This is a genomic window from Sphingomonas sp. Ant H11, from assembly GCF_000797515.1.
Taxonomy (GTDB): Bacteria; Pseudomonadota; Alphaproteobacteria; order Sphingomonadales; family Sphingomonadaceae; genus Sphingomonas.
On sequence record NZ_JSBN01000213.1, the window covers coordinates 1 to 115,343 of the forward strand.

The window sequence follows — 115,343 nt, forward strand, 5'->3', positions numbered from 1 at the left end:
GCGGCGAGGATTTTTGCAGCATCGTGGTGATCGACCAGCTTGCCCGCGTACGGCGCGACCAAAGCACCGGGCAGCAGAAGCGCAATCAGCAGGGCTGCTATTTGCGGACCAGAGCCGGCCGGAGCTACCCGGAACACGAGCGCCACCTGCGTAATCTCATCGCCGATGGTGGATGCGAGAAGCACACCGAAGAGGAGACGTTCAAACCCTGGGCGAAGCGCAATTGTCTCAGAGATCGGTTGGCTCACGACGTGCGGTTTCGTCGAGCAAGCAGCTTCTCACCGTCCGGTCTAATCCGCCCATCGGGCGTGACATGCCGGTAGAGCGTCTGCCGAGTGACGCCCAACTCGGCACATAGCTCGGCAACTTTGGTTTCAGGCTTTCCCATAGCCGCCTGTGCAAGCCGTAGCTTGGCCGGTGTCATCTTAAACGGTCGTCCGCCCTGCCGGCCGCGGGCACGCGCGGACGCGAGCCCCGCCTTGGGGCTCTGTTGCAAAGATTGGCGGCAGTCAGAGGTAGGCTGTCGCTCTGCGCCGATCAGGCGGCTGCTGCGAAATGGTGGTTGAGCATGCCCATGGCCTCCGTCAGCGCCGAGGGCCCAATGCCAAAAGCTCTCTCCACAAGGCGCACCTCGCCCTGACTGCCGGGCTGCAGGCACCAGGGGCGAGCCTGTCCTTTGCGCAGGGCTCGCATGACTTCGAATCCCTTGATCGTGGCATAGGCCGTGGGGATCGATTTGAAACCGCGCACCGGCTTGATCAGTATCTTGAGCTTTCCGTGATCGGCCTCGATCACGTTATTGAGATACTTCACCTGCCGGTGGGCCGTCTCCCGGTCCAGCTTTCCTTCGCGCTTCAATTCGGTGATCGCTGCACCATAGCTCGGCGCTTTGTCGGTATTGAGCGTGGCAGGCTTTTCCCAGTGCTTCAGGCCTCGCAGGGCCTTGCCCAGGAACCGCTTCGCTGCCTTGGCGCTGCGGGTCGCGACAGGTAGAAATCGATCGTGTCGCCCCGCTTGTCGACTGCCCGGTACAGGTAGGTCCACTTGCCCCGCACCTTGACGTAGGTTTCATCCAGGCGCCAGCTCGGATCAAAGCCACGCCGCCAGAACCAGCGCAGCCGCTTCTCCATCTCCGGGGCGTAGCACTGGACCCAGCGATAGATCGTCGTATGGTCGACCGAAATGCCGCGTTCCGCCAGCATTTCCTCAAGGTCGCGATAGCTGATCGGATAGCGACAATACCAGCGCACCGCCCACAGGATCACATCACCCTGGAAATGGCGCCACTTGAAATCCGTCATCGTTCCGTCCGTCCAATCTCCGCCAAGCATGCTCAAGCTTCACGATTTTTGCAACAGAGCCAACCAGACCTGCGGATGGCGTGCGAGCACATCGAGGATAGGTTCGTAGTCTTCCTTGCGATAGATCGAGCCGGTCGGGTTGGACGGCGAGTTGATCAACAACCAGCGGGTACGCGGCGTGATGGCCCGTTCCAGATCTTCTGCCCGCAGGCGGAACCCATCTTCGGACCGTGTTTGCAAAATGATCGGCGTCGCGCCCATCATCTCGACGATGTCGCTGTAGCTTACCCAGTAGGCGCCGGAAGAATTACCTCGTCGCCAGCCTGGATCGTCGCGAAGAATGCGCTGAACAGGAGCATCTTCGCGCCGGTCGTGACGACGATCTCTTCCGGCGTGAAATCGAGCCCGTTTTCGCGTTTGAACTTTTCGCGCACGGCAGCCTTGATCGCGGGCGAGCCATCGAGCGCGGTATAGTGAGTATCCCCGGCGCGCATCGCCTTGATCGCCGCTTCCTGAATATTCTCAGGTGTATCGAAATCCGGCTCGCCGACATGAAGACCCACGATGTCGCGGCCCTGGCGGCTGAGTTCTGCCGTCGCGGCCATCATGCGAGAGATCGCCGAAGGTCCGACCTTCGACAAGGCGTTCGACGGCTTGAACACCGCGGCGGCCGAAGTATGGATATCTGCCATTGTTAGTTCCTCTTCCAATTCATGGGATACTTCTGCGTACATTCGCCATCGACTGAGATGACGGAACGCTTGACTTTTGATGCGCTCTCATGGCCTCGGCGCCTATCGGAGGGCTGAGGACGCGTGTCGGTGTTCAGGGCTCGGCCGTCGGCGGCCAGACCGTTCAGAATGAGCTCGCAATACTCCATCGCGAAGGAGGAGGCGGGACGGCCATGCCCTGGCTTGAACCAGCGAACCATCCAGTTCAGCATCGAGAGGATCGCGCGGCTTATCGACCGGGAATCCGTATTTCGATAGCGGCCGGATTCGATGCCTGCGAGCACGATCCGTCGAAGAAGCTCTTCGTAGGCGTCGCGCAGTTCCTGCGCTTCTTCGAGCAGCCCACCATTCTCCATGCCGCCGTAGCCCACCAACATCGTGACGAAGCCATGGTAATGCGCTTCGAAGTAGTCGGCGTGTGCCGTCATAAAGCGGCAAAGAGCCTCCGGGGCCTCGTCGTCACCATCAACAGCGATATTTACAGCTTCAAGAAGGCCCTTGAGCGTCCGGACGATGATAGCCTCGTATATTTCCTTCTTGTTCGGGAAGTAATGGTAGATCGCGGCCTTGGTGACGCCGACCGCTTCCGCGACACTTCCTAACGAAGTCCCATCGAAGCCCTCCCGCGCGAACAGTTCGGCGGCTTCGTCCAGAATCTTGCCGCGTGCATTCTCCATCGTGGGTGGACGGCCCTGGCGGCGAACGCGCTCCTTCTGCATCAGAGCTACTTTCGGGTCGTCGCCGGGATACCGGCAACTACGCCCATCTCCAAAAGCTGATCGACCCGATCTGCGCTCAGATCCAGCTCGGCCTGAAGGACTTGGCGGGTATGCTCGCGACCTCGGGTGGAAGTGTCGGCGGAGCAAACGGACTTTCCGACATGCGCAACGGGCTGCGCACGGAGCGGAAGGTGCCGATCCTTTCGGAAGGAACCGAAACGACAGTGTCCCGAAGGATTGCAACATCGCTAGCGAACGCCTGGCCGACAGTGCGAAGCTCGCCAGCCGGGACTCCGACGGCGCGAAGTTCGGCGAGAAGCTCATGCAGTTTACGATCGCGCAACTTGTCCTCGATGATCGGCAGTAACTCATCACGCGCCTCGGTTCGTCCTTTATTGGTGACGAACCGCTCATCCATCGCGAGATCCGGCAGACCGATGATCTTGCAGAACCGCCGGAACTGTTCGTCGTTTCCGACTGCGAGTGCAATTCGGCCATCGACGCAATCGAACAGTTGATATGGTACGATGCTCGGATGAGCGTTGCCATAGCGCAACGCTTCTCTTCCGGTATTGAGATGACCCGACGCGACGTTGGCCAACATGAACATCGCGCTGTCGGTCAGGCTGATGTCGAGCCACTGGCCCTTTCCGGTGCGTTCGCGCATAAACAGGGCAGCGAGAATTGCTTGCACGGCATTCATGCCCGATATGAGATCGATGAAGGCGACACCGAGCCGCATCGGCTCGCCATCCTTTTCGCCCGTAATCGACATGAATCCAGATTCAGCCTGGATAATGAAGTCGTAACCCGGACGCTCCTCCAGCTCGTGACCGCGGCCATAACCCGATATGGAACAATAGATGAGCCGAGGGTTGATGTCCTTCAGATCGTCATAGGTGAGCTTGAATTTCTTGAGCGAGGCCGGGCGGAAGTTCTCGATCAGGACATCGCTCTTTTTTGCGAGTTCAATGATCAGATCTCTTCCTTCCGGCTTGCCGATGTCGATCGCAACGCTCTTCTTGTTGCGATTTGCGCCCAGATAGTAGGTTGAAACACCCTCCACAGCCGGCGGCATCCACGTCCGGGTGTCGTCCCCGGTTCCAGGTTGCTCAATCTTCAGCACGTCAGCACCGAGATCACCCAACGTCATTGTTGCCCAGGGGCCGGCCAAAACGCGAGACAGGTCGAGAACCTTGATTCCGTTCAGTGCGACGCTCATCGGAAACGCGATCCTTCCTCTATCCGTTTCAACAAAATATCGGAGAAAGGCCTACGCGGATAAGGCGGGGCAGCTCTTCTCCTCACGGTGAATCGAGCCGCTTAATGCACCAGACTGCTCGGGCGGAAGCGACCTAATTACTTACCGTCCGAACAGTATATAACTGATAGCGGCATGTCAATCGCCATGCCGCTCAGAATTTAGTGTCTTGGAGGCTACACGATAGCGTTGTGGCGCACCGCACAACCGGAGCCGCGGACGGCCTAGGAGGAAGTGTGTAAGGTTTTGGAGATAAACTTTTTGAAGCGGTCCGGTGCAGCTTCAGAGAAGAGTTTTGCGGGCGGCGCGTCCGCGATGAGCGTACCCTTTTCCAGAAAAATGATGCGGTTCGAAACCTCCCGTGCGAAATTGATCTCGTGGGTGACAATGAGCATTGTTCGTCCCTCTTTAGCCAGATCTCGAATGACCTTCAGGACCTCCCCGACAAGCTCCGGGTCTAGCGCCGATGTCGGCTCATCGAACAGGATGGCTGCTGGCCGCTGAGCAAGCGCCCTTGCAATCGCTGCGCGTTGCTGCTGCCCGCCCGATAGGTGTCTGGGGTAACTGTTGGCTTTGTCGGAAAGCCCCACCTTCGCCAACAGTGACATTGCTTCGTCCACACATTCCGTTTTTGAACGCTTCTGAACATGGACCGGCGCTTCAATGACGTTTTCGAGGATCGACATGTGTGGCCATAGATTGAAGCCTTGGAACACCATCGCGACGTCTGACCGAATCCGGTCGAGCTGTTTTCGATCCGCGGGACGGGTTCCATTCTTGGTCGTTCGCATGGCGATTTCCTCGCCCCGGATGGCGATTGTTCCCGCGCTCGGGGTTTCGAGCATGTTGATGCACCGGAGCATTGTGGACTTGCCAGAGCCCGACGATCCAAGGATCGAGACCACCTCTCCTTCATGTGCTTCGAACGTGATGCCCTTTAGCACCTCAAGATCGCCAAAGTTTTTTATGGAGGTCGCGAATGGAAATTACGGGAACGTTATTCGTCTCGATTGACGTCATGGCCGCGCCTCAATGTTTGTTTTGACGGGGAGATCGCGCTGATGCGGTGACAGACGGTATTCAAGTAGAGCGATCAGGCGGGTTATTATGAAGTTGAGCGTCAGATAAATTGCACCAGCGACGATAAACACTTCGAAAGCGCGAAATGTCTGGGAGATTAGCTCCGCAGCTATACCAGTTACTTCCATGATGGTGATGGTGGAAGCGAGGGAAGTTGCTTTTACCGCGAGAATGACTTCATTGCCGTAGGCTGGCAAAGCCTGCCGGAATGCGATCGGAAGGATGATGCGCCTGTACAGTAGAAAACCGGACATGCCGCAAGCCCTTGCCGCCTCAATCAATCCGGCCGAAACGGACTTTAGCCCTCCGCGGATGATCTCACTTCCATAGGCGCCGACGCTAAGCACTAGAGCAGTGATGGCGCACCAGTAAGGTTCACGGAAAAACGGCCAGACACCCCAACTCTGGAGTTCGTGACGGAACTGTCCGAGGCCGTAGTAGATGATGAACATCTGCAGGAGGAGCGGCGAGCCGCGTATGCAAAAGACGAAAAAGGCAACGCATTGGGAAGCGACGGGGACCCGCAGGTGCGCAACAATCGCCAGGGCTGTTGCCAGGACTGTCCCGACAAGTATCGCCGTTGCGGCCAATTCGAGCGTAATAGGCAAACCGGCAATGAGCCTGACGAAAGCCTGCCAGAGAAAACCGAAATCGATCACTGTTTAGCCCCCCATCCTGCACGCAGAGCGATACTCGGCGAAGCGGAAGAGAAGCGACGAGACCACGGTGATTGTCAGATAGAGCAGTCCAGCCGTGATAAAGAACTCAAACGGTCGGCGCGTTGAACCCGAAGCCATTTGAGCTTGCCGAAGCAGTTCCACAAGCCCGACGACCGAGATGAGGGCCGTCTCTTTCAGGGCCAATTGCCATGTGTTGCCGAGGCCCGGCAATGCGTAGTGCAGTACCTGTGGTGCAACGACGCGCCTGAACAGTAGCCAACGGCCCATGCCAACCGCATGAGCCGCCTCGATACTGCCCTTGGCGACAGTGTTGAAAGCGCCTCTAAGCACTTCAGCTTGATAAGCGGCAGAAATGATCCCGATCGCGAGAACCCCAGTAGCGAACGTAGGCATTCCAACAAAACCGTTCGCCCCGAAGAAGCCGGCGAAGGTCGACAAAAGTGAGTTTCCGCCGAAGTAGAGTAGATAGATGACCAGAAGATCAGGCACGCCTCGCAGTGTGGTCGTGTAAGCGTCGGCGACGCCACGAGCCAAACGGATTGGTGACATTTTTTGCCCAGGCAACGAGGCTGCCAAGAATAGACCCGATGAGGAACCCCAAAACGGCGATAGCGGACGTGACGCCCGCGCCAGCGATGAGGACACGACCCCATCCTCCTTCACCAAAACCAACAAGATCAGTGTAATTCTTGCAGCCAACCCACAGCTTGTCCAATACAATGCGCATTTTCAGAAATTACGGATGTGAAGGGCACAGTGGCGGCCTGATCGAATTGGGGATAGCCCAATTGTCGAACTACGAGACACCTGCACGGCCGCGCTCCCTCAGCCACGCTCCTCCAGCGGCATCACAGTTCGCACAAAATATTTTTATTGCAAGGAATATTTTTATTAGATACAAAGTTTTTGTTCGATTGAAGTTTGGACGCGTCGAGAAAGTGTGCCAGGTCAATCAGACAGTCCGTCGGACGACCGTATGTCGCGTCGCCAGCCGCCGGCGGTCATCACGGAATTGCATAAATATTTACATCCGTTAAAAGTTTTCAGCGCGTTGAAACTCAAAACGGTGTGAGGCCATGATCAATCAAAAGTCTGGGGGGAGGCATGCAGGAATGGGCTTGCGGGAGCGCCAACGCCTAATAAGGCGGGAGAATGTCCGGCGTCATCACTGATGGGACCAAATTGGCTTAACTGAGAACGGAGGATTTCTGGTTCATCGTAGCCTTTCAAAGGAGCGAAGATGAGACAGAAATCCGGAACCGGGAAAGCGCCGGCAGAGCAGGTCATCAAGGACATCCGCCGTGCGACCCGCAAGCAGTATTCGTCCGAGGAGAAGATCCGCATCGTGCTGGAAGGCCTTCGCGGCGAAGAGTCGATCGCGGCGCTGTGCCGGCGCGAGGGGATTGCCGAGAGCCTGTATTACACCTGGTCGAAGGAATTCCTGGAAGCCGGCAAGAAGCGGCTGGCCGGCGATACGGCCCGCGCCGCCACCAGCGATGAGGTGAAGGTGCTGCGCAAGGAGGCGCGCGATCTCAAGGAGGTTGTCGCCGAACAGGCGCTGGAACTGCGGATTCTTAAAAAAAGCATGATTGCGGATGGGGGCGACGACGAATGAGATATCCCGCATCCGAGAAGCTGGAGATCATCCGCCTGGTCGAGAACTCGCACCTGTCGGCGCGGCGCACATTGCAGAAACTCGGTATTCCGCGATCGACCTTCAACCGCTGGTATGACCGCTTCCTTGCCGGCGGCGTCGACGCTCTGGAGGATCGCAGCCCCCGGCCGAGCCGGGTCTGGAACCGCATCCCCGATGAGGTGCGCGATCAGATCATCGAGCTGGCGCTGAACGAGCCGGAACTGTCGCCACGGGAACTGGCGGTCACCTTCACCGACACGAAGGGCTACTTCGTCTCGGAATCCTCGGTCTATCGCCTGCTCAAGGCCCATGACCTGATCACCAGTCCGCCTTCATCGTCATCAAGGCCGCCGACGAGTTCCACGACAAGACCACAGCGCCCAACCAGCTCTGGCAGACCGACTTTACCTACTTGAAGGTGATCGGCTGGGGGTGGTTCTACCTGTCGACCGTGCTCGACGACTTCTCACGCTACATCATCGCCTGGAAGCTGTGCACCACGATGAAGGCCGAAGACGTCACCGACACGCTGACCATGGCGCTCACGGCATCAGGCTGTGACAGCGCCAGAGTTGTGCAGCGGCCGCGGCTCCTGTCCGACAACGGCCCGTCTTACGTGTCGTCCGATCTCGCCGCATGGCTATCCGACAAGGGCATGGAACATACGCGCGGAGCGCCCTGCCATCCCCAGACCCAGGGCAAGATCGAGCGATGGCATCAGACGCTCAAAAACCGCATCCTGCTCGAGAACTACTTCCTGCCGGGTGATCTCGAGCAGCAGATCGCGGCGTTCGTCGATCATTACAACCATCGCCGCTACCATGAGAGCCTCGGCAACCTCACACCCGCCGACGTCTACTTCGGCCGCGGCGACATCATCATGCTGGAAAGGGAAAGGATCAAACGCGAAACCATCATACAGCGCCGCTTGCTTCATCGAGCCGCCGCCGCCTAAAATGACAAACCTGATGGGCCAGAGCCTCCGTTAGCTCACGCCGCCTGTTGTCCCAAAAACCCTGACGACGGACAGTCGATCAAATGGCTCGGTGTCGATGTCTCGAAGTGAGACTGTGCGTTCCTACCATCAAGCAGGAGAGCTGCGAATGCAGCTCTCCACAAAGAAAGTGAATGAAGATGACGATGATACCCAACTCCAATGAAGCGCGGGATATTGCGTACCACTTCCACGCCTATACTGACGCCCGGAAGCATGAAGCGACGACGCCGCTTATCATTGACCGGGCTGAGGGGGCTTACGTCTACGACAGCAACGGGAAGCGCTACCTTGAAGGCATGGCCGGCCTTTGGAGCGTCGCCGTCGGCTTCGGCGAGCGGCGTCTCGTGCAAGCCGCTGCACGGCAGATGGAACGCCTGAGCTTTGGCCACAATTTTACTAGCCGGACGCATATGCCGGCGATCGATCTTGCGGAAAAGCTAGTAGAGATCGCCCCGGTCCCGATGAGCAAGGTGTTCTTCACGAATTCCGGTTCCGAAGCCAATGATACCGCAATCAAGATGATCTGGTACAGGTCGAATGCGCTCGGCCAGTCCCAGCGGAAAAAGCTTATTGCCCGAGAACGCGCCTATCATGGTGTCACGCTGGCCTCGGGCAGCCTGACCGCTTTCTCCTACAATCACGAATCCTTCGACATGCCCATTGCCAACGTCCTACGTACGGGCAGCCCCCATTTCTGGCGCGATGCGGAACCTGGTGAAAGCGAAGAGGATTTTGCATCCAGAAGGGCGAACGAACTGGAGAAGCTGATCCTCGATGAAGGTCCGGAGACAATCGCTGCCTTCTTCGGCGAGCCGGTCCTCGGCGCCGGAGGTGTTGTCGTTCCTCCGCGGACCTACTGGGAGAAGATTCAGGCCGTTCTGCGGAAATACGATATACTGTTGGTCGCTGACGAGGTCGTGTGCGGCTTCGGCCGAACCGGTAACATGTTCGGTTCCCAGACGTACGATATCAAACCGGACATTATGGTTCTCTCGAAGGCGCTCTCCTCGTCATACCTTCCGATTTCCGCTCTGCTCGTGAATGACAAGGTGTACCAACCGATTGCTGATGAGAGCCATCGCATAGGCACCTTCGGCCACGGCTTTACCGGCGGTGCGCATCCGGTTGCGGCGGCCGTGGCACTCGAAAACATCGCCGTCATCGAAGATCGCGACCTCGTCGGCAACGCATCACGCGTCGGTCAATACCTGCGTGACGGCCTGCAACGTTTCTCGGATCATCCGTTGGTGGGAGAGGTTCGTGGCGTTGGATTGGTCGCCGCCGTGGAACTGTTCAAGCAGAATTTCCCAAATGCAGCCGGCCTCAAGAACGGAGAACTGGGCGCCAAGGCAAATGCGTATCTCGCCGAGGAGGGCGTGCTTTTGCGCGCAGCCGTCGACGCGCTCACGATTTGCCCGCCTCTCACGATCACCGTGGGGGACGCAGACTTCTTAATCGAGAAGATCGGCAAGGTTCTCAATCGAGTTACAGCGGAACTCGCCGCATAGCGTACGCGAAATACGGATGGCAGACCACGACAGCGTAGCGGACCGGAGTTTCATGCCCCGGTCCGCATTCGCAGCGATGCTGACGGGACTGATGATCCAACGGCTCGAATTCATTCGGTATTTTTCGAATCGGGTCTCCTGGCTTATTTACTTACCGTCCAAACAGTATATAAATGCTTTAAATGCCATTGGTGGCGCAAGCAAACAGGTGAGACTACATGGCTCTCGATTCAGACACGATGAATGAACTGGTGAATACGGTCGGGCGTTTCGTTAGAGAGCGTCTTCGTCCTCTCGAGGAACAGGTCGCCGATAACGATGCTATCCCGGTCGAAATCCGCCAGGAGATCGCGAATTTAGGTCTATTCGGCCTGACGATTCCCGAAGAGTACGGTGGCCTTGGTCTCAATATGGAGGAAGAAGTCCGGATCGCACTGGAGCTGGGCAAGACCTCTCCCGCCTTCCGCTCGCTTATCGGGACCAATAACGGTATCGGCTCGCTCGGCCTCATTCTCGACGGCACGGAAGAGCAGAAGCAGCGGTATTTGCCTCGCCTTGCCACCGGCGAACTCATCAGCTCATTCGCGCTGACCGAGCCGGAAGCTGGCTCGGATGCTGCGTCGGTACGAACCACTGCAAAGCACACTGAGAACGGCTATGTGATAAATGGCACGAAACGCTTCATCACAAACGCCCCTCACGCCGGTCTTTTCACCGTTTTCGCACGCACTGACGCCTCGAAGCCCGGCGCCCAAGGTGTCTCGGCGTTTCTGGTCGAAGCAGGAACGCCCGGCCTTTCGCTCGGCCCCATCGACCGCAAGATGGGTCAGAAGGGCTCTCATACGTCGGATGTGATTTTGGAGGATTGCCTGGTCCCGTTCGACGCGCTTCTCGGCGGCGTTGAGAACCAGGGCTTCCGTACAGCCATGAAGACGTTGGATCGCGGTCGCCTGCACATCTCGTCGATCTGTGTTGCAATGGCCGAACGCTTGATCGAGGACAGTTTGCGCTATGCAATGGACCGCAAGCAGTTCGGACAACCGATCGCCGAATTCCAGCTCATCCAGGCGATGCTCGCCGATAGTCGCACGGAAGCCTACGCCGCACGTTGCATGGTGCTGGAAACTGCACGGCGCCGTGATGCAGGCCAGGACGTGACGACCGATGCCGCGTGCTGCAAGATGTTCGCAAGCGAGATGGTCGGTCGAGTCGCCGACCGCGCCGTGCAGATTCATGGCGGAGCCGGCTATATGGCCGAATACGGCATCGAACGGTTCTATCGCGATGCTCGGCTGTTCCGCATCTACGAGGGCACCACGCAGATCCAGCAGATTGTGATCGCCAAGAACATGATCAAGGCCGCCTCGTAAGCGTCCCCTCACTCAGCCTTCGTTCTTCGGCGGGCTTGCAAGCACGGCGTCGGAGGGAGGCTGGACCGACGGCTCGAACAATCCTTACGGAGCCCGCTATGACTACAGAGACCCCCTCGCCCCTCGTTCAGAAATTTGGCTCAGGTCTTACCACCACCGAAATCGTTGATGGTGTCGGCCTGGTTTCGATCGACAATCCGCCTGTCAATGCGCTCTCGCGCGATCTCCGCGAAGCTATGATCGACGCCATCAACCATCTCGCTGCGAAACACGACGTTCAGTCGATCGTCCTTCTTGGAAAAAACGGTACGTTCATCGCCGGAGCCGACCTAAAGGAGTTCGGCAAACCCCTGACCGATCCCACATTGCCGGATGTCATTGAAACCATCGAGCAGTGCTCGAAGCCAGTCATCGCGGCAATCGAAGGGGCGGCACTCGGCGGTGGCTACGAAATCGCCCTCGGTTGCGACGCGCGGATCGCGACGGAAAAGGCTGCCGTCGGACTGCCGGAAGGAACCTTCGGAATAATTCCAGGTGCCGGGGGCACCGTCCGACTGCCTCGGGTGACTGATGCCGTCACCGCACTCGACATGATCGCGTCTTGCCGTCAAGTCAAAGCTCCAGAAGCCAAGAACCTCGGCCTCATCGACGCTATTGTTGGGAAAATTCCAGACGATGCGATTGCCTATGCTCGTGCCTTCGGGACCACGAAGATCAGATTAAGGGACAGAGAACCAAAGCCCTTCGATCACAAGGCGTTTGACCTTGCCGTCCAGCAGGTCTTGAAACGCGGTCGCGGGCGACCCTTCGTCTTCGACCAGACCGAAGCAATCTGGCAGGCAGTCACGGTTCCCTTCGATGACGCGCTCGCGTCAGCCCGCACCGCATTTCGGCGCCTCCGCGATTCCGATGAGTCGGCGGCCCTGCGGCATCTTTTCTTTGCGGAAAGGCAGGCCGCGCGTGTCGAGGGCCTCGCGGACGCTTCGCCCTTGTCGATCGAGACAGTCGGTATCGTCGGAGCCGGAACCATGGGCGCGGGGATCGCCGCCGCTTTTCTCGCCGCAGGTTATCCGGTGAAGCTCACGGACCTCAAACAAGAGGCCCTAGCAAGCGCACGGACCCGCATCGAAGGTTTTCTCGCGAAAGCTTCGAACCCCGCCGAGCTGACATTGGTCCATGATCTCGAAGATCTTTCAGAGTGCGATCTGCTCATCGAAGCTGCCTTCGAGGATCTGGCCGTGAAGACTGAGCTCATGGCTCGTTTCGACAGTTTCGCCAAGACCAATGCGATCCTTGCGACCAACACTTCCTATCTCGATGTGAATGTCATAGCCGCCGCGACCACGCGTCCTCAATCCGTCGTTGGACTGCATTTCTTTGCGCCGGCGCACATCATGAAGCTTCTGGAGATTGTTCGGGGCGAAGAAACATCACCGGAAGTCCTGCAGGCCGCTTTTGCGATCGCAAGACGCTTCGGAAAGTCGCCGTCGTTTCCGGAGTCGGAGAAGGCTTCATCGGCAACCGCATCTACAATGCTTACCGCGCACAGAGCGAAGCGATGCTGATCGATGGCGCAAGCCCGGACGAAATTGATACCGCCCTTGAGGCGCTCGGTTTTGCCATGGGGCCGTTCAGCGTGTCGGACCTGTCAGGGCTCGATATAGCTTGGGCTAACCGGAAGAGGAAGCAGGAGGCCCGCGGGGACAAGGATGGTGACGTTCCGGTCCTCGAATGGCTTGTTGAAGCCGGCCGGCTCGGCCGCAAGACAGGTGCCGGCTGGTATCGGTATGACGATGGCCAACGCGCATCGGACCCAGACGTGAGAAATCTCATCGCGAAGGCGCGGGCACATTATGGCGCTGCGCCGAGGTCGCTGGACCGGGACGAAATCCAGGAGCGCACGCTTTGCGCGATCGTCAACGAGGCCCTGCTCGTTCTGGAAGACGGCATCGCTTCGCGTGCCTCAGATATCGATCTGGTGATGATCAACGGATATGGCTTTCCGAAACATCTTGGTGGACCACTCTTCTGGGCGAAGCGTCAACCACGTTACCGCCTTGAACGTACTCTTGCGACCGTAGTCGGCGGCGGCCGCCGCGGGAACCTCGCATTGCTCGATTGAACCAACCCATACTTTTTGGAGGAATCCGATGTCCCCAGCCTATATCTGCGCCTATATCCGCACGCCGATCGGCCGCTTCGGTGGCTCGCTCTCATCCGTGCGGGCTGACGATCTCGGCGCTATCCCCTTGAAGGCAATCATGGCGCAAAATCCCAACCTCGACTTCGAAGCCATCGATGAAGTGGTGTTCGGGTGCGCCAACCAGGCAGGCGAGGATAACCGGAACGTTGCACGCATGTCGTCCTTGCTCGCGGGCATGCCTGTGAGCGTTCCCGGAACAACCATCAATCGCCTGTGCGGCTCCGGCATGGATGCCACAATCACCGGTGCGCGCGCTATCGCTTCCGGTGAAGCTGACCTGGTGATCGCCGGCGGCGTCGAAAGCATGAGCCGTGCTCCCTTTATCGTTCCAAAAGCCGAGACGGCTTTCTCTCGTTCGATGGAGATTCACGACACAACGATTGGCTGGCGCTTCATCAACCCACTCATGAAAAAGCAGTACGGCGTCGACTCGATGCCGGAAACCGCCGAGAACGTGGCGGATGACTTCAAGATCAGCCGCGAGGACCAGGATGCTTTCGCGGTGCGTTCGCAAGCGAAAGCAGCACAGGCCCAGACAAATGGCCGCTTCGCTAAAGAGATCACCCCGGTCACGATCCCGCAAAAGAAGGGCGACGCACTAATCGTCGACACGGACGAACATCCCCGCGCGACAACCATCGATGCTCTCGGCAAGCTCCGACCGATTGTCCGCGCCGACGGCACTGTGACCGCAGGCAATGCGTCAGGCGTGAATGACGGAGCGGCGGCAATCCTTCTGGCTTCCGAAGCCGCCGTCAAGAAATTCGGACTGACTCCGATCGCACGCGTTCTGGGTGGCGCGACCGCAGGTGTAGCACCGAGGATCATGGGATTTGGCCCTGCGCCGGCGACCAAAAAGCTGATGTCCCGCCTTGGAATGCGCCAGGAGCAGTTCGATGTCATTGAGCTCAACGAAGCGTTCGCATCTCAAGGGCTTGCGACGTTGCGTGACCTTGGCATCGTCGACGACGATCCTCGCGTGAATCCAAATGGGGGTGCCATCGCCTTAGGACATCCATTGGGTATGTCGGGCGCACGGATCACGGGCACGGCGGCGCTGGAGCTGGCGAACACCGGCGGCAAATTCGCCCTCGCGACCATGTGCATCGGCGTTGGTCAGGGCATCGCGATCGCCCTCGCGTCAGTATAAGCATTGAAGGCTGGGCGGCGTCTCGTCGCCCATTCCCGAATTCCAGCTTGTTGTTCGTCACCTGAATGAACGTTGGCGTGCAGAACAGAAAAGCCGCAACCTGGTCGGGCTGCGGCTTTTTCCTTAACCATCACTTTCAGATTGCTTTACGCCATGGCCCGCAGGTCAGGCTTACGCTTTCGACGCGAGGCAAAAGGCCCAAAGGGGATCTCCGGCGGCGCGAAGGTCTCCGCGCTCGCCCGGTCCCAGCGATCGTACCAATCCGCCAACTCCGGAATTTCCTCCTCCGACGGCTCTGTTGCAAAGATTGGCGGCAGTCAGAGGTAGGCTGTCGCTCTGCGCCGATCAGGCGGCTGCTGCGAAATGGTGGTTGAGCATGCCCATGGCCTCCGTCAGCGCCGAGGGCCCAATGCCAAAAGCTCTCTCCACAAGGCGCACCTCGCCCCTGATGCCGGGCTGCAGGCACCAGGGGCGAGCCTGTCCTTTGCGCAGGGCTCGCATGACTTCGAATCCCTTGATCGTGGCATAGGCCGTGGGGATCGATTTGAAACCGCGCACCGGCTTGATCAGTATCTTGAGCTTTCCGTGATCGGCCTCGATCACGTTATTGAGATACTTCACCTGCCGGTGGGCCGTCTCCCGGTCCAGCTTTCCTTCGCGCTTCAATTCGGTGATCGCTGCACCATAGCTCGGCGCTTTGTCGGTATTGAGCGTGGCAGGCTTTTCCCAGTGCTTCAGGCCTCGCAGGGCCTTGCCCAGGAACCGCTTCGCTGCCTTGGCGCTGCGGGTCGGCGACAGGTAGAAATCGATCGTGTCGCCCCGCTTGTCGACTGCCCGGTACAGGTAGGTCCACTTGCCCCGCACCTTGACGTAGGTTTCATCCAGGCGCCAGCTCGGATCAAAGCCACGCCGCCAGAACCAGCGCAGCCGCTTCTCCATCTCCGGGGCGTAGCACTGGACCCAGCGATAGATCGTCGTATGGTCGACCGAAATGCCGCGTTCCGCCAGCATTTCCTCAAGGTCGCGATAGCTGATCGGATAGCGACAATACCAGCGCACCGCCCACAGGATCACATCACCCTGGAAATGGCGCCACTTGAAATCCGTCATCGTTCCGTCCGTCCAATCTCCGCCAAGCATGCTCAAGCTTCACGATTTTTGCAACAGAGCCGCCCGAACGGTATTTCCCGGACTGGTGAATCTGGAAGAACTTGAGATAGCGGTTTGGCGCTATGGCGACGGTAGCCGCGTTCGCGCGCTACGATATTCCGGCGAGAAGGCAGCGGCGGCGACCCTCGTTCCACCGGGCCACTGGATGGAACGCGATGCGAATCTGCCCGATCGCATCTGGATCTACGGGCCCGGCAGCGACGATGCAGTTTCGGCGAGGCATGTTCTGGAACCGCTGGCGATATCCGCCGCGTGCTTGCGCATGCACGCGCGGCTCAAGGGGATGTCACCGTCAAGGTGATTATTCTCATTCCGTCATTTTGATCATCATCCCCCTTCTGGAGAAAGAGAAATGCTCGTCACCGTCTATCACGGCGTTGACGTCGGTACCGCCAAAGACAAGGGCGCAATGCATTTTGACGCCCTGCCTTCGTGCGGTGAAGAGGTCGAGATCGACCGCAAGGCCTACGTCGTTGGCAGAGTGTGGCATCTTCCGAGCGCCCGCTTTGCTGGCGCGAAGCTCGCCATTCTGATCAACGAGGCAGTCGATGAAGCGATCATGTCGCGCACGCCTGCCTTGGCCAGCGCCTAGACCGTGCGCTCGTGGCTTATATCGCCGCAGTGGCTACCAGTTCTGGTTGTCGGCTTGGCTACCTCCGCAGTATATGCTGGCACCCCTGAGCATCCGGCCGCTCCGACTTTGCGGTTCGCGGACATTGAGACAGCTTTTGGCCAAACGGACCAATTGCCGGCAGCGCAAGCTGCTGTCGCCGCCGCCCTACCGATCGGCATGCCGCTACCGGATGCCCAAGCGATATTGGTGCGTGCTGGTGCGCGCTGCCAGCCGCAACGCCGTAATCCTGAAGTGATCGAGTGCGTCTACTCCCAGAGGACCACTATCGATGTGCTTGGTCGCCATGTAGGTGAAGTCGATTTCCGGCATCACCGAATCCGACACCCCGACCTTGCTGCCAGGAAACGCCGGAGTCACCGGGCCGCTGCGTTCGTTGGGCGCGACGACGATTGCGCGCACGCGCACCAGAACGTCGCCCTTTTCGGCATAAGCGGGCGACGCGACGATCGCCGTCGAAACAGCTGCGAGCGCCAAAAATCTATATGTGCGCATAGGGTCCTCCGTGTTTAAGTTCTATGGCTGGGTATGGCCATGGCGCGCTCGCGGATTTGATCCGGCGCAAAACAGGGACCTAGGTGGATTCACGGATGGGACGCACAGCACGTGGACGGCAAAGACACAGATATGGCGATCGGCGATACGGTAGACCCCGAAACGCTCGCGCTCTTCGTCGAGGGCGCAACCGACCGCGCCATGTTCGTGCTGGATACCGAGGGACGGATCCGGTCTTGGAATGTGGGAGCAGAGATCTTGTTTGGATATCGGCCCGATGCCGTGATCGGCCAAAGCGGCGAAAAGCTCTATAGTCTGCAAGATCGCGGCGCAGCCAAGCCCGATGCGGACATGGCCAAGGTTCGCGCGCGTGGTCGCCTGCGGGAAAACACCTGGCGGGTGCGTCAGGATGGTTCCGAATTCTTCGCCGACGTCGCGATCACCGCGATCCACAGCGCCAATGGGACGCTGCGCGGCTTCGGGCAGATGATCTATGACATCACGGGCCGCCAGGCAGCCGCCGCCGCACTGGCGCGCAGCGAATTGCACCTGCGCTCGATCCTCGCAACCGTCCCCGATGCGATGATCGTTATCGACGAGCGCGGCATCATCCTGTCGTTCAGCAGCGCCGCCGAGCGCCTGTTCGGCTACAGCGAAGCCGAGGTCGTGGGCGCGAATGTCGAAATCCTGATGCCGCCATCGGATGCCGCACGGCATGACCGTTATATCGCCCATTATCGCGAAACCGGGGAGCGCCGCATTATCGGCATCGGTCGCATCGTCGTCGGCCAGCGTCGCGACGGTACCGAATTCCCCATGAAGCTATCGGTCGGCGAGGCCAATAGCGACGGACATCGCATCTTTACCGGCTTCATTCACGACCTGACCGAACAGCAGCACGCGGAATTGCGGTTGAAAGAGCTCCAATCCGAGCTGATTCACGTATCGCGGCTGAGTGCGATGGGTACGATGGCTTCGACCTTGGCGCATGAATTGAACCAGCCGCTGACCGCGATCGCCAATTATCTTGAGGCGGGTCGCGAACTGCTTGACGCCGGTGGTGCCGAGGCAGCCACGCTGCTGCGCGAGGCGATCGAGGAATCCACCAGCGAAGCCTTGCGCGCTGGCAAGATCGTCCGTCGCCTGCGCGATTTCGTGGCGCGTGGCGAGGTCGAGCGGCGGGTGGAGGATCTACCGCGATTGATCGACGAGGCGAGTCGCCTCGCCCTGATCGGCGCGCGTGAACGAGGCGTTCGCGCCTTTTTCGAGCTGGCCCCCGATATCACCACCGTCACGGTCGATCGTGTCCAGATCCAGCAAGTTCTCGTGAACCTGATCCGGAACGCGATCGATGCCGTGGCCGGGCAGGAAGTCCGCGACATCACGATCTCGACCTGCGCGCTCGATAACGCCATGGTCGAAGTCTCGGTCGCCGACACGGGCCCGGGGCTTTCGCCGGACATCGCCGCGCGACTGTTCCAGGCCTTCGCGACCACCAAACCCGCAGGCATGGGGTTGGGCCTGTCGATCTGCCGAACGATCGTGGAAGCGCATCGCGGACACATCCGCGCCGAGCCGCGCCCGACGGGCGGAACCGTCTTTCGTTTCACGCTTCCAATAGAGGAGTTTGCGGCATGAGCGACCAACGTCTGATCCATGTCGTCGACGACGATGATTCGGTGCGACGTTCGGCTGGGTTCCTGCTGCGAACCTCTGGCTATGCTGTACGCTTGCACACGTCTGGAGTCGCGTTCCTGCGCGAGATCAAGGCAGCGGAACCGGGTTGCGTCTTGCTCGACGTGCGCATGCCGGAGATCGATGGCCTTGCGGTGCAGGAGGAATTGGTCGCACGCGGCATCACCATGCCCGTCATCATCCTCACCGGCCATGCCGATGTCTCGATCGCGGTTCAGGCGATGAAGACGGGTGCTGTCGACTTCATCGAAAAACCCTTCGAAAAGGCCGTGCTACTGTCGGCGATCGACCGCGCCTTCGCGCGGATCGCGCATGCCGATGCAGCCGCACGATCGAGCGAGGCGGCGAAGCTGTGGGTCGCGCGCCTCACCCCGCGCGAACAAGAGGTGTTGGACCGGCTGGCACAGGGGTTGCCCAACAAGACGATCGCCTATGATTTGGGCATTTCGCCGCGCACGGTCGAAGTTCACCGCGCCAACGTAATGACCAAGCTGGAGGTCCATGCGCTGTCGGACGCGCTGCGTATCGCCTTTGCCGCCGGCCTTGGAGAGCAATCCTAGGAAGTCTACGTAAAGACAACTTTGCCCGCGACCGCCATCCGTGCCCCCAATGACATGGGAAAGCGGTCCAATGGACGATGACAACGCGGTCGACACCGGACCGCGTCCGCAATTGTTGCTGGTAGAGGACGATGAAGGCGTGCGGCGTTCGCTGCATCTGCTGCTGCACTGGCGCGGCTTCGATGTGCGCTCTTACGCGAGCGCGCGTGCCCTGCTTGAGGATACCGACGTGTCGACGGCCGAGTGGCTGATTACCGATTACCGGCTGCCCGACGGCGACGGGATCGGGGTGCTCCGGTCGATGCAGCGCCGTGATTGGCATGGCCGATCCATACTGATCACGGCTTATCCCGACCCGACGCTCCGCGCGATAGCCAGTATGAACGGATTTCACGCGGTGCTCGACAAGCCGATCCGCCAGCACGAGTTGATTGCCGCACTGGCGTGAGCTGAAACCTTCATCCGCGCTCGATATGCTCTCGATTAAGCGGCGGCTGCTCCTCTTGCGACCAAATCTTGTGCGCCGACGCATCCAAATGCCGTGCTCAAACGTAGGGTAGGTACGAGTGCGTAACGTGGGTGTCTTCCCGGATCGGAGCAGCGTCGTAGCGTTGTTCGTTGGCCGGATGCTCCCGCCCGCCTCCGCAAAGGTCCCATGTGTCCAGCACTGCCCACATCGCCGCGATCGGCACCGCCGTTCCGGCGCAGGACATCCATGCGGCGTTCCTTGACTGGGCCCGCGCGCGCTTGCCTGACGCACGGGCCGTCCGGATCTTCGACCGGATGGCCGCGCGCGCCGCGATCGCGCATCGCTGGTCCGTCCTACCCGTTGGAGCGCAAGGCGGATCGCCCGTCGATCCGGACGGTTTTTATGCCGATCCGGTGCTGCCCGGCACTGCCGAACGTATGCGACGCTATGGGCAGGCGGCCCCGGAGCTGAGCATCGCTGCGATCGAGGCATTGGGCGCGCAGGTTTCACTCGATGCCATCACCCATCTGGTCGTGGCGAGTTGTACCGGCTTCGTCGCGCCGGGCATCGACCAGATCATCGCTGCGCGAATCGGCCTTGCGCCGTCGGTCGAGCGCCTGCTGATCGGCTTTATGGGATGTTACGCGGCGGTCGCCGCGCTCCGCAGCGCGCGCCATATCGTGCGATCCGATGCCGACGCGCGGGTGTTGGTGGTCTGTGTCGAATTGTCCACGCTGCATCTGCAGGACAATCCCGCGCTCGAACCCCTGCTCGCCATGCTGCAATTCGGCGACGGTGCCGCAGCGGCGCTCGTCACCGCCGCCCCTCGCGGATTTGCACTCGACCACCCCTTTGCGACCACGCTCCCCGATTCGGCGGCGTTGATCCGCTGGGATATTACCGATCACGGCTTTGCGATGCATTTGTCGGGCGAAGTTCCCGCCCGCATCGCCGCCGGGCTGAGCGACCCTGCCTTCGCCGCCGCCGCGACCGGTGGGCGCGCGCCGCTGGAGATCGATGGATGGGCAGTCCATGCCGGAGGACGATCGATCCTCGACGCGGTCGAACATAGCCTCAAAACTGCCGGACGACGCGCTCGACGCCTCGCGCGCGGTGCTGTCGGATTACGGCAATATGTCCTCCGCCACCTTGATGTTCGTGCTGGCGCGGCTGCTCGACGGGCCGCCGGTCCGCAACGGGGTGGCGCTCGCCTTCGGCCCGGGCCTTGCCGCCGAGGGCTTCGGCTTCCGGAGCGCGGCATGAGCCTGCGCGCGCGCGCATCGCGGAGGAGCTGATGGACGCCGACGATCTCGACCCGGAGGTTTATGCAACGGTGGTCGGCGACCTCGCCAAGGTCAATGTCGTGACGATGGCAGCGCGGCCGACGCTAGATTTCCTGCGGCGCGGGTCGCTTGGCCTGCGTCGTTTCAAGCTGCTCGATGTCGGCTTTGGCGATGGTGACATGCTGCGCCGGATCGCGCGTTGGGCCGCGCGGCGGGGTATCGCGGCCGAGCTGGTCGGCATCGACCTCAACCCCCGCAGCGCGCTCGCCGCGACCGCGCATTCGCCCGCCGACGTACCGATCCGTTATATCACCGGCGACTATGCCGATCTGGCGGGCGAGAGATGGGATTTCGTCATCTCCAGCCTCGTCGCACACCACATGACGCACGATCAGCTGATCGCGTTTCTGCGCTTCATGGAGCGGGCGAGCGCGAAGGGATGGCTGATCAACGACCTCCATCGCCACGGCTTTGCGCATTTCGGGTTTCCGATTCTGGCGACGCTGGCGCGTTGGCACCCGATCGTGCGCCATGACGGCACCCTGTCGATCGCCCGCTCCTATCGGCCCGCGGAATGGGCACCGATCCTTGCAGAGGCAGGCGTCACCGCGCAGGTCTACCGCGCCTTTCCGTTTCGGCTATGCGTCGAACACCTGCGCTGATCGTCGGCGGCGGCCCGGCAGGTGCGAGCGCTGCGATCGTGCTGGCGCACGCACGCGCCCCGCACCTGCTGGTGGAACGCAGCCGCGAAACCGGCGACGCGATTTGTGGCGGCTTTCTAAGCTGGCGAACGCTCGAATCGCTACAAAAGCTTGGCGTGGAACCTGCCGCGCTGGGCCCGGCGCGGATCACCACGGTGCGTCTGATCGCGGGCGAGCGGCTGGTCGAAACGCCGCTGCGCCGCGCCGCCCACGGAGTGTCGCGCCGCCTGCTCGACAGCGTGTTGCTCCAGCGCGCGATCGATGCAGGTGCCGCTGTCGAGCGCGGCGTAGCGGCGCGGGCGATCGACGGCTTGACGGCGCGGCTCGACGATGGTGCCGACCTGGTCGGCGACGCGCTGTTCCTCGCCAGCGGCAAGCACGACGTTCGAGGCACCTCCCGCCCGGCCGAAGCGCGCGGGCACGACCCGGTCTTGGGTCTGCGCGTTCGCCTCGCGCAGACGCCCGGCCTCGATCGACTGATCGGCGATGCGATCGAACTGCACCTGTTCGATCGCGGCTATGTCGGGATCGTTCGCCAGGAGGACGGCAGCGCCAATGTCTGCCTGGCCGTGCATCGCTCGGCCATGCTGGAAGCGGGATCTCCCGCCGCACTGCTCGACCAGCTCGCGCGCGATCAGCCCCGGTTGGGCGAGCGCCTGGCATATCGCAGCGACGGCCTGCCGATCGACGCGATCGCCAACGTCCCTTATGGATGGCGCGCTACGCGGGGGGCACAGGGTCTCTTCCGGCTCGGCGATCAGGCCGGAGTCATCCCCTCGCTCGCCGGAGAAGGCATGGGCATCGCGATCGCGAGCGGAATCAGGGCAAGCCATGCCTATCTCGCGGACGGGCCGGGCGGGGCACACCGTTTCCAGAGGCGCTTCGCAAGCGCCACGGCTCGACCGATCCGGTTGGCCGGAGCGGTACGCAACGCAGCCGAATGGCCTGCGCTGACGGCGGCGCTCCTGCCGCTGCTCGGTCGCTTCCCTGGTATGATCGATACGATTGCCGCGTTCACGCGGATCGGGCATTCACGACTTGACCGCGCACCCGCGCCACAGGATCATTAGCGTCATGGAACACTTCACCCTGTCTGAAACCGAATGGCGCAAAAAGCTGAGCCCGGAGGCCTATCATGTCCTGCGCGAGGCCGGGACAGAGCCTGCCTTTTCCGGGCGGTATAACAACAACAAGGCCGATGGCGTCTATCGCTGCGGCGGTTGCGCGCAGCCGTTGTTCGATTCGGCCGATAAATATGATTCGGGCTCGGGCTGGCCGAGCTTTACCCAGCCGATCTCGCCCGACTATGTCACCGAGCATACCGATCGTACCCACGGCATGACGCGGACCGAAGCGCGCTGCGCCCGCTGTGACGGACATCTCGGCCATGTTTTCCCCGATGGTCCGCCGCCGACAGGCCTGCGCTATTGCATGAACTCGCTTAGCCTGGATTTTCGCGCTCGGGGGAGTGTTGATAGCGACGAGTCGCATGGCTGATTGCGGCGGCGACGGCTTGCCGGAATGACCGGCAAAGCCTAACGCTGCAGCGCTCAATGGCTCGCTCCTCATCCCCCGCCCCTCGCTCGACGCGTGCGCCCTTGTGGCGTCGGCGTCTGGTCCTGCTCGCGCAAATCAGCGGCGGTCTCGCGCTGATCGCCTTCATCGCGTTGATCGTAACCGTCTATGTCTCTGAAGGGCAGCTGCCGAGTTTCGACGAGCTGAAATCGTCCCCCAATGGCCAGATGATCCGCGTCCACGCGGCCGACGGGACGGTGATCGTGTCGATGGGCCCAAGCTATGGCGAGTGGCTACCCTATGACCGCATCCCCACAGTGATGCGCGAGGCGATGGTGTCGGTCGAGGATCGCCGCTTTCGATCGCACCCGGGGGTCGATCCGATCGGGATGGTGCGCTCGGTCCAGGTGCGGCTCGAGCGTGGGCGCTGGATGCAGGGTGGATCGACCATCACGCAACAGCTCGCCCGTAACATTTTCCTCAATTCCAGCAAGAAATTCGGTCGAAAGATCCGCGAGGGCATTCTCGCCCTCGCGCTGGAGCGAAAGTTCAGCAAGGACCAGATCCTCGAACTGTATCTCAACAAGGTCTATTTCGGTGGCGGTGCCTATGGCATCGACGCGGCCTCGCGCAAATTCTTCGGTCACGGTGCCGAACGGCTGAGCTTGACCGAAGCGGCAGTGATCGCGGGGTTGGTCAAGGCACCGTCCAATTACTCGCCAACCGCCGACATCGATGCCGCCCGCGGGCGCGCTGGCGTTGTGCTCAAGCTGATGCAGCAAACCGGGGCGATCACCGCCGCCCAGGCTGCCGACGCGCAAATCGACCAGATCGCCTTCGTGCCCGAGGCGCGCCAGAACAGCGTGCGCTACTTTACCGATTGGGCGTTGCCGCAGCTGGAACTGCTGATCGACGAGACGCAACGTCCGCTGGAAGTGTGGACAACGCTCGACCTCACTATGCAGCGCGCCGCCGATGCCGCAATCCGCGACAATGCCCCCAAGGGCGCGCAAGGTGCGCTGGTGGCGATGGACCGCGATGGTGCCGTCCGCGCGATGGTTGGCGGCACCGATTATGTGACGTCCAACTATAATCGCGCGACACAGGCGGAGCGGCAGCCGGGCTCGGCGTTCAAACTGTTCGTCTATCTCGCAGCGCTCGAGGCCGGGCACAAGCCCGAGGATCAGGTGGTCGACGAACCCGTGACGATCGACGGCTGGAGCCCGCGCAACGATTCACGCCACAATAGCGGCGCAATGTCGCTGCGCACCGCCTTTGCCTATTCGGTCAACACCGTGGCGGCGAAACTCGGACAGGAAATCGGCTTCAACACGATCGCCGACATGGCGCGGCGCTTCGGCATCACCACCAAGGTCAACACCCACCCGTCGATGGTGCTCGGTTCCTCCGAAGTACGCCTGCTCGACATGACGCGCGCCTTTGCCAGCGTCGGCAACAAGGGGGTGGCGGTGACGCCATATGGCATCACCAAGGTGACCGCAGCGGGAGAAACGATCTACGCCCAATCGGTCGACACCAGCCATGTGCTCGTCGCACCCTATGTGGCCGCCGAAATGACCGATCTGCTGCAGACGACCGTCAACACCGGCACCGGCAAAGCGGCCCAAATCGGTCGCCCGGTGGCGGGCAAGACCGGCACCACCACATCGAACAAGGATGGCTGGTTCCTGGGCTTTTCCAGTGGGCTCACGACAGGCGTATGGATGGGCCGCGACGATGCCAAGCCGATTGCCGGTTTGCACGGCGGCACCGCGCCCGCGCGTGCCTTTGCCGCCTTCATGAAAGTGGCCGTCGCCAACCGCCCGGTCGAGCAGTTCGATACGAAAGTGACGCTACCCGAATTCCAGCTCGAGCCCGACCAGGAATCCTATTTCGGCGAAGCCGATAATGGCCTGTTCGTCGATGCCGACGGCAATCCGGTCGATCCCGGGCAGGCTCCGCCCGCGCAGCCCGGCCAGCGCGTCGATGCCGATGGCAACCCGATCGAAGCGCGGCCGCCGCAGCAATCCGATACGCCACCACCAGTGGAAAAGAAAAAGGGCGATGGCGACAAACTCGACCAGGCCTGGCTCGATCGTGTCCTCGGCCGCGATGGGCCCCGCCCGGCCCCGAGCCCGACGCACGCGCCGGCCGATCGTCAGGATTCGCGCCCGACCCAGTGAATCGCGGCACCGTTCGCGCGCAGCCAGCGACGCGATTCCTCGGGGTCGCGTTCGTCGAGCAACGCGAGCACGCGGTAGAAGTGTGCGCTGTGATTCATGTGCAAGCGGTGCGCCACCTCATGCGCGACGGTCGAGCGGCGCACGAAATCGGGCATCAGGATCAACCGCCAGCTATAGCGGATCGTGCCGCTCGAGGCGCAACTGCCCCAGCGAGTCTTGGGGTCGCCAACCGCAACCTTGGTCACGCTGACCCCGGCACGTGCGGCGAACTCGGCGGTCTCGTCGCTCAACACGCGCAGGGCCTCGCGCTTCAACCACAGACCCACGCGTCGCGACAGGCCATCGCGCGTGCCGCCACAGCGCAGGAGGCTACCGTCCCGCTCAACCCGGCGGGCAGCGGCCTCATCCCACAGGATCATCAAATGACCATCGCCGAAAGGGATACGCGCGCCGGGTTCGAAGGGCCGTGGCTGCGGCAAGCGCGCGCGCTGTGCCGCAATCCACGCCGCTTTCCCTTCCGCCCACGCCAAAGCAGCCTTCAACGGTGCGCGCGACGGCAGCACCAGCCGTACCCGGCCGGTCGCCGAATCCACCGATAACCGTGCCCGCCGTGCCCGCGCGTTGCGCACGACCTCGAGCGGTGCACTCACAATTCGCGATCGACCAGATGGAATTCCAGCTCACCGGCATCGTCCTCCGACACCGTCCAGCCACGCACCGATTGCCCGACGCGGTGGACCGCCTCGCGGTCCCCGCAAACCAGATAGTGCCAGTCATATAGTGGCTCGTCCGCCGCACGCAGCCGGTACGCGCAAGTCGCAGGCAGCCAGTCGATCGTCCGCACATTGGATCGACTCAAGCGCACGCACTCGCTGACATAGGCATGGCGGTGCTTGTAATTGGAACACAAGGCCGTCTCGCGGTCGAGCAATCGGCACGACACGTTGGTCGGCAATAGCTCGCCCGTTTCTTCATCTTCCAGCTTATGGACACAGCATTTGCCACAGCCATCGCACAAGGCTTCCCACTGGCCGCGATCGAGCGTGTCGATTGGTTCTTCCCAGAAACGGCTAGTCATCAGCGTGGCTCATCGTACCCATCGGTCGAGTTCGGTTGCGACGTCTTGCGGCGTCTTGTCCTGCGGCAACAAGGCGACGGGCTTGCCCGCCGGATCCATAAGATAGGCAAGGCGGGCGTGCGCCACCAGATAGCCACCCTCCGCATTGGGCTTTTCCGCCTCGAAATACGCGCCATACGCCTTGGCAACGGCGGCAATCGCCTGTGGGCTGCCCGTCAAACCGACCATGCGCGGGTGAAAGGCGGATACGAACGCCTTGAGCACGGCCGGTGTATCGCGCTTTGGGTCGACGGTCACGAAGATCGGTACGACCTTCGCCCCTCGCACGGGATCCTTCGCCTCGAACAGCCGCAGCCCGGCACCGACGGTCTGCATGTCGGTCGGGCACACGTCCGGGCAGAAGGTGTAACCGAAATACATGATGCGGTAGCGCCCGGCGAAATCGCGATCGGTACGGGTCCGGCCGTCCTGATCGGTCAAGGTGAACGGGCCGCCCAGAGCCACACCGTCGAGCGGTGCCCGCGCCGGTGTGGCGGGTCCGCTACAGGCGACCGGCAAAACAGCAAGAAACAGCGCGGAAAGCGCGCGGGCGATCTGGTTCATAGCGCGACTAGCCATGATCTGTTAGGTCCTTAGGCGCAAGCTTTGCTCCAAACCGCTCGTGTCTCTCGACCATGCCAGGACGTTTTCGATGACCCTCCGCACCGCCTCCATCGCCCTTGCGTTGCTCGCCACTGCCCCCCTCGCCATCATGGCCGGTCCCGCCGCCGCGCAGCTCGGCCAATCGCCTGGCTATAAATTTCTCCAGGCAATCAAGGATGGCAAGAATGACGAGGTCATCGGCTTTCTCGACAAGCCCGGCGCAACCTTAGTCAACACGCGCGATTCGGACTCAGGCGAGGGGGCGATCCACATCGTCGTGCGGCGCGGCGACATGCCCTATCTGAATTATCTCCTGTCAAAAGGGGCCGACGCCAATCTGAGAGATCGTCGCGGTGAATCGGGCATCCTGCTGGCCGCCCGCCTCGGCCGGCTCGAAATGATTCAGGTGCTCGCAAAGGCTGGCGGCAACATCAACCTCGCGAACGCCAGCGGCGAGACGGCGCTGATCGTCGCGGTGCAGCGGCGCGATACAACGATGGTGCGCGCCTTGCTCGACCTCGGGGCCGATCCGGACCAGGCCGATCGCCTCCAGGGATTTTCAGCGCGCGACTATGCGCATCAGGATTCGCGCGGATCGGCAATCGCGACGATGATCGATGCCACGCCCAAAAAGGAACGCCGCGCCGTTTCCGGACCTAAGCTGTAACCCTTCACCCCAATCCGACATCGGCCTCAGGGTCGATCAAACCGATCAAGCGTCGTCCGGCCCGCCGTCCAAAGGCAAGTGTCGCGCGTTTGCGGGTTGCGGCAGGCAAGGGGACGCTATGCGCCTCGCGCACGATGACAGCATCGTAGCGATCGGCAACGATAATACCGGTGCGTTCAGGCAAAAAGGCCGTTCCGTGCAGCGGCGTGACATCGAAGCCGGGCGGGACCGCCCAATAGAAGCGGTCGCAACATCCAAGATAGTCGGTCCATTTGGCATCGCCGAGAAGGTCGGCGCGCGATACCTTCACCTCTACGATCACGATGTGACCGCGCGCGTCGATCGCCATCAAATCGGCGCGGCGGTTCCCGTCCAACGGCACTTCGGCCAATGCGACCAGATCATGGCGCAACAGCATCCGTACCGCGCCGCGCACGACCTGTGCGGCAGATAACGGGAAATCGGACACGCTTGATGCAGGAAGCGTGGGGTCGGGGGACGACGATAGCATCCTCCGACCTTAGAACATTTCACGAACGGGTCAAATATGACCCGCGTTTGTCACCGGAAAAAAACGTGATTCCCGATCGCAGCGACCTGCTCCCGATGCCAACTCGCTGCGGCACCCCGAGCGTGGAAATACATCGCGCCCGACGCGGGGCTGTCCCATGCGTCCGCCAAAGCGACGCGGGCAACGGCGAGGGCGGTGCGATATTGCTTGTTCTGCGCGATGGTCGGAACCCGCCCGCCCCGCACGAACGAAAATTGGCCAGGCTGCTTTACGACCGAGCACACCGTCTTGGGAAAGCGGCCCGACTTCGAACGGTTCAGAATGACTTCGGCGACGGCAAGCTGGCCACTGAGGGGCTCGCCTTTGGCTTCGAAATAGATCGCGCCGGCCATGCACTGCAATTCTTCATCGATCGTATCAGGAATGGCCTGTGCGGCGACCGCAGCGGCCAGCGTGCCATAAGCTACGCTGTCGTCGTCCTGCTCGTCATCGGTCTTGGCGGCGGGAAGCGAGGGGGTATTCGTTACCGTCGTCACGACGGCGGGATTCATAACGGGCTGGGGAACGGAAGGCTGAGACTGGGCGTTGATGACACGACCAAGGTCTTGAGCGAAGCCCGGTGTGCCGAGACCGATGAGAGCGGTAACGGCCAAAGAGAGCGCCGCAATGCTTGCGACGCGATTCGAAAACGACATGAACACTACAAAAATGCGGTTGGTGCGCGGACAGGGTCGACCCAATTGTCACCCCGCCGGACAGCCCCCCGACTGCGTAACCTGGTCGGATCGCACCCGACACGGCACAACGCACGTGGCTAATACCCCGTCTTCTAGGGGGAGATCGGCTCGGGTCAACCGAGCGTGATCGTTTCTGCGGCGAATCGTTCCGCCGACGCGATGTCCAGTTCGACCACCCACAGATCCGGATCACGGTCGCGGCGCTTACGCCAATAGGCCTCGCGCGCTGCCACATCGCTCGGGTCGGCAGGGCCCGTCTCGACCAAAATCGTCGTGCCAAGCGGGCCGAAGGCCCGCTCCATCACTTTGGATATCCCGTTATTTTCATTTAATATTAGTAAGATAGATCCAGAATCCGCGTCCCCCTTTGCGCGCACCATCCCCATCCCGCCGGAATCGTTCACCCGTTTCAACAAGGCCGATACCAGGATATGCGAGGGGAGCGCCCCGCTCATTCCGCGCGGTAGCCGGGTAAACCTGCCAATGCGATCCGCGAACGCATGAAGGTTCCCGTGCCGCGCGCGGCTTCCTCTCCATCGGAGTCGATGAGACGCGCCTCGGCGACGAACACCCGACGTTGTCCCGAAACCCACCGCCCTTCGGCGATTACCGGCCCCTCGCGCAATGGCTTGGTCAGCAGCAGGTTGAAAGCCGTGGTCAACAAGAAGCGATCCGTAACCAGGCTGTTCGCCGCATAAAAGGCCGCGTCGTCGAGCATCTTGAAATAGCTCGTCCCGTGCGCGGCCCCGCCGGCATGAAAATACCGCTCATCGATCGTAAAATGGATCCGGGCGATGCCCGGCTCGGGGATGACCAAGGTCGATTCAAACAACCGGTTGATCGGAGCAGCCGCGTATAGCGCCTCCAATGCCCGAAAATGCGCCGCCTGCCCCGATGGTCCGGGATTGCGCTCAGGCTGCGTCACGGACCTGCTCGGCGGTTAGCAAAGCCACCAGCGCATCGCGCGATCCCGCACCGCGGAGCTTTTTCGACCAGCAACTGATCGCGCAGCGCCCGCGACACCCGCGCCAGAGCCTTAAGATGCGTGGCTCCGGCGTCGGGTGGCGACACCAGCATGAACACGACGTCGACCGGAAGATCATCGACCGCGTCGAAGTCGAGGGGATGCGCCAACCGCGCGAACACGCCACGCACCTGCGTCAGGCCCGGCACCTTGCCATGCGGAATTGCCACACCACCGCCAAAAGCCGTCGATCCCAACTTCTCGCGTGATGCCACCGCCTCCTGCACAATCCCGGCGTCCAACCCGTAGATGTTTGCGGCCGCCGCTGCGAGCTGCTGGAACAACGCCTTGCGCGTTCCCGCGCTTACGCGCTCAAGCACCGCGTCGGGTGCCAGAATATCGTGCAGGTCGGTCATTACGATCCTCATGCCCGCGTAGCGGCGGGTTCTTGTGGCAGGGCCATAGCGCCGATCCTGCAGCCGCGAAAGCGCGAGCATACCGTTAGGACATGCCCGCGCAGAAACCGCGATCAGGCTTGGCGTTGCGGCTCGACCCAACCGATCGTGCCGTCACCGCGGCGATAGACCATATTATAGGTGCCGGATCCGCTGTTGCGAAACAGCAACGCGGTGGTGTTACGCAAATCGAGCATCATCACCGCATCCGAAACCGATGCATCGGGTACGTCCACCCGTGTTTCGGCGACGATCAAAGGATGGTCCTCGACCTCTTCCTCGTCGGTGCTTTCCTGGAAGAGGGTGTAGCCCGCATTGTCCGCGGCGATGCCTGCATCGACCGCGACAGCCGTCACAGACCCGCCATTGCGGTCCTTCAGACGACGCATATAGCGGCGCAACTGCTTTTCGATCTTGCTGGCCGCCCCTTCGAAAGCGGCATGAGCCTCCGACGCGTCGCCGCGTCCCTTCAAGATGAGGCCTTGCATGACGTGGGCGACAATGTCGCAGGTGAAACGATTATCGTGCGGTCCCTTGCCGAAGGTGACCTGCGCAGAAATGGCGCGCGCGAAATATTTGGTGGCGATGGCTTGGAGCCGGTCGTCGACATGGGTCTTGAGCGCCGCGCCCGTTTCGACCTGATGGCCGGAAACCCGAATATCCATGAACCTTCTCCTTCAATAGGCTGGCGTCGCTGTGACGATCGTCAGCTGGCAGTTGACACCGTCCGGGTGCCACGGCCCCCCAATCACATCGCGTGGTCGCTCCCCCACAAAGGGTTGACCACGGTCTTCAAAAACGCCGCGTGGCGCACGCGCTCCTCTTCGCTGACACCGAACACGCGCGGCGGCCGGACGACCGCCGCAGCGACCGCCTGAGTCGGCGCTGCTTCGACCACGACTTCGCTAACCAGGCCAAGACCGATCTGCCGACCACCGGTCAGCTCGACATAGACCTGGGCCAGCAGTTGCGCGTCAAGCAAGGCCCCGTGCAACGTGCGATGGCTGCGATCGATCCCGTAGCGGCTACACAAGGCATCAAGGCTGTGCTTGGCACCGGGGTGGCGCATCCGCGCCATCGCAACGGTATCGACCATCCGCTCCATCGCAACGGCGGTACGCCCGCAGCGCTTCAGTTCGCCGTTGAGAAAGCCGAAATCGAAGCTGGCATTGTGCGCGACGAGCGGGCTGTCCCCGATGAAGTCGAGCAGATCGTCGACCAGATGCGGAAACAGCGGTTTGTCGGCAAGGAAAGCGTCACTCAGCCCATGGACGCGTTGCGCCTCGGGCGGCATTGCCCGCTCCGGGTGAAAATACGCATGGAACGTGCGGCCCGTTTCGACGCGATTGACCATCTCCAGGCAACCGATCTCCACCATGCGATCGCCATCGGCAAAACTGAAGCCGGTGGTCTCGGTATCGAAGACGATCTCGCGCATAGGGGTATTATAGTGGGACGTCGCGGGCCGCTAAGCAAGCGATGATGGCATGGACTGCACGCCGCGTATCTTCATGCGATCCGCCGGTCGGCACGACAAAATCGGCCCGTGCCACCTTCTCGGCATCGGGCATTTGCCGGGCATGAATGGAATCGAGCTTTTCCACGGACATACCGGGCCGAGCCAGCACGCGCGCACGCTGGATGGACTCCGGTGCCGACACCACCACCACGGTATCCACCCGCGTTTCGCCGCCGGTTTCGAACAATAAGGGGATGTCGAAGACCACCATCGGCGCATCGGCATGGCGAACGAGAAACGCGGCGCGCTCTTCCCCCACCGCGGGATGAACGATCGCTTCGAGTCGCGCGAACGCGGCGGGATCGTTCAGCACCATCGCCCCAAGACGCGTTCGATCGACGCCGTCGGGGCCGGTAGATCCGGGAAAGGCTGCTTCGATCGCGTCGACCAGCCGCCCGCCTTTGGCCTGCAGGTGATGCACCGCAGCGTCAGCATCGAATACCGGGATACCCGCCTCGGCAAACATCGCTGCCACAGTCGATTTGCCCATCCCGATCGACCCGGTCAGGCCGATAGCAATCATGACGTCAAAAGCGCCCGTAACCGGTCATCACTGGCTTCGTCGCGCGGTGGCGTCACGCCGAAAAACAATTCGAACGCCAACCCCGCTTGGCCGATCAGCATGTCCAGCCCATCGACCGTCCCCAAATCGCGCGCCGCGCTGCCGCCAGTAGCGGCGTTTCGAGCGGGGCATATACGACATCATAGACCACCGCCTCTTCGGGCAAAGGATCCAGATCCAGATCGAGTGGGGGCTGGCCGACCATGCCGAGCGCGCTTGCGTTGACCAGCAGCGCCGCCGGCGGCAGCGTCGCGTCGAGCGGCAAGGCTTTCCCTTTCAACCCGAAGGACGACAGCAATGCCGCCGCCTTCACCACGTTGCGATTGAGGATCGTAACCGGGCCGACGCCCAGGCGCGAAAGCGCGAACAACACCGCCCGCGCCGCGCCGCCGGCCCCGATCACCACCACCGGCGCGCCTGCAAGATCAAGCTCCGCGATCGGTGCATAAAAGCCAGCCGCATCGGTATTGGTGCAGGCGAGCGTACCGTCCTCTGTGCGAAACACGGTGTTGACGGCACCGATGGAAGCCCGCACCCCACCCGGATCGGCGACATGATCGAACACGGCTTGCTTATGGGGAATCGTGACGTTGCATCCCCGCCAGTTCGGATCCGTCGCGCGCTCGGCAAAATAACGCCCGAGCCCCTCCGCCGTCACGTGGCGAGCCGCGTATCGCGCTTCCAATCCCAGCGCTTCGATCCAGAAACCGTGGATCAGCGGCGATTTGGAATGGCCGATCGGATCCCCGATCACCTCAGCAAACATCATGACGTCATCACCCCGCGCACTCGCAGATAATCAAGAACCGGCAACAGCGGTAGGCCGAGCACGGTAAACTGGCTTCCCTCGATCCGGCTGAACAATTGCGCGCCCGGCCCTTCGATCCGGTAACACCCGACGCACCACGATATCTCGGGCCATTCCAGATCGAGATAGGACTCGATGAATGCGTCAGACAGGGGGCGGACGTGCATCCGCGCCCGATCTACGACACGCCACACCGGACGCCCGCCCTCGGCCATGACGGCCGCACTGACCAGTTCATGGCGCTTGCCCGACAATCGCCGCAGATGCTCGGCCGCTTCGGCACGGTCGCGCGGCTTGTCGAGCATCGAGCCGTCCTCGAGCGCAACCACCGAATCGCAGCCCAGCACCAGCGCCTGACCATCCCCCGATGATACCTTGATCGCTTTCAGCTCAGCCAGCGCATCGGCCATGTCGCGCGCGCCAAAACCATCGGCGATCAGCGCGGCTTTGGCCGATTCCTCGTCGACGCCTGCGGACACCGGCTCGAACGGTACGCCCGCCGCAGTCAACATCGCGCGGCGGGACGCGCTTTGCGATGCCAGCACGACTCTCATATATCCCCCCGGACATCACCGCGCCGCTCACCCACCAAAGCGATGATCGCTGCTGCCGTTTCCTCGATCGAACGTCGCGTTACGTCGATCACCGGCCAGCCATTGTCAGCAAACATCCGCCGCGCAAATGCGACTTCGCGCGTGACGGCCTCCTGGTCGACATATGCGGTCTCGACCTTCTGGTTGAGCGACAGCAGACGATTGCGCCGCACCTGGATCAACCGATCCGCGCTTGTCGTGAGCCCGACCACGATCGGATTTTTCAACGTATACAGACTTTCCGGCGGCGGACTTTCCAGCACGATCGGAATGTTGGCGGTCTTGAAACCGCGATTGGCGAGATAGATCGACGTCGGCGTTTTGGAAGAACGCGACACACCGGCCAGCACGATGTCGGCTTCTTCCCAATCTTCCGCCAGAATTCCGTCATCATGTGCGATGGTGAATTGAATCGCATCGACCCGCGCGAAATACGCGGCATCGAGCACGTGCTGGCGCCCCGGACGCGCCTTGGCCGCCTGTCCGAGCAACCCGGAAAGAGCCCCCGTCACGCCGTCGAGCGGCGCTACGGCAGGCAGGCCGAGCGCACGACAGCGCGTTTCCAATGTGCGCCGCGTCTCGCTGTTCACCAGCGTGAACAGCACCAGCCCCGGATTCTGCGAGATTTCCTGAAGGATCCGCTCCAGATGCGCCTCGGTGCGGACCATCGGCCAGAAATGACGGATCGTTTCGACATCGTCATATTGCGCAAGCGCGGCTTTGGCGATGTTCTCAAGCGTTTCGCCCGTCGAGTCCGACAGCAAATGGAGATGCAAGCGCATCAAAAAGGCCGGCTGGGCGATGCTGTGGACAACATGGGGAGAAGCGCTAGCGCAACTTCGCGATCCCGCAAAGCGTCATGCCAACGGTGGATAAACCGCAGCTTGTCCACAATCGTGCGCACAGCCAATGATTCCGTCAACAGGCTGTGGATAACGGGGACAGAAACGCCGACTCACGTCAGAGTCGGCATTGGCCAAACGCCAGCCTGTTGGCTTTTCGGGGATGACCGCATAAGCCCCGCTATCGATGCGCCTACAACCACTTCATCCTTTCAAGATTCTAGAATCTTATAGAAGAGGGTCCGACCATTCCGACGCTGAAGAAGCCTTTGCTCGCGACGCTCCTGGGCGATCGTCAGCCCACTCCCCCGGTCTGGCTGATGCGACAAGCTGGCCGATATCTCCCTGAATATCGGGCGCTTCGTGCGGAAAAAGGCGGTTTCCTCGCCTTGGTGAACGACAGCGCCGCAGCGGCGGAAGTGACGATCCAGCCGATCCGCAGGTTCGGCTTTGACGGCGCTATTTTGTTTTCGGACATTTTGATGGTGCCGTCTGCCTTGGGCCAGGACTTGAGCTTTGGCGTTGGCGAAGGCCCGGCACTAAAACCCGCGCTGGTCGATCATGCCCTGCAAAGCCTTCAGGCGGCCCCTGAGCGGCTCGAACCTGTCTATGAGACCGTGCGCCAGGTCGCGGCCTCACTGCCGTCCCAGACCACTTTCCTGGGCTTTGCGGGAAGCCCGTGGACCGTCGCCACCTATATGGTTGCTGGCCATGGCAGCCGGGACCAGGGGGAAACGCGGCGCTTCGCTTATACCGATCCTGCCGCGTTCCAGGAGATCATCTCCGCGATCGTCACGGTGACGGTGGACTACCTCTCGAAACAGATCGAGTCGGGCGTTGTGGCGGTGCAGCTATTCGACAGTTGGGCCGCAGCCTCAGCCCCGCACAGTTCGAACGCTGGGTCATCGGCCCCAATGCCGCTATTGTCGGGGCGCTGCACGAACGCCATCCAGGCGTACCCGTTATCGGTTTCCCAAAGGGTGCCGGCGCAAAGCTTACCGCTTATGTTCGGGAAACCGGGGTCGACGCGGTCGGGCTCGACGAAACGATCGATCCGGCATGGGCTGCCGCCGCGTTACCCAAGGATTTGCCCGTTCAGGGAAACCTCGATCCGCTGGTACTGATTGCCGGTGGCGAGGCGATGGAACAGGCCGCCGGGCGCATCCTTGCGGCCTTTGCCGAGCGCCCCCATGTCTTCAACCTCGGGCACGGTATCCTGCAGGATACTCCGATCGCCCATGTCGAGCAGTTGCTCGCTTTTGTTCGGAGCGTTGGATGATTGGAATGCTCGGCAACGCCTATCTCTGGGTCAAGGCGGCACATGTCATCTTCGTGGTGTTCTGGATGGCGGGCATGTTCATGCTACCGCGCTATCTCGTCTATCATCAGGAAGCACTGACCAGTGGCGGCAGTAGCTCGCCAGAAGCACTTTTTGTGGGTTGAGCGCGAGCGCAAGATCCGCAACATCATCTTAACCCCGTCGATGATCATGGTGTGGATCCTGGGGCTGGCGCTGGCGGCCAATGTGGGTCTGTTTTCCGGGCAACACGGGCTTGGCTGGCTGCACTTGAAGCTGGCGTTGGTTCTGGTCCTCAGCGGTTATCATGGCTGGGCGGTGGGCTATGCGCGCAAGCTCGCGGCAGGCAAGCCGACGCTGACGGGGCGGCAATTGCGCCTAATCAACGAGGTGCCCGCAGTGCTGGTGACCTTCATCGTTATCCTGGTCATTGTCCAGCCCTTCTGAGATACCCCTTTCGAGATGCCCCTTTCGAGATGCCATGTCGCGCCTTGACGCGCGCAGTGTGGCCCCGTATCTCAAGGTCGTGTCGTGAGGCGGCGGGTCCACCCGTTCGGTCGCGGCCTCCTTCCTCAAGCATCGTCGCGTACCCTTCGCCGACCGAAGCTCTTTCCCCAGCATCCTTTATGCCCGGACGCCCGCAATGCATCTCAAAGACCTGAAGAAACAAAAAGCCGGCCGAGCTGGTCGCAATGGCCGAAGAACTCGGCATTGAGAGCGCGTCGACGCTGCGCAAGCAGGATTTGATGTTCGCGATCCTCAAGGTCCAGGCCGAAGAGGGCGAGCAGATCATGGGGTTGGGCACGATCGAAGTGCTGCCCGACGGTTTCGGCTTTCTGCGGTCGCCCGAGGCGAATTATCTGGCCGGCCCCGACGACATTTACATCTCGCCCAACCAGGTTCGCAAATTCGGTCTGCGCACCGGCGACACCGTCGAAGGCGAGATCCGCGGGCCCAAGGATGGCGAGCGCTATTTCGCCCTGGTCAAGCTGACTGCGGTCAATTTCGACGATCCCGAGGCGGTGCGCCACCGCGTCAATTTCGACAACCTTACCCCGCTCTACCCCGATGAGAAGCTGACGCTCGATCCGTCGGACCCGACGATCAAGGACAAGTCGGCGCGGGTGATCGACATCATTTCGCCGCAGGGCAAGGGCCAGCGCACGCTGATCGTGGCACCGCCGCGCGTCGGCAAGACGGTGATGCTGCAGAATATCGCCAAGGCGATCACCGACAACCACCCCGAGGTGTTCCTGATCGTCCTGCTGATCGACGAGCGCCCCGAGGAAGTCACCGACATGCAGCGCTCGGTCAAGGGTGAGGTGGTCAGCTCGACCTTCGACGAACCCGCCACGCGCCACGTGCAGGTCGCTGAAATGGTGATCGAAAAGGCCAAGCGCCTGGTCGAGCACAAGAAGGACGTGGTAATCCTGCTCGACTCGATCACCCGCCTTGGCCGCGCCTACAACACCGTCGTTCCCTCGTCGGGCAAGGTGTTGACCGGCGGTGTCGACGCCAATGCGCTGCAGCGCCCGAAGCGCTTCTTCGGTGCCGCGCGCAATATCGAGGAAGGTGGCTCGCTTTCGATCATCGCGACGGCGCTGATCGATACCGGCAGCCGCATGGACGAAGTGATCTTCGAAGAATTCAAGGGCACGGGTAACTCTGAAATCGTGCTCGACCGCAAGGTTGCCGACAAGCGCATCTTCCCGGCGCTCGACGTCGGCAAGTCCGGCACGCGCAAGGAAGAGCTGCTGGTCGATCAGAGCAAGCTCTCCAAGATGTGGGTGCTGCGCCGCATCCTCATGCAGATGGGCACGATCGATTCGATGGAATTCCTGCTCGACAAGATGAAGAATTCCAAGACCAACGAAGATTTCTTCGACAGCATGAACCAGTAATCGGGGCTGGGTCCGTCGGCGGGGTGCCGACGGACTCGCATCGCCTCGACCGACGGGCTAAGCGGCAGACGGCGTGGGGGTTTGCCATGCCTCTTGTTAAGGCCTGCCCATGTTCAACATCGCAGACGTATTCACGACGGCCGGGCTGGCGACGCTCGGTCAGGTAATCCTGATCGATCTGATCTTCTCCGGCGACAATGCCATGGTGCTCGGCACGCTCGCCGCCGGGCTACCCTCCAAACAGCGCAAGCAGGTTCTTGCGCTCGGCGTGATGATGGCAATGGTATGCCTGATCGGCTTCGCGCTGATCGCGACGCAACTCTTGCATGTCGTCGGCTTGCTGCTGGCCGGAGGCATATTGCTGCTGTGGGTATCGTGGAAACTCTATCGCGAGATCGGTGGCGCGGCGGACGCGACGAGCGGTGGTCATGCCACGGCGAAACAGCCCAAAACGTTCGCACAGGCGGCCATCCAGGTGGCCATTACCAATTTATCGCTCAGCCTCGACAATGTTCTGGCCGTGGCGGGTGCGGCCCGCGAACATCCAGCGGTGCTATTTTTCGGGCTCGCTTTGTCGGTCACGCTGATGGCGGTTGCCGCGAACTTCATCGCGCGCCTTATCGGGCGGCATCCTTGGATCGCCTATATCGGCTTGGCCGTGATTCTCTTCGTTGCCGGCCGCATGATTTATGATGGCATCGTCGATCACGAAATCGGCGTGCTGCGCCTGCTTTTCTAAAGCAGGCGATCGCGGCGGTCGCGCCGTTCGAAATCGAGCAACCAGCGCTTGGTCGCCGGCCCCTCTCCCGCCGAATAAGCCCCAAGCGAACCGTCGGCATTGCTGACGCGGTGGCATGGCACGATGATCGGAAAAGGATTGCGTGCGCAGGCTTGCCCGATTGCGCGCGCGCTTGATCCGATCGTGGCAGCAAGCGCGCCATAGCTCAGCACTTCGCCATAGCCGATCGCCACCATTGCATCGCGTAACACTTGCCCCCGGATGGTTCGAGCGGCGGTGAGCGGCAGATCGAAGTTGGTGCGCTCGCCTGCGAACCATGCCTGGATTTGATCGGCGGCGGCACGTACCGGCAGCGAAGCGCCCGATATTGGAGGGCCCGCAACGGCGTCGATTTGGATCGAGGCGATCGCGGCATCGTCGCCATAAATCGTGACAACACCGACAGGCGTTGCGATCCGGGCCATATCGCGCGCATACATGGCCAGAGTATGCAGCGCGGCGCAGGCCCGCTCAAGCGGAGAAGCGCGATGAAGATCAATGTCGAAGTCGATTGCACCCCGGAAGAAGCGCGGCGCTTCATGGGCCTGCCCGACCTTGCCCCCGTCCACGAGAAATATGTCGCGATGCTCACCGATACCATGGACGGTGTGGTGGCCCCCGACCTCCTCGATAATATGGTGCGGAGCTGGATGCCGATGAGCGATGCCGGCATGGGGATGTGGCGCAAAATGTTCGAGAGCACGACCAAGTAGTCCAGCGGTGACCATGCGCGAGACCATTTTCGCCACATCGAGCGGCGCACCGCCCGCCGCGATTGCCATTGTTCGGCTGAGTGGACCGGGCGCCTTTACGATCGCGAGGGGATTGGTCGGCGATTTACCCGTGCCGCGCCGTGCCGCGTTGCGCGCGTTGCATGACCCGCGCGACGGGAGTGTGCTTGACCGAGCGCTCGTCCTTGTGTTCCCCCGGCCCACGCACTGCGACCGGCGAAGATCTCGTAGAGTTTCAGGTCCATGGGGGCCGCGCAGTGGTGCTCGCGGTGGAAGCGTGCCTCGCCGCACAGCCTGGTGCCCGCCATGCCGAAGCTGGCGAATTTACCCGCCGCGCGCTTGAGAATGGGGTCATCGATCTGACGGAAGCAGAGGGTTTGGGGGACTTACTGTCCGCGCAAACCGAGACACAGCGCCGCGCGGCCTTGCGCGTTGCCGAAGGCGGATTGCGAGCGCAGGTCGACCGTTGGACCGATCGCCTGATCGACATCGCGGCCAGAATCGAAGCGCAGTTGGACTTTTCCGACGAGGACGATGTGACGTCCGAAAACAGCGACGAGATCGTGGCCGCCATCGCAGCTACGGCGGCGGAGATCGCTCGCTTGCTCTCCGCCCCCCCGGTGGAGCGCTTGTACGACGGCGTTCGCCTTGTGCTCGCAGGGCCGCCCAATAGTGGGAAGTCCACATTGTTGAATGCGCTGGCAGGGCGCGAGGTTGCGATTGTCTCAGCGATATCAGGAACCACACGCGACCGGATCGAAGTGCCGGTGGAGCGCGGTGGTATCGCCTATCTTCTCACCGATACCGCGGGGCTTACCGATTTTCCGGGAGATGAGATCGAACGGATCGGGATCGAGCGCGCGGCCGACGCGATCGCGAGCGCGGATATCGTTGTGTGGCTGGGCGACGACGCCCCAAGCGATCCAGCCCATCTGCGGGTTCACGCGCGCGCCGATCTTCCGGGACGCGACGCCCTCCCCTCGGATCGCGTTCTCGCCCTGTCGGCCAAAACAGGCGAGGGTCTTGATGGGCTTTGGGAAGTCATCGCGCAAAGAGCTCGTGCTTTGTTGCCGCAAGAGGACGTACTAACGACAAACCGTCGACAGCGGGGACTGCTGTCAGCCTGTCTCGAACACCTCCAAGCCGCGACCGGCAGCGATTTTTTGATTGTCGCCGAAGAGGTGCGTGGAGCGCTTAAGGCGCTTGACGCGGTTGCCGGCCGAAGCGGAATAGAGAATGTACTGGATGCGATTTTTTCGCGCTTTTGCATCGGCAAATGAAGCGACGTTCCACGTGGAACATACCACCCTCCCCTTTGACAGCGCGACGCCTACGACCTAGCGACAGCGTATGAGCGAATTCGATGTGATCGTCGTTGGTGGCGGACACGCCGGCACCGAAGCTGCGGCTGCGGCTGCGCGGTGCGGCGCGCGCGTCGCCCTGATCAGTTTTGATCCGGTAAAGATCGGAGCGATGTCCTGCAATCCCGCGATTGGCGGGCTTGGCAAAGGGCATCTCGTCCGTGAGGTCGACGCCTTCGATGGCCTGATTGGTCGCGCTGCCGATGCTGCGGGGATCCATTACCGCATGCTTAATCGCAGCAAAGGGGCTGCGGTGCAGGGGCCCCGAGTCCAGGCAGATCGTCGGCGCTATGCGGCTGCGATCCAGGCTATGCTTCGCGCCCAGGATGGCTTGGATATCGTCGGCGGTGAAGTCGCAGCCCTGCTACGCGACGCGGACGGGGTGGTGAAGGGGGTTCGGCTCGCAAGCGGCCAAAGCCTGACGGCCCGCGCGGTGGTCCTCGCCACCGGGACTTTCCTCGGCGGCCGGATGTTTCGCGGCGAGGAGCGTTTCGTAGGGGGCCGGGTTGGCGAAGCTGCAGCCTCGGAACTCGCTGAGCAACTGCGGGCTGCGCGTCTACCAATGGCGAGGCTCAAGACCGGAACTCCCCCGCGTCTGGACGGGCGGACGATCGACTGGGCCCGCCTTGCGCAGCAGCCGAGCGACGCAGACCCATGGACGATGTCACCGCTATCGCCGTCCCGTCCCCTGCCCCAATTGCATTGCGCGATAACCCGAACGACCCAGGAAACGCATGCGATCATCCGCAGCGGACTGGACCGTTCGCCGCTATTTGGTGGCGCGATCGCTGGTCAAGGGCCGCGTTACTGCCCGTCGATCGAGGACAAGATCCACCGCTTCGGCGACCGGGACGGCCATCAAATCTTCCTGGAGCCGGAAGGTCTGGACGACGCGACCGTATATCCCAACGGGATTTCGACGTCGCTCCCGGTTGATATTCAGGCAGCGATGATCGCCTCGATCCCGGGGCTTGAGCATGCGCGCATTGTCGCGCCGGGCTATGCCGTCGAATATGATCATATCGATCCCCGCGCCTTGTCGGCGACGCTGGAAGTGCGTGCGATGGCAGGTCTGTTCTGCTGCGGCCAGATCAACGGTACGACGGGGTATGAGGAGGCGGCCGGACAGGGCCTGATCGCGGGCCTCAATGCAGCGGCACATGCGCTGGGCGCTGCCCCGATCATACTCGACCGGGGATCGAGCTATTTAGGGGTGATGATCGATGACTTGGTGCTCCAGGGCATCACGGAGCCGTATCGTATGCTCACTGCACGCGCGGAATACCGTTTGCGGCTGCGCGCCGACAATGCCGAGACCCGCCTTGGCCCGCTTGCGGCGCGCATTGGGTGCCTCGGGCCGGAACGCCTGGGCCGTCTCGAGCGGCGCGCCGAGCAGCGCGTGGCGGTCGAAACCCGGCTCGCGCAATCTGTGACGCAGGATGTTTGGGTTGCGGGAGGCGCGCCTTTGGCTCCCGATCCACAGGCGCGCACGGGAGAGCAATGGCTCCGGGTGGCCGGCGTGGAAATTGGGATGCTGATTCCCGAGCTGATGGGCAGCGTGGAGGCTGCCCTGTTGGCCGAGATCGCCGAGGATGCGCGCTATGCCCCTTACCTGTTGCGCCAGGAAACCGAGATCGCCAGCCTGCGCGCGCAGGATGAGATTGCAATCCCTGCTTCGGTTGATTTCGCTGCGATCCCGGGTCTCTCGACGGAGATGATCGAGCGCCTGGCGCTTGCGCAGCCCGAGACATTGGGCTCCGCAAGCCGTATCCGCGGAATAACGCCCGCCGCTTTGACGGCGATCCTGCTGCACCTTCGCAGGAAGGCCGCATGACCGAGGACGAGGCAAAAGCGTGGATTGAGGAGCGCTTTGGACTGGGCGGCGTTGCCGCGATGGCCGCATTTGCGGCAATCGTGCTGGGGGGAAACGCGGCAGCAAAATCTGATCGCACCGTCTACGATTGATGCGATTTGGAGCCGTCACATCGTCGATTCCGCGCAGCTGATCGGCTTTGCGGGCGACGAGAAGGACAATCGATGGATCGATATCGGCAGCGGAGCGGGTTTTCCCGGGTTGGTGGTTGCCGCTTTAACGGAGCGGGAGGTGTGGCTGGTAGAGCCACGAAAACGGCGCGCGGCCTTCCTCGCAGAGACTGCCGCGACGCTCGGAATTGGCGATCGAACGCATGTCGTGTGCGGCCGAATCGAAAATATGCGCCAGACTGCGGGGATAATTTCGGCCCGCGCAGTTGGGCCCTTGACCGAGTTGTTCGGGTGGGCGAGGGATTGTTCGACCCCCGATACGCGGTGGATCTTGCCCAAGGGCCGGTCCGCTCGCGAAGAGGTGGCCACCGCCGAACGGGAATGGCATGGTGTGTTTCACGTGGAACATAGTCTTACCGATCCGGATTCGTTGATCGTTCTCGCATCAGAGGTGTCACGCCGATGAACGTCATTGCCGTAGCGAACCAAAAGGGCGGCGTGGGCAAGACCACCACCGCTATCAATCTCGGTACCGCACTGGCGGCGACCGGATTGCGCGTGCTGTTGCTCGACCTCGATCCTCAGGGAAATGCTTCGACCGGCCTTGGCATCGCGCGCGCCGACCGCCACCATTCCACTTACGATATCTTGCTGGGGGAAACGACAATCGAAGCGGCAGCGCTACCGACGATTGTCCCCAAGCTCGATATCGTCCCCGCCACGGTCGATCTGTCTGGCGCGGAAATCGAACTTGTCGAATATGAGGAGCGGACGCATCGTCTCTCCCGCGCGCTCGCCCGTTCCGATCACCGTTGGGACGTCGTCCTGATCGATTGCCCGCCATCGCTTGGGTTGCTGACCCTTAACGCGATGGTAGCCGCCAATTCGCTCCTGGTCCCGCTGCAGTGCGAGTTTTTCGCCCTTGAGGGGCTCAGCCAGTTGCTGAGCACAGTGGAGCGTATTCGCGAGCGGTTCAATCCCGGCCTGTCGATCATGGGGGTAGCGCTGACCATGCATGACCGGCGTAATCGGTTGACCGATCAAGTCTCCAACGATGTTCGTGCGGTGCTCGGCGGGGTGGTGTTTGAAACCGTTATCCCGCGCAACGTTCGCTTGTCGGAAGCTCCGAGCCACGGCTTGCCAGCCTTGATTTACGATTATCGCTGCCCCGGTTCGGAAGCCTATATCGCGCTTGCCCGTGAATTGATTGCACGACTTCCCAATATCGAACCCCAACCTGCAAGGGCCGCATGACCGACTCGACCGTGCCGCAGAACGCTCCGCAGGCTCGCCCGAAGCCGCGCTCCGGCCTTGGCCGCGGTCTCAACGCATTGATGGGCGATCTGGCCCGCGAGGAGCCGGTTGGCGGGAATAAGGAAACATCGCCCGGTATCCGTTCGCTTCCGGTGGGGTCATTGACGCCGCATCCGGGCCAGCCGCGCCGGCATTTCGATGAAGCTGCGCTTGAGGAATTGGCGCAGTCGATTGCGCAACGCGGGGTGCTGCAGCCCATCGTCGTGCGACCGCACGGGACGGGATACCAGATTGTCGCGGGTGAGCGCCGCTGGCGCGCGGCGCAGCGGGCGCGGTTGCACGAAGTGCCCGTGATCGTTCGGGCATTCGACGATACCGAGACGCTCGAAGTTGCGCTGGTCGAAAATATTCAGCGGCAGGACCTCAACGCGATCGAGGAGGCCGAGGCTTATCATCGGCTGATCGAAGACTTTGGTCACACCCAGGAAGCGCTGGGCAAGCTGGTCAACAAGTCGCGTAGCCATATTGCCAATTTGCTGCGATTGTTAGAACTGCCGACGCCGATCCAGGAACGCGTTGTCACCGGTACGCTGACGATGGGCCACGCCCGCGCCCTCATCGGGGCGGCCGATGTCGAGGCACTGGCCGATCAGGTCGTCGCGCGCGGTCTGTCGGTACGCGACACCGAGCGACTGGCACGGGCGGCGAAGCCTGCACCGCGAAGCCAGAGCACCGAAAGCGGTGGACGCGATCCGGATCTTGCAGCGCTGGAGCATCAGCTTGCCGATCTGCTCGGCCTCTCGGTACGCGTGACCTATGGTGCGAAAGGCGGCACGCTGGTGCTGTCCTACTCGACGCTCGATCAGCTCGATATGGTGTGCCAGCGGCTCACGGGCGAGCGGATTTAACGCCCGCCGCTTACCCGCGCTGGCGCGCAGCCATCCGTGCGACGGCGACCATCGCCGAATCGGCTAGGACCGCACCTGCATTTGCCGTCGCCATCGTCGCGCGTTCGGCGCGGCGGACTCGATCGATCGCTTCGCTGATCTTCGGTGCAGACCAGATGTGCAGAGCGCGCGCGGTGGTGGCGCGTTCGCGAAAGAATACGCGCTCGATGACGGCGTTGACGCTCGCCCCGCCGTCGATCTCGGCGCGCAGCTCGGCAAGTGTCATCAGGCGTCGTGCCAATTGGCGGAGGAGCGGAATCGGCGAAACCCCGGCAACCCTCAAGCGGCCGAGTTCGTCCGCCAGGCGATCCGGCCCCCCATCGATCGCGGCGTCGATGCGCGCGAAATTTCCGAATCCCCTAGATCGGCACCGATCGCATCGAGTGTAGCATCGTCGATTTCGCGAGGGCGTTCCGGTGCGGCATCCAGATATAGAGCGATTTTTTCAAGCTCGCGCGTCATCACCGCGCGGTCCCCCCCCGGCCGCGAGCGCGATGCGGGCGGCGGTTCCGCCCGTCGTCCGCAGCCCCTGCTCGCGCGCAATGCTAGCGGCAATCTTGTCGGCCTCCCCCGCCTCCGGGACATAAAAGACGCAGGCCATCGCGCGTGGACTGGCGGTCGCAAGTTTCACCAGGGCGGACGACCCCTTCACTGTGGGGGCGATCATGACGACGGGATTGCCCGCCCGTTCGGCGGACAGCAACAGGGTGCATGCCTCAACGCAGTCTTCCCCTGCCCCAGCGACGCGGATGTACCGCGCGGTTCCGAAAAGGGACATGGACGCGGCTTCGTCGGCCAGTCGACCGGGATTGGTCTTTAGCATCCCCGGTTCAAGATCCACCCGCTCGGCATCGGGCCCCATGATCCGACCAAGGCGGGCCGCCACGTCGCGTGCTCCGGCTTCGTCAGGGCCGTGCAGCAGGTACAGGCGGATATCGGGATTGGCCGCCACCGCATCGATGGCGCGAGTCAATTGGTTGAGATTGGCCTTCATATGCGGGCCCTATCCATCGGATCAGGGCTTTTCAGGCGAGGTTCGCTGCACATAGGTGGCGACGCGCGCGATGATTTGATCCGCAACGATGCCGGAAAGCCGCTCCAGCGCGGTGTTCTCCGCCGCGATCGTGGCATATTCGGAATTGACCACGTCGATTCCGGCATCCGAGCCGGACGCCGCATCCAGCAGCACCGCACCATTGCTTAGATCGATAAGTTGATAGCGCGCGCGCAAGGTGCGGCGTTCGCGCGAAATGCTGTCGTCGCGGCGAACGCCAAGCCCAACGATCTTGTCGTCCAGTTTGACCTCGAGCCGATAGTGCGGGGTAGCGGCCGAGTGCAGACGATCGCGCAAGGCGTTGGCCATGAGCCATCCAGCTTTGCCCTCGATCGGCGCGACATCGACCTGTGCCAGCGTGATCGCAACCGTGCCGGAGCTTCCACCCGAATAGAGCGGGTGCAACCCACATCCCGACAGAGCGAAACCGGCGGTTACAAGGGCGAGGGCAAGCCTCATGCGACGATGTTCACAAGGCGGTCTGGCACGACGATCACCTTTCGCGGCGGTTTGCCGTCAAGGATGCGGACGATCTTTTCCGAAGACAGCGCTGCTGCCTCAATCTCTTCGCGTGCCAAGCCCTTGGCCAGCACGAGCGTATCGCGCAGCTTACCATTGATTTGTACCGCGACCGTGACTTCGTCTTCGATCAATAGCGCGGCGTCTACGGTCGGCCAGGGGGCGTCGGCGATGAGGCCGGGCTTGCCTGCGGCGGACCATGCTTCCTCGGCCAGATGCGGGGCCATTGGCGCGATCAGGCGCATGAGCGTATCGATCGCGGTATCGCGCGACGCCGACGCTTCGGCGCGTTCGATCGCATTGACCAGTTCATACAGCTTGGCGACGGCCTTGTTGAACGCGAGCGCTTCGATATCGATGGCAATGCCCGCGATGGTCTGATGCAGCTTGCGCTCGAGCGCGATATTGTCGGTACCGGTCTCGAGCCCGCTGCGCTCGCCGTCGAACAGCCGCCACAGCCGCTGGATAAAGCGCCACGATCCTTCGATCCCGGATTCGCTCCACGGCAAATCCCGCTCTGGCGGCGAATCCGACAGCATGAACCAGCGCGTGGCGTCCGCCCCATATTGATCGACGATGCCGGTCGGGTCGACGGTGTTCTTCTTCGACTTCGACATCTTCTCGACGCGGCCGACCGTTACGGTTTCGCCGGTCAGGCGCTCGATATAGCCGTCGCCGTGCTTCTCGATCTCGTCCAGCGAAAGCCAGCGCGACTTGGTGATCGAATCCACGCCGTCGCTGCCGAGCTCGGTGATCTGGCGGCTATAGGTTTCGTGCGTCACCATGCCCTGGGTGAACAGCCCGGCAAAGGGCTCGGCAATGTCGAGCATGCCGATATGGCGCAGCGCGCGCGTCCAGAAGCGGGCATAGAGCAGATGCAGGATCGCATGCTCGACGCCGCCAATATATTGCGCGACGGGCAGCCATTGCTCGGCGACGGCGCGATCGAACGGCTTATCCTTGGGCTGACTGGCGAAGCGGATGAAATACCAAGACGAATCGACGAAGGTGTCGAGCGTGTCGGTTTCGCGCCGTGCGGCCGCGCCGCACGATGGGCAAGCCACGTGCTTCCATGTCGGGTGGCGATCGAGCGGATTGCCGGGAATGTCGAATGTCACGTCTTCGGGCAGGATCACCGGCAACTGATCCTTGGGCACCGGCACCGCGCCACAGGCATCGCAGTGAATGATCGGGATCGGTGTGCCCCAATAGCGCTGGCGGCTGACACCCCAGTCGCGCAGGCGGAACACGGTCGAGCCGGTCCCCCAGCCCTCTCCTTCGGCGCGCTGGATCACCGCGCGTTTGGCTTCCTCAATGTCCATGCCATCAAGAAAGTGCGAATTTACCAGCGTGCCGGGCCCGGTATACGCGCTGTCGCCGACGAAGACCGGATCGGTTTCCTCGCCATCGGACACGACGCGGCGGACCGGCAAATGGTATTTCCGCGCGAAGTCCATGTCGCGCTGATCGTGCGCGGGAACGCCGAACACGGCCCCCGTCCCATAGTCCATCAACACGAAATTGGCGATGTAGACGGGCAGTTGGATCGTCGGGTCGAACGGGTGCGCTGCGGTCAGCTCGGTATCGAAGCCGAGCTTTTCCTGCGTTTCGAGCTCCGCCGCAGTTGTGCCGCCGCGTTTGCACAAGGCGATGAAGTCGGCGGCTGCCGGGTTCCGCTCGGCCAGCACTTGCGCAATCGGATGGTCGGCGGCGACCGCGACGAAGCTTGCCCCGAAAATCGTGTCGGGGCGTGTGGTGAAGACCTCGACCGCACCGCCATCGGACAGTGCAAAACGGAATTGCAGCCCCTGGCTGCGGCCGATCCAGTTTTCCTGCATCAGCTTGACCTTGTCGGGCCAATGCTCGAGCGATCCCAGGCCCTCGAGCAGCTCGTCGGCAAAATCGGTGATCTTCAGGAACCATTGCGACAGCTTGCGCCGCTCGACCAACGCGCCGGATCGCCAGCCGCGCCCGTCAATCACTTGCTCGTTGGCGAGCACGGTCATGTCGACCGGATCCCAGTTGACCGAGCTTTCTTTGCGATAGACCAGCCCGTGCGCGAACAGGTCGAGGAACAGCGCTTGTTCGTGGCCGTAATAGTCCGGCTCGCAGGTCGCCAGCTCGCGGGTCCAGTCGAGCGCGAAGCCAAGCCGTTTGAGCTGTGCCTTCATCGTGGCGATATTGTCGCGCGTCCAGCCGCCCGGGTGAACGCCCTTTTCCATCGCGGCGTTCTCGGCCGGCATGCCGAAGGCGTCCCACCCCATCGGGTGGAGCACTTCCATCCCCGTCATCCGGCGGTAGCGCGCCAGCACGTCGCCCATCGTATAGTTGCGGACGTGGCCCATATGGATCCGCCCCGAAGGATACGGAAACATTTCAAGAACATAGGAGCGCGGCTTGGGCGAATCGTCGCGTGCGGCGAAGGTGCGGGCGTCGTCCCACACCTTCTGCCATGCCGCGTCCGCTTTCAGCGCGTTGAAGCGTGACGCCATGAGAACGGGGATCCTACTGGGCTACGGCAGCGCGGCGCAGGTCACGCGCTTTGGTCAGGATGATATCTTCCAGCTTCTGCACCGTGGAGGCTTCGACCGGGGCCGCGACCCACTGGCCACCTTGATTGACCTGGCGCAGCGCGGCGACGCGAAGGCCATCGGCGCGAAGGTCCTGGTCGAGGATCGTTACCGTAACCTTGATCCGCTCGGCGGGGGCTGCCGGGTTGATATACCAGTCGGTCACGATCACCCCACCGTTGGAATCGGTCTGCAGCAGCGGCATGAAGCTCAGCGTGTCGAGGCTGGCACGCCACAGATAGGCGTTGACGCCGATCGTGGTCACTTTCGAAGCGGCGAGATCGGCGCTTTGCGGCCGGGCACGCTTATGGGCGCAGGCCCCCAGCGACAAAGAGGCGGCAAGAGCGAACGAAACCACGATCGCGGTGCGTGGGCGGCGGGTCATCGGCGGTTCCTGAACAAAACTGGGTGTTGGGGGACGTCGGTATCTATAGAATGTCTCGCGCATGCCGCAAGCGACACATCCAGCGCCTCCGGGTGCGTGCGCCGTGTGTGTCCTTCGAGACACTGTCTTGAGAAAATGAGTCAAGATAGTGGCGGTGCGGAATTGAATCGTGATAGGCGCAATGACACATGACGGTACCAATAAGGTACTGATAAGGGGCTTTGCGTGTTTTCTGCTCGTTGGATGTCCGGGATTGCTGCGGGAGCGCTAGTCGCCCTCGGCATCGCTGTGGCTCCGGCAGTTGGCGCTAGCGACATGCCTGGCACGCGACCTGCGCCCAAGCGCAACGCACTTGCGGTGCGGGGAATCGGCTCTTTCACGCCGGCTTCAGCGGATCCTAGGCTCGCGGCTTTGTTCGCGCGCGGCGGTCTCGATACGAGCGGTTTTCGTTTCACACCATCGGATGGCCGACGAGACGGCTCGCATGCGGTAACGATCGCAATTCGTGCACGGTCGGCGCGTGGAACCACGGTGGTCGATCGCAGCGCGCCTGTTCCCGCTGCGACGGTCAACCTTACGCCGATCGCTTATAATCTCGGCGTCGCGGTCGGGTGGAAGCGCTTTGCACTGTCGGGCGATGTGTCCAAGGTCGATTTGGCGGGGCTGCCGGGTGGTCGCGAAGCAGCCGAAGTCGGGGTCAGCTACACGGGCAATCGCTTCACCGGTCGCGTGAAGGCGGGTGCCGATCGTCCGCTCGCGGGCGCGCCCAAGCTGATCGAAGACGCACCGGCTTACTCGATCGACGTCGGCGGTTCCTATTCGCTGACGCGTCGCCTCGATGTGACGGCAGGCGTGCGCTATAAAGACGAGCGCGAGCGTTTGATCACCCAGCCGAACACCGATACCGGCCGCCGCGACAGCCAGGCGGTGTATATCGGAACCGCCTTCCGCTTCTAATCGGTGGCGGCACTGCGGGGAGTCAGCCCGTCAATAGCCGCCCAACCCGCGAAACCGAGTCTTTTCAGAAGACGGAATCGGTGTGCCGTCACGCCGCCAAGCGCAATTGCGGGAAGGCCGACAGCGCGCGCAATCTGCGCCGCGCGTATTGGCCCCAGGGCGCGGGCTCCCGGATGGGTTCGCGTCGGATAGACGGGCGACACCAGAACAGCATCGGCTCCGGCGCGCCGCGCCGCCATTCCTTCCCGCACCGAATGGGCAGCACCCAGCCGGACCGGCTGCCGGTCCCCTCCAGGCTTCACCAACACCAGGCCGCGTCGCCGTGCGAGTTTTGCGATGCGGTTGAACGTGGCGATCCGCGCTGCCTCCGGTGTCGCGAAGTGGCGAAAGACAACCCCGCTCCCGCGGGGCAGCGCCGCCAGCGCCGCCCATAAGCCCTCGCCCATCCGTTCGTCGGTCATCAGCCACAGTGTGGGGAGTGCGCGAGCGCTTATGGGGTGACGAACAGCCATGTCGCCGCCTATAGCGCCGCCAATGGCCAACGACGACCCCACCACCACACCCGCTTCCGCGCTAGCCAGTGTCCAGGCGACGATCGCCCGCGCCGCCGCGCTTGCCGACCGTAATCCCGAGGGCGTGACGCTGATCGCGATTTCGAAGACCAAATCCGCCGCCGAAATCGCGCCTTTGCTGGCGGCGGGACAGCGCGTTTTTTGGCGAGAATCGCGTACAGGAAGCGCAGGACAAATGGCCCGCGCTACGCGAGTCATTCCCGGATATTACGCTGCATCTGGTTGGGCAATTGCAATCGAACAAGGCCGAGGATGCAGTCGCGCTGTTCGACGCGATCCATTCGGTCGACCGCCCTTCCCTCATCACCGCACTCGCCCGCGCGATGGAGCGGCAGAGTCGCCGCCCGACCTGCTTTCTCCAGGTCAATATCGGGGACGAAGCGCAAAAGGGTGGTTGCGCGATTGACGAGCTCCCCGCCGTGCTCGAGGCGGCGCGCGCGGTGGATTTGCCGATCGGCGGCCTGATGGCGGTGCCGCCGGCCGACACCGAGGCCGCGCCCTATTTCGCGTTGCTTGCCAAGCTCGCGCGCGATCACGACCTCGACGGTCTCAGCATGGGCATGTCGGGGGATTATGAGACGGCGGTGATGCTGGGGGCGACGCATGTTCGCATTGGCAGCGCCTTGTTTGGAGCGCGTGCATGACCTTCGATGGCATCATTTTTGATTTCGACGGCGTCCTGATCGAAAGCGAAGCGGTCGGCAATCGCCAGATCGCGGCCTATCTGACGAGCATCGGCCATCCTACGACGCCTGCGGATTCCTTCGCCAATTTCATGGGATTGTCGGGGGCGTCGTTCATCGGCGCGGTCGAGAACTGGATCGGCCGGTCGCTGCCGGAAGACTTTCACGCCGCGCGCCGAATCGAGGATCAACGCGCGATGCATGAGGGCGTCGATGCGGTCGAAGGTGCGGTCAAGTTCGTGCTTGGCCTGCCCGACGCCTTGCCCAAGGCGATCGCCTCGTCGAGCACGACCGCGTGGATCACGCGGCACCTTGAGCATATTGGTCTGCGCGACGTGTTTGGCGACCGGATCTTCTCGGGCAAGGAGCATGTCATCCGTGGCAAGCCCGCGCCCGATATCTATCTCCACGCCGCCACGGCGCTCGGCATCGACATTGCGCGGGCGGTGATCGTCGAGGATTCGCCCGTCGGTGCCACCGGCGCCGTCGCTTCGGGCGCGCATGTCATCGGGTTTGTCGGTGCGACGCATTGCGGCCCCGATCATGCCGCCAAATTGCGCTCGATCGGCGTCCATGACGTGGCCGAGACCTTCGACGACATTGCCGCGCTGATCGCCTAAAATTGGTGGCCGGTGCGGTCGCGCTTGGTCGCCAGATACCGTTCGTTATGCGGGTTGGCGGGCAGGATGTGCGGCACGCGCTCGACCACCGCGATTCCGGCCGCTTCGAGTTGCGCGACCTTTTGCGGGTTGTTGGTCAGCAGCCGCACTGACCGATGGCCCAGCAAGTCGAGCATTCGCGCCGCCACCGCGAAATTGCGCGAATCGACAGCAAAGCCCAGCCGCGTATTGGCATCGACGGTATCGAACCCCTGATCCTGCAGCGCATAAGCCCGCAATTTGTTGATCAGGCCGATGCCGCGCCCTTCCTGGCGCAGATAAAGGATCATGCCCCAGCCACTCGCCGCGACAGCATCGATCGCGGCATGGAGCTGCGGCCCGCAATCGCATTTCAGGCTGCCGAGCATGTCGCCGGTCAGGCATTCGCTGTGCAGCCGCACGAGCGGGGGGCGACCATCGGGTTTGCCAATCAGCAGCGCGATATGTTCGCCCGGCATTTCGGGCGTCCGAAAGGCGACGATCTCGGCATCCTCCGCGCCGACTACGGGCAAATGCGCGCGCGTCGCGATCGTCAGGCGCGCGGCATTTTCATGGGCGTCGATGTCGCCCGGCGTAAGCACCAGCGCTGCCGATTCGCCCGGCAACACGAAGAAGGCCGGTAGCATCCCTGCAATGCGCGCGAGGCGCAGCGCCGCCGCGCCCGCATCGCGTTCGACCAGACAGTGCGCGCGAAACGGTCCCTTCATAGGGACTTGCAGGTCAAATTGCGGGTCCGCCAGCGCGGTTGCGGTCGCGAAATCGAGCCATGGCGCGCGTTCGATCAGCACGGGCGAATCGGGGGCGGCTGCCTCGCGCTGATTGGCGAGCGTCAGGGTCGCCGCGCGTCCGGCGGAGAGCAAGATGCTCGCCACCCCGCCCGGATCGAACGCGGCGAGCCGCGCAGGGTCGGCGGTTTCGATCGGCAGCAGCGCCAACGTGCCGTCGGCCCCGGCAAGGGCTATCGGCCAGCCACGGCGTAAGGCATCAATGGCAAGCGCTGTCTTGTGGGGATCGCTCAAACGTCGAACTCGGTCATGATGGGGACGTGGTCGGAAGGTTTCAGCCAGCTACGGCATTCTTCGAAGACATGGTGACGCCGCGCGGTCGCGGCAACATCTGCCGTCGCCCACATATGGTCCAGCCGCCGACCGCGATCGTTGACCGTCCAATCGGCCGAACGATAGCTCCACCAGGTATGAAGGCGCGCAGGTGCCGGGAAAAAATGCCGCCCGAGATCGACCCAGCTGTTGGACGCCTTGAGCCGGTCAAGCGCGGCGACCTCGATCGGTGTATGGCTGACGACGTTCAGCAATTGCTTGTGGCTCCACACGTCGGATTCCAGTGGCGCGATGTTGAGATCCCCAACCAGCAGCGTCGGCACGGCAAGCGATTCGGACCAAAGTGTCATCCGCTCCAGAAAATCGAGCTTTTGGCCGAATTTGGGGTTCACTTCGCGATCGGGCACGTCGCCGCCGGCCGGGACATAGACATTCTCGATCCGCATGCCCGATTCGAGCCGTACCCCGACATGACGCGCCTCGCGGTTGGCTTGCCAGTCGAACCGGTCATCCTCGACCAGCGGCACCTTGGACAGAATGGCGACGCCGTGGTGCATCCGCTGCCCATGCAGCACGATATGACGATAGCCGAGCGCGCGGAACGAAGCGGTCGGGAAGTCCTGGTCGATCACCTTGGTTTCCTGCAGGCACAGGATATCGGGCGCGGATTCGCGCAGGAATTTCTCAACAATCTCGATGCGGAACCGTACCGAGTTGATGTTCCAGGATGCGATCTTGAGCAAAGCGGTCATCATCCTGCTCTAGCGAGGCCATGCCTGCCACGCCAGCGGTGGCCGCCCCGGACATGGAAAGGCCCTCGCTCCGGGGGCATGGAGCGAGGGCCGACCTAGCGTTCGTCACGCAGGCGGGAAGCGAAGGTTCGGGTAACAGGGGGAAATCCCGAACGTCCTCATCCGCGAAACCGTCTTTATGCGCGGCAACCTGTCGCCAATATGAATGAAACTATTTTTTCCCGGTCGGGCGCACAGGATCGCGCCACTGAAAGGCATTGTCGGCGACGGGCGCGTTGAACCGCTGGTTCGACAGCCGGATGGTCGTACGATTGTTCTGCGAATCGAGCGCGACCCAGCCCTGCAACATCAATCCGCCCGGCGCAGTCGGATTGCGCGCGAACACCAGGCTGATCCGGCCATATTCCGGATGCTTGGGGTCGGCTGCGTCCACGGCGATCACATTGGGATTGTCCGTCGTGACCACGGAAGCGATCTTGCTCATATCGCGCGAGGGATCGAGCAGGATGCCAAGCGGGGAACCGGCGATCGGCCAGCGTTGCTTTTGGGCGACCGAATAATCGAGGAACCACAAGGATTTTCCGTCGCTGACGATCAGGATCGGCACGCCTTTTTCATATTGAAAGCGGATCTTGCCGGGCTTCTTCAGCGTCAGCACGCCAGTCAGCACCTTCCCCGATCGGTCCGTCTGGGTGAAGGTCGCCGTCATGCTTTCGACTGCGCGTAGATGATTTTGCACTTGTGCCAGGTCGCCGACCCGGGCGGCCGCCACCAGCGCGGGGACTGCGAGCAAAGCGAAAGCAGGTTTGAACTGGTTGAACACACATATCTCCTGATCGGCCGCTATACAGCGCCACCGGCTTGAACCCGCTCTGAACCGCAGCCTTAGACGGGATGACCGTCGCGGTCGCGCAGCACTTCGCGGCGGCCGACATGATCGGGGCGACCGACGATATTGTCCTTCTCCATCCGCTCGATCAGCCGCGCGGCGCTGTTATAGCCAACGCGTAACTGGCGTTGCAGCCACGAGGTCGAGGCTTTTTGGCTCTCCACCACCAACTGCACCGCCGCGCGATATTGCTGGTCCTCGGCCGAATCTTCGCCGATCGGCGCGCCGTCGAGCGCGAAGCCGTCCTCCGGCTCTTCGGTCACCGCCGTGTTATAGTCGGGCCGCCCTTGCGCGCGCCAGTGATCGGCTACCGCGCGCACTTCGTCATCGGATACGAAGGGCCCGTGCACGCGCACGATGCCTTTTCCGCCGGGCATATACAGCATGTCGCCCTTGCCGAGCAGCTGTTCGGCCCCCTGCTCGCCCAAATGGTGCGCGAATCGATTTTGGAGGTGACGTGGAAGCTGATTCGCGTCGGCAGATTTGCCTTGATCACACCGGTGATGACGTCGACCGACGGGCGCTGCGTTGCCATGATGAGGTGAATGCCGGCCGCGCGCGCCTTTTGCGCCAGGCGCTGGATCAGAAATTCGACCTCTTTGCCCGCGGTCATCATCAGGTCGGCCAGTTCGTCGACAATCACCACGATCTGCGGCAGCACCTGATAATCGAGCGTTTCCTCTTCATAGATCGGCGCGCCGGTGACGGGTTCATAGCCGGTCTGCACCTTGCGCCCGAGCGGCTGGCCCTTGGCCTTGGCCGCGCGCACCTTGTCGTTGAAGCTGGCGAGGCTGCGCACGCCGAGCGAGGACATTTGCCGATAGCGGTCCTCCATCTGCTCGACCGTCCATTTGAGCGCGCGCACCGCCTTGGCCGGGTCGGTCACGACGGGTGCGTAGAGGTGCGGAATGTCCTCATACATGCTCAGTTCGAGCATCTTGGGATCGATCATGATCATCCGGCACTCTTCCGGCTTGAGCCGATAGAGCAGCGACAGGATCATGCAGTTGAGCCCGACCGACTTGCCCGAACCCGTCGTACCCGCAACGAGCAAATGCGGCATCGGGGCGAGATCGGCGATGACGGGATCGCCCGCGATATTCTTGCCCAGCACCAGCGACAGCGCGCCCGGCTGATCGTCGAGCGAATCGATGAGTTCGCGCAGGCCCACCGTCTCGCGCCGCGCATTGGGCAACTCGATACCGATTACGGTGCGCCCGGGAATGGTAGCCACGCGTGCCGACACCGCCGACATGTTGCGCGCGATATCGTCGGCGAGCTGAATGACGCGGCTCGCCTTGATGCCGGCCGCCGGTTCCAGTTCGTACATCGTCACCACTGGGCCCGGTCGCACATTGATGATCGATCCCTTGACGTGGAAATCGCTCAGCACCGTCTCCAGCAATCGCGCATTGCGGTCGAGCGCAACCTTGTCGATCGGGCCACCGACCGAGGGTGGAGTCGGCTTGAGCAGATCGACCGAAGGCAAATGCGACTTGTCGCCGAAGTCCATCGACGTCTGCTTTTCGCGCGGCTTGGCGGTGGTGACCGGCGTCATTTGCCGTTCGGAAATGACCGGACCCGGTCGGACATCGGGGGTCGCCACCGCACGCGGCATCGACAATTTGCGCGGCGATTCGGGCACGAATCGCTCGGGTTCGATCTCCGCTGCGCCGCGCCGGTCGGTCAGTCGCTTCGGCTCGCGTGGCGCGCGGGCCGGTCGTTCGGCCATGTCGATGGTGAAGCTATAGGCCCATAGCGCCAGCCCGCAGAGGCCGACAATCGCGGCCGCACCGCGCGTCGTCCACAGCACCGCCTCGCTATTCCCGATCAGCGCAATCGCGGCGCGGAGCAGGTCCGACACGGCAAGGCCGAGGATCCCGCCCCACCCGGCCGGCAACCACCCCACCGCCGCGCCGGACACCAGCGCGAATGCGGAGCCGAGCAACGCGATGCCGCCCGCTGCGGTGAGCAATATCCGCCGCCAACGCCCAACGGGCACGTCGCGCCACAGCCGCAAAGCAATCAGCAGCAGCGTCGGTAGCAACAGCGCGATTCCCGGACCCAGCAACCAGAAGGCTCCGTCGGCGACCAAAGCCCCGCCGCGCCCCAACCAGTTGCGCGCCGGGCCGGCCGAAGCCGTATTGAGCGACGGATCGCTGGCATGATAGCTCGCCAGCGCAATCACGATCACCACCACCAACGTCACCAGCGCGATCGCAGCGATCAACGCGCCGCTGCGCACCGCGCCGGCCCGGACGGTTTCACGCCACAACGGTGGCTGCGCGCGGCTCGCCATGCTTTCCAAATCCCAAATGTTCGCTGTCTGTCCCCAGGAATCATCGCGCGCGCGCGGGCTTGCGTCAAGGCTGGAGCGGTGGGGCGAAGCCGTTGGCACGCCCCCGCCGAAGCGCTACAGCGGGCTATGAACCAAGCAGACGTCATCATTCTCGGCGGCGGGCTCGTCGGCAGCGCGCTCGCCGTGGCGCTCGATCGGCACGGGCTCAGCGCCATCATCATCGACATCGCCGATCCGGAGGTGATCCTTGCCGCCGGCTTTGACGGCCGCGCTTCGGCGATTGCCGGTGCGCCGTGGCGGATGCTCGGTGCGATCGGTGTGGCCGATCGTCTTGCTGCTTTTGCCTGCCCGATCCAGGGGATTCGCGTCAGCGATGGGCTGGAGCCCGGTGCGCTCGATTTCGAGCCGGATGCGGGCGAGGATGCGCTTGGGCATATGGTCGAGAATCGACGGCTGCGCGCGGCGTTGTTCGAAGCGGCATCGGCCGCGCCCAGGGTGGACGTACGGATGAAGACTCGGGCAGTCGCGGTCGATCGCGGCGAACACGGCGTTACCGTCACGCTCGATTCGGGCGCGGTCATCACCGCGCCGCTGCTGATCGCGGCAGAAGGTCGCAATTCACCGACGCGCGAGGCGGCGGGCCTGCGTGTCGCACGCTGGACGTATGACAATGCTGCGATCGTCACGTCGCTGCACCATGAACACCCCCATGAGAACATCGCCTTCGAGATCTTCTATCCCGATGGTCCGTTCGCAATCCTGCCACTCAACGATGATGAACAGGGCCACCGCTCGTGCATCGTCTGGTCGGTGACGCGCGATCAGGCCCCGGGGATGATGAAGCTGTCCGACCGCGGTTGGCTGGCCGAGGCGGACAAGCGTATCGGCGGGTTTCTCGGCGCGCTCGGGCCGCTTGGCAAACGGATGAGCTATCCGCTCGGCTTTCACCATGCCGCGAAGATCGTGTCGAACCGGCTGGCGCTGGTCGGTGACGCGGCGCACGGCATCCACCCGATCGCGGGCCAGGGTGTCAATGTCGGTTTCCGCGACGTGGCGACGCTGGTCGAAGTGCTGGTCGAGGGCAAGCGCACCGGGCTCGACCTCGGCGATCCGCAGTTGCTCGCACGCTATGATCGTTGGCGCAGCCTCGACACCTTCATGGTGGCGGCGGCAACCGATGGGCTCACGCGGCTGTTCGGCGTGCCGGGCAAGACCGCCAACGCGGTGCGGCGTTTCGGCTTGTCGGCCGTGCAGCACATGCCCCCGCTAAAGCGCCGCTTCATCGCCGAAGCGCGCGGCGAGAGCGGCGACGTACCCAAGCTGCTGCAGGGAATGACGGTTTAGCCGCGAGCGGCGGCGCAGGTCGCTGCGTTGATTGGGGTCGCGCGTCCACCGGTAGCCCGCAGAGCCGTGGTCAGTTGCGCACATTTTCCCCGGCGGCAGGCGGCGCACTGGCTGTCGCTGCGATACGCGCGTCCTCGTTGCCAATCCGTCGCTGCGTAGCGACATGTTCCACCGCTGCCGCCTTTTTCGGGTCGAACAGCGTGGCGAAGAACATCCCGATCATCATCGCCGCGCCGCCGAGGCGGCCCTTGCGCTTGGCCTTGCTCATTGCGCTTGCCTCTATTGCAGCGTCACCGAATCCTCGCCGTCATGCCGCCCGAAGAACTGCATGAGCTGGATGATCAGTTCGGCGCGGTTCTCGATACCGCCGGCTTCCAGCAACGCCTGCTTTGCCGCGACGTCGAACGGGGCGATCTGCGCGATCCCGTTGACCAGCGATTCGTCGTCGAGCCGCGCTACCGCGTCCCAATCGACCGCATAGCCCTGCGCATCGGCAAAGGTGCGCGATTCGCTTTCCAGCGCGGAGCGGCGCGACAGCGAAAGCATTTCGGGGCTGGCAGGGCCAGCGATCAGTTCGGCCTCGACCTGGCGGAAAGCCGTGGCCACATCCAGCTCGCGCACGATCCGGAACAGCGACAGCCCTTCGAGGATGAGGTTGTAGCGTCCGTCCTCGCTTGCCTCGAACTCGGCGATCTTGCCGACGCAGCCAATGTCGAACAGCGCGGGCCGTTCGACGCGATTGGCGGCGTTCGCGGGGAGGGTGGGTCGCGGCTGCACCATGCCGATTCGCCGGTCGCGCGCCATGGCGTCGGAAATCATCGCGCGATAGCGCGGCTCGAAGATGTGCAACGGCAAATGCATCCTCGGGAAGAGCAATGCCCCTGCCAGCGGGAAGATCGAGAGCCGCGTCGTCGTCACCCGAACAGGATTGCCGACAGCTTGCGCCGCTGCGCCGACACCCACGGATCTTCGAGTCCGACCACCTCGAACAGCTTGAGCAACTGCGTCCGCGCGGCACCCTCGTTCCAGCTGCGGTCATCGGCGATCATCGCCAGCAGCGTGGCCGCAGCCCCGTCGCGGTCACCCGCTGCCATCTGGCCACCGGCCAGGGCAAAACGCTTGTCGAAATCCTGCGGATTGGCAGCGACTTCGGCGGCAAGCCCAGCCAGATCATCGACCGGCTTGGCCTCGCGGGCCAGCGCCAGCGCACTGCGCGCGCGCTCAATCTCGGGCAGCTTGGCTATCTCTTCGGGCAACGCCGCGATCGCCGCTTCGGCGGCATCGGTCTGCTTGTCGGCAACCAGCGCGCGCACCATTCCCGAAAGAACGGCCGGATGCTCGGGGGCCATTTCGGCGAGCTGTGTGAATACGCTGACGGCACGCGCGGCATCGCCCTCGACCAATACCTGCTCGCCCATCGCGATCAGCGGTTCGAGTTCGGCTTCCAGGCTTGCCTCGGTGCTTTCGATCGGCAGCTGCTTCAAGATCTGGTCGAGCATGGTGCGCAACTGCGTCTCGCTGCGCGCGGGTGTCAGGTCCGCGACCAATTGCCCCTGGAACATGGCATAGACGGTCGGGATCGACTTGATCTGGAATTGCGCGGCGATGAACTGATTCTTGTCGGTGTCGATCTTGGCCAGCACCACACCCTTGTCGGCATAAGCGGCAGCAACCTTTTCGAGCAGCGGCGTCAGCGCCTTGCACGGCCCGCACCATTCCGCCCAGAAATCGATGATCACCAATTTGGTCATCGACGGTTCGACGACGTCGCGGCGGAAGCTTTCCACCGCTTCGCGTTCGGCGCTGCTCATACCCAGGGTAGCCAAGTGTCGCTCCAATCCAGTGTGCCCGGCCTTATGTGGTTGCTCAGGCCGCGAAGCCAACCCTTTTCGCATGATTGGGGCAGGGAATGCACTTTGCTGCGATAAGGGGGTTGCCGAGTCCGCATGTCGCTGTTAGAGCCCGCCGCCTTACCCGCCCAGTCAGCGACTGATTGGGCCGTAACGCCAGAGCGGGCGTAGCTCAGGGGTAGAGCACAACCTTGCCAAGGTTGGGGTCGAGGGTTCGAATCCCTTCGCCCGCTCCAGTCTTCCGAATCGGCAGTTCACAGCGTGAATTGCTCCGGCACCAAAACCTGAAATCCCCTTGGAGTCGCACCGATCGCGGGCCTTCTCCTATGTCCCGACGGGGGCTGACGCGAATTTGAAGTCTGGCGGTGTGCGGCGTTCGATCTTCCGATCGACCCAGCCGGGCCCAAGGTTGAGCTACCTGCTTTTTGCCTGCCGCCATTTTTGACGCTCCCGGAAGCGACATCCGTTGATACGGTCCGATGCGCGGCCTTCCGCCGAACGCGCAGCAATGCTCTAAGCGTGCTATGAGGATTGCCCGTATACACCTGCCGCTGATTTTGATCGCTGCGCTCGCCGCCGCGCCGCTTGGCGCACAATCCACCTTCGACCACGTCGATCCGATGATCGGGACGGGTGGTGAAGGGCATACCTTCCCCGGGGCTGCGGCACCGTTTGGCATGGTGCAGCTGAGCCCCGATACCGATACCGGCCATGTCATCCGCGACAGCTATAAATGGGCGGCGGGATATCGCTATTCCGACCCGACCATCGAAGGCTTTTCAGCGACCCATTTCTCGGGCGCAGGGCATTCCGATCTCGGCGATTTCCTGGTGATGCCGACGTCGGGCGATGCTGTCCCGCTCGAGCCCGGCGACGTGGCCAAGCCGGGGTCGGGCTATCGATCGCGTTTCAATCATGCAAGCGAGGTGGCCACCCCGGGCTATTACGCCGTGACCCTGACCGATCCAGCCGTGCGAGCCGAGATGACCGCGGGCACGCGGATCGGGGTGCATCGGTACACCTTCGCCCCGGGCAAGGCCGCGCATCTGGTGCTGGATCTGCGGTCATCGCTCTACAATTATCCGGGCAAGGTCTTGTGGGCCTCGCTTCGGCTGATGCCGGACGGGACGCTGGTCGGCGCGCGGGAGACGCGCGGATGGGCACCGGACCGCAAACTATATTTCGCGATGCACTTCTCAACCCCGCTCGCCGGGCACGCCTTCATTAGCACCGAGAAGGACGTCGCTTACCGCGGATTCCAGGGCCCGGGGCGAAGAACCGACGCCGTCGCGGAACGATCGGGCCGCGCGCTCGTCGCGCGGCTCGATTTCGGCGCACTCACGCGTCCACTCGAGGTGAAGATCGCGATTTCATCGGTCGATGAGGCGGGTGCGGTTGCCAATCTCGCCAGCGAACCCGGCGATTTTGATGCCGTGCACGCCCGCACCACCGCAGCCTGGCGCGCAGCGCTCGACGTCCTCGAGATCGCAGCACCCGTCGCGATGCAGAAGAGCGTTGCCACGGCGTTGTATCACAGCCTGCTAGCCCCTTCGGTGGCTGGAGATGCCGACGGCCGGTATCGCGGGCCCGACAACCAAGTGCATCGCGCAACCGGTTATACTTTCCGCTCGACCTTCTCGCTATGGGATACGTTCCGCGCCGAACACCCCCTGCTGACATTGGTGCAACCGGCCAGCACCACGAACGACGTGGTGCGCTCGCTCGTTGCGAGCCGCGAGAACAGCCCCGATGGCATCCTGCCGGTATGGCAGTTCCAGGGACGCGAGACCTGGACCATGATCGGCTATCATGCCGCTCCGGTTATCGCGGATGCCTATCTGAAAGGGATTCGCGGGTTCGATGCAAACGCCGCGCTCGCCGCGATGGTGGCGAGTGCGACCTATGCCCCCTACGGCGGTCTCGGCGACTATATGAAGCTTGGCTACGTACCGATCGACCGCGAGCCAGAAGCCGCCTCGAAGACCGTCGAATATGCCTATGACGATTGGACCATCGCCCGCATGGCACGCGCGATGGGGCGCAGCGACGTCGCCGCGACCTTCGAGAAGCGCGCGCACAACTGGCGCAACAGCTTCGATGGAAGAACCGGTTTCGTTCGCGCGCGCAAGGCGGACGGCAGCTTCCGCACCCCGTTCGACCCGACCGCCATCAATTACGGATCGGATTATACCGAAGGCAACGCCTGGCAATATAGCTGGTTCGTACCGCAGGACCAGGCGGCGTTGACGACCGCGCTCGGCGGCGATGGCGCGACGATTGCCAAGCTCGATGCGATGTTCGATTACGACACTTCGAAGCTGGATTACAGCCACGCCGAGGATATCGCCGGGCTGATCGGCCAGTACATCCACGGCAATGAGCCGAGCCATCACGTCGCCTATCTTTACAGCTATGCTGGCGCGCCGTGGCGTACCCAGGCGCGGCTGAAACAGATCGTCGAGAGCCAATATCATCCGACCCCCGACGGTCTGTCCGGCAATGACGACCTCGGGCAAATGTCGGCATGGCTGGTCTTCACGGCGCTGGGCTTCTACCCGGTGACGCCAGGCAGCCTCGAATATGTGATTGGTCGGCCGTTCGTCGATCGGGCGACTTTAACGCTGCCTAACGGTAAGCGCCTCACCATCGTGGCGGACGGGCTCGACGACAGCCATCCGTTTGTCCGATCCGTCAGCTTGAACGGTGTCCCCATAACCCGCGCCTATCTGCGTCACGACCAGATCATGGCGGGCGGAGAGTTGCGGTTCACTATGCAATCGAAGCCAAACACGGCGTGGGCGGCTCAACCTGCAGATCGACCGTATTCGAGCAGTCAGACACGATAAGGTCGAAGGCACGCGGAGGTGCCCGGGCGCTTCACCGGTAACGCTGTCCGTTCAGGTTCGATATTTGCGGTTTTCGGCGGTCGTGGTGGCACGGGCATGGCCCGCAACAGCGGTGGATGCGGCCTAGGCGAGCGCCGAATAGTCCATTGCGGCGAGGTCGGTGAGCAGATCGGGTCCCGTCGCTCCCATCCCAGCCGCGCGCGCGTCCAGGCGTTCGACGCGACCATGTCGAGCGCTGCGAAGGGGGCCATCCAGCCAAAATAGCGTTCGACTTCGTCGGCCGCGATCGAGCGGACCGGCAGCCCGCTTCCCTTCCCGATCGCTTCAGCGATGGCGCGCGCCGTGACGCCCTCCTCCACCGACGCATTGTAGCGCGCGCCCGGCTCGCCCTTCTCCAGTGCCAGGACGTAAAGCTCGGCGACGTCGCTGACGTGCGCGGCAGACCAGCGGGTCTTGCCCTCGCCCAGATACGCGATCGCACCGGACCGGCGGGCCTCGGCGATCAGCGGCGTGATCAGTCCGGCCCTGCTAGTGTCGTGGACCTGCGGCAGCCGGATGGTGCGGACATCGATGCGTCGCGCGATCAGCGCCGCGCCAGCAAGCTCGGTCGCGATACGCGGATTGGCGTGGCGCGGGTTTAGCACGTCCTCGGTCGCCGGGCCGCCGTTGAGCGGCGTGCCGATGCCAACGCCCGAGGTAATCAGGATCGGCTTCTGCGTCCCCTCCAGCGCCTCGCCCATCGCGGCGATGTTGCGTTGGTCCTTCTTGGTATTCTCGAAAAATGTCTGGAAATTGTGATCGAACGCGCAATGGATCACGGCATCGGCCGCCGCAGCGCCGCGGGCGAGCGTCTCGGGCTGTTCGAGGTCGCCACGGTGGACTTCGACGCCGACCGCTTCGAGGTGCCTGGCACCGGCCTCGGAACGGGTGAGACCGAGCACCTGATGGCCGCGATCCAAGAGTTTGGGAATGACGTGCGAGCCGATGAACCCGGTCGCGCCGGTCAGGAACACGCGCATAAAATAGTCTCCTTGTGCCGGGGCGGCATATCGCGACCCAGGAGAACCTGTTAAAGTAGTGACGTTATCATGGTATAACCCGTAACAGGATCGATCATGGCCGGCGAAACGCCCAACCTGCTCGGAGCCTATCTTCGCGACCGCCGCACCCGCCTTGACCCTGTGGCATTAGGGTTCGACAGCAGTCGACGGCGTACGCCGGGGCTGCGCCGCGAGGAAGTTGCCAGCCGCGCGAACATCAGCCCGACATGGTACACTTGGCTGGAGCAGGGGCGCGGTGGCGCGCCATCAGCCGACGTACTGGACCGCATTGCCAAAGGGCTGATGCTGACCGAGCCGGAGCGCGAGCACCTCTACATGCTGGGCCTCGGCCGCCCGCCGGAGGCGCGTTACCAGGCCGTCGACGGGATCTCCCCCCGGCTGCAACGCGTGCTGGACGGGATGGTGCTGAGCCCCGCGATCGTCAAAACAGCAATGTGGGATGTTGTCGGGTGGAACCGGGCGGCGGCGCTGCTGCTGACCGATTACGCCAAGCTGCCGCGCGAAGACCGCAACATCCTCCGCCTGATGTTCGGGAGCGATCAGGTCCGCCTCCGAAACGCGGATTGGGACGGCGTCGCCCGCTTCGTTGTCGGTGCCTTTCGCGCGGACGTAGCGCGTGCCGGTGCCAATAACAGCGCGGCAGTAACCAGGCTGGTCAGTGAATTGTGTCGCGTGAGCCCGCAGTTCGAGGCCCTGTGGCAAGACAATGATGTGGTGGCGCACGGCGAGGGGGTAAAGCGCATCCATCACCCAGAGGCGGGGCTGCTTGCCATGGAATTCTCGTCCTTCGCGGTCGAAGGGCGGCCCGAACTCGGGATGATCATATACAACCCCGCCACGCCAGCGGATGCCGATCGACTGCGCGCGCTGTTGGACGCTCATGACGATTGATGGAGATCGGCGGCCCCGAAACGGAGATCGTCCACTCGCCGACCAGTCCGCGCCGTGACAGCGGCCGCAAAGCCAGGATTTCCAACCTTCGCAGTCCCGTAGATACCGGCATCGCGGCGGTGGCACGCGATGCGCGTGTGGTTTAGCTTCGGCCCCATGACCACAGGCAAAATCCGAATCGGCATTGGCGGCTGGACCTATGAGCCGTGGCGCGGGGTGTTTTTCCCCGATAAATGGCCGATCAAGCGCGAACTTGAATATGCGGCGGCACGGCTGACCGCGATCGAGGTCAACGGGACCTATTATTCGTCGCAAAAGCCCGCGACGTTCGCTTCCTGGGCAAAGGCGGTGCCGGACGGTTTTGTGTTCGCGCTGAAGGCCTCGCGCTATTGCACCAACCGCAAGGTCCTGGCCGAAGCAGGCGAGTCGATCGCTCGCTTCACGGGGCAAGGGATTGTCGAGCTCGGAGATCGGTTGGGGCCGATCCTATGGCAGTTTATGGCAACCAAGCAGTTCGATCCCGATGATTTCGGGGCCTTCCTCAAGCTGCTGCCGCAGCACCAAGATGGGGTCGCGTTACGTCACGCGGTGCAGGTTCGACACGCCAGTTTCCAGGTTCCCGAATTCGTCGCGCTGGCGCGGGCCGCGGTGTGGCGATTGTCTATGCCGATTCGGCGGACTATCCCGCGATTGCCGATGTCAGCGGCGATTTTGTCTATGCCCGGCTCGAAGCCGCAGTGGAGGAAGAACCCACCGGCTATGCGCCTGCAGCGCTGGATCGCTGGGCCGATGTGGCGCGCGGCTGGGCCCGGGGCGAGGCACCCGATCCCCTGGTGCGTTTTGCCGAGCCCGCGCCCGAAGTCCCCCGCGATACCTTCGTGTTCTTCATCAACGGCGCAAAGGTGCGCGCGCCGGCCGGGGCGATGGCACTGATCCAACGGATCGACGGCTAGCGCGGCTGGGGGGGCGACTCCGGCTGTGGCGTTGCGCCGCCGGGTGCAGCCGCGCCCTGTGCGGTCCGAACCGCCGGTGCTGGCGCGGGCGCGACGGCTATAGCGGGCGCGGCATTGACACTCGGGGGCAAAAAGCGCCGCACTTTCGATCGTGTCGAGTGCGCGACGCGCTGCGATGTAACGCCGTGCTGCGCTCGTCCAGCGCTCCGCCCGCGGGGCACCGGGTGTGCGCGAAACTTCGGCGAGGGCCGCCTCGACCTGCCCGGCATCCAGCAAACGGCGCGCGCGCGCGACGCGATCGACCGGCAGCGGCGAAGGTGTTCCCGCCTTGCGCACGACCACCAGATTGCTGAGTTCGCGTTTCAGGCTTTGCCACCAGCCGGTGCTGGCCATCCCGGTCATGAGCTCGGGCGCAACCCCGTCGAGCCCGATGCGCAGATCCTCCAGCGTCACCGGTTCGCGCGCGGCTTGCACGATGGTGGCGATCGCCGCAGGCTGCACGCTACCGAAGCGTTCGCGCAACTGATCCTCGAGAAACCCCAGATTGAGCCCGCGGTCGAGCGCACGGCGAGCGGCGAAGGCGACCATCAACCCCTCGCTCCGCGTCGCATAGCCAGAGGCGCGCCGTGCATCGCGATCGATCGTTCCCGACCGTGCTTCCAGATCGCCGATCTTGTCGGCCAGTTCGGCTTCGCGGCTGGACAAGGCGGCAAGGTCGATCGTCGGGACCGGGGCGTTGGTCTTGCTCGGCACGATTACGACCGGCGCTTGTCCGTTGCTGCCAACCGGTAGCGTGACGGTGGCGACCGGCTTGGTGTCGCCGCCCCGGACGAGGCGCAAGATGACGAAAGCGGTGGCGCTCGCCCCGATCAGGAACGCGATCAGCCCGAGCGCGATCGCCCGCCGCCAGCCGAGGCCGTCCGACGTCGCGACCCGCGGGGGCGGCACGAAGGGCGGCACGGTACGCGCCGCGACCGGCTCGACCTGCGGCGAATCGAAACGAGCGGGCGCGGTTTCGGGGACGGGAGGCGGTGTGTCGTCCATAGCTGCCTTATCGGGGCCATGACGCGGGCGGTCAACGGCTCGTCGTGCCGCCGCGCGCCTCCACCGCAGCGAACAAGGCTGCATCGTCCGGCGTCGCCGCGATGGCGAGCGCGCGCCAACCGCGCCCGGCGGCGGTGGCGATTGCCGGGCTGAAGGCGGCGATGTCCAGGGCCGCGCGATCCATCCCCAGATGTTCGAGCAGCCCCGCCAGTCGGCGCGCGGCGCGTGCCGAATGCAACAACGCGGTGGTTCCGGCGAGCGCGCGAAGCGCTGAATCATCGACGGGGATGGTGACGCTTTCATAGACGGGCACCACCGCCGCAACGGCTCCGCCCCGCTCCAGCGTGCGATCGCGACCGGTGAGGTGCAAGGCGTTGGCAAGCCCGTGCGCGGTGGCGATGGCCGCTATGTCGGCGGCGTTGCCGTCACCGGTCGCAATGACGTCAAAACCCGCCGCGCGTGCCGCCGCCGCCGTATGCGGCCCGACCGCCAGCACGGGGAGTTCCCGCAGCGCTTCGAGCCCGGGCCCGCCGAGCCGAAGCGCGTTGGCGCTGGTCAGAATGAGCGAATCGTAGAGTGTGGGATCGGAGACATCCCAGGGAAGCGCGCCCACCGCGAACAGCGGGAGTGATAGTGTTGCGAACCCGGCGGCCTGTGCGCGGGCGACGGTGGCGGCATTGCCCGGCTCGGGCCGCAACACCGCCAGTGTGGTCACGCCGCGAACAGCCGCCGTACCGACGCCGGAGCCGCGCCAGCAAATCGGCCGCCAGCCGCGCGGCGAGCGTGGCATCGCCAACGGCCGCGCAAGCTTCGCCCGAAACGTGTGCGCTGCCATCCTCGGCGAACAATTCGGCGCGCAGGCGGATGGTGTCGCCGTCGCGTGTCGCCAGCGCAGCGACCGGCGAATGGCAATCGGCCTGCAATGCGGCGAGCAAGGCGCGTTCGACCAGCACACAGCAGTGCGTCGCTGCATCATCGATTGCGGCGAGCCAGCCGAGCATCCGCGTGTCGCTCGCCCGCGCCTCGATCCCGACCGCGCCTTGCGCGGGCGCGGGCAGCATGATGTCAATCGCGATGGCGACACCGACATCGGGGCGGCCAAGCCGGTCGAGCCCTGCTGCCGCCAGCATGGAGGCATCGACGGCACCCGCCGCGACCTTGGCCAGGCGCGTATCGACATTTCCGCGAAACAGCACGGTCGCCAGATCGGGGCGTATCCGTCGCAATTGTGCGACTCGGCGTGGCGAGCTGGTGCCGATCACCGCGCCCCGGCGCAGTGCGGCGATGCTTTCGGCCCCGATCAGCCGGTCGCGGACATCGGCACGCGGCAGCATCGCCGCGATGGCAATGTCGGCGGGGCGGATCGTCTCGACATCCTTCATCGAATGCACCGCGCAATCGATCTCACCCGACAGCAATGCGCGGTCGAGTTCCTTGGTCCACAGTGCCTTGCCGCCGATTTCGGCGAGCGCGACATTCTGCACGCGGTCGCCCGTGGTCTTGATCGGAACGATCTCGATCGCATCGGCGGTCCAGCCATGCGCCCGGGCCAGCGTGTCGCGCACCATATTGGCCTGGACGAGCGCAAGCGGCGATCCGCGCGTGCCGAGTCTGAATTGCGGATGGGTCACGCGGGTCCTCTGGTTTCGTGATACCCCTCTTGGCGAAACCACCCGATTTCGACAAGCGCCGCGCAACACGCTAGGGGGCGGGGCATGGCACTGATCCTTGGTCTTGAATCGAGCTGTGACGAAACCGCCGCCGCGGTGATCTCGTCTGACCGGCGCGTCCTCGCTCACCGCCTGGCGGGACAGGAGGCAGCGCACCGGCCGTTTGGCGGGGTGGTGCCCGAAATCGCGGCGCGCGCGCATGTCGAAGTGCTGGCCCCGCTGGTCGAAGCCGCATTGGCCGATGCCGGGGTAACGCTGGCCGATGTCGATGCGATTGCGGCAACCGCCGGGCCGGGCCTGATCGGTGGGGTGATGGTCGGGCTGGTCACGGGCAAGGCGCTGGCGCATGCGGCGGGCAAGCCGCTGATCGCGGTCAACCATCTCGAAGGCCACGCCCTGTCACCGCGCCTGGCCGATCCCGATCTCGCTTTCCCCTATCTCTTGCTGTTGGTGTCGGGCGGGCATTGCCAGTTGCTGCTGGTCGAAGGCGTTGCGCGCTATCGCCGCCTCGCCACCACGATCGACGATGCGGCTGGGGAAGCGTTCGACAAGACCGCCAAGGTGTTGGGGCTGGGCTTTCCCGGTGGCCCGGCGGTCGAGGCCGCAGCGGCTTTGGGGCGGCCGATCGTGCCATTGCCACGCCCGCTGAAGGGCTCCGCCGAGCCGCATTTCTCCTTCGCGGGCCTGAAAAAGTGCGGTGGTGCGCGCACACGACGCCAAGACATGGAGCGTCGAGGATTTGGCCGCCTCGTTCCAGGCAGCGGTGATCGATTGCCTGCTCGATCGCACCGCGCGCGCGCTTGATCGTGCCGCGGGGGCGACGGCGCTGGTGGTCGCGGGCGGGGTTGCGGCGAATGGCGCGGTGCGGGCGGCACTCAGCGGGCTGGCGGACACCAACGGCCTGCGCTTCGTCGCGCCGCCTTTGTGGCTGTGTACCGACAATGCCGCGATGATCGGCTGGGCCGGGGCGGAGCGCTTTGCCAAAGGTTTGACCGACCCGCTCGACATTGCCGCGCGGCCGCGCTGGCCGCTCGATCCGGGGGCCGAAGCGGTGCGCGGCGCGGGGGTGAAGGCATGAAGATCGGCGTCATTGGCGGCGGGGCCTGGGGCACCGCGTTGGCACAGGTTGCCGCGCGCGGCGGTGATCCTGTCTTGCTATGGGCGCGCGAGCCCGACGTGGTCGCTTCGATCAACCAGACGCACGAGAATAGCCGCTTTCTCGCAGGCATTGCGCTGCCGCCCTCGATCCGGGCGACCGGCGCGCTTGGGGATCTCGCGGCGTGCGATGCGTTGCTGGTCGTCGCGCCCGCGCAGCACGTCCGCGCGGTGTTGGCCGAAACCCCGGTCGGCACGACGCCGCTGGTGCTGTGCGCCAAGGGGATTGAGGCGGGGACGCAGTTTCTGGTCGGCGAAGTGGCGCAACAGCTCCATCCTGAAGCGCCGATTGCAGTGCTGTCCGGCCCGACCTTTGCGCATGAAGTAGCGGCGGGGCAGCCGACCGCAGTCACGCTGGCCTGTGCCGACGCTGCGCTCGGCGCGGCGCTGGCCGATCGGCTCGCTAGTCCCAGCTTCCGCCCCTATGCCTCGACCGATGTGATCGGTGCCGAGATTGGCGGGGCGGTCAAGAATGTGCTCGCGATCGCGTGCGGCGTGGTCGAGGGCGCGGGGCTCGGCCAGAATGCACGCGCCGCGCTGATCGCGCGCGGCTTTGCAGAGATGACGCGCTTTGGCCTGGCGCGCGGTGCGCGGGCGGAAACGCTCAGCGGCCTGTCGGGGTTGGGCGATCTGGTGCTGACCTGTTCGTCGACCAGTTCGCGCAATTTCTCGCTCGGCATGGGATTGGGCCAGGGCAAGTGCGCGGCGGACCTGCTTGCCGATCGCCTGACCGTCGCAGAGGGCGCGTTCACCGCGCCAGTGCTGCGCGATGCGGCGGCGGCAGCGGGCGTCGACATGCCGGTGGTGGAGGCGGTGTGCGCGCTGCTTGACGGGCGCGAAGTCCATGCCGTGGTGGGCGCGCTGCTCGCGCGCCCGCTACGCCCGGAATAGCCGCTACTAAAAGTCGATCGCGATACCCTTTGACTCCCAATCGCCATAGCGGGTGGGATCAAGGCCATCGGGGTCGCCCTTCGCACTTTGCCCGGCCATCGCCGCCGGTTTCGGCTCGGGCTGCGGCAGCGGCGGGTTCGCGCTGAGATAGGCAGGTGGCTTCACATGCGGCGGGCGGCGGGCCATGGAGGTGTCCTTGGGGCGGCATGATGCCGTATCCCGCGTGACATCGGCGGTCTTTCCGCCCAATTCAACCCAGCGCCTGCAAGATTGTGAGACCCCGCTTTTGACCCTTCCGCCGCCCCGCCGCTATATGCCCAAGCCCGAACCGGTCGATCCGCCGGGTGTTCCCGCGCGCGCGCGGCACTGCGCCTGCTCGATGCCGTATTACGCCAGGGCCTGCCGCTGGAGGTGGCGATCGGGCGCGCAACGGCGGGAATCGAGCGTGCCGACGACCGGGCGCTGGCCCATGCCATCGCCGCCGAAGTACTGCGCCGCTTGCCCGATCTCGACGCGTTGATCGATTCGGCGACCAAGACGCGGCTGCCCGATGATGCCAAGGCGCGCTTTGCGCTGCGCATTGCGCTCGTCCAGGCCTTGTCGCTCGGCACGCCGCCGCACGCCGCGATCTCGACCGTGCTGCCGCTGGTCGATGGCGGCCCGCGCAAGCTCGTCCACGGCGTGTTCGGCACGTTGATGCGCGGTGGCGACCAGCTTCCCGAACAGCCGACCCTGCCCGATCCGGTGGCGATCCGGTGGCACGCCGCCTGGGGCGATGACGGGATTGAGGCGGCCGAGCGCGCAATGGCAGCCCCGCCACCGCTCGACCTGACGCTGGCCGATCCGGCCACTACGGCTGCGATGGCGGAGGCGCTGGGCGGCGTGTCGCTGCTGCCCGGCCATATGCGCCTGCCCTCGGCGCATGTGCCCGAATTGCCGGGATTCGAGGACGGAAGTTGGTGGGTACAGGATATCGCCGCTTCGCTGCCCGCGCGCTTGCTCGGGCGTGGCCCCGGCGTTGCGCTGGACCTGTGCGCCGCCCCCGGCGGCAAGACGATGCAACTCGCGAGCGCAGGCTGGAGCGTCACCTCGGTTGATTCTTCGGAAAGTCGTCTGGCGCGACTTCGCGAAAATCTGGAGCGCACGCATCTGACGGCAGAGGTGATCGCGGCCGATCTGCTCTTGTGGTCGCCATCGGCTCCCGCAGATGCCGTGCTGCTCGACGCACCCTGCAGCGCGACGGGGATCTTTCGCCGTCATCCGGACGTGCTGCACCGCATCCGTCCCTCGCAAATCACCGAATTGGCCGCGTTGCAGGCAAAATTGCTTGCCCGTGCCGCCGATTGGGTAAAGCCGGGCGGGACGCTTGTTTTCGCGACCTGTTCGCTTGAACCGGCCGAGGGAGAGGCGCAGTTGAAGCGTTTTCTGGCCGCACGCAGCGATTATGCGATCGAGCCCGTTGCGCAGGACGCGCTTCCGGTTGGCATCGTGCCCAATCCCGGCGGTTGGGTGCGCACGCTTCCCGGCATGGTCGATCCCGGCGGCAATGACGGCTTTTTCATCGCACGGCTGCGCCGCGCCGGATAATCCCTTGCTTGCCCGGCGTCGTGGCCATGCTAGAGGCTGAAGGCTTATGACATACCGTCCTGTCCGTATCGCGCCGTCGATCCTGTCCGCCGATTTCGCCAAATTGGGCGAGGAAGTCCGCGCGATCGACCTTGCCGGCGCGGACTGGATCCATGTCGATGTGATGGACGGGCATTTCGTGCCCAATATCTCGATCGGTCCGGCGGTGGTGAAGGCGATCCGCCCGCACACCGCCAAGCCGCTCGACGTGCATTTGATGATTGCGCCGGTCGATCCCTATCTGGACGCCTTTGCCGAGGCGGGCGCGGATACGATCAGCATCCATGTCGAAGCGGGGCCGCACACGCATCGCAGCCTCCAGCACATCCGCAGCCTGGGCAAGCGCCCCGGCGTGGTACTGACCCCGCAGACCCCGGCCAAGGCGCTCGATTATCTGCTGGAAGAGGTCGACCTTGTCCTCATCATGAGCGTCAATCCCGGCTTTGGCGGGCAGGCGTTCATCGAAAGTTCGCTGCGCAAGATCGAGGCGGTGCGCAAGATGATCGACAAGGGCGGCTATGCTGTCGATCTGGAGGTCGATGGCGGCATCGATCTTGTCACCGCGCCCCGGGCGATTGCTGCCGGGGCCGATGCGCTGGTCGCGGGGACGGCGACCTTCCGCGGCGGCCCCGCGGCCTACGCCGCCAATATCGCGGGCCTGCGCGGCTAGATGGTTGAGCTGTCCCCCCTTGGAGCCCCGATCGAGTCCGGCCCCAATGTGCAGGGCGACAGCATCGACGAAGGCAAGCGGCTAATCCGCCAAGGGGGAGACAAAGGGTTGTCGCTGGCCGAACGTCTGGCCGAACGCTTTCATCGGCTGACCTGGCGCACGCCCATTCACGGGATGCGGTTGAAGGGCCGCCATCCGCTGAAGCTGATCGCCGTGCCGGACGATCCCTTTTTGGGCGATGCCCGGCGCGGCAACGCGTTGCTCGACGGTCGACTGAGCTTTCGTGGCGAATCGCGCGCGATCGCGGCGCTCGATTTGGCCAAGCCGGATTTTTCCAAGGCTTTTGCCGAGTATCTGCACGGTTTTTCCTGGCTGCGCGATCTCTCGACCGTTGCCACGCGCGCGCAGGGAATCCCCATTGCCGAGGCGCTGATGCGGCGTTGGCTCGATGCCCATGCCGACACGGTCAGCGAACCGGCGTGGCGCGCCGATCTGTGGGGGCGGCGGATCCTGCTGTGGACCGCGCACGCACCGCTTATCCTGTCATCGACCGATCTCGTCTACCGCAGCCGTGTTCTCAATACGCTGGCGCGTGGAGCACGGCATATCGACCGCGGGGCGGAAAAGGCCGCGCCGGGCGCGCCGCGCGTTGCGGCGATGTGCGGCGTGGTCGCAGCCGGGTTGTTGATCCCGGGCGGCGATGTGCGGCGCAGTGCCACCGAAGCCGCGCTTGCCAAGGCGCTGGCCGCATCGATTTTCGAAGATGGCGGCAATGTCGCCCGCGCGCCCGCCGCACAGGTCGATCTGCTGATGCTGTTGACCGCACTCCGCGAAGTCTATGCCGCGCGACGCTTGAAGCGCCGACGAGTGTCACCAACGCGATCGCGGCGCTGGTTCCCGCCTTGCTCGGCGTCTGCCACGGCGACCGCGATGTCAGCAGTTGGCAAGGGGGCGCGCCGGTTGGGGCGGCGGCGCTCGACCAGATCATCGCGGCAACGGGCGTACGCACGCGTCCGCTGCGGCAAGCGCGCGAGTGGGGCTATCAGCGTTTGGCGGCCGGATCCACCGTCGTCATTCTCGACGGTGCACCCCCGCCGATCGCGCGTTTGGTCGAGGGCGGGTGTGCATCGACGCTGGCCTTCGAAATGTCCGATGGCCCGCATCGGCTCGTCGTCAATTGCGGCGGGGCGCGCGCGGGCGTCGTGCAGCTTCCGGCGGCGCTGGCCGAAGGGTTGCGGACTACAGCGGCGCATTCGACGCTGATCGTTGGCGACAGCAATTCGACCGCAATCCACGCCGATGGCACGCTCGGGCGCGGTGTATCCGAGGTCGAGCTCGCTCGGCAGGAGAGCGAGGGGTTGAGCCGCGTCGAGGCAAGCCATGATGGCTATGCCCGCCGCTTCGGGTTTCTCCATCGCCGCCAGCTCATTCTGGCGAGCGACGGGCGCGAGCTGCGTGGCGAGGACATGCTCCTCCCCGCGACCAAGCGCCGCAAGTTGGCGGCAACCGGCTTCGCCGTCCGTTTTCACCTGGGCGTGGGCGCGCAGGTTTCGCCGACTGCCGACGGACTTGCCGCGCTGTTACGGTTGCCCGGTGGCGGATTGTGGCAGTTCCGCTGTCGCGGCGGCACACTGGCGGTCGAGGAAAGCGTGTGGATCGATGCCGATGGCCGCCCGCATGCGACCATGCAGCTCGTTATCAGCGGCGAATCGCCTGCGGGTGGGGCGAGTGTAAGCTGGGCGTTCAAGCGCGCGGGATAAACCGCACCGGTTGAATCTTCGCAGGCGAGCGGGCAGGGACGCGCAAAGCCATCCCCTGGAGCACCCCATGACCACCATCTCCATTCGCCGCGCGCTGCTGTCGGTGTCCGACAAGACCGGTATCGTTGATCTCGCCCGTTCGCTCGCCGAGACAGGCGTCGAACTCGTTTCGACCGGTGGCACCGCCAAGGCGCTGCGCGAAGCGGGTCTCACCGTACGGGACATTTCGGACCTGACCGGTTTCCCCGAAATGATGGACGGCCGGGTCAAGACGCTGCACCCGGTGGTGCATGGCGGGCTGCTCGCGGTGCGCGACGATGCCGCGCATGTCGCGTCGATGGAGGAGCATGGCATCGGCGCGATCGATCTCGTCGTGGTCAATCTCTATCCGTTCGAGGCGACCGTCGCCAAGGGTGCCGAGCGCGACGAGATCATCGAGAATATCGATATTGGCGGGCCGTCGATGGTGCGTTCGGCCGCGAAGAACCATGCCTTTGTCGCGATCGTCACCGATCCGGCGGATTATGCGGTGGTCGCGCAAGGCAGCACCACGCTTGCCGATCGCCGTCGCTTCGCCGCCAAAGCTTATGCCGCGACCGCCGCCTATGACGGGATGATCGCGCAGTGGTTCGCCTTTGCCGACCAGGGCGAACGCTTCCCCGAAACGCTGCCCCTGACGCTCAAGCGCGGGCAGGCCTTGCGCTATGGCGAGAACCCGCACCAGTCGGCGGCGTTCTACACCGCCAGCGGCCCGCACGCGCGCGGCATCGGCCAGGCGCGCCAGGTGCAGGGCAAGGAACTCAGCTACAACAACCTCAACGACGCCGATGCCGCGCTCGATCTGGTCAGCGAATTCCGCGAGGCTGCGCCGACCTGCGTCATCGTCAAGCACGCCAACCCCTGTGGCGTCGCTACCGGCACCACGCTCGAACAGGCCTATGCCGCCGCCTTCGCGTGCGACACGGTTTCGGCTTTTGGCGGAATCATCGCGCTTAACCGGGCGCTGGACGGGGCGACGGCGCGCGCGATTTCGGGGATCTTCACCGAAGTGGTGGTCGCGCCCGATGCCGATGAAGAGGCGCTGGCGATCTTCGCCGCCAAGAAGAATTTGCGGTTGCTGCTGACCGGCGACCTGCCCAACCCGGCGCGGCCCGGTCTGCTCGCCAAGGCGATCACCGGCGGCTGGCTGGTGCAGACGCGCGATGGCGCGAGCAACCCCGAGCTGCAGGTCGTGACCAAGCGCCAGCCGACCGCCGAGGAACTGGCCGATTGCCGTTTCGCCTGGACCATCGCCAAGCACGTCAAGTCCAACGCCATCGTCTACGCCAAGGGCGGCAGCACCGCGGGCATTGGTGCGGGGCAAATGAACCGCCTCGAATCCGCGCGCATCGCCGCATGGAAGGCGAAGGACGCCGCCGAGAAGGCGGGTTGGGCAACTCCGCGCACGATCGGTTCGGCGGTAGCATCGGATGCCTTCTTCCCGTTTGCCGACGGTCTCCTGGCAGCAGTCGAGGCGGGCGCGACCGCCGTGATTCAGCCGGGCGGATCGATCCGCGACGATGAAGTGATCGCAGCGGCCGATGCAGCGGGCCTCGCGATGGTGTTCACCGGCGTTCGCCACTTCCGCCACTGAGGCGGCATCAAGCGGTCGCCGTTCAGGCGGCGACCGCTTCCGCCCCCGGCATCCGCCGGAACAAGGCGCGGTCCTCTGGACCGAACGCAAAGCGATATAGCACGAACAGATAGACACCGGCGATGGCGGGTTCGCCGATCAGCAGCTCCGCCCATTCGAAACGGTGCGGCAGCAGGGTGAACGCTCCGCCGACCAGCCCCGCCGCCAGCACCGCCCACGCCATCGGCCAGCGCCAGCCCGCGACGCGCGCCTTGAGCAAATGTGCCAGATAGTTGGATTTGATAATCGACGTCAGCACGACCGACAGGAACAGCGCGATCGCCGGACCCGCCGCCTGATATTCGAGCGGCCAGCCGAGCCATTGCATCCCGAAGATCAGCGCGAAGCTAAGGCCCACCTGGAACAGCAGCATCCCGATCGAAATCGCCATGTTCTGCAGCCGCGCGATATAGACGAGCGCGGATTCGCACACCGCCCCGGTCGAGGCCGCCGCTTCCGCGAACAGCAGGAACGCGAGCGCCGCCGTCCCCGCGACGAATTGCGGGCCCACCGTCCCCATCACCGCCTCGCCCGGAATGGAGCCCATCATCGCGAGGCCGGTCTGCGCCGCCAGAATCCAGAAGCCGACTTGCCGCACCTGGCTGGCCACGCCGGCATTGTCGCCGCGCGCGAGACTGGTGGTGATGACCGGGCCCAGGATCGGGTCGAAACTGGTCTTCAGCTTCCCCGGAATCGAGGCGACCTGCTGCGCCATCCAGTAAATGCCGACGATGCGCGGTTCGAACATCAGGAACAGGATCGAGCGATCGACATTGCGCGTACCCCATTCCAGCGCATCGGCCCCGGCGAGCGGGGCATTGCGACGGATCAGCGCGATGGTGCGTGCCGGGTGCAGCCGCCAGCCATGCGGTCGCCCGTAACTGCGCACGAACGGAACGGCGGATGCCGCCAGCGCGGCGATCATCGACAGCATATAGGCGATGACCAGCCCGTCATGCCGCGCGATTGGATACAGCACGCCCGCCGCGATCGAGATCGTCCACGGTTCGATCACCGCGCGCGCAGTCACCGTCGCCTGAACGTTGCGGCGATAGGCGAGGCCGGCAAGCATGATGTCGGACCACGCGCTGGCGACGATGATGCAGGGTAGCAGGCGTTCGAGCAGAGTCGGGCTGCTACCGTGATACATCAGCTCGGGCACCAGCATCAGCGCGGCGCTGGCGAGGCCCGACGCGATTGCGGCGACCACCAGGCAATCCCATACGATCTGGACATGCGGTCGCTCGTCCGCCTCCGCGATCGCTTGCGCCAGCCCGCGCTTAAGCCCGAAGGTAGCGAGCAAGGCCGCGACCTCGACGAACAACACCGCACGCGCAAAGGTGCCGAGCGTATCCGGGCCGTAGAGTCGGCCGGCGATGAACAGGAACGGCAGCCGCGCGACCAGCCGCATCATGAAGCCGATGATGTTGGTGCGGCCACCTTTGGCCAGCGCGTCGATTTCTTCCGTGCTTTGCCCGCCGGTCACGCCTGCGAGAGCGCTCAATGCGCGGCCCCCCAGCTGAGCCCGGTGCCGATCTCGATGCCCAGCGGAACGCTGAGCGTCACCGCGGGCTCGGCGGCGGTTGCCATCACGCGTTCGATTACCGGCTTGGCGGCGGCGACATCGCCTTCGGGCAGTTCGAAGACCAGTTCGTCATGCACCTGCAGCAGCATCTGCACGTCGGGCAGGCCAGCTTCGAGTAAGGCCGGGCCCATCCGCACCATCGCGCGCTTGATGATGTCGGCGCAGGTGCCTTGGATCGGGGCGTTGATCGCGGCGCGTTCGGCCCCCTGGCGCTCATGCTGCACCTTGGAGGCGATGCGCGGGAAATGCGTTTTCCGCCCGAACAGGGTGGTGGTGTAGCCGGTTTCGCGCACGCTCTCGGTGGTCTGCGCGATATAGTTGCGGATGCCGGGGAAGCGGTCGAAATAGCGGTCGATCATCGCCTGTGCTTCGTCCGCCGTCACATCCAGCCGACCGGCCAGGCCCCAGCGGCTGATGCCGTAAAGGATCGCGAAGTTGATCGTCTTGGCGCGGCCGCGCGTGTCGCGATTGACCTCGCCGAACAATTCCTGCGCGGTCATGCTGTGGATGTCGGCCCCGCTGGCGAAGGCTTCGCGCAATGCGGGCACATCGGCCATGTGCGCGGCAAGCCGCAGCTCGATCTGTGAATAATCGGCGGCGAGCAGGACATTGCCCGGTTCCGCCACAAAGGCATCGCGGATCTGGCGGCCGATTTCGGTGCGGATCGGGATGTTCTGCAAATTGGGATCGGTCGAGGACAAGCGCCCGGTCTGCGCGCCGGTCAGGCTGTAAGACGTATGCACGCGCCCCGTCGCCGGGTTGATCTGCGCTTGCAGGGCATCGGTATAGGTCGATTTGAGCTTCGACAATTGCCGCCATTCGAGCACCTTGGTGGCGATGTCCTTGCCGGGGGAATCGCGGTCGGCAGCGATGCGTTCCAGTTCGGTGACATCGGTCGAATAGACGCCCGACTTGCCCTTGCGGCCACCCTTGATGCCCATGCGTTCGAACAGCACGTCGCCCAATTGCTTTGGGCTGCCGATCGTGAACGGGCCACCGGCGAGCGCATGGATCTCGACTTCGAGCGCGCCGATCTGTCCGGAAAACTCGCCCGACAAATGCGCGAGGCGCTCGCGATCGACCTTGATGCCGTGGCGTTCCATCTGCGCGATGACGGGGACGAGCGGCCGGTCGACCATTTCATAGACACGCGTTGCGCCCTCGGCGGGCAAGCGCGGTTTGAAGCGCCGCCACAGCCTGAGCGTGACATCGGCGTCCTCGGCGGCGTAGCGCGTGGCTGCGTCGAGATCGATCTCGTTGAAGGTGCGTTGCGACTTGCCGACGCCGACCACGTCCTTGAAGGCGATGCAGCTATGCGAGAGATGCGTCGCGGCGAGTTCGTCCATGCTATGGCCGTGCAGCCCGGCATCGAGATCGAAGCTCATCAGGATCGTATCGTCAAAGGGCGCGACGTTCACGCCCAACCGCCCGAGCACGATCATATCGTATTTCAGATTGTGCCCGATCTTGAGCACGCCCGGATCCTCGAACAGCGGCTTCAACTTGGCGAGCGCGACCTCTGCGCTCAACTGCACCGGTTTTTCCGCAAAGAGCCCGCTTCCGCCATGTGCCAGAGGTACGTAGCAAGCGAGATTGGGATGCAGCGCCATGCTGATTCCGACCAGTTCGGCGCGCGTGGCATCGATTCCGGTGGTTTCGGTGTCGATCGCGATCCAGCCCTGGTGGCGCGCGATGGTGATCCAGCGCTCCAGCGCGGTTTCGTCGACCACGGTCTCATACGAATCATGATCGCAGGGTGGGTCCTGCTCGGTCGGCACCGCCTTGGGGTCCGGAATCGGCGCATCGGCGACGGCCGACAATTTGGCGATGAGCGACTTGAAGCCGTGATGCTCCAGGAACGCGCGCAACGGCGCATCGGGAATGCCCTGCAATTCGAGCTCGTCGAGCGGCTGCGGCAGCGGTTCGTCGCATTTGAGCGTGACCAGCACCTTGGACAGCCGCGCATTATCGGCCTGCGCGATCAGATTGTCGCGCAATTTGCCGGCCTTCATCGTCGGCGCGGCGGCGAGCACGCCCTCGAGATCGCCATGTTCGGCGATCAGCTTGGACGCGGTCTTGGGGCCTACGCCGGTGACGCCGGGGACGTTGTCGACGCTGTCGCCCATAAGCGCGAGCACGTCGCCCAATTGCGCGGGTTCGACGCCGAACTTCTCGCGGACATGCTCCGCGCCAAGGCGGCGGTTGTTCATCGTGTCGTACAGATCGAGTCCAGGCTCGATCAACTGCATCAGATCCTTGTCGGCGGAGACGATCGTCACCGCCCAGCCCTGCGCCAGCGCGGCTTTGGCGTAGCAGGCGATGATATCGTCGGCCTCCAGCCCCTCGGTCTCGATACACGGCAGCGAGAAAGCGCGCGTGGCATCGCGAATCATCGGGAATTGCGGGACCAGATCCTCGGGCGCGGGCGGGCGGTGCGCCTTATATTGATCGTACAGATCGTTGCGGAAGGTCTTGCTCGACTTGTCGAGGATGACCGCCATGTGCGTCGGCCCATCGGCCTTGTGCAGTTCATCGGCCAGTTTCCACAGCATCGTGGTATAGCCGTAAACGGCACCGACCGGCTCGCCATGAATGTTGGTGAGCGGCGGGAGGCGGTGATAGGCGCGGAAGATATACCCCGAGCCATCGACAAGATAGAGATGCGGCATTGCGGGTGGATAGCCCAAGCTTTCGCAAGGACAAAGCCCCGCTTTCGTGTCGGCTATCCGTGATTCGCCACGACGCTCGCCACCACCGCCTGCATCAGCGCCTGGCGGGCGGGAATCGGCTTGGGCGTATCGCCGATCATCACTGCGATCGCGTAGCTGCGGCCATCGGGGGCGATCAGCAGGCCGACATCGTTATAGCCGGCAGTGCGTCCGGCGAGATCCTGGCCCGTGCCGGTCTTGTGGCCGAAGGTCCACCCGGCTGGCACCGCGCCGCGCAGGCGCTGCTTGCCGGTATGCGAGGATTCCATCGTGGCCAGAAGATACTCGGTCGAGCTGCGCGACAACAGGTCCCCCGCGCTTCAGCCGCGCCAGTGCCTCCGCAATGGCGCGGGGGGGCCGCACCGTCGGGCGGATCGGAAACATAGCGTTCATAGGCGGCGATGCGGTCGGTGCGCGGGAGACGCGCGCGGGCGAGCGCAAAGGCGTTGCCGAAGGCGAAATCGGGTTTCCATACCAACCCGGCGGTCTGGCTTTGCAGCAGGCGCTCGCCCGGGCCGAAGCGAATGTCGCCCAGCCGCTTGCGCTGGAGGAAATCGCGCACCGCATTGGGCCCGCCGACATAGCGCAACAAGCGGTCGTTGGCGGTGTTGTCGCTCATCGTCAGCGCGCGTTGCAACAATTCGCCGACGGTGGTCTGATAGCCCTGCTCACCCTTGATCAGCGCCGCGATCGGCTGATGGAAGACGGTGAGATCGTCGCGGGTCAGCGTGATCGGATCTTCGAGTTTCAAGCGCCCGGCATCGCGGTAATCGAGCACGGTCATCGCGACCCACAATTTGCTGACGCTTTGCTGCGGCAGGCGTTGCTCGCCGCCGGTGTCGACCGCCCAGCCTTCCTCGATGCTGCGCACTGCGACGCCAACGCGTCCGTCAAAGCCCCGCACCAGCGCCGCGACATTGGCGACGAGCGCGGAAGGCGGCGCGACGGGCCGCGGCGCGATGGGGACCGTCACCGTAGAGCTCGGCAGCGGAGCGAGCGGCGGAGCGGCGGCGAGGCGCGCGACATGGACATTGGCATCGTGACCGCAGGCGCACAGGGCAGCCGTAAGCACCATTGCCGCCGCCGGTTTTGGGAATCGATACGGAAGAATGCGCGTCACCGTTTACTTGCCCCAATGTCCCGAGAAAGACCCTCTCTCCCGAGCCCCACATCCCATGATAGGGCAACAATAGGGTTGAGGAATCCTTTCGCGGCAACCGTGCGATGAATCGCCTGTACCACAGGATGAGACGAGCTTTTAGCGGGAACCGGCCAGACCGTTGATTTCAGGGCACCAAAATGGTGTCGAGCGCTTCGGGCAGCATATTTGGATAATCCAGCGTATAATGCAGCCCGCGCGATTCCTTGCGGTGCAGCGCCGAACGCACGATCAGTTCCGCGGTCTGCAGCAGGTTGCGCAACTCGATCAGGTCGGGCGTGACGCGGAAGTGGCCGTAATAATCGTTGACCTCGTCGGTCAGCATGCGGATGCGGTGCTGCGCGCGTTCCAGCCGCTTGGTGGTGCGCACGATCCCGACATAATTCCACATGAAGCGGCGGATTTCGGTCCAGTTCTGCTTGATGACGACTTCCTCGTCCGAATCCTCGACGCGGCTTTCGTCCCACGGGCGGATCGCCGGCGGCGGGGGCAAATCGTCCCAATGCTCGCTGATATGCTGGGCGCACGCTTCGCCGAACACGAAACATTCGAGCAGGCTGTTGGAGGCAAGCCGGTTGGCGCCGTGCAGCCCGCTCTCGCTGCATTCGCCCGCGGCATAGAGGCCGGGAAGATCGGTGCGACCGTCGAGATCCACCACCACCCCGCCGCAGGTGTAATGCTGCGCGGGCACCACCGGGATCGGGTCGGTGGTCATGTCGATGCCGAGGCCGAGCAGCTTTTCCTGGATGTTGGGGAAATGCTCGTGGATGAACTCCGGCCCCATATGGCTGATGTCGAGATGAACGTAATCGAGCCCCAAGCGCTTGATTTCATGGTCGATCGCGCGCGCGACGATGTCGCGTGGGGCCAGTTCCAGCCGCGGATCGAAATCGGGCATGAAGCGATAGCCGGTATCGGGGATGAGCAATTGCCCGCCCTCGCCGCGCACCGCCTCGGTAATCAGGAAATTCTTGACGTCGAGATTGTAGAGGCAGGTCGGGTGGAACTGCATCATCTCCATGTTGGAAACACGACACCCCGCGCGCCATGCCATGGCGATTCCATCCCCGGTTGCGCCACGCGGTGCCGTCGAAAACAGATAGGTGCGCCCTGCCCCGCCCGTTGCGAGGATCGTTGCGCGCGCGGTGTACAGCTCGACCCGACCGGTCGCGCGGTTGACGGCATAGACGCCCCACACATGCCCCGCGCCCGAATAGCGTTCCTCATGCCGACTGGTGGCAAGGTCGATCGCGACCATGTCGGGGACGAGCGTGATGTTGGGATGGTCGGTCGCGGCGCGTTGCAGCGCTTCCTGCACCGCCCAGCCGGTCGCATCGGCGACATGGACGATGCGGCGGTGCGAATGGCCGCCCTCGCGCGTCAAATGCAGCGCCCCGCCATTCTCTTCGCTTTCGGTCGCAAAGGGCACGCCGAGTTCGCGTAGCCGCGCGATCGCAGCGGGCGCGCGTTCGACCACCATTTCGACGGTCGCACGGTTGTTCAGCCCGGCACCCGCGATCATCGTGTCTTCGATATGGCTTTCGAAGGTGTCGCCTTCTTCCAGCACGGCCGCGATGCCGCCTTGCGCCCAGGCGGTCGAGCCTTCGTCGAGCCGCCCCTTGGCGAGTACAGTAACCTTGAAACGATCGGCGAGGTTGAGCGCTGCGGTGAGCCCGGCTGCACCCGAGCCGATGATGAGCACGTCCGAGGTGTTGGTCTGGGGCAAAAGCGGATCCGTTCGTGTCGAGCGCAGTCGAGACACCTGTCGCGGTGGCCCGCAGGGTTCTCGACTACGCTCGAACCGAACGGGAAGACAAGGATATTAGGCGGCGTTCGATGCCCGCGTAAGGTTTAGGAACACGTCCTCCAGATCGGCTTCGCGCGTCGAGACATCGACGATGCCGTAACCATCGGCCTGCACCGCAGCGAGCACCTGGCCCGCATTCACCTGGTCCTTGGCATAGGTGATGGCGAGCGTGCGCGTGCCCTTGAGTGCGATCTTCTGGAAACATGCCGCCGTTGGCAGTGCGGCAACGTCGCGGTCGACGGTCACCTCGACCAGCTTCTCGGTCGCCTTTGCCAGCAATTCGCGCGTCGGCTCGTTGGCGATGACCTTGCCATGGTTGATGATGGCGATGCGGTCGCACAATTGTTCGGCTTCCTCGAGATAATGCGTCGTCAGCACCACCGTGATCCCCGCATCGTTGAGCGAGCGGACATAGGCCCAGAGCTGCTGGCGCAATTCGATATCGACGCCGGCCGTCGGCTCGTCCAGCACCAGCACGGGCGGGCTGTGGACCATGGCCTTGGCGACCATCAGCCGCCGTTTCATCCCGCCCGACAGCGTGCGCGCATAGGCATTGGCCTTGTCCTCGAGATGCACCGCGCGCAGCAATTCCATCGAGCGCCGCTTCGCCTTGGGCACGCCGTACAGCCCGGCCTGGATCTCCAGCGTCTCGAACGGCGAGAAGAACGGGTCGAACAGGATTTCCTGGTTGACGATGCCGATCGAAACCTTGGCGTTGCGCGGGTGTTGGTCGATATCGAAGCCCCAGATCGAGGCGCTGCCGCTGGTCTTGTTAACGAGGCCGGCCAGGATGTTGATGAGCGTCGATTTGCCCGCACCATTGGGGCCGAGCAGGCCGAAGATTGTCCCACGCGGTACATCGAACGAGACCCCGTCGAGCGCGCGCTTGCCGCCCTTATAGGTCTTGCACAGGTTCGCGATGGAGATAGCGGCCTCGGTCATGGCTTCGCCCTACGCGCGCCACGCGCCAAGCTCAATCCTCCCCGTGCCGGGGAGGATTGTTCACGCGCGACACCGCTGCTATGCGCGTCGCCATGATCGCTCCGCCCGAAATCGTCCGTGTCACCCACACCCGCAATCATTGCGATGGCGCGTCGGATATTCCCGGCGGTGCCAGCCTCGGCCATCCGCGCGTTTTCCTCGAAATCGATGAGAGCGGCTATGTCGATTGCGGCTATTGCGACCGGCGTTTCGTCCTGATCGGTGGCCCCGCCGATGGTGTCGATCCGTCGACCTTGCGCGATCACGGGGATGGCGCAGGCCTGTAAGCCGCCTATATTGTCGGAATGACCAGTCCGACAGACCCCCGCGCCTTTCTCTATCATGATGGCCAGCTCGATCCGGCGGAGGCGCAGGCGCTGACTGTCGCTGCGCTCGGCAAGGCCGATGATGGCGAGCTTTACCTGCAATATCGCAAGTCCGAGGCGTTCGGCTTCGATGACGGGCGGTTGAAAACAGCCAGCTACGACACGCATTCGGGCTTCGGCTTGCGCGCGGTGTCGGGCGAGATGACCGCCTTCGCCCATGCCAATGAGCTGAGCGCCGCCGCGATCCGGCGCGCGAGCGAAACGATGGCGCTGATCGATCCATCGTCCGCGCCCAAAGCGGGGCCGCCGCGCAGCACGAACCGGCATCTCTATACAGCCGCCGACCCGCTCGACCTGATCCCATTCGCCGACAAGGTGAACCTCTGCCAGACGATCGACGCCGCCGCGCGCGCGCGCGATCCGCGTGTGGCGCAGGTGTCGGTGTCGCTCTTGGGCAATTGGAACGTCATCGAGATCGTCCGCGCCGACGGCTTCGTCGCGACCGACGTGCGCCCGCTGGTGCGCTTGAACGTGTCGATCGTCGTCGAGCAGAATGGCCGCCGCGAAACCGGTACTTTCGGCATGGGCGGTCGCTATCTCTATACCGAGCTGATGGAACCGGCGACGTGGAACCGCGCGATCGATCAGGCACTGTCGCAGGCGCTGGTCAATCTCGATGCGGTCGCGGCCCCGGCGGGCGAGATGACCGTGCTGCTCGGACCGGGCTGGCCCGGCATCCTGCTGCACGAAGCGATCGGCCATGGGCTGGAGGGGGATTTCAACCGCAAGGGCACCAGCGCCTTTTCCGGCCGCATCGGCGAGCGCGTCGCGGCCCCGGGCGTGACGGTGGTCGACGACGGATCGATCGCCGACCGGCGCGGCTCGCTGTCGATCGACGACGAAGGCACGCCGACGCAGGAAAATGTGCTGATCGAGGACGGTATCCTCAAGGGCTATATCCAGGACCGCCTCAACGCGCGCCTGATGGGCGTGGCCCCGACCGGCAATGGCCGCCGCGAAAGCTTCGCCCATGCGCCGATGCCGCGCATGACCAACACTTTTATGCGCGGCGGCAACGACGATCCGGCCGAATTGCTCAGCCGCATGAAGACCGGCATCTTCGCCAAATCCTTCGGCGGCGGTCAGGTCGATATCGTCTCGGGCAAATTCGTGTTCAGTTGCACCGAGGCGTATCTGGTCGAGAATGGCAAGCTCGGCGCGCCGATCAAGGGCGCGACGCTGATCGGCGATGGCCCGTCCTGCCTGACGCGCGTCGAAGGGATCGGCAACGATTTCGCGCTCGACGAGGGCGTCGGCATGTGCGGCAAAGGCGGTCAGAGCGTTCCCGCAGGCGTCGGGCAGCCGACCTTGCTGGTCGCGGGGCTGACGGTCGGCGGAACGGCGGTCTAAGCCCGCACATCGCCAAAGGGATGCGCTTATGTTAAGCGGTTGCGATGGAGTTCTTTCGCGCCCTTGACGACAAGCACCGCGCCTTCATTGCGCGGCAGCCGGTGTTTTTCGTGGCGACGGCGGCGGAGGGCGCGCGCATCAACCTCAGCCCCAAGGGCATGGACAGCTTTCGCGTGCTCGGGCCCAATCGCGTTGCCTATCTCGACCTTGGCGGATCGGGCAACGAAACGCAGGCGCATCTCGCCGCCGATGGGCGCATCACCATCATGTTCTGCGCGTTCGACAATCCGGCGTTGATTTTGCGGCTGTATGGCACCGGGCGTTTCGTGATTGCGGGGGAGCCGGAGTTCGACGCGCTCGCCCAGCATTTTCCGCGCTTGCCCGGTGCGCGGCAGGTGTTCGACATCGCGGTGGACAGCGTGCAGACCAGTTGCGGATGGGGCGTGCCGCATATGACGCTCGATCGTCCGCGCGACACGCTGGTCAAATATCACGCCCAGCAAGATCCGGAGGCGCGCCTCGCCAAGATCGCGGATCGCACGACGAGCATCGACGGCCTGCCCGTGCGCGTGCAGGCGGTGTTGCCGACCTTCGACCTGCCTGTCGCGTGATTCACCCATGAGTCTGGCGGAGCTGGGCCGCTTTGCGCGCAACGAAGCGCATATCGTGATCGGACTACTCGAGTCCGAGGGGATTCCGGCGTTCGCGCTCGACGGCAATGCCAGCATTGCGGATGGGAGCCAGTTCTTCATCCCCGTGCGCGTGATGGTCGATGCGGACGATATCGAGGCCGCGCGGCAGATCATCGCAGCGCTGCCCGATTCTTAGGCAGACCTTCGCGACTGCACAAAAATTTACCCATCGGTAATCTTTCCTGACGCGTTTGTGCGCGGAAACGCGTCTTTCTAACTCTGGCACGGTCATTGCGTAGAAGCCCTCGGGGTCCATAACCAGGGGCGGTTGTCGCATGAAGCTCGTCATAGCCATCATCAAACCCTTCAAGCTTGATGAGGTGCGCGAAGCGCTCACCGAAATCGGCGTTGCCGGGATGACCGTTACCGAGGTCAAGGGATTCGGCCGCCAGAAGGGCCAGACCGAAATCTATCGCGGTGCGGAATACAGCACCAACATGGTGCCCAAGATCAAGATCGAGATCGTCTGCGGCGCGGATCTTGCCGACAAGGTCGTCGAGGCGATCCAGGCGTCGGCCAATACCGGCGCGATCGGCGACGGCAAGATTTTCGTGCTCGATGTCGGGCAGGCGGTCCGCATCCGCACCGGCGAAACCGATGAGACCGCGCTGTGAGCGGGGCTGTTAAGGGGGTAAAGATGAAAGCATCGACCAAATTGGGGTTGGCGGCGCTCGCGGGGGCTGCCGTCTTCGCCGCGCTCCCGGCCTGGGCGCAGACCACGGCGGCGGCGGCCGTCTCGCCGATTCCAAAGGCCACCGTCGACAAGGGCGATACCGCCTGGTTGCTGGTTTCCTCGCTACTGGTGCTGATGATGTCGGTGCCCGGCCTTGCCTTGTTCTATGGCGGCCTGGTGCGCACCAAGAACATGCTCAGCGTCCTCACGCAGGTGCTGATGATCGTGTGCATGGTCGCAGTGATCTGGGTCACCTACGGCTATTCGGTCACCTTTACCGGCGGCAGCGCTTATTTCGGCGGCTTCTCCAAGGCGTTCCTGATGGGCGTCGACGCGAACAGCCAGGCAGCGACCTTCTCCAACGGGGTCTATGTCCCTGAATATGCCTATATCTGCTTCCAGATGACCTTTGCCTGCATCACGCCGGCCTTGTTCATTGGCAGCGTGGCGGAGCGGGTGAAATTCTCGCCGCTGATGCTGTTCACCGCTTTGTGGGTGACGCTGGTCTATTTCCCGATCGCACACATGGTGTGGTATTGGGGCGGGCCGGACGCGATTGCTTCGGCGGCGCTTAAGGGCGCAGCCGCACTGACCGCGCAGAATGCCGATGCGGGCAAGCTGTTCCAGTGGGGCGCGCTCGATTTCGCTGGCGGCACCGTCGTCCACATCAACGCCGGTATCACCGGTCTGGTGATGTGCATCCTGCTCGGCAAGCGTCTGGGGTACCCCAAGGAGCCGATGCCGCCGCACTCGCTGACCATGACCATGATCGGTGCCAGCTTGCTGTGGGTCGGCTGGTTCGGGTTCAACGCCGGTTCCAACCTCGAAGCCAATGGCGTCACCTCGGTTGCCTTCATCAACACCTTCGTCGCCACCGCCGCTGCTGGCCTGTCCTGGCTGCTGGTCGAACAGATCGTGCGCGGCAAGCCGTCGCTGCTGGGGGCTGCCTCGGGTGTCGTGGCGGGGCTCGTCGCGGTCACCCCGGCCTCGGGTTATGCCGGGCCGATGGGGTCGGTCGTGCTCGGCCTGATCGTCTCGCCGCTCTGCTTCTTCTTCGTCGCCAAGGTGAAGTCGTGGTTCAAATATGACGACTCGCTCGACGTGTTCGGCGTGCACTGTGTCGGCGGCATCACCGGCGCGATCGCGACCGGGATCCTGGTTTCGCCCAAACTCGGTGGCCAGGGCATCGCCGACTACGCGACCAAGCCCGGCACCATGGTCGCTGGCAGCTATGACATGCTCGGCCAAGTCATCACCCAATGCTGGGCCGTCGGTCTGACGCTGGTCTGGTCGGGCGTCGGTGCAGCGGTGCTGTTCGTCCTGATCGACAAGACCTGGGGCATGCGTGTCAGCGCCGATGTCGAGCAGGAAGGCCTCGACATCGCCGAACATGGCGAACGCGCTTACCACTATTGAAGAGATTGGCTGCCGGGTTCGGGGGAGCCCGGCAGCAAACCATGTTCCTCCTGCGGACGACCTAAGGCCGGTGCGGCAACGCACCGGCCCTTTTTCTTTGTGAAGGCCCGGACAGGGGCGAAGGTGGCTAAGGCTGCGCGGCCAGGCCGTTGACCAGCATATCGGCAATCACGTCGGCGACCGCCTCGGGGGCGAGGTCATCGGTCCACACGCCGTAGCGCAACCCCAGGAACACGTTCATACCCATCACCGCCCAGGCGTGGACTTCGGACACGTCGCTACGGATCTCGCCGCGCGCCGCCGCTGCCTTCAGCCGTGCCGCGATACGCTCGGCGGTCGTCGCATAATGCAGGTGGAAGGATTCGGGATCGACGAATTCGGCTTCGTCGATGATGCGGTAAATTTCCTTGTGCCCGCGCACAAAGGCGATGAATTCGAGCAGCCCGGCACGTTCCGCCGCGATCTGGTCGGGTGCTGCGCGAATCGCCGGGCGACGCGGTCGCGGACCTGATCCGACATGTCGCGCACCAGCGCGCGGAATACGGCGTCCTTCGAATCGAAATAGGTGTAGAAACTGCCCAGCGCGACACCGGCCCGACGCGTGATGCCGCTGACCGAGGCTTCGTGGAACCCACGCTCGCCGAATTCGATCGCCGCCGCATCGAGGATGGCGCGCAACGTCTTGCGCCCGCGCTCGGTGCGCGGTGCCTTGCCGGCGCTTGCCGAGTCGTCGAGGCGCACAGCGTCGCCGCGCGCGGCCAGATCGCCCGCTTGCGCCGCGTCGCTGTTGCCACCACGCCACGTTTGGCTGCCATCGTATGGTCCTCCCCAAATCCCAAGTTGAAACCTGGTTCATGTTTCAGTAAAGCGAGAAGCACAGGCGCACAACCCGGATGCATATCGGGCCATGTGGATGCGCCGCAGGAGGGGAAAACCGATGACACGCCTGAATTCCGTGCGCCTGTTGCTCAATGCCAGCGTCGCGCTTGCTGCCATGGTCGCCGCGCCTGCCATGGCCCAGACCACCCCGACGCCAGCAGAACCGGAAGCGGTCGCCGAGAACAGCGACATCGTCGTCACCGCGCGCCGCCGCGCGGAGACCTTGCTGGATGTGCCGATCGCGGTGACCGCCTTCAGCGCCGACCGACTCGAAAAGACGGGTGTGGTCGATCTGACCGATATCCAGAACGTTACCCCCAACACCACGCTGAAGGATGCGCGCGGCACCAATTCCACGCTCGCCGCCTTCATCCGCGGCGTTGGCCAGCAGGATCCGGTCCCCGGCTTCGAGGCGGGGATCGGCATCTATCTCGACGATGTCTATCTCAACCGGCCGCAGGCGGCGGTTCTGGATGTGTACGAAGTCGATCGAATCGAAGTGCTGCGCGGGCCGCAGGGTACGCTCTATGGCCGCAACACCATTGGCGGCGCGGTCAAATACGTTACCAAGCGCCTGGCCGATGTGCCCGAGGCGAGTTTCAAGGCGAGCTATGGGTCGTTCAACCAGGCCGACGGCATCGTCAGCCTGTCGACGCCGGTCGGATCGCTGTTCAAGATTGGCGTGTCGGGCGCGCGGCTGACGCGTGACGGCTTCGGGCGCAACACCAACCTCAACATCGACAATTACAACAAGAACGTCTGGGCCGGGCGCGGCACGATCGAGTTTGCGTCGCCCGACGGGCGGATGTCGCTGCGGCTGACCGGCGATTACACCGAGGATAAATCGAACGCTCGCAACGGATCGCGACTGATCACCAGCTTGCTGACCGCGACGCCGGTGCAATCCAACCCCTTCGACACCCGCGCCGGGCTCAACAACCCGCGCCAGAACATCCAGGCGGGCGGGCTTTCGCTGGTCGCGACGGGCGAACTGACCGACCATCTGACGCTGAAGAGCATCAGTGCGTTCCGCAAGGATCGTTCCTTTACACCGATCGACTTTGACGCGCTGCCCGCGGTCGATGTCGATGTGCCCGCCGTGTATCGCAACGAACAGACCAGCCAGGAATTTCAACTCGCTTACAAGAGCGACAAGCTCAACGGCCTGGTCGGCTTCTATTATCTGGGGGCCAAGGCTTCGACCGGTTTCGACGTGCTGCTGTCGACGACGCTCCCCAATTTTGACGCCTATACCGCTGGCGACGTGCGGACCGAAACCAGCTCGATCTTCGGCGATTTCACCTATGATTTCACGCCGCAATGGAGCCTGTCGCTGGGCGGGCGCTACACCTGGGACCAGCGCCAGTCCTATGTCTTCAAGGCCAGCTATTTCGGCGTGACCTCGGAATTTGGCGGCAGCCCGACGCTGGTCGGCGCACCATCGACGGACTTCCGTGGCACCGCCAACTTCAAGCGCTTCACCCCGCGCGCTTCGCTGAGCTTCAAGCCGACCGCCGACCATCTGCTGTATGCGTCTTACTCGGAAGGCTTCAAAGGCGGCGGTTTCGATCCGCGCGGTTCTGGTACCTCGGCACCAGACGTCAATCAGGATGGCGTGCGCAGCTATCAGGAAATCTACAACTATCTGTTGTTCAAGCCCGAAGTGGTGAAGAGCTATGAAATCGGCTGGAAGGGCGCACTGTTCGAAAAGCGCCTGACCTTCGCGCTCGACGGCTTCTATTCGGATTACAGCAACGTGCAGGTGCCGGGGTCGGTCGGCTGCATCATCGGTGGCGTGCAGTCCTTCTGCGGCATCACCACCAACGCCGCCAAGGCGACGATCAAGGCGTCGAACTCGAATCGAACGCGATTCTCGCGCGGGATTTCGCAGGGGCGGGGTCGAACGTGACGCTTGCCGGGACGCTGGGTTATATCGATGCCAAGTACAAAACCTTCATCGGGCCGACCGGGACCGACGTCGCCAATGTTCGCGTGTTCCAGAACACGCCGGACTGGACGCTATCGGGTACGCTCGGTGCCACGGTTCCGGCCGGGCCGGGCAAGGTTAACGCCTCCACCACGGTGTCGTATCGCAGCCTGACGCATCAGTTCGAAACCGCCAGCCCGTTCCTCGACCAGCCGGGCTATGCGCTGTGGGACGCGCATTTGACCTATACCTTTGGCAAGGGGCGCTATTCGATCGGCGTCCATGCCAAGAACATCACCGACAAGCACTATAAGACCTCGGGCTATCAATATATCCGCACCGATCTGGCTGGGAATCCGATCAATCTCGCGAACGTGCCGGTTCCGAATGGCCCTTATGTTCCGACGCTGGGCAAGGAAGGCATCGCCACCGCCTTTTACGGCAATCCGCGCCAGGTGTTCGGTACGATTACCGCGAAATTCTGAATCGCGGCGGTTACAAACAGGTGGGCCGGGCACTCGACGCGGGGTGCCCGGCCCTTTTTACGATTGAGGGCAGGCAACATGACCACCGACACCCCCCGCCCGGCAAACCGCGCGCTCGTCCTGGCGATGCTGCTGCTGGTCTATACCTTCAATTTTCTCGACCGGCAGATTTTGAGCATCCTGGCGCAGCCGGTGAAGGCGTCATTGGCGCTGACCGATACACAGCTCGGTATGCTCGGGGGCCTCGCTTTTGCCGCGCTCTATTCGACGCTGGCGATCCCGCTCGCCTTGCTGGCGGATCGCACCAGCCGTTCCTGGGTGATTGCGCTGTCGCTCGGCGTGTGGAGCGTGTTCACCGCATTGTGCGGCACCGCGCAGAGCTTCGGGCAGATGTTCGCCTTTCGCCTCGGCGTCGGCGTCGGCGAAGCGGGCGGGGTGGCACCCTCTTACGCGCTGATCGGCGATTATTATCCGGCCAACACGCGGGCGCGGGCGCTGTCGATCTATTCGCTTGGCATCCCGGTCGGCGCGGCGGCGGGGGCGTCGCTCGGCGGCTATATCGCGCAGACGGTCGAATGGCGCAGCGCGTTCCTGGCGGTTGGGGTGGCGGGGCTGCTGCTTGCGCCTGCGTTTAAATGGATCGTGCGCGATCGCCCGCGCGCGGTGGCACCGGTGGATCAAGTGCCGATCACCCATGTCTTCGGTATCCTCGCCGCCAAGCCGAGCTTCTGGCTGCTCGCCTTCGGGGCGGCGGCAGGGTCGATGTGCGGTTATGGCGTGGCTTTCTGGCTGCCGAGCATGATCATGCGCAATTACGGTCTGGGCTTGAGCCAGACCGGGCAGTTCTTCGGCGCGTTGCTGCTCAGCGGTGGCGTTGCGGGTATTTTGCTGGGGGGGATGGTTGGGCGACCGGCTCGGGGCGCGCGGGCGGCGCTGGTACGCGCTGTTTCCGGCGATCTGCTATGTGGTGGGGACGCCGTTGTTTATCGCCGGGGTATTGGCCGGATCGTGGCAGGCCGCGTTCGCCTTGTTCCTGCTGCCACAGGCGCTGGTCTATGTCTGGCTCGGGCCGGTGCTGACCGCCGTCCAGCATCTCGTCCCCGCCCATATGCGCGCGACCGCCTCGGCCAGTTTCCTGCTCATCAACAATCTGATCGGGCTTGGGCTGGGCTCCTGGGCAATCGGCTCGCTGTCGGACCATTTGGCACCAGCCTATGGCACCGACGCCCTGCGCTATGCGATTGCGACGGGCCTGTGCCTGTATCTGGTCGCGGGCGCGCTAATGGCGCTCGCCAGCCGGTTTCTAACGCGCGATTGGGTGGAGTGAGGGCAGGGGCTGGAAAGCAGCGTTTGATGCCGCCCTGCCTGTTTAAGAAGTGGTGTCCCGTAGAGGACAAGGTTGGGCAATCAGATTATCGGAAAACCTCGGTCAAATGAAAGTATCATGCTAAAAATTATGCCGGAATTTTTCGGTCGGTATTTCTCCCCCGATTGGCTCTCAATCCCGCGCCTCTCGTATTGAATCAAGCTCAGCCAGCCGCACCGGATCGTCGGCTGCCAGTTCTTCCTCTAGATAATAGGAATATGGGATATCCCGCACCATTTGTTGCGTCGCTTCACTAAACTCCGGTGCGATGATCGCAAAGGCGTCGACCAGTTCGCGCAGGAATGTCTTATCTAGCGCCTTAAGATCAGCGCCCAGCAACTCCATCATCTGGATAGCCTCGTCGGGATCGAGAATATCGTCTTCCGTGAGGTCAAGAAAAAGCGAAAAATGAGCAATAATTCGTGCGATCTGAATTGCAATCATGGTTTCACGATCCTGATTTTTATGTTCGTAACATTCAACTTTTTTTAGTAATTTTATAGCCGCAAGGCGCTCGTGTTCATTAGGAACTTCCCAAACGCCGATGAGGCGATGCTGCGACAAAACTTCGGACTGGCGCAAGACTTGCGCTCGTGCTCGCGGCTGATCCCGAATGGCCCATTTTCTATCAACCACATATTCGCCATGCACCCCGTCGAATTTGACCGGCCGCCTCGATCCATTGGGAAGGGTCCGGGTTAAGGTCGGCGCTTGGCCGGACCGAGCACCGGTCGCTTGGTCATTGTAAAGTTTCCAAGGCTTGTCGGAGGTAAGGTTCTCTTTAACCCAACCGATTTGCGGCGGATCATAGGAAATGCGCGGCGTTACAGCGCGCATACGGCGCAAGGCGGACACCTTCGACAGCGTCGCTCCGGGTGCTGCCGCCAGCGCGACATTGCCAACGATCGATCCGGTGGCACGGCCAAGGTCGCGCGAAGACGCATGTGCAATCGTATTGACCGCGCGAGCGATATGAATCCGCGCGGGCGTGTTTTCGGCTACCAGGACCGAATCGATCGTTTCGGCAATACCGATAGCTGTATTGCTAACCGTGGTGATAGGGTTTGTCGTGAAAAGGGAATATGCCCCGGCGGCCGTCTCTTTCCCGACATGATACAGGCCTTCGCCAACCCCGCTGACGAATTCGACGGCAGAGTTCCGCTGAGCGCCAGGTTGCGTATGCTGTGGCTTAGGTGGGGCCGCCGTTGAGCCAAGGCGGCCGGAAGGCGAAGGTCCCACTTTCGGCCCTGCTCCGTTAATCGGCTTCTTCGGCTTGCTACGGTTGCCTATCGGTGCTCGATGGTCACCGGCCCGTCTGATCGGGCTGGTCCTGTCGCGACCATAGTTCTGCCCCGAGCCCGCAAAGGTGAACCGCCCATCCGCCGGATCGTGCCAGGGATTAAATTTGAGTTCGATGCCGTCCGCGAAGGCTACGCGCGGCAATCTGCCGGTTCGCAGCCAGATCGAAAATGCGCGTCGTCGCTGGCTCTCGGATATCAGGATCATGCCGCCCTCGCTGCTTTATGCGGCGAGAACATTTGAGCAACATTTTCCTACACGTCAACCGGAAATTCCACCGGTCAACGCCGACACAGCCCCGCCTTACTCCTCTAATGGGATGCGATTCTAAGAATGTGGTGCGGCCGAGAAGACTCGAACTTCCACGGGCTTTCGCCCACAACGACCTCAACGTTGCGCGTCTACCAGTTCCGCCACGGCCGCACGTAACATCACCGGGCACGCCCGGCAGCTGGTAGGCGAGCGCCCCTAGCAAAGCATCGCGGCGGGCGCAATGCCTATCGCAATCGGGATGATGCGCGTAGCAGGCGCGGATGCCGGTTGCCCCACTCCCAAGTCGCTCCGACCGATGCGTTGCGGAGACGCGGCGTATTCTCACGCTGGCGTGGCCGGTGATGCTGACCAGCCTCAACTGGACGATTTTGAGCGTCACCGACATCGTGGTGGTCGGCCTGACCGGCACCGACCAGGTCGCCGCTTTGGGCGCGAGTCGCGCGCTGACCTTCGTGACGATCGTCGCCGGGCTGGCGTGGTTGTCGGGCACGTTGGTGTTCACCGCGCGTGCCGATGGCGCGGGTGACCTGCCGCGCACGGGGGCGACGCTGCGCGAAGGGCTGGTGCTGGCGCTGGTGCTGGGCGCGCTTGGTGCGCTCGGCTTCGGGCTGTTTGCCGAAGCGATGCTGGGCGGCATTGGCGTCGCGCCCGCTTTGGTGGGCCCGGCGGCGCGCGTGGTGCGGGTGATGGCGCTGTCCTATCCGTTTCAGTTGACGATCATCGCGGCGAGCTTCTTTCTGGAAGCGATATCGCGCCCGCGGCGGGTGATGGTGGTCAACCTTGCGGTTCTGCCGCTCAACGCGGTGCTGGCCTGGGCGTGGTCGGGCGGCCATCTCGGCTTGCCCGCTTTGGTGCCGTCGGCGCGGCTGCGGCAACGGCGAGCGCGTCGCTGATCGGCGCGGGGGGCATGCTGGCGGCGGTGTGGACGACAGACAATGCGCGGGCGCGCGGCGTGCGCGATCTTTCGCGGCGGGCATGGGTGGCTGCGGTGCCCGGTGCGGTGCGGCTGGCGCGCTTCGGGATCGTGCCCGCGATCGCCTCGGGCTTGGAGCTGGCGGGCTTTTCGATTCTGATCGCGCTGTCGACCGATTTCGGACCGGTGACCGCGCACGCTTTCCAGATCGTCTTCTCGGTCCACAACGTCACCTTCGGGGTCGCGTTGGGGCTTGGATCGGCGGCGGGGGTGCGCGTGGGCAATGCCGTGGGCGAGGGCACGCCCGCGCTGGCGGTACCCCGCACCGTGATCGCTGCTGGGCTGGCGGCGCTGTTCACGGGCTTGCTGGCGATCGTGATCGTGGTGGCGCGCTGGCCGATCGTCGCAGCGTTCCCGGCGGCCGCTGGCGTCCACGCGGTGGCGCTGGCGATGCTGCCGATTTGGGCACCGTTCATTCTGTTCGACGGCGTGCAGGTGGTGTTCGTCTATGCGCTGCGGTCGCTGGGCGACCAGATTGCGGCGGGGGTGAACAGCATCATGGCGTTCTTCGTGGTGACCGGCGGGGCGGGGTGGCTGTTCGTGCACGCGGGGGGGCGGGCCGCTTGGGCTGGTCTATGCCTCCGGGCTAGGGATGGTTGCCGCCGCACTCCTGCATGGCGGCCGCTTCGCCTGGCTTAGTGCGCGGCTTCGCCGGAAAAACTGAGCACCAGCTCCTGCGCGTTGACGGGCACGTTGACTTGTGCGGAGTTGAACTGGACTTGCCCCTTGGGCGGCAGCGTGGTCGCCTCGGGTCGGATGATCCAGCTGAACACGATCCGCTTCTGCGCATCGCGCAAGTCGGCGCGGATGTCGGGGATGGGCTGGCGTGTGTCGGTGGGGTTGAGCACGATGCCGCTGACCGCGAAAATCTCGTTGCCGTTAAAGGTATGCTGGTCGACCGGCTTGCTGACGATTTTCAGCGGCGTGCCGGTCGCCGGGCGAAACAACTGGCCCGCCAGCCCGGGAAGGTCGGCATAGAAAACCAGCGCCGCTGCCGCGAGCATGGCGATGCCAGCCGCGAGCGCCGCCACGGTCCAGCGCCGCGCCGGGTTGCGGCGTGGGCGAAACGGCGGTTCGTGCGCGAACGCATCGTAGTCTTCATAGGGCGAAGCCGCCGCGCCGGTTGCAGGCGAGCTTGCAGGCAGAGGCTCGGGCGGGGTCTCGACGTCCGCCTGAACCCGGGGCGCGACGGGCGGCGGCGCGATCGGTGCCGCTTCGGCCCGCGCAACCAGATCGAGCATGGGCGCGCCCGCCTGGAACCAACTGTGCTTGCAGCTTGCGCAGCGCACGGTCCGCCCGTCGGCCCCGATAGCGGAATCGGGAACGAGGTAACGCGTGTGGCACTCGGTGCATTCGAGGATCATGATACGGCTTTGGCCCCGTTACCGCCCTGTGGCAACGTATCCCCCGAATCTAAGCCCAGGCAGCCGGGCTAGGCAAGCCTTTCGCAAGTCGATCATGCTGCCCGCGCTTGTGGCGGCGCGCCGGATCGTGCGATGCAGATGCAGGGCATTGATTATAGAGCGAGCAGCACGCGCCACATGGCGAATATCGTCCAGTTTGAAAATGTGGGGCTACGCTACGGCACCGGCCAGGAGACGCTGTCCGACGTCAGCTTCACGCTGTCGACCGGGGCATTTTATTTCCTGACCGGCGCATCGGGCGCGGGCAAGACGTCGTTGTTGAAGCTGCTCTATCTGGCGCAGCGCCCGACGCGCGGCAGCATCCGGCTGTTCGGCGAAGACGCGGTGACCTTGCCGCGATCGCGCTTGCCTGGCTTCCGGCGGCGGATCGGCGTGGTGTTCCAGGATTTCCGGCTCGTCCCGCATCTCTCGGCCTTTGACAATATCGCCTTGCCGCTGCGCGTATCGGGCGTGCCCGAAAGCGATGTCGAGGCACCCGTGCGCGAGATGCTCGCCTGGGTCGGCCTCAGCGACCGCGTCGACGCGAAGCCGCCAACGTTGTCGGGCGGCGAGCAGCAGCGCGTGGCGATTGCGCGCGCGGTGATCGGCCGACCCGAAATCCTCGTTGCCGACGAACCGACCGGCAACGTCGATCCGGACATGGCGGAACGATTGTTGCACCTGTTCGACTCGCTCAATCGGCTCGGTACGACGGTCGTGGTGGCAACCCACGATTTCCACCTGCTCGGGCGCATCCAGAAGGCACACATGATGCGGCTGGACCACGGGCGTTTGCTCGACCCGACGGGTTCGTTGCGCTTTCCCCCGCCCAACGGCACCGGCGGTAGCGAATGAGCGTGCGAATGATTGCATCGGCGGCCGACCGCCGCTTGCTTGACGAGAGTCGGGGCACGCGGGCCATGATGTGGATCATGGCGATCATGCTGTTCCTGACGGTGCTTGCCGCCGCGCTTGGGCTGGGCACGCTGGGAGCGGCGGCGTTGCTCGACCGGCAATTGGCCGGCCGGTTGACGGTGCAGATTGTCGAGCCCGTGGAGAGCAAGCGGCTCGACCAGGCAGCGCGCGCGCTCGCCGTGCTGCACGCGGATCCGGTGGTAACGCGCGCGGTCGCGGTCGATCGCGCCAAGCTGACGACCTTGCTGCGCCCGTGGCTGGGGGCCGACGGTGCCGATCCCGATTTGCCGATCCCGGCGATGATCGACGTCGATCTCGGCGCGGCCAGCGATGCCGCGGTGGCACGCGTGCGCGAAGCCGTGCTGAGCGTCGCGCCCTCCGCACGGATCGACCGGCATGAAAGCTGGATGTCGCCGGTGCGCAGTTTCATGGGGCTCGTCACGCTGCTGGCGGCGGGGCTGGTCTTGCTGATGGCGACGGCCACGGCGGCGGTCGTGGTTCTGGCGGCACGCGCCGGGCTGGAAACGCACCGGGCGACGATCGAGGTCTTGCACATGCTGGGGTCGACCGATGTTCAGGTCGCGCGGCTGTTCCAGCGCCGGATCGCGCTCGATACGTTGATCGGCGGCGTGCTCGGCACGGTCGTCGCGGGCGGCGTGGTGATGCTGATTGGCTGGCAATTGACGACGCTTGGCTCGGATTTGCTGGGAGGCCTGGCACTTGGCACGCGCGATTGGGTGCTGCTCGGGGCATTGCCGCTGGTGTTCGCGCTGCTGGCAACGCTCGCGGCACGGCAAGCGGTGCTCGGTGCGCTCGGACGCTATTTGTGATCGCGCGGGTCCTGGGCTTGCTCGTGCTGCTCTGGTTGCTTGGGTTTGCGGTTTTCCTGGCGACGATGCCGGCACCGCTTGTCGGCCCGCGTACCGATGCAATTGTGGTGCTGACGGGGTCTGCCGGGCGGATCGATCGCGGTCTCACGCTGCTGCAGGGGCATATGGCCAAGCGCATGCTGATCAGCGGCGTCGCGCCGGAAGTGCGCCCGGCCGAACTGGCGCATGAATATCGCGTCAGCCCGGCGCTGTTCGCGTGCTGCGTCGATTTGGGCCATGAAGCAGTGGATACCCGCTCCAACGCCGACGAGACGGCGGACTGGGTGCGCAGCCACGGCTACAAGACGGTGCGGCTGGTGACCTCGGATTGGCATCTGGCGCGGGCGCGGCTCGAACTGGTCAATGCGCTCGATGGGGACGCGACCGTGTTCGGGGATGGCGTGCCGAGCAGCCCGCGCTACGCCGTGCTGATCGGCGAATATAATAAGCTCATTCTGCGCAAGGCTGCCTTGCTGATCGGGGCCGTCACGTGAACGCTTTGCGAAACTGGCTGTTCATGCTGGTGTTTTACGGGGGGTCGGTGCCGATTGTGCTGACCTCACCAATTTCGGCGCTGTTCGGCTGGCGCGCGATGGTGGTGCATACGCATTTCTGGACCCGCTTCCATGGCTGGGCGACGCGCACGATCCTCGGTATCCATCAAAACATTGAAGGCGCGCGTTTCGGGGATACGACGGGGCCCGGCCATATCGGCGGGGTGCCCGTGCTCTATGCCGCCAAGCACCAGGCGATGTATGAAACACTCGAGCTGGGGCGAATGCTGCGCAACCCGGCGATCGTGATGAAGCAGGAGTTGACCGATATCCCGGTATGGGGCTGGGCGGCGCGGCGCTACGGGGTGATCGTGGTCGATCGCGAGGCGTCGGCGGGCGCACTGCGGCGCATGTTACGCGAGGCGCGCGCGGCGCTTGCCGAGCAGCGCTCGATCCTGATTTTCCCCGAAGGAACGCGCGTGGCACCGGGCGAACAGCCGCCGCTGCGCGCCGGGTTCGCCGGGCTGTACCAGATGCTCAAGATCCCGGTGGTGCCGGTGGCGATCAACAGTGGACAGATATGGCCCAAACACGGCCCGAAAGTGCCGGGAGTGGTGACCTTCCGGTTCGGCGAGCCCATTCCCCCCGGCTTGCCGCGCGCCGAGATCGAGCGGCGCGTCCATGCGGCGATCAACGCCTTGGACACGCCGCAGGCCTAGCAACGCCGACGTCTTAGTCGTGCGCGCGCCCGAAATCCGGGGCCGGATCGTCCTGCCCCTGTTCGATGATGCCGCGTCGCACCGCGCGGGTCTTGGTGAACAGGTCGAACAATTCGTCGCCCTTGCCCCAGCGGATCGCGCGTTGCAGCGCGGTCAAATCTTCCGAGAAGCGCTGTAGCATGTCGAGCACCGCCTCGCGATTGGCGAGGAACACGTCGCGCCACATCGTCGGATCGGACGCGGCGATGCGCGTGAAATCGCGAAAGCCGCCAGCCGAATATTTGATGACTTCAGATTGGGTAACTTCCTCCATGTCGGATGCCGTGCCGACGATGGTATAGGCGATCAAATGGGGCAAATGGCTGGTGATGGCGAGCACGCGGTCGTGATGGTCGGGGGCCATCGTCTCGATTTCCGCGCCCAATCTGCGCCAGAATTCGGCAACGCGTTCAACGGCGAGCGGATCGGCATTCTCGGGCGGGGTGAGGATGCACCAGCGTTTGTGGAACAGCGTCGCGAAGCCCGCTTCGGGCCCGCTGCGCTCGGTCCCCGCGACGGGGTGGGCGGGAATGATCGTGGCACCGGGCAGCGCCTCGGTCAGCGCGCGCAGCACTTCGGCCTTGCAGCTGCCGACATCGCTGACCACGGCTTCGGCAGGCAGATCGGCCGCGAACTCGGCGGCGGCTGCTCCCATCGCGCCGACGGGCACGCACAGGATGACAAGGTCCGCGTCGATCACCGCAGCGCCGCTGCTATCGGCGACATCGTCGAACAGCTTGAGCTGGTCTGCGACGAGACGAACGTCCGCGTCGGCATCGTAACCGGTCAGCCGGACCGTCGGCATCGCGGCGCGCGCGGCGCGGGCGATCGACGAGCCGATCAGACCGATACCGATGATAGTGACACGAGCAAAGGGCAGCATGACGTCGCGCATGGCGGATGCTCATTCCATTGGCAAGCTGGCGTTGTCCGTCCGGCCTGCTAGGAGGCCGCGTGGGGAGATAGGAATGCGGGGAAGTGAAACGGTCTGGCGCGCTTTGGCGATGGCACGACGGGCCAATCTTACCGACACACAGCAGTCGGCACCGATCCCGGGGGGACCAGGCGAGACGCGACGTGCGGTATTGGCTGCACTCGCGGCGGCGGGGGCGGCAACCGCTTTGCCTTCCCCTGGCCATGCGGGGACGGCGAGCGCGGGCCCCGTAGCGATTATCGGCGGCGGCATCGCCGGGTTGACTGCTTTGTGGCACCTCACCCGCGCCGGGATCGACGCGCGCCTGTATGAAGCGCGCGCGCGGCTGGGCGGGCGGGTCTATACCGCACGCGAGCCGGGCAAGCCGACATTCGAGGCAGGCGCGCAGCTGGTCAATACCGACCATGCCGATATGCATGCGCTCGCCCGAGAATTCGGTTTGGCGCTGATCGACCGCAAGGGCACGCCGCACCGCACGATGATCCTCGCCGATGGCCAGGAGGTGCCACAGAGCAAGCTCGCTGCCGCGTTGCGCGGTATCGCCGGGCAAATCGACGCCGATTCGGTGCGGATGGACCAGGATTATGCGCGGGTCGGGCCCGAGCTCGATGCGCTGAGCTTTACCGACTATCTCGACCGGCATGCCGATTTGATGCCCGAACCGTGGGTCCGTCGCCTGATCGAGGCGACGGCGCGCACCGAATATGGGGTGGAACCGGGAGAGGCATCCGCAATCGAACTCGTGTTCAACCTGCCGACGGTCAAGGGGCGGCGGATCGACGTTCTTGGACGCAGCGACGAACGCTATCTTATTTCCGGCGGCAGCGGCGCGTTGATCGACGCCATGGCGGCGCGGTTGTCGGCCCGCATCCAGCTCAATCGCCGCGTCACGCGGATTGATCCGTTCGGGGCCGGGGTCCGCGTGGTATTTGCCGACGGAAAAACCGTCGATGCCGCCAACGTGATCGTCACGACCCCCGCGTCGATCACGCGCAACATCGATTTTCAGGTTCCCCTGCCGCCGCTGTGGACGCGTTTCATTACCGAGGTCGGATTGGGCATGAACATGAAGGTTCAGGCGGGGATGACCGCGCGTCCATGGGATGCGGTGGTCGGGCGCGGCGGCGACATCTGGCAAACCAACGCGCGGGCCGGAGTGGCGAGCGGCTGGGATGGCAGCGTGCGCGGCGGCGGTGCGTCGGGCGACATGTGGACATGGTTCCTGGGCGGCGCGCAGGTGGCGGCGGCCGACCGGCCGGAGCCCTTATCGCTGACTGCCAAATATGCCGTCCAGGTGGAGCCCGGCGTGCCGGGCATGCTGGCTGCCACCGGGCCGTTCGTGCGTCGCACCAACTGGCATCGCGATCCGATGGCGATGGGCGCTTATGTCAATTTCCGGCCGGGCCAATTGACGCGCTTCGGGCGGCTGATCTGGACCGAGGTAAGCGGGGTCGTAAAGGCTCCGGTTTCGGCCGGCCCTGTCTTGTTCGCGGGCGAACATCTTTCCGACGCTATCCCGGCTATATGAATGGCAGCGCGCAGACCGGACGGCTTGCCGCCTCGACGATCATCGCCAGCCGGGCGCATGCGCGACGCTTGAGTTGATCGCCGCATGATCCTAACCAGCGCGGAATGACTGAGGACGCGCGTTTCGGGCTTGCCCGCCATGTAAGGTTGCCCGGACCGCTGCGGCTGGATGGCGGCGCGCTGCTGTCGCCGGTCGAAATCGGCTATGAAACCTACGGCACGCTCAATGCCGATCGCAGCAATGCCGTGCTGATTTGCCATGCGCTGACGGGCGACCAGCATGTCGCCTCGCCGCATCCGGTGACGGGCAAGCCCGGCTGGTGGGCGCGCATGGTTGGCCCGGGCAAGCCGGTCGATCCGCCGCGGCATTTCATCATCTGTACCAATGTGATCGGCAGTTGCATGGGGTCGTCCGGCCCGGCGGCGATCAATCCGGCGACGGGTCGGCACTGGGGTATGGCCTTCCCGGTCATCACCATTCGCGACATGGTGCGCGCGCAGGCGCTGTTGCTGGATCATTTGGGCATCGCCACACTGGCCGCGGTGATCGGCGGATCGATGGGCGGCATGCAGGCATTGAGCTGGCCCGCCACTTTTTCCCGATCGCGTCCGCGCTGCGGTGGTGATCGCCTCCACCGCGCGACACAGTGCGCAGAATATCGCCTTTCACGAAGTCGGCCGACAAGCGATCATGGCCGATGTAAAGTGGCGCGGCGGCGAATATTATGAAACCGGCGATCCGCCGGCGGCTGGCCTGGCGGTGGCGCGGATGGCGGCGCACATCACCTATTTATCGGAAGCCGGGCTGACCGAAAAATTCGGACGCCGCCTGCAGCAGCGGCCCGACCGGCCCGATGGCGCGATCAGCTTCGGGTTCGACGCCGACTTCCAGATCGAAAGCTATTTGCGGCATCAGGGCATCAGCTTCGTCGATCGCTTCGATGCGAATTCCTATCTCTACATCACGCGCGCGACCGACTATTTCGATCTCGCGGCGGAGCATGGCGGGCATTTGGCCAACGCCTTTCGCGCCACCAAGGCGCGCTTCTGTCTGGTCAGTTTCGATACCGACTGGCTCTATCCGACCCCGGCCTCGCGTGCGATCGTACACGCGCTCAACGCGGCGGGTGCGCCGGTCAGCTTCGTGGAGTTGTCGAGCCCTTACGGCCATGACGCTTTTCTGCTCGACGCGCCGGAGATGAATCGCGTGGTGGACGGTTTTCTGAGGGCGGGCGCATGATCACGCTGTCCGACGACAAAGCGCGGCTTGATGTCGCGCGCGTGCATGGCTGGTTGGCATCGAGTTACTGGTCGCCGGGCATAGCGCGCGATCTGGTCGAACGCGCGATCGCGGGGTCGCATTGCCTGGGCGCTTATCGGGATGGCGTGCAGGTGGGCTATGCCCGCGCGATCACCGACCGGGCGACCTTTGCCTGGATCGCCGACGTCTGGGTCGATTCGGCGGTACGCGGCCAGGGTTTGGGGCGGCGGATGGTGCAATGGTACGTTGATCACCCGGATTATGCAGGGATCCGGCGGATCGCCCTGGTCACGCGGGATGCGCATGGCGTGTACGCGGCGCTCGGCTTTCACGCGCCGATCCGACCGGAAAACTATATGGAACGGCTCGATCCGGTCTTTGCGGCGAGCCTGCGGTCATGACATTGCGCCCCGATCTCGCGATCATTGCCGACCATGTCGCACCCGGCAGCCGCGTTCTCGATGTCGGCTGCGGTGATGGCGCGCTGATGGCGGCGTTGCGCGACGCCAAGGGTGTCGATGCGCGCGGACTGGAGCTGGATTCGGCGAATGTGGCGGCGGCCGTGTCGCGGGGGCTGTCGGTAATCCAGGGCGATGCCGATATCGATCTGGCGGATTATCCCGATGCGAGCTTCGATTACGCAATCCTAAGCCAGACTTTGCAGACCGCGCGCCGCCCGGACGTGGTGCTCGATCATTTGCTTCGCGTTGGGCGACAAGCCTTCGTCTCCTTCCCGAATTTTGCGCATTGGCGCGTGCGGATGTCGCTATTGTGGGGCGGGCGGATGCCGGTAACGCGGCTGTTGCCCGAACAATGGTTCGATACCCCCAACATCCATCACGTGACGATCGAAGACTTTCGCGCCTTTGTGAAGCGCGCGGGATTGAGGTGCAGGGCGCGTGGTTCCTGTCCGGCGATCAACAGACCGGGTCGGTGCAGGCCAATTTGTTGGCGGAACATGCGGTGTTCCAATTGGGCGGCCTTGTCCGAAAGGATTGAGCGAGATCAAGGAACCATCACCCCCGATACCGGGTTAGATAGTCCCAGGTCCCTATCCGAATGAAAAACGCCATGCCCGCCACTGCCCTCATTGTCGAAGACGAGATTTTCGTCGCGCTCGACCTCGAACGTATTCTGGTTGATGCCGGTTATGCGGTGAAGGCGATTGCAGCCGATCGCGACGGGGCGATCGATGCCGCGCGCGATTGCAGCTTCGCGCTGGTGGATATCAATCTCCGCGATGGTCCGACCGGCCCTGAACTCGCGCGCACGCTGGCGCGGGATTATGGGGTCAAGGTCGTTTTTCGTCACCGCCAATCCCGGACAGATCGCGCATCCCAGCGGGGCGCTTGGCTATGTCCGCAAGCCGTTCAGCGAAGCGGCCATCCTGGCGGCGGCGGCCATTGCCAGCGCGTCGGCGGAGGTTGACGCCAGCGCCACCACCAGCGCGGACTTCGTCCCGCTCACCAATTAAGGCTTAGTCGCGGCGCAGGGCCGGGTTGGGAATGGCGATGGCCACGCGGAGCCCGTCCGGCTCCCACCGTTGCTCTACGGTCCCGCCCAATTGACGAACCACACTCAGTTCGATCAATTGCGAGCCGAACCCGGTCTTGGTCGGAACGTTGACGACCGGGCCGTCGCGCTCCTGCCATTCCAGCACTGCGCGTTCGCCATCGCGGCGGGTTGCGATCTCGACGACACCCGCGTCGCTCGACAATGCGCCATATTTCACGGCGTTGGTGGCAAGCTCGTGGAACAGCAAGGCCAGCGGCGTCGCCGAGCGATCGTCGATTTCGAAATCCACGCCCTGCACATAAATGCGGGGGGCGGCTTCGGGTTGATAGGGCAGGAACAGTTCGCTCAGCAGGCCATGCAGGCTGTTTTGCGAGACGGACGGGCGCGATTGCGCACTGTGCGGCCGCACGAAATCGTGCGCGCGGCCGAGCGCGGTCACCCGCTCGCGTAAATCGCTGGCGATCGGGCCGAAGCCGGGATTGCTGCGCGCGGACAAATTGATCAAACCCGAAATTACCGCGAAGATGTTCTTGATGCGGTGGCTCAGCTCGTGCGCGACGATTTCGCGCTGCTCGCTTGCTTCCTTCTGTTCGTGAATATCGGTGCAGGTGCCGAACCAGCGTACGATCGTGCCGTTATCGTCATACATGGGCAGCGCGCGACCGAGCGTCCAGCGATATTGGCCGTCGGCCCGGCGCAGGCGATATTCGATCTGATACGGCGCGCCGGTTGCCAGCGAGTGTTGCCATATCGTCCAGGCCCGTTCCTGATCCTCCGGGTGAAACATGCCGTTCCACTCCGCGCCATCGGTCGAGCCAACTGGCATCCCGGTAAATTCATACCAGCGCGCATTGTAATAATCATGGAAACCGTCGGCTCGAGTCGACCAGACCATCTGCGGCATGGTGTCGGCAAGCACGCGAAAGCGCCCTTCGCTATCGTCGAGCTTGGCACGCGATTGCGCTGCGCTGCGATTGTCGCTGAGCCGCGCCAGAACGTCGGCGGCCAGCACACGCAACCCCTGGCGCTGAAGCTCGGTCAGGCCGGGGCGCGGCACCGTATCGATCACGCACAGCGCGCCCAGCGGCAGGCCGTCCTCGCGAACCAACGGCATCCCGGCATAAAAGCGGATGCCAAGCGCACCCGTCACCAGCGGGTTATCGGCGAAGCGCGGATCGATCGTCGCGTCCGGCACTTCGAGAATATCGTCCAGCACCATCGCATGCGCGCAAAACGAGGTTTCCCGAGGAGTCTCGGTCGGCTCCACTCCCGTACGCGCCAGGAAGGTCTGGCGATGCTCTTCGACGATACTGACCAAGGCAACCGGCGCATCGCACAAAGCCGCCGCGAAATCCGTGATTCGCGTAAGCGCCGCATCGTCGCGTAGCGCCTCCACGCCATATTCGGCGATGGCAGCAGTGCGCAATCGCTCGTCGATCCGCCAGCCCGAGCGGTTGGACATGGCGGGAGAGGAGAAATCGGTCATTGCTTGGCCCAACGCGGCAGAGCGCGTTCGGTTCAGAACGGAACGTCGTCGTCCAGATCGTCGGCAAAGCCGCCACGTGCTGCGCCGCCACCGGCGGGGGCCCCGCCGCCGCGCGATCCACCGCGATTGCCGCCGCCATAGCCGCCCGAACCGCCGCCGAAATCGTCATTGCCGCCGAAATCGTCGCGCGGGGCCCACCGCCGCCGCCACCTGAACCGGGCGCACCGTCTAGCATCGTCAGTACGCCGTTAAAGCCCTGCAGCACGATTTCGGTCGAATATTTGTCGTTGCCGCTGGCATCCTGCCATTTGCGGGTTTTCAGCGCGCCTTCGATATAGACCTTCGAGCCCTTGCGCAGATAGCGCTCCGCCACGCCGCCAAGTGCTTCGTTGAAGATCGCGACCGAATGCCATTCGGTCTGTTCCTTGCGCTCGCCGGTATTCTTGTCCTTCCACGTCTCCGACGTGGCGATGCGCAGGTTCACGACCTTGCCGCCATTCTGGAAGGTGCGGCTTTCCGGGTCACGCCCGAGATTGCCGACGATGATTACCTTGTTGACGCTGCCGCCCGCCATAGTCTTTTCCTGCGCTGTCCGGGGCTAAAGCCCGAGTCCGATGGCGGCCCAATAGACCGCTCCTGCAGCGATGTAGGCGAGCGCGAACAAATAGCCAACCATGAAGGCAGGCCACTTCCAGCCATTGGTCTCCCGCCGTGTGACGGCAATTGTCGAGATGCATTGCGGCGCGAACACGAACCACATCAGGAAAGCGAGCGCGGTCGGCAAGCTCCAGCGCGCGTGCAGCGTCTGCGCCATCTTGGCTTCGTCTTTGTCGCCTGCGGTATCAATGGCATAGACGGTGCCGAGCGCCGCGACCGCGACTTCGCGCGCGGCCATTGCCGGGATCAGCGCCAGCACGATGTCGCGGTTGAAGCCGATCGGGCGAAAAGCGGGTTCGATGGTGTTGGCAATGCGCCCGGCGACCGAATAATTCACCGCCGAGACCGGGCTGCCCTCGGGCGGCTTGGGGAAGCTCAGCAGCGCCCACAATACGATGGTGGTGAAGGCGATGGTGGTGCCCGCGCGCTTGAGGAAAATCTCGGCGCGGCTCCACAACCCGAGCGCGAGATCGCGCGCGCGGGGCAGCTGATATTTCGGCATTTCCATCATGAAGCCCGAAGAGGCCCCCTTGGTTACCGTGCGGCGCAGGACAAAGGCGACAACGAACGCCCCGACCACGCCCATGATGTAGAGGCCGAGCATCACCAGCCCCTGCAAGCCGACAAAGGGCAAGACCCTGGTGTTGGGGATGAGCGCGCCGATCACCAGCGTGTAGACCGGCAGGCGCGCCGAACAGGTCATCAGCGGCGCGACCAGGATGGTGGTCAGCCGGTCCTTCTCGTCCTCGATCGTGCGCGTCGACATGATGCCGGGCACGGCGCAGGCGAAGCTCGACAGCAGCGGGATGAACGCGCGGCCCGACAAGCCGACGCTCGCCATCACCCGGTCCATCAGGAAAGCGGCGCGGACCATATAGCCGCTGGCTTCCAGCACCAGGATGAAGAAGAACATGATCAGGATTTGCGGCAGGAACTTCACCACCGCGCCGACGCCGGCGATGATGCCGTCGGTAATGAGCGAGCGCAGCACCGAATCGGGCATCACGTCCTTGACCTGCGCGCTCAGCCAGTCGAACCCGCCGGCAATCGCGTCGGCCGGATCGGCACCTGCGTAAAACACCGCCTGGAACATCACGAACAGGATCGCGAACAGCAGTATCAGCCCAAATACGGGGTGCAAGGCGACCGAATCGAGCGCGTGCGTCCAGCGGCGCACCGGGGCCTCCGCAACCGTCGCCGCCATCGCGATCTTGCGCGCGCGCCGTTGCAGCGTGACAATGTCCTCGCCGATCGTGCCGTCGCTCGGGCGCAGCCGGATCGCGGCCCCCTCGTCAATGACTCCGCCGAGCTTGGCCTTCAGCTCGTCCAGGCCGCGCCGCCGCACCGCCACCGTGGCGATGACGGGCACGCCGAGCTCCGCCGACAGCCGCGCCGGATCCAGCGTCAGCCCGTCGCGTTCGGCGAGATCGAACATGTTGAGCGCGACCACCACCGGTAGCCCGAGCGCGATCAATTGCAGCGTGAAGCGCAAATGGTTGTCGAGGTTGGAGGCATCGACCACCACCACCAGCGCATCGGGCAAACGCTCGCCGACTTGCGTGCCGGTCACGAAGTCACGCGTCACGCGCTCGTCGGGGCTGGACGGTTCGAGGCTATAGGCACCCGGCAGATCGACCAGATCGACGATGCGGCCATCGGGCAGCGCCAATTTGCCCGAATGGCGTTCAACCGTCACGCCCGGATAATTACCGACCTTCTGCCGTGCACCGGTGAGGGCATTGAACAGCGCGCTCTTGCCGGCATTGGGATTGCCGACCAGCGCCACCAAGGGCGCGGCACCGGGGACGGGGGGCATGTTAGCGCGTGACGGGCGAAACGAGGACGGCACCCGCGACCGCGCGGCGCAGCGCGACGGTCATCCGCCCGATCCGGCACGCGATCGGCCCCTTGCCGAGGCTGGCGCGGTGCAGCACCTCGACGCCGACGCCTTCATCAAAACCCAGTTCGCGCAAGCGCCGCGCCTCCGGGGTCGACAAATGCGCCCAGTCGATCGCGGACACCGTCGCGCGTTGCCGCTGCGGCAGCGACTCGAGGCTGAGCAATGGAAGAGACGACGCAGTCTTCACCGGGTTGGACATATCCATGATGCGACTGATTATCAATGACGGGAGCGCAACGCCAGCTTTAAATGCGAATCACTCTCAAACGGCGGGGTAGCGCAACCGTCCGATGAAGCGCGACAGGCTCGGGCGCAGTTCGGCGCGGCCCACCACTTTTGCCTTGGCCTTTTCGAACTGCATGATCCCCGCGATGCGCCGCGCGAGAAAGGCGCGGGTGTCGGTATAGCCGTCGCTCTCATCGTTCAGAAAGATCGTGACCGTGGAGCCATACACCGCCGCCAGCAGCGCGCGCTTGGTATAGTGGTTATAGTCGGTCGCGGTATCACCCGCGGCGCGCCACATCACGTCGGCGGCATGCCAGCCGAGCTTCACTCCGCGCGTGACGTTCTGCGGCAGCGCGAGAAGCGCGAGCGCGCGCCGCAGGGCCTCGCGATCGGGCGCGGTTTCGGCGAGGCGCGCCTCGACCAGCGCGGTGATCTTGTCGCGAATTTTCATCGTCGCCAGCCGCTCGGCGGGTACGCGATGCAGCATGGCGTGGTCGATATGGCCGAACCACGCCTCCACCATATCGACCGCGCCGCCGGGAAAGGCGAGCCGCGCGACATCGCGATCGACCCCTGCACTGTCCGCCGCGAGATCGCGCGCGCTATCGCCCCAGCCGTCAAACCCGGCATTGGCGGCGATCAGCGGCGCGAGCGCGGCGCGGATTTCATCGAGCGTTGCATCGGCCAGCGGCGTGGGGGCGATCGAGTCTGTCATGGGGGGGGTATCTAGGCGCGCGCGGGGCGGCTGACCAGCACCAGCGCGATGGCAACCAGCAGCGCGCCGACCCAGTCGGCCCAGCCGAGTTGTTCATGATAGACGACCCAGCCGATCGTCGTGCCAACCATCGGCTGGACCAGCAGGGCGAGCCCGATCGTCAATGGCGGCAAGCGGCCAAGTCCGTAGATCATCAATCCCTGGCCGACGATCTGGCTCACCAACGCAAGACCGATCAAGGGTGCCCAATGCGTCGGCAGCAGCTTTTCACCGAGCAGCAGGGCGAAGCACAGCAGGGGCACGATGCTCGCCACCGTCGACAGCGCCAGCGCCGGGAGGGGTGCTAGCACCGCGCGCACGCGGGCCATGAGGATGAAATAGACGGTGTAGAGCAGCCCCGCCAGCACGCACAAAAGATCCCCCGCGAGATGTCGCGGATCGAGCTGGTACGACCGGCCCATCAGCAACCCCGCGCCAATCGCGGCGAGCGCCAGGGCACACCCCTGCAGTCGCGTCGGCCACGCCCGTGCGATGAGAAAGCCGTAGATCGGGAACATCAGCGTCGCCGAATTGCCGAGCAAGGTTGCATTGGCGAGCGTGGTGCGCAGGATCCCCAGGTGCCAGCTCGCCAGATCGGCGGCAAAGCTGATGCCGCCGAGCGCGATCATCCACCACAGTCTGCGCGACAGAACGGGTGCTACACCAGCTACGGGTCGCCATCCCCGCGCGAGGCCGCCGCGACGAGCATCGGCGCGGCGAGGGTGATCCGCCAGAAGGCGGATGCGACCGGACCGGTATCGGACACGCGCACGAACCAGGGCCCGAAGGCCAGGGCCGCGTTGGCGACAATTACCGCCAGCAGCGCCACCGTGCTGGCTGGAATTGCAGGCGTAACAGTTATTCTTTTGTATAGGGTGTCGTGCATGCCGCGCTGTAGCGCCCTATTTATGGTGCGTCACAGCAAAAGGACTTGTCCGCAATGCCCAGCCTCTTCGACCCGATCCAACTCGGTACGATCCATGCGCCCAATCGCATCCTCATGGCACCGCTCACGCGCGGACGCGCCACGCGCGACGCCGTGCCCACCGAGATCATGGCCGAATATTATACGCAGCGCGCGAGCGCCGGGTTGATCATCACCGAAGCGACAGGGATCAGCCGCGAAGGGTTGGGCTGGCCGTTTGCCCCGGGGATCTGGACCGACGAACAGGTCGAACATTGGAAACCGGTGGTGGATTCGGTTCATGCGGCGGGCGGGCATATTGTCGTCCAGCTTTGGCATATGGGTCGCCAGGTGCATTCCTCGGTAACGGGCGTGCAGCCGGTCTCCTCCTCCGCCACCCGCACCGACGGGCAGGCGCATACCTTTGAGGGCAAGAAGGATTTCGAGATTGCCCGGCCGCTCGAACTCTCCGAGATCCCGCGCTTGCTCGCCGATTATGAACACGCCGCCCGCAACGCGATCCGCGCCGGCTTCGATGGCGTGCAGATTCATGGCGCGAATGGCTATCTGATCGACCAGTTCCTGCGCGACAACGCCAATTTCCGCGACGATATCTATGGCGGCTCGATCGAGAATCGCATCCGCCTGATGCGCGAAGTGACCGAGCGCGTCGTATCGGTTGCCGGTGCGGGCCGCACCTCGATCCGCCTGTCGCCCAATGGCGATTCACAAGGGGTGGATGACAGCAACCCTCGCGCGCTGTTCACCGCCGCCGCCAAGGCGCTCGACGAAATCGGCATTGCCTTTCTCGAATTGCGGGAGCCGGGCCCCGACGGCACCTATGGCCGCACCGACGTCCCCAAGCTCAGCCCGGCGATCCGCGAGGTCTTCACCAAGCCGTTGGTGGTGAATTCGGATTACACGACGCTGGAGCAAGCCCAGGACGTCCTGGACTCGGGCGTTGCCGATGCCGTCGCCTTCGGGCGCACCTTCCTTGCCAATCCCGATCTCCCCGAACGGCTGCGCACGGGGGCACCGCTCAACCCGTCCAACCCCAAGACGTGGTTCAGCCAGGGCGCGGAAGGCTATATCGACTATCCGGCGCTGGAAACGGCACCGGCCTGAAGCCGGTGGCCCCTCCCGGAAACGGGAGGGGTCAGGCCAGCGGCACGAAGCGCAAGGGCAAGCCGTCTTTCGGCCGCGGAATCGGCCAGGCTTGCCATTGTGCCCCCGCGTCTGCGTCGAGTTCGATCCGATACCGGCTGAGCAATTGCGCGAGCAGGATACGAATCTGCATCGTCGCGAAATGCAGCCCCAGGCACATATGCGCGCCGCCGCCAAACGGCACCCACGCATATTTGTGGCGGGCGCGCACCGCCTCGGGCGTGAATCGCAACGGGTCGAAGCGCTGCGGGTCTGGCCACAGCTCTGGCATGGTGTGGGTATAGGCCACGCTGACGCTGACCGTGGTGCCGGCCGGAATATGATAGCCGCCGAAGTCGAACGGCTTGATCGCGCGGCGCGGCAGCGAGGGCACGGGCGGGATCAGCCGCAGCGCTTCCTTGAAAGCCATGTCGGTCAATTCGAGCCGGTCGAGCTGGCTATAGGGCAGCGCGCCTTCCGCATTCATGCCGAGTTCGGCAATCTCGGCGCGGAGTTTCTCCTGCACTCCGGGTTGCGCCCGAGCAGCATGATCAGGCTGGTCGCCGAGGAAGTGATGGTGTCGTGCGCCGCCATCATCAGGAAGTTCATGTGATCGGCAATCGCATCGGCTGGCAGCGGCTGGCCGTCATCGCCGGTCGCGCGGCAGAATTGCGAGAAGAAGTCCTGGCCCTGGCCAGCCCGCCGCGCCGGAATCTCGCGTTCGAACAGCTCGATCAGATAGGCGCGCGCGCGCACGCCCTTGCGCATTTGCGATCCCGGCAGCGGAATGCGGATCGGCGTGATCGACGCCTGCACTTCATCGACAAAGGCCTGGTTGATGCGCGTCGCCTCGGGGCCGAGCGGCATGCCGAGAAAGCTCTCCGCCGCCAGATCGAGCGTCAGTTCCTTGATCGCGTCATAGAAGCGAATGGGTTTGTTGCCCCAGGTCGCCACAGCGCGCGAAATGCCCGCATTGAGCGTTTCGGCATAATGCCGCATCGGCTCGGGCTTGAACGCCACCGCCATCACCTTGCGGTCGGCGCGGTGCTTTTCGAAATCCATCAGCATCAGCCCGCGCGGGAACAGCAGGTTGAGCAGCGGCCCCCAACCCTGTTCGGACGAAAACACGCGGTCGCGGTCGAACAGCACCAGTTCGTTGGCGTCGGGGCCGATCAAGCTGACCGTCGGGCCGCCAAAGGCATTGTTGCGGAACACCGGGCCATACGTGTCGATCATCCGCTTGCCGAAAGCGACGGGGTCGCGGAGCATGCGGAAGGTATTGCCGATGAACGGCAGACCGTCCTCGCCCGGAATGGCATGGATCGCGGATTGCTTCTGGCGGGGCAGCCAATGCGGGTTCGCCCGATAGGTGTGCGCATAGGCCATCGATCGCTCTCCCACTTATTGACACCAGTATAAGTAAGATCGCGGCGGATGGAAGCCTCAGGCGGCGGTGGTCTCGCCCAGCGAATCGAGGCAGCGCGCCACCCACGGCAAACCCACCGTGGCGATCGCACTGCTCAGCGCCACGCCGATGATGAGAAAGGGCAGCATCCATTCGATATTGATGATGGCGAGGAGCAGTAGGGTGGCCAGGGCAACGATGCCGAACAGCAGTACCCTGCCGACCCGCTGTTCGCCCTGCGGTGAAAGCGCGATCACGCGCGGGCCCTTTTGATCCCAGCTTGGCCCCGTGGTCAGCAAGCGGCGGCCGCTTGCGTCGCGCACCGGCACGCGACCGCGACCAGCATCGCTGGGATACGCGCATCGGTCGCGCTGCGGCTCGGTCGCGCAACCGTGGCGGGCGGGGCGGGGGTCGTTTTGTCCGCCCAGGTATCGAT

General features: G+C 63.8%; 94 protein-coding genes, 2 tRNA genes and 28 pseudogenes. 64 read left to right on the forward strand and 60 right to left on the reverse strand.

Annotated features, from left to right (window positions below; genetic code table 11):
- The 8 genes and pseudogenes from NW75_RS21930 to NW75_RS21970 form a co-directional block, all read right to left on the reverse strand.
- Window positions 1-248: pseudogene (locus NW75_RS21930) on the reverse strand (MFS transporter); the annotation flags it as partial.
- 289 nt (window positions 249-537) lie between these two features.
- Window positions 538-1,301: pseudogene (locus tag NW75_RS24150) on the reverse strand (IS6-like element IS6100 family transposase).
- Between the two features lie 39 nt (window positions 1,302-1,340).
- Window positions 1,341-2,035, reverse strand: a pseudogene (locus NW75_RS28475) (aminotransferase class I/II-fold pyridoxal phosphate-dependent enzyme).
- Entirely contained in the window at window positions 1,996-2,751 is a 756-nt protein-coding gene (locus NW75_RS21950; RefSeq protein ID WP_081988879.1) for a TetR/AcrR family transcriptional regulator, read from the reverse strand. The pseudogene NW75_RS28475 and the gene NW75_RS21950 overlap by 40 nt, the downstream one beginning before the upstream one ends.
- 76 nt (window positions 2,752-2,827) lie before the next feature.
- Window positions 2,828-3,973: a CaiB/BaiF CoA transferase family protein gene (locus NW75_RS21955; RefSeq protein ID WP_156143113.1), complete on the reverse strand. Its 1,146-nt coding sequence runs from the start codon at window positions 3,971-3,973 to the stop codon at window positions 2,828-2,830.
- A gap of 263 nt (window positions 3,974-4,236) precedes the next feature.
- Window positions 4,237-4,956: an ABC transporter ATP-binding protein gene (locus tag NW75_RS21960; RefSeq protein ID WP_269430367.1), complete on the reverse strand. Its 720-nt coding sequence runs from the start codon at window positions 4,954-4,956 to the stop codon at window positions 4,237-4,239.
- Window positions 4,957-5,028: 72 nt separating this feature from the next.
- On the reverse strand, window positions 5,029-5,751 hold the full coding sequence (locus tag NW75_RS21965; protein WP_033967478.1) for an ABC transporter permease: 723 nt from the start codon (window positions 5,749-5,751) through the stop codon (window positions 5,029-5,031).
- A 3-nt stretch (window positions 5,752-5,754) separates the two neighbouring features.
- Window positions 5,755-6,321, reverse strand: a complete 567-nt coding sequence (locus NW75_RS21970; RefSeq protein ID WP_231565393.1) for an ABC transporter permease — start codon at window positions 6,319-6,321, stop codon at window positions 5,755-5,757.
- Window positions 6,322-7,012: 691 nt separating this feature from the next.
- On the opposite strand from NW75_RS21970, the pseudogene NW75_RS21980 reads away from it, so the two are divergent.
- From NW75_RS21980 to pcaF, 6 genes and pseudogenes are all read left to right on the forward strand, one after another.
- Window positions 7,013-8,363, forward strand: a pseudogene (locus NW75_RS21980) (IS3 family transposase).
- Between the two features lie 179 nt (window positions 8,364-8,542).
- Window positions 8,543-9,913, forward strand: coding sequence for an aspartate aminotransferase family protein (locus NW75_RS21985; protein ID WP_033967567.1), 1,371 nt, complete (start codon window positions 8,543-8,545; stop codon window positions 9,911-9,913).
- Window positions 9,914-10,131: 218 nt separating this feature from the next.
- Window positions 10,132-11,283, forward strand: coding sequence for an acyl-CoA dehydrogenase family protein (locus NW75_RS21990; RefSeq protein ID WP_033967480.1), 1,152 nt, complete (start codon window positions 10,132-10,134; stop codon window positions 11,281-11,283).
- Window positions 11,284-11,381: 98 nt separating this feature from the next.
- Complete coding sequence (locus NW75_RS21995) at window positions 11,382-12,848, forward strand: 3-hydroxyacyl-CoA dehydrogenase NAD-binding domain-containing protein (RefSeq protein WP_052192589.1); 1,467 nt, start codon at window positions 11,382-11,384, stop codon at window positions 12,846-12,848.
- Complete coding sequence (locus tag NW75_RS25490) at window positions 12,842-13,405, forward strand: 3-hydroxyacyl-CoA dehydrogenase family protein (RefSeq protein ID WP_052192590.1); 564 nt, start codon at window positions 12,842-12,844, stop codon at window positions 13,403-13,405. Before NW75_RS21995 ends, NW75_RS25490 begins: the two co-directional genes overlap by 7 nt.
- 28 nt (window positions 13,406-13,433) lie before the next feature.
- Window positions 13,434-14,636, forward strand: coding sequence for a 3-oxoadipyl-CoA thiolase (pcaF, locus tag NW75_RS22000; protein WP_033967481.1), 1,203 nt, complete (start codon window positions 13,434-13,436; stop codon window positions 14,634-14,636).
- A gap of 345 nt (window positions 14,637-14,981) precedes the next feature.
- Here the strand turns inward: pcaF and NW75_RS22005 are convergent, their stop codons facing one another.
- Window positions 14,982-15,746: an IS6-like element IS6100 family transposase gene (locus NW75_RS22005; RefSeq protein ID WP_001389365.1), complete on the reverse strand. Its 765-nt coding sequence runs from the start codon at window positions 15,744-15,746 to the stop codon at window positions 14,982-14,984.
- Between NW75_RS22005 and NW75_RS25495 the strand changes: the two genes are divergently transcribed.
- The gene (locus tag NW75_RS25495) at window positions 15,733-16,107 is read left to right on the forward strand and encodes a hypothetical protein (protein ID WP_197057935.1); all 375 of its coding nucleotides are present in this window, start codon (window positions 15,733-15,735) and stop codon (window positions 16,105-16,107) included. The genes NW75_RS22005 and NW75_RS25495 overlap by 14 nt on opposite strands.
- Before the next feature lie 51 nt (window positions 16,108-16,158).
- Entirely contained in the window at window positions 16,159-16,398 is a 240-nt protein-coding gene (locus NW75_RS22015) for a hypothetical protein (RefSeq protein WP_033967482.1), read from the forward strand.
- 204 nt (window positions 16,399-16,602) lie between these two features.
- On the opposite strand, the gene NW75_RS22020 is transcribed toward NW75_RS22015, so the two are convergent.
- The gene (locus NW75_RS22020) at window positions 16,603-16,932 is read right to left on the reverse strand and encodes a hypothetical protein (protein WP_033967483.1); all 330 of its coding nucleotides are present in this window, start codon (window positions 16,930-16,932) and stop codon (window positions 16,603-16,605) included.
- 132 nt (window positions 16,933-17,064) lie between these two features.
- On the opposite strand from NW75_RS22020, the gene NW75_RS22025 reads away from it, so the two are divergent.
- From NW75_RS22025 to NW75_RS22060, 8 genes and pseudogenes are all read left to right on the forward strand, one after another.
- Window positions 17,065-18,570, forward strand: coding sequence for a PAS domain-containing sensor histidine kinase (locus tag NW75_RS22025; RefSeq protein WP_033967484.1), 1,506 nt, complete (start codon window positions 17,065-17,067; stop codon window positions 18,568-18,570).
- Window positions 18,567-19,187 carry a response regulator transcription factor gene (locus NW75_RS22030; protein WP_033967485.1) on the forward strand — a complete coding sequence of 207 codons (621 nt, stop codon included), beginning with the start codon at window positions 18,567-18,569 and terminating at the stop codon, window positions 19,185-19,187. Before NW75_RS22025 ends, NW75_RS22030 begins: the two co-directional genes overlap by 4 nt.
- Before the next feature lie 70 nt (window positions 19,188-19,257).
- Complete coding sequence (locus NW75_RS22035; protein WP_033967486.1) at window positions 19,258-19,635, forward strand: response regulator; 378 nt, start codon at window positions 19,258-19,260, stop codon at window positions 19,633-19,635.
- A 209-nt stretch (window positions 19,636-19,844) separates the two neighbouring features.
- Window positions 19,845-20,919: pseudogene (locus NW75_RS22040) on the forward strand (type III polyketide synthase).
- Between the two features lie 31 nt (window positions 20,920-20,950).
- Complete coding sequence (locus NW75_RS22045) at window positions 20,951-21,601, forward strand: methyltransferase domain-containing protein (RefSeq protein ID WP_052192592.1); 651 nt, start codon at window positions 20,951-20,953, stop codon at window positions 21,599-21,601.
- Window positions 21,580-22,710: an NAD(P)/FAD-dependent oxidoreductase gene (locus tag NW75_RS22050; protein WP_033967487.1), complete on the forward strand. Its 1,131-nt coding sequence runs from the start codon at window positions 21,580-21,582 to the stop codon at window positions 22,708-22,710. The genes NW75_RS22045 and NW75_RS22050 overlap by 22 nt, the downstream gene beginning before the upstream one ends.
- Window positions 22,711-22,714: 4 nt before the next feature.
- A complete protein-coding gene (gene msrB, locus NW75_RS22055; protein ID WP_033967488.1) occupies window positions 22,715-23,137 on the forward strand; it encodes a peptide-methionine (R)-S-oxide reductase MsrB in 423 nt (140 codons plus the stop codon).
- A 56-nt stretch (window positions 23,138-23,193) separates the two neighbouring features.
- Window positions 23,194-25,338 carry a transglycosylase domain-containing protein gene (locus tag NW75_RS22060; protein ID WP_081988880.1) on the forward strand — a complete coding sequence of 715 codons (2,145 nt, stop codon included), beginning with the start codon at window positions 23,194-23,196 and terminating at the stop codon, window positions 25,336-25,338.
- Here NW75_RS22060 and NW75_RS22065 read toward each other — a convergent pair.
- The 3 genes from NW75_RS22065 to NW75_RS22075 are packed head-to-tail and all read right to left on the reverse strand — an operon-like array spanning window position 25,314 to window position 27,034.
- Window positions 25,314-25,988, reverse strand: coding sequence for a M48 family metallopeptidase (locus NW75_RS22065; RefSeq protein ID WP_033967489.1), 675 nt, complete (start codon window positions 25,986-25,988; stop codon window positions 25,314-25,316). The two genes, NW75_RS22060 and NW75_RS22065, sit on opposite strands and share 25 nt — an antisense overlap.
- Window positions 25,985-26,416, reverse strand: coding sequence for a YcgN family cysteine cluster protein (locus tag NW75_RS22070; protein WP_033967490.1), 432 nt, complete (start codon window positions 26,414-26,416; stop codon window positions 25,985-25,987). The genes NW75_RS22065 and NW75_RS22070 overlap by 4 nt, the downstream gene beginning before the upstream one ends.
- Before the next feature lie 9 nt (window positions 26,417-26,425).
- A complete protein-coding gene (locus NW75_RS22075; RefSeq protein WP_033967491.1) occupies window positions 26,426-27,034 on the reverse strand; it encodes an SCO family protein in 609 nt (202 codons plus the stop codon).
- 73 nt (window positions 27,035-27,107) lie between these two features.
- On the opposite strand from NW75_RS22075, the gene NW75_RS22080 reads away from it, so the two are divergent.
- On the forward strand, window positions 27,108-27,725 hold the full coding sequence (locus tag NW75_RS22080) for an ankyrin repeat domain-containing protein (protein WP_033967492.1): 618 nt from the start codon (window positions 27,108-27,110) through the stop codon (window positions 27,723-27,725).
- Window positions 27,726-27,729: 4 nt separating this feature from the next.
- Here NW75_RS22080 and NW75_RS22085 read toward each other — a convergent pair whose 3' ends face one another.
- From NW75_RS22085 to NW75_RS22135, 11 genes and pseudogenes are all read right to left on the reverse strand, one after another.
- On the reverse strand, window positions 27,730-28,236 hold the full coding sequence (locus NW75_RS22085; RefSeq protein ID WP_033967493.1) for an MmcB family DNA repair protein: 507 nt from the start codon (window positions 28,234-28,236) through the stop codon (window positions 27,730-27,732).
- 50 nt (window positions 28,237-28,286) lie between these two features.
- The gene (locus tag NW75_RS22090; protein WP_231565385.1) at window positions 28,287-28,772 is read right to left on the reverse strand and encodes a cell wall hydrolase; all 486 of its coding nucleotides are present in this window, start codon (window positions 28,770-28,772) and stop codon (window positions 28,287-28,289) included.
- A gap of 314 nt (window positions 28,773-29,086) precedes the next feature.
- Complete coding sequence (locus NW75_RS22095; protein WP_033967494.1) at window positions 29,087-29,428, reverse strand: DUF1491 family protein; 342 nt, start codon at window positions 29,426-29,428, stop codon at window positions 29,087-29,089.
- The gene (locus NW75_RS22100; RefSeq protein WP_033967495.1) at window positions 29,425-29,898 is read right to left on the reverse strand and encodes a PaaI family thioesterase; all 474 of its coding nucleotides are present in this window, start codon (window positions 29,896-29,898) and stop codon (window positions 29,425-29,427) included. Before NW75_RS22100 ends, NW75_RS22095 begins: the two co-directional genes overlap by 4 nt.
- Window positions 29,885-30,353, reverse strand: a pseudogene (locus NW75_RS22105) (PTS sugar transporter subunit IIA). Before NW75_RS22105 ends, NW75_RS22100 begins: the two are co-directional and overlap by 14 nt.
- Before the next feature lie 113 nt (window positions 30,354-30,466).
- Entirely contained in the window at window positions 30,467-31,057 is a 591-nt protein-coding gene (gene hpf / locus NW75_RS22110; protein ID WP_033967496.1) for a ribosome hibernation-promoting factor, HPF/YfiA family, read from the reverse strand.
- An 83-nt stretch (window positions 31,058-31,140) separates the two neighbouring features.
- Window positions 31,141-31,830 (reverse strand): DNA polymerase III subunit epsilon, encoded by a 690-nt coding sequence (gene dnaQ, locus NW75_RS22115; RefSeq protein ID WP_033967497.1) that lies wholly within the window; start codon window positions 31,828-31,830, stop codon window positions 31,141-31,143.
- Window positions 31,831-31,837: 7 nt separating this feature from the next.
- Window positions 31,838-32,434, reverse strand: coding sequence for a dephospho-CoA kinase (coaE, locus tag NW75_RS22120; RefSeq protein WP_033967498.1), 597 nt, complete (start codon window positions 32,432-32,434; stop codon window positions 31,838-31,840).
- A pseudogene (locus NW75_RS22125) lies at window positions 32,431-33,242 on the reverse strand (shikimate dehydrogenase family protein). Before NW75_RS22125 ends, coaE begins: the two are co-directional and overlap by 4 nt.
- A complete protein-coding gene (locus NW75_RS22130; RefSeq protein WP_081988882.1) occupies window positions 33,239-33,835 on the reverse strand; it encodes a Maf family protein in 597 nt (198 codons plus the stop codon). The pseudogene NW75_RS22125 and the gene NW75_RS22130 overlap by 4 nt, the downstream one beginning before the upstream one ends.
- On the reverse strand, window positions 33,832-34,659 hold the full coding sequence (locus NW75_RS22135) for a pyruvate, water dikinase regulatory protein (protein WP_033967499.1): 828 nt from the start codon (window positions 34,657-34,659) through the stop codon (window positions 33,832-33,834). Before NW75_RS22135 ends, NW75_RS22130 begins: the two co-directional genes overlap by 4 nt.
- Before the next feature lie 314 nt (window positions 34,660-34,973).
- Between NW75_RS22135 and hemE the strand changes: the two are divergent.
- From hemE to NW75_RS22155, 4 genes and pseudogenes are all read left to right on the forward strand, one after another.
- Window positions 34,974-35,995, forward strand: a pseudogene (hemE, locus tag NW75_RS22140) (uroporphyrinogen decarboxylase).
- A pseudogene (locus NW75_RS22145) lies at window positions 35,992-36,460 on the forward strand (CopD family protein). Before hemE ends, NW75_RS22145 begins: the two co-directional pseudogenes overlap by 4 nt.
- Before the next feature lie 196 nt (window positions 36,461-36,656).
- Window positions 36,657-37,914 (forward strand): annotated as a pseudogene (gene rho / locus NW75_RS22150) (transcription termination factor Rho).
- A 109-nt stretch (window positions 37,915-38,023) separates the two neighbouring features.
- Window positions 38,024-38,653 carry a YjbE family putative metal transport protein gene (locus tag NW75_RS22155; RefSeq protein WP_033967500.1) on the forward strand — a complete coding sequence of 210 codons (630 nt, stop codon included), beginning with the start codon at window positions 38,024-38,026 and terminating at the stop codon, window positions 38,651-38,653.
- Here the strand turns inward: NW75_RS22155 and NW75_RS22160 are convergent.
- A complete protein-coding gene (locus NW75_RS22160; RefSeq protein WP_033967501.1) occupies window positions 38,650-39,132 on the reverse strand; it encodes a methylated-DNA--[protein]-cysteine S-methyltransferase in 483 nt (160 codons plus the stop codon). The two genes, NW75_RS22155 and NW75_RS22160, sit on opposite strands and share 4 nt — an antisense overlap.
- A 48-nt stretch (window positions 39,133-39,180) precedes the next feature.
- Here NW75_RS22160 and NW75_RS22165 point away from each other — a divergent pair, with 48 nt between their 5' ends.
- The 7 genes and pseudogenes from NW75_RS22165 to NW75_RS22190 all read left to right on the forward strand — a co-directional run bounded on the left by NW75_RS22165 (window position 39,181) and on the right by NW75_RS22190 (window position 44,929).
- The gene (locus tag NW75_RS22165) at window positions 39,181-39,405 is read left to right on the forward strand and encodes a DUF6489 family protein (RefSeq protein ID WP_033967574.1); all 225 of its coding nucleotides are present in this window, start codon (window positions 39,181-39,183) and stop codon (window positions 39,403-39,405) included.
- A 13-nt stretch (window positions 39,406-39,418) separates the two neighbouring features.
- Window positions 39,419-40,703 (forward strand): annotated as a pseudogene (gene mnmE / locus NW75_RS22170) (tRNA uridine-5-carboxymethylaminomethyl(34) synthesis GTPase MnmE).
- Window positions 40,704-40,773: 70 nt separating this feature from the next.
- Window positions 40,774-42,618: a tRNA uridine-5-carboxymethylaminomethyl(34) synthesis enzyme MnmG gene (gene mnmG / locus NW75_RS22175; protein ID WP_033967502.1), complete on the forward strand. Its 1,845-nt coding sequence runs from the start codon at window positions 40,774-40,776 to the stop codon at window positions 42,616-42,618.
- The gene (locus NW75_RS27575; RefSeq protein WP_269430368.1) at window positions 42,615-42,749 is read left to right on the forward strand and encodes a hypothetical protein; all 135 of its coding nucleotides are present in this window, start codon (window positions 42,615-42,617) and stop codon (window positions 42,747-42,749) included. The genes mnmG and NW75_RS27575 overlap by 4 nt, the downstream gene beginning before the upstream one ends.
- On the forward strand, window positions 42,688-43,233 hold the full coding sequence (gene rsmG, locus NW75_RS22180; protein WP_231565395.1) for a 16S rRNA (guanine(527)-N(7))-methyltransferase RsmG: 546 nt from the start codon (window positions 42,688-42,690) through the stop codon (window positions 43,231-43,233). The genes NW75_RS27575 and rsmG overlap by 62 nt, the downstream gene beginning before the upstream one ends.
- Entirely contained in the window at window positions 43,230-44,021 is a 792-nt protein-coding gene (locus tag NW75_RS22185; protein ID WP_033967503.1) for a ParA family protein, read from the forward strand. Before rsmG ends, NW75_RS22185 begins: the two co-directional genes overlap by 4 nt.
- On the forward strand, window positions 44,018-44,929 hold the full coding sequence (locus NW75_RS22190; RefSeq protein WP_033967507.1) for a ParB/RepB/Spo0J family partition protein: 912 nt from the start codon (window positions 44,018-44,020) through the stop codon (window positions 44,927-44,929). The genes NW75_RS22185 and NW75_RS22190 overlap by 4 nt, the downstream gene beginning before the upstream one ends.
- A gap of 10 nt (window positions 44,930-44,939) precedes the next feature.
- Here NW75_RS22190 and NW75_RS22195 read toward each other — a convergent pair.
- The 4 genes and pseudogenes from NW75_RS22195 to NW75_RS22210 form a co-directional block, all read right to left on the reverse strand.
- Window positions 44,940-45,962, reverse strand: a pseudogene (locus NW75_RS22195) (DNA polymerase III subunit delta).
- Between the two features lie 21 nt (window positions 45,963-45,983).
- Window positions 45,984-46,481: an LPS assembly lipoprotein LptE gene (gene lptE, locus NW75_RS22200; RefSeq protein ID WP_033967511.1), complete on the reverse strand. Its 498-nt coding sequence runs from the start codon at window positions 46,479-46,481 to the stop codon at window positions 45,984-45,986.
- Entirely contained in the window at window positions 46,478-49,033 is a 2,556-nt protein-coding gene (leuS, locus tag NW75_RS22205) for a leucine--tRNA ligase (RefSeq protein WP_033967513.1), read from the reverse strand. Before leuS ends, lptE begins: the two co-directional genes overlap by 4 nt.
- Before the next feature lie 13 nt (window positions 49,034-49,046).
- Window positions 49,047-49,496, reverse strand: a complete 450-nt coding sequence (locus NW75_RS22210; RefSeq protein WP_010405938.1) for a DUF3576 domain-containing protein — start codon at window positions 49,494-49,496, stop codon at window positions 49,047-49,049.
- Window positions 49,497-50,027: 531 nt separating this feature from the next.
- On the opposite strand from NW75_RS22210, the gene NW75_RS27980 reads away from it, so the two are divergent.
- Window positions 50,028-50,453 (forward strand): porin, encoded by a 426-nt coding sequence (locus tag NW75_RS27980; RefSeq protein ID WP_310065918.1) that lies wholly within the window; start codon window positions 50,028-50,030, stop codon window positions 50,451-50,453.
- Here the strand turns inward: NW75_RS27980 and NW75_RS22220 are convergent.
- Window positions 50,450-51,118: a thiamine phosphate synthase gene (locus NW75_RS22220; protein ID WP_331386199.1), complete on the reverse strand. Its 669-nt coding sequence runs from the start codon at window positions 51,116-51,118 to the stop codon at window positions 50,450-50,452. The two genes, NW75_RS27980 and NW75_RS22220, sit on opposite strands and share 4 nt — an antisense overlap.
- Here NW75_RS22220 and NW75_RS22225 point away from each other — a divergent pair.
- Together NW75_RS22225 and NW75_RS22230 are read left to right on the forward strand one after the other, a co-directional pair.
- A pseudogene (locus NW75_RS22225) lies at window positions 51,048-51,669 on the forward strand (YggS family pyridoxal phosphate-dependent enzyme). The gene NW75_RS22220 and the pseudogene NW75_RS22225 sit on opposite strands and share 71 nt — an antisense overlap.
- Complete coding sequence (locus tag NW75_RS22230; RefSeq protein ID WP_033967516.1) at window positions 51,666-52,328, forward strand: HAD family hydrolase; 663 nt, start codon at window positions 51,666-51,668, stop codon at window positions 52,326-52,328. The pseudogene NW75_RS22225 and the gene NW75_RS22230 overlap by 4 nt, the downstream one beginning before the upstream one ends.
- Here the strand turns inward: NW75_RS22230 and ribA are convergent.
- The 4 genes and pseudogenes from ribA to NW75_RS22250 form a co-directional block, all read right to left on the reverse strand.
- Window positions 52,325-53,386, reverse strand: coding sequence for a GTP cyclohydrolase II (ribA, locus tag NW75_RS22235; RefSeq protein WP_033967517.1), 1,062 nt, complete (start codon window positions 53,384-53,386; stop codon window positions 52,325-52,327). The genes NW75_RS22230 and ribA overlap by 4 nt on opposite strands.
- On the reverse strand, window positions 53,383-54,177 hold the full coding sequence (locus tag NW75_RS22240) for an exodeoxyribonuclease III (protein ID WP_033967575.1): 795 nt from the start codon (window positions 54,175-54,177) through the stop codon (window positions 53,383-53,385). Before NW75_RS22240 ends, ribA begins: the two co-directional genes overlap by 4 nt.
- Before the next feature lie 211 nt (window positions 54,178-54,388).
- Window positions 54,389-55,000, reverse strand: coding sequence for a LolA family protein (locus NW75_RS22245; protein WP_033967518.1), 612 nt, complete (start codon window positions 54,998-55,000; stop codon window positions 54,389-54,391).
- Window positions 55,001-55,062: 62 nt separating this feature from the next.
- A pseudogene (locus tag NW75_RS22250) lies at window positions 55,063-57,365 on the reverse strand (DNA translocase FtsK 4TM domain-containing protein).
- 126 nt (window positions 57,366-57,491) lie between these two features.
- On the opposite strand from NW75_RS22250, the gene NW75_RS22255 reads away from it, so the two are divergent.
- Window positions 57,492-58,709 carry a UbiH/UbiF/VisC/COQ6 family ubiquinone biosynthesis hydroxylase gene (locus tag NW75_RS22255; RefSeq protein WP_033967519.1) on the forward strand — a complete coding sequence of 406 codons (1,218 nt, stop codon included), beginning with the start codon at window positions 57,492-57,494 and terminating at the stop codon, window positions 58,707-58,709.
- Window positions 58,710-58,779: 70 nt separating this feature from the next.
- Here the strand turns inward: NW75_RS22255 and NW75_RS22260 are convergent, their stop codons facing one another.
- Genes NW75_RS22260 through NW75_RS22270 form a run of 3 tightly spaced genes read right to left on the reverse strand, consistent with a single transcriptional unit; the run spans window position 58,780 to window position 60,520 of the window.
- The gene (locus NW75_RS22260) at window positions 58,780-58,977 is read right to left on the reverse strand and encodes a hypothetical protein (RefSeq protein ID WP_033967521.1); all 198 of its coding nucleotides are present in this window, start codon (window positions 58,975-58,977) and stop codon (window positions 58,780-58,782) included.
- Window positions 58,978-58,988: 11 nt separating this feature from the next.
- Complete coding sequence (locus tag NW75_RS22265; RefSeq protein WP_033967523.1) at window positions 58,989-59,627, reverse strand: LON peptidase substrate-binding domain-containing protein; 639 nt, start codon at window positions 59,625-59,627, stop codon at window positions 58,989-58,991.
- Window positions 59,624-60,520, reverse strand: a complete 897-nt coding sequence (locus NW75_RS22270) for a tetratricopeptide repeat protein (protein WP_033967525.1) — start codon at window positions 60,518-60,520, stop codon at window positions 59,624-59,626. The genes NW75_RS22265 and NW75_RS22270 overlap by 4 nt, the downstream gene beginning before the upstream one ends.
- Window positions 60,521-60,720: 200 nt before the next feature.
- Here NW75_RS22270 and NW75_RS22275 point away from each other — a divergent pair.
- Together NW75_RS22275 and NW75_RS22280 are read left to right on the forward strand one after the other, a co-directional pair.
- Window positions 60,721-60,795 (forward strand) — tRNA-Gly (locus tag NW75_RS22275).
- A gap of 288 nt (window positions 60,796-61,083) precedes the next feature.
- On the forward strand, window positions 61,084-63,405 hold the full coding sequence (locus tag NW75_RS22280) for a GH92 family glycosyl hydrolase (protein WP_033967526.1): 2,322 nt from the start codon (window positions 61,084-61,086) through the stop codon (window positions 63,403-63,405).
- Between the two features lie 123 nt (window positions 63,406-63,528).
- On the opposite strand, the pseudogene NW75_RS22285 reads toward NW75_RS22280, so the two are convergent.
- Window positions 63,529-64,424, reverse strand: a pseudogene (locus tag NW75_RS22285) (SDR family oxidoreductase).
- 96 nt (window positions 64,425-64,520) lie between these two features.
- Here NW75_RS22285 and NW75_RS22290 point away from each other — a divergent pair.
- The 4 genes and pseudogenes from NW75_RS22290 (at window position 64,521) to NW75_RS27110 (ending at window position 67,376) form a co-directional block, all read left to right on the forward strand.
- Window positions 64,521-65,357: a helix-turn-helix transcriptional regulator gene (locus NW75_RS22290; protein WP_033967527.1), complete on the forward strand. Its 837-nt coding sequence runs from the start codon at window positions 64,521-64,523 to the stop codon at window positions 65,355-65,357.
- Between the two features lie 156 nt (window positions 65,358-65,513).
- A pseudogene (locus tag NW75_RS24165) lies at window positions 65,514-66,310 on the forward strand (DUF72 domain-containing protein).
- 114 nt (window positions 66,311-66,424) lie between these two features.
- Window positions 66,425-67,102 (forward strand): hypothetical protein, encoded by a 678-nt coding sequence (locus NW75_RS27105; RefSeq protein WP_231565386.1) that lies wholly within the window; start codon window positions 66,425-66,427, stop codon window positions 67,100-67,102.
- A 49-nt stretch (window positions 67,103-67,151) separates the two neighbouring features.
- Window positions 67,152-67,376: a hypothetical protein gene (locus NW75_RS27110; RefSeq protein ID WP_231565387.1), complete on the forward strand. Its 225-nt coding sequence runs from the start codon at window positions 67,152-67,154 to the stop codon at window positions 67,374-67,376.
- A 9-nt stretch (window positions 67,377-67,385) separates the two neighbouring features.
- Here NW75_RS27110 and NW75_RS22300 read toward each other — a convergent pair whose 3' ends face one another.
- Window positions 67,386-68,069 carry a uroporphyrinogen-III synthase gene (locus NW75_RS22300; protein WP_033967528.1) on the reverse strand — a complete coding sequence of 228 codons (684 nt, stop codon included), beginning with the start codon at window positions 68,067-68,069 and terminating at the stop codon, window positions 67,386-67,388.
- Window positions 68,066-68,922, reverse strand: a pseudogene (gene hemC / locus NW75_RS22305) (hydroxymethylbilane synthase). Before hemC ends, NW75_RS22300 begins: the two are co-directional and overlap by 4 nt.
- Before the next feature lie 147 nt (window positions 68,923-69,069).
- Between hemC and tsaD the strand changes: the two are divergent.
- A pseudogene (gene tsaD / locus NW75_RS22310) lies at window positions 69,070-70,102 on the forward strand (tRNA (adenosine(37)-N6)-threonylcarbamoyltransferase complex transferase subunit TsaD).
- Window positions 70,099-71,070: an NAD(P)H-dependent glycerol-3-phosphate dehydrogenase gene (locus NW75_RS22315; protein WP_033967529.1), complete on the forward strand. Its 972-nt coding sequence runs from the start codon at window positions 70,099-70,101 to the stop codon at window positions 71,068-71,070. Before tsaD ends, NW75_RS22315 begins: the two are co-directional and overlap by 4 nt.
- Before the next feature lie 6 nt (window positions 71,071-71,076).
- Here NW75_RS22315 and NW75_RS22320 read toward each other — a convergent pair whose 3' ends face one another.
- Entirely contained in the window at window positions 71,077-71,256 is a 180-nt protein-coding gene (locus NW75_RS22320; RefSeq protein ID WP_033967577.1) for a DUF1674 domain-containing protein, read from the reverse strand.
- Window positions 71,257-71,383: 127 nt separating this feature from the next.
- Between NW75_RS22320 and NW75_RS22325 the strand changes: the two are divergent.
- From NW75_RS22325 to purH, 4 genes and pseudogenes are all read left to right on the forward strand, one after another.
- A pseudogene (locus tag NW75_RS22325) lies at window positions 71,384-72,657 on the forward strand (RsmB/NOP family class I SAM-dependent RNA methyltransferase).
- A 46-nt stretch (window positions 72,658-72,703) separates the two neighbouring features.
- Entirely contained in the window at window positions 72,704-73,366 is a 663-nt protein-coding gene (gene rpe / locus NW75_RS22330) for a ribulose-phosphate 3-epimerase (RefSeq protein ID WP_033967531.1), read from the forward strand.
- A pseudogene (locus NW75_RS22335) lies at window positions 73,367-75,126 on the forward strand (heparinase II/III family protein).
- Window positions 75,127-75,193: 67 nt separating this feature from the next.
- Window positions 75,194-76,759, forward strand: coding sequence for a bifunctional phosphoribosylaminoimidazolecarboxamide formyltransferase/IMP cyclohydrolase (gene purH / locus NW75_RS22340; protein ID WP_033967533.1), 1,566 nt, complete (start codon window positions 75,194-75,196; stop codon window positions 76,757-76,759).
- Between the two features lie 22 nt (window positions 76,760-76,781).
- On the opposite strand, the gene NW75_RS22345 is transcribed toward purH, so the two are convergent.
- From NW75_RS22345 to NW75_RS22365, 5 genes and pseudogenes are all read right to left on the reverse strand, one after another.
- Window positions 76,782-78,302: a lipopolysaccharide biosynthesis protein gene (locus tag NW75_RS22345; protein WP_081988883.1), complete on the reverse strand. Its 1,521-nt coding sequence runs from the start codon at window positions 78,300-78,302 to the stop codon at window positions 76,782-76,784.
- On the reverse strand, window positions 78,299-81,052 hold the full coding sequence (polA, locus tag NW75_RS22350; protein WP_033967534.1) for a DNA polymerase I: 2,754 nt from the start codon (window positions 81,050-81,052) through the stop codon (window positions 78,299-78,301). Before polA ends, NW75_RS22345 begins: the two co-directional genes overlap by 4 nt.
- A 53-nt stretch (window positions 81,053-81,105) precedes the next feature.
- Window positions 81,106-82,166, reverse strand: a pseudogene (gene bla, locus NW75_RS22355) (class A beta-lactamase).
- A gap of 211 nt (window positions 82,167-82,377) precedes the next feature.
- Window positions 82,378-83,976 carry an L-aspartate oxidase gene (nadB, locus tag NW75_RS22360; RefSeq protein ID WP_033967535.1) on the reverse strand — a complete coding sequence of 533 codons (1,599 nt, stop codon included), beginning with the start codon at window positions 83,974-83,976 and terminating at the stop codon, window positions 82,378-82,380.
- 96 nt (window positions 83,977-84,072) lie between these two features.
- Window positions 84,073-84,999 carry an ABC transporter ATP-binding protein gene (locus tag NW75_RS22365; RefSeq protein ID WP_033967537.1) on the reverse strand — a complete coding sequence of 309 codons (927 nt, stop codon included), beginning with the start codon at window positions 84,997-84,999 and terminating at the stop codon, window positions 84,073-84,075.
- A gap of 92 nt (window positions 85,000-85,091) precedes the next feature.
- Here NW75_RS22365 and NW75_RS22370 point away from each other — a divergent pair, with 92 nt between their 5' ends.
- The 6 genes from NW75_RS22370 to NW75_RS22395 all read left to right on the forward strand — a co-directional run bounded on the left by NW75_RS22370 (window position 85,092) and on the right by NW75_RS22395 (window position 89,555).
- Window positions 85,092-85,325 (forward strand): zinc-finger domain-containing protein, encoded by a 234-nt coding sequence (locus NW75_RS22370; RefSeq protein WP_033967581.1) that lies wholly within the window; start codon window positions 85,092-85,094, stop codon window positions 85,323-85,325.
- A gap of 18 nt (window positions 85,326-85,343) precedes the next feature.
- A complete protein-coding gene (tldD, locus tag NW75_RS22375) occupies window positions 85,344-86,774 on the forward strand; it encodes a metalloprotease TldD (protein WP_033967538.1) in 1,431 nt (476 codons plus the stop codon).
- Window positions 86,775-86,818: 44 nt separating this feature from the next.
- The gene (locus NW75_RS22380) at window positions 86,819-87,385 is read left to right on the forward strand and encodes a pyridoxamine 5'-phosphate oxidase family protein (protein WP_033967540.1); all 567 of its coding nucleotides are present in this window, start codon (window positions 86,819-86,821) and stop codon (window positions 87,383-87,385) included.
- 7 nt (window positions 87,386-87,392) lie between these two features.
- Window positions 87,393-87,602: a putative signal transducing protein gene (locus NW75_RS22385; protein WP_033967542.1), complete on the forward strand. Its 210-nt coding sequence runs from the start codon at window positions 87,393-87,395 to the stop codon at window positions 87,600-87,602.
- Window positions 87,603-87,741: 139 nt separating this feature from the next.
- Window positions 87,742-88,080 (forward strand): P-II family nitrogen regulator, encoded by a 339-nt coding sequence (locus tag NW75_RS22390; RefSeq protein ID WP_010405890.1) that lies wholly within the window; start codon window positions 87,742-87,744, stop codon window positions 88,078-88,080.
- A gap of 23 nt (window positions 88,081-88,103) precedes the next feature.
- Window positions 88,104-89,555: an ammonium transporter gene (locus NW75_RS22395; protein ID WP_033967543.1), complete on the forward strand. Its 1,452-nt coding sequence runs from the start codon at window positions 88,104-88,106 to the stop codon at window positions 89,553-89,555.
- 127 nt (window positions 89,556-89,682) lie between these two features.
- Here the strand turns inward: NW75_RS22395 and NW75_RS22400 are convergent.
- Window positions 89,683-90,317 (reverse strand): annotated as a pseudogene (locus NW75_RS22400) (TetR/AcrR family transcriptional regulator).
- A gap of 175 nt (window positions 90,318-90,492) precedes the next feature.
- Here NW75_RS22400 and NW75_RS22405 point away from each other — a divergent pair.
- Window positions 90,493-92,846 (forward strand): annotated as a pseudogene (locus NW75_RS22405) (TonB-dependent receptor).
- A gap of 78 nt (window positions 92,847-92,924) precedes the next feature.
- Window positions 92,925-94,173, forward strand: a pseudogene (locus NW75_RS22410) (spinster family MFS transporter).
- Window positions 94,174-94,344: 171 nt separating this feature from the next.
- On the opposite strand, the gene NW75_RS27115 reads toward NW75_RS22410, so the two are convergent.
- On the reverse strand, window positions 94,345-95,718 hold the full coding sequence (locus NW75_RS27115) for a hypothetical protein (RefSeq protein ID WP_231565388.1): 1,374 nt from the start codon (window positions 95,716-95,718) through the stop codon (window positions 94,345-94,347).
- A gap of 129 nt (window positions 95,719-95,847) precedes the next feature.
- A tRNA-Leu gene (locus tag NW75_RS22420) sits at window positions 95,848-95,934 on the reverse strand.
- Window positions 95,935-96,044: 110 nt separating this feature from the next.
- Here NW75_RS22420 and NW75_RS27120 point away from each other — a divergent pair.
- Window positions 96,045-96,677, forward strand: coding sequence for an MATE family efflux transporter (locus NW75_RS27120; RefSeq protein WP_231565389.1), 633 nt, complete (start codon window positions 96,045-96,047; stop codon window positions 96,675-96,677).
- On the forward strand, window positions 96,602-97,396 hold the full coding sequence (locus NW75_RS27125; protein WP_231565390.1) for an MATE family efflux transporter: 795 nt from the start codon (window positions 96,602-96,604) through the stop codon (window positions 97,394-97,396). Before NW75_RS27120 ends, NW75_RS27125 begins: the two co-directional genes overlap by 76 nt.
- Here NW75_RS27125 and NW75_RS22430 read toward each other — a convergent pair.
- A complete protein-coding gene (locus NW75_RS22430) occupies window positions 97,393-98,121 on the reverse strand; it encodes an MJ0042-type zinc finger domain-containing protein (protein WP_033967544.1) in 729 nt (242 codons plus the stop codon). The genes NW75_RS27125 and NW75_RS22430 overlap by 4 nt on opposite strands.
- A 177-nt stretch (window positions 98,122-98,298) precedes the next feature.
- Between NW75_RS22430 and ftsE the strand changes: the two genes are divergently transcribed.
- Genes ftsE through NW75_RS22450 form a run of 4 tightly spaced genes read left to right on the forward strand, consistent with a single transcriptional unit; the run spans window position 98,299 to window position 101,157 of the window.
- Entirely contained in the window at window positions 98,299-99,015 is a 717-nt protein-coding gene (gene ftsE, locus NW75_RS22435) for a cell division ATP-binding protein FtsE (protein ID WP_033967587.1), read from the forward strand.
- A complete protein-coding gene (locus NW75_RS22440; protein WP_033967545.1) occupies window positions 99,012-99,905 on the forward strand; it encodes a cell division protein FtsX in 894 nt (297 codons plus the stop codon). Before ftsE ends, NW75_RS22440 begins: the two co-directional genes overlap by 4 nt.
- Entirely contained in the window at window positions 99,902-100,438 is a 537-nt protein-coding gene (locus NW75_RS22445) for a YdcF family protein (protein ID WP_033967547.1), read from the forward strand. Before NW75_RS22440 ends, NW75_RS22445 begins: the two co-directional genes overlap by 4 nt.
- Window positions 100,435-101,157, forward strand: a complete 723-nt coding sequence (locus NW75_RS22450; RefSeq protein ID WP_033967549.1) for a lysophospholipid acyltransferase family protein — start codon at window positions 100,435-100,437, stop codon at window positions 101,155-101,157. The genes NW75_RS22445 and NW75_RS22450 overlap by 4 nt, the downstream gene beginning before the upstream one ends.
- Before the next feature lie 13 nt (window positions 101,158-101,170).
- Here NW75_RS22450 and NW75_RS22455 read toward each other — a convergent pair whose 3' ends face one another.
- The gene (locus NW75_RS22455; protein ID WP_033967589.1) at window positions 101,171-102,079 is read right to left on the reverse strand and encodes a prephenate/arogenate dehydrogenase family protein; all 909 of its coding nucleotides are present in this window, start codon (window positions 102,077-102,079) and stop codon (window positions 101,171-101,173) included.
- Between the two features lie 85 nt (window positions 102,080-102,164).
- Here NW75_RS22455 and NW75_RS22460 point away from each other — a divergent pair, with 85 nt between their 5' ends.
- The 5 genes and pseudogenes from NW75_RS22460 (at window position 102,165) to NW75_RS22480 (ending at window position 106,392) form a co-directional block, all read left to right on the forward strand.
- A complete protein-coding gene (locus NW75_RS22460) occupies window positions 102,165-103,658 on the forward strand; it encodes a flavin monoamine oxidase family protein (RefSeq protein ID WP_231565391.1) in 1,494 nt (497 codons plus the stop codon).
- Window positions 103,659-103,762: 104 nt separating this feature from the next.
- Window positions 103,763-104,897: pseudogene (gene metX / locus NW75_RS22465) on the forward strand (homoserine O-acetyltransferase MetX).
- Window positions 104,894-105,319, forward strand: coding sequence for a GNAT family N-acetyltransferase (locus tag NW75_RS22470; RefSeq protein ID WP_033967550.1), 426 nt, complete (start codon window positions 104,894-104,896; stop codon window positions 105,317-105,319). Before metX ends, NW75_RS22470 begins: the two are co-directional and overlap by 4 nt.
- Window positions 105,316-105,981 (forward strand): methionine biosynthesis protein MetW, encoded by a 666-nt coding sequence (gene metW / locus NW75_RS22475; RefSeq protein ID WP_231565392.1) that lies wholly within the window; start codon window positions 105,316-105,318, stop codon window positions 105,979-105,981. The genes NW75_RS22470 and metW overlap by 4 nt, the downstream gene beginning before the upstream one ends.
- Window positions 105,982-105,989: 8 nt before the next feature.
- A pseudogene (locus tag NW75_RS22480) lies at window positions 105,990-106,392 on the forward strand (response regulator).
- A gap of 3 nt (window positions 106,393-106,395) precedes the next feature.
- On the opposite strand, the gene NW75_RS22485 reads toward NW75_RS22480, so the two are convergent.
- From NW75_RS22485 to NW75_RS28480, 7 genes and pseudogenes are all read right to left on the reverse strand, one after another.
- The gene (locus NW75_RS22485; RefSeq protein ID WP_033967552.1) at window positions 106,396-107,895 is read right to left on the reverse strand and encodes a PAS domain-containing protein; all 1,500 of its coding nucleotides are present in this window, start codon (window positions 107,893-107,895) and stop codon (window positions 106,396-106,398) included.
- 56 nt (window positions 107,896-107,951) lie between these two features.
- A pseudogene (gene ssb, locus NW75_RS22490) lies at window positions 107,952-108,493 on the reverse strand (single-stranded DNA-binding protein).
- A 24-nt stretch (window positions 108,494-108,517) separates the two neighbouring features.
- Window positions 108,518-110,392: a ferrous iron transporter B gene (gene feoB, locus NW75_RS22495; protein ID WP_171010535.1), complete on the reverse strand. Its 1,875-nt coding sequence runs from the start codon at window positions 110,390-110,392 to the stop codon at window positions 108,518-108,520.
- A 1-nt stretch (window position 110,393) separates the two neighbouring features.
- On the reverse strand, window positions 110,394-110,681 hold the full coding sequence (locus NW75_RS22500) for a FeoA family protein (protein WP_033967554.1): 288 nt from the start codon (window positions 110,679-110,681) through the stop codon (window positions 110,394-110,396).
- Between the two features lie 57 nt (window positions 110,682-110,738).
- Window positions 110,739-111,416: a COQ9 family protein gene (locus NW75_RS22505; protein ID WP_033967556.1), complete on the reverse strand. Its 678-nt coding sequence runs from the start codon at window positions 111,414-111,416 to the stop codon at window positions 110,739-110,741.
- A gap of 11 nt (window positions 111,417-111,427) precedes the next feature.
- Window positions 111,428-112,084: a DMT family transporter gene (locus NW75_RS22510; protein WP_443024513.1), complete on the reverse strand. Its 657-nt coding sequence runs from the start codon at window positions 112,082-112,084 to the stop codon at window positions 111,428-111,430.
- A 38-nt stretch (window positions 112,085-112,122) separates the two neighbouring features.
- Complete coding sequence (locus NW75_RS28480) at window positions 112,123-112,341, reverse strand: hypothetical protein (RefSeq protein ID WP_443024514.1); 219 nt, start codon at window positions 112,339-112,341, stop codon at window positions 112,123-112,125.
- 54 nt (window positions 112,342-112,395) lie between these two features.
- On the opposite strand from NW75_RS28480, the gene NW75_RS22515 reads away from it, so the two are divergent.
- Window positions 112,396-113,484 carry an alkene reductase gene (locus NW75_RS22515; protein ID WP_033967557.1) on the forward strand — a complete coding sequence of 363 codons (1,089 nt, stop codon included), beginning with the start codon at window positions 112,396-112,398 and terminating at the stop codon, window positions 113,482-113,484.
- 31 nt (window positions 113,485-113,515) lie between these two features.
- Here NW75_RS22515 and NW75_RS22520 read toward each other — a convergent pair.
- Together NW75_RS22520 and NW75_RS22525 are read right to left on the reverse strand one after the other, a co-directional pair.
- Window positions 113,516-114,888: pseudogene (locus tag NW75_RS22520) on the reverse strand (cytochrome P450).
- A gap of 57 nt (window positions 114,889-114,945) precedes the next feature.
- Window positions 114,946-115,236 (reverse strand): hypothetical protein, encoded by a 291-nt coding sequence (locus NW75_RS22525; protein ID WP_033967558.1) that lies wholly within the window; start codon window positions 115,234-115,236, stop codon window positions 114,946-114,948.
- Window positions 115,237-115,343: the final 107 nt, after the last annotated feature.

Coding starts and splice junctions, on each gene's coding strand:
- NW75_RS21950 (WP_081988879.1), bottom strand. CDS start 2,751: ATGCAGAAGGAGCGCGTTCGCCGCCAGGGCCGTCCACCCACGATGGAG.
- NW75_RS21955 (WP_156143113.1), bottom strand. CDS start 3,973: ATGAGCGTCGCACTGAACGGAATCAAGGTTCTCGACCTGTCTCGCGTT.
- NW75_RS21970 (WP_231565393.1), bottom strand. CDS start 6,321: ATGTCACCAATCCGTTTGGCTCGTGGCGTCGCCGACGCTTACACGACC.
- NW75_RS21985 (WP_033967567.1), top strand. CDS start 8,543: ATGACGATGATACCCAACTCCAATGAAGCGCGGGATATTGCGTACCAC.
- NW75_RS21990 (WP_033967480.1), top strand. CDS start 10,132: ATGGCTCTCGATTCAGACACGATGAATGAACTGGTGAATACGGTCGGG.
- NW75_RS21995 (WP_052192589.1), top strand. CDS start 11,382: ATGACTACAGAGACCCCCTCGCCCCTCGTTCAGAAATTTGGCTCAGGT.
- NW75_RS25490 (WP_052192590.1), top strand. CDS start 12,842: ATGCTGATCGATGGCGCAAGCCCGGACGAAATTGATACCGCCCTTGAG.
- pcaF (WP_033967481.1), top strand. CDS start 13,434: ATGTCCCCAGCCTATATCTGCGCCTATATCCGCACGCCGATCGGCCGC.
- NW75_RS22005 (WP_001389365.1), bottom strand. CDS start 15,746: ATGACGGATTTCAAGTGGCGCCATTTCCAGGGTGATGTGATCCTGTGG.
- NW75_RS22015 (WP_033967482.1), top strand. CDS start 16,159: ATGCTCGTCACCGTCTATCACGGCGTTGACGTCGGTACCGCCAAAGAC.
- NW75_RS22020 (WP_033967483.1), bottom strand. CDS start 16,932: ATGCGCACATATAGATTTTTGGCGCTCGCAGCTGTTTCGACGGCGATC.
- NW75_RS22025 (WP_033967484.1), top strand. CDS start 17,065: ATGGCGATCGGCGATACGGTAGACCCCGAAACGCTCGCGCTCTTCGTC.
- NW75_RS22030 (WP_033967485.1), top strand. CDS start 18,567: ATGAGCGACCAACGTCTGATCCATGTCGTCGACGACGATGATTCGGTG.
- NW75_RS22035 (WP_033967486.1), top strand. CDS start 19,258: ATGGACGATGACAACGCGGTCGACACCGGACCGCGTCCGCAATTGTTG.
- NW75_RS22045 (WP_052192592.1), top strand. CDS start 20,951: ATGGACGCCGACGATCTCGACCCGGAGGTTTATGCAACGGTGGTCGGC.
- NW75_RS22050 (WP_033967487.1), top strand. CDS start 21,580: ATGCGTCGAACACCTGCGCTGATCGTCGGCGGCGGCCCGGCAGGTGCG.
- msrB (WP_033967488.1), top strand. CDS start 22,715: ATGGAACACTTCACCCTGTCTGAAACCGAATGGCGCAAAAAGCTGAGC.
- NW75_RS22060 (WP_081988880.1), top strand. CDS start 23,194: ATGGCTCGCTCCTCATCCCCCGCCCCTCGCTCGACGCGTGCGCCCTTG.
- NW75_RS22070 (WP_033967490.1), bottom strand. CDS start 26,416: ATGACTAGCCGTTTCTGGGAAGAACCAATCGACACGCTCGATCGCGGC.
- NW75_RS22075 (WP_033967491.1), bottom strand. CDS start 27,034: ATGGCTAGTCGCGCTATGAACCAGATCGCCCGCGCGCTTTCCGCGCTG.
- NW75_RS22080 (WP_033967492.1), top strand. CDS start 27,108: ATGACCCTCCGCACCGCCTCCATCGCCCTTGCGTTGCTCGCCACTGCC.
- NW75_RS22085 (WP_033967493.1), bottom strand. CDS start 28,236: ATGCTATCGTCGTCCCCCGACCCCACGCTTCCTGCATCAAGCGTGTCC.
- NW75_RS22095 (WP_033967494.1), bottom strand. CDS start 29,428: ATGAGCGGGGCGCTCCCCTCGCATATCCTGGTATCGGCCTTGTTGAAA.
- hpf (WP_033967496.1), bottom strand. CDS start 31,057: ATGGATATTCGGGTTTCCGGCCATCAGGTCGAAACGGGCGCGGCGCTC.
- dnaQ (WP_033967497.1), bottom strand. CDS start 31,830: ATGCGCGAGATCGTCTTCGATACCGAGACCACCGGCTTCAGTTTTGCC.
- coaE (WP_033967498.1), bottom strand. CDS start 32,434: ATGATTGCTATCGGCCTGACCGGGTCGATCGGGATGGGCAAATCGACT.
- NW75_RS22130 (WP_081988882.1), bottom strand. CDS start 33,835: ATGAGAGTCGTGCTGGCATCGCAAAGCGCGTCCCGCCGCGCGATGTTG.
- NW75_RS22155 (WP_033967500.1), top strand. CDS start 38,024: ATGTTCAACATCGCAGACGTATTCACGACGGCCGGGCTGGCGACGCTC.
- NW75_RS22160 (WP_033967501.1), bottom strand. CDS start 39,132: ATGTATGCGCGCGATATGGCCCGGATCGCAACGCCTGTCGGTGTTGTC.
- NW75_RS22165 (WP_033967574.1), top strand. CDS start 39,181: ATGAAGATCAATGTCGAAGTCGATTGCACCCCGGAAGAAGCGCGGCGC.
- mnmG (WP_033967502.1), top strand. CDS start 40,774: ATGAGCGAATTCGATGTGATCGTCGTTGGTGGCGGACACGCCGGCACC.
- NW75_RS27575 (WP_269430368.1), top strand. CDS start 42,615: ATGACCGAGGACGAGGCAAAAGCGTGGATTGAGGAGCGCTTTGGACTG.
- NW75_RS22185 (WP_033967503.1), top strand. CDS start 43,230: ATGAACGTCATTGCCGTAGCGAACCAAAAGGGCGGCGTGGGCAAGACC.
- NW75_RS22190 (WP_033967507.1), top strand. CDS start 44,018: ATGACCGACTCGACCGTGCCGCAGAACGCTCCGCAGGCTCGCCCGAAG.
- lptE (WP_033967511.1), bottom strand. CDS start 46,481: ATGAGGCTTGCCCTCGCCCTTGTAACCGCCGGTTTCGCTCTGTCGGGA.
- leuS (WP_033967513.1), bottom strand. CDS start 49,033: ATGGCGTCACGCTTCAACGCGCTGAAAGCGGACGCGGCATGGCAGAAG.
- NW75_RS22210 (WP_010405938.1), bottom strand. CDS start 49,496: ATGACCCGCCGCCCACGCACCGCGATCGTGGTTTCGTTCGCTCTTGCC.
- NW75_RS22230 (WP_033967516.1), top strand. CDS start 51,666: ATGACCTTCGATGGCATCATTTTTGATTTCGACGGCGTCCTGATCGAA.
- NW75_RS22240 (WP_033967575.1), bottom strand. CDS start 54,177: ATGACCGCTTTGCTCAAGATCGCATCCTGGAACATCAACTCGGTACGG.
- NW75_RS22255 (WP_033967519.1), top strand. CDS start 57,492: ATGAACCAAGCAGACGTCATCATTCTCGGCGGCGGGCTCGTCGGCAGC.
- NW75_RS22260 (WP_033967521.1), bottom strand. CDS start 58,977: ATGAGCAAGGCCAAGCGCAAGGGCCGCCTCGGCGGCGCGGCGATGATG.
- NW75_RS22270 (WP_033967525.1), bottom strand. CDS start 60,520: ATGAGCAGCGCCGAACGCGAAGCGGTGGAAAGCTTCCGCCGCGACGTC.
- NW75_RS22280 (WP_033967526.1), top strand. CDS start 61,084: ATGAGGATTGCCCGTATACACCTGCCGCTGATTTTGATCGCTGCGCTC.
- NW75_RS22290 (WP_033967527.1), top strand. CDS start 64,521: ATGGCCGGCGAAACGCCCAACCTGCTCGGAGCCTATCTTCGCGACCGC.
- NW75_RS27110 (WP_231565387.1), top strand. CDS start 67,152: ATGACGAAAGCGGTGGCGCTCGCCCCGATCAGGAACGCGATCAGCCCG.
- NW75_RS22315 (WP_033967529.1), top strand. CDS start 70,099: ATGAAGATCGGCGTCATTGGCGGCGGGGCCTGGGGCACCGCGTTGGCA.
- NW75_RS22320 (WP_033967577.1), bottom strand. CDS start 71,256: ATGGCCCGCCGCCCGCCGCATGTGAAGCCACCTGCCTATCTCAGCGCG.
- rpe (WP_033967531.1), top strand. CDS start 72,704: ATGACATACCGTCCTGTCCGTATCGCGCCGTCGATCCTGTCCGCCGAT.
- purH (WP_033967533.1), top strand. CDS start 75,194: ATGACCACCATCTCCATTCGCCGCGCGCTGCTGTCGGTGTCCGACAAG.
- polA (WP_033967534.1), bottom strand. CDS start 81,052: ATGCCGCATCTCTATCTTGTCGATGGCTCGGGGTATATCTTCCGCGCC.
- NW75_RS22365 (WP_033967537.1), bottom strand. CDS start 84,999: ATGACCGAGGCCGCTATCTCCATCGCGAACCTGTGCAAGACCTATAAG.
- NW75_RS22370 (WP_033967581.1), top strand. CDS start 85,092: ATGATCGCTCCGCCCGAAATCGTCCGTGTCACCCACACCCGCAATCAT.
- tldD (WP_033967538.1), top strand. CDS start 85,344: ATGACCAGTCCGACAGACCCCCGCGCCTTTCTCTATCATGATGGCCAG.
- NW75_RS22380 (WP_033967540.1), top strand. CDS start 86,819: ATGGAGTTCTTTCGCGCCCTTGACGACAAGCACCGCGCCTTCATTGCG.
- NW75_RS22385 (WP_033967542.1), top strand. CDS start 87,393: ATGAGTCTGGCGGAGCTGGGCCGCTTTGCGCGCAACGAAGCGCATATC.
- NW75_RS22390 (WP_010405890.1), top strand. CDS start 87,742: ATGAAGCTCGTCATAGCCATCATCAAACCCTTCAAGCTTGATGAGGTG.
- NW75_RS22395 (WP_033967543.1), top strand. CDS start 88,104: ATGAAAGCATCGACCAAATTGGGGTTGGCGGCGCTCGCGGGGGCTGCC.
- NW75_RS27115 (WP_231565388.1), bottom strand. CDS start 95,718: ATGATCCTGATATCCGAGAGCCAGCGACGACGCGCATTTTCGATCTGG.
- NW75_RS27120 (WP_231565389.1), top strand. CDS start 96,045: ATGCCGGTTGCCCCACTCCCAAGTCGCTCCGACCGATGCGTTGCGGAG.
- NW75_RS22430 (WP_033967544.1), bottom strand. CDS start 98,121: ATGATCCTCGAATGCACCGAGTGCCACACGCGTTACCTCGTTCCCGAT.
- ftsE (WP_033967587.1), top strand. CDS start 98,299: ATGGCGAATATCGTCCAGTTTGAAAATGTGGGGCTACGCTACGGCACC.
- NW75_RS22440 (WP_033967545.1), top strand. CDS start 99,012: ATGAGCGTGCGAATGATTGCATCGGCGGCCGACCGCCGCTTGCTTGAC.
- NW75_RS22455 (WP_033967589.1), bottom strand. CDS start 102,079: ATGCTGCCCTTTGCTCGTGTCACTATCATCGGTATCGGTCTGATCGGC.
- NW75_RS22460 (WP_231565391.1), top strand. CDS start 102,165: ATGCGGGGAAGTGAAACGGTCTGGCGCGCTTTGGCGATGGCACGACGG.
- NW75_RS22470 (WP_033967550.1), top strand. CDS start 104,894: ATGATCACGCTGTCCGACGACAAAGCGCGGCTTGATGTCGCGCGCGTG.
- metW (WP_231565392.1), top strand. CDS start 105,316: ATGACATTGCGCCCCGATCTCGCGATCATTGCCGACCATGTCGCACCC.
- NW75_RS22485 (WP_033967552.1), bottom strand. CDS start 107,895: ATGTCCAACCGCTCGGGCTGGCGGATCGACGAGCGATTGCGCACTGCT.
- feoB (WP_171010535.1), bottom strand. CDS start 110,392: ATGCCCCCCGTCCCCGGTGCCGCGCCCTTGGTGGCGCTGGTCGGCAAT.
- NW75_RS22500 (WP_033967554.1), bottom strand. CDS start 110,681: ATGGATATGTCCAACCCGGTGAAGACTGCGTCGTCTCTTCCATTGCTC.
- NW75_RS22505 (WP_033967556.1), bottom strand. CDS start 111,416: ATGACAGACTCGATCGCCCCCACGCCGCTGGCCGATGCAACGCTCGAT.
- NW75_RS22510 (WP_443024513.1), bottom strand. CDS start 112,084: ATGATCGCGCTCGGCGGCATCAGCTTTGCCGCCGATCTGGCGAGCTGG.
- NW75_RS28480 (WP_443024514.1), bottom strand. CDS start 112,341: ATGCACGACACCCTATACAAAAGAATAACTGTTACGCCTGCAATTCCA.
- NW75_RS22515 (WP_033967557.1), top strand. CDS start 112,396: ATGCCCAGCCTCTTCGACCCGATCCAACTCGGTACGATCCATGCGCCC.